The 115,343-nt window shown below is 60.4% G+C and carries 100 protein-coding genes and 1 pseudogene (2 of these 101 cut by a window edge); 52 read left to right on the top strand and 49 right to left on the bottom strand.

Translation table 11 applies throughout. From position 1 onward, the window contains the following. On the bottom strand, window positions 1–647 hold the 5' portion of the coding sequence (locus AOA61_RS02235) for a CaiB/BaiF CoA-transferase family protein (protein WP_099601032.1). It extends 529 nt beyond the left edge of the window; only the first 647 of its 1,176 coding nucleotides appear in the window; the start codon lies at window positions 645–647; the stop codon falls past the left edge of the window. 157 nt (window positions 648–804) lie between these two features. Between AOA61_RS02235 and tusD the strand changes: the two genes are divergently transcribed. The 6 genes from tusD (at window position 805) to AOA61_RS02205 (ending at window position 4,241) form a co-directional block, all read left to right on the top strand. Beyond that, window positions 805–1,197, top strand: a complete 393-nt coding sequence (tusD, locus tag AOA61_RS02230) for a sulfurtransferase complex subunit TusD (RefSeq protein ID WP_032890039.1) — start codon at window positions 805–807, stop codon at window positions 1,195–1,197. 1 nt (window position 1,198) lies between these two features. Beyond that, window positions 1,199–1,549, top strand: coding sequence for a sulfurtransferase complex subunit TusC (tusC, locus tag AOA61_RS02225; RefSeq protein WP_032889665.1), 351 nt, complete (start codon window positions 1,199–1,201; stop codon window positions 1,547–1,549). After that, window positions 1,549–1,827: a sulfurtransferase complex subunit TusB gene (gene tusB, locus AOA61_RS02220; RefSeq protein ID WP_032889666.1), complete on the top strand. Its 279-nt coding sequence runs from the start codon at window positions 1,549–1,551 to the stop codon at window positions 1,825–1,827. The genes tusC and tusB overlap by 1 nt, the downstream gene beginning before the upstream one ends. Beyond that, window positions 1,824–2,159 (top strand): TusE/DsrC/DsvC family sulfur relay protein, encoded by a 336-nt coding sequence (locus AOA61_RS02215; protein ID WP_032889667.1) that lies wholly within the window; start codon window positions 1,824–1,826, stop codon window positions 2,157–2,159. The genes tusB and AOA61_RS02215 overlap by 4 nt, the downstream gene beginning before the upstream one ends. Then, entirely contained in the window at window positions 2,156–3,157 is a 1,002-nt protein-coding gene (locus AOA61_RS02210; protein WP_032889668.1) for a glycosyl transferase family protein, read from the top strand. Before AOA61_RS02215 ends, AOA61_RS02210 begins: the two co-directional genes overlap by 4 nt. Window positions 3,158–3,245: 88 nt before the next feature. Then, window positions 3,246–4,241: a glutathione S-transferase family protein gene (locus tag AOA61_RS02205; protein WP_099601030.1), complete on the top strand. Its 996-nt coding sequence runs from the start codon at window positions 3,246–3,248 to the stop codon at window positions 4,239–4,241. 116 nt (window positions 4,242–4,357) lie between these two features. Here the strand turns inward: AOA61_RS02205 and cysG are convergent, their stop codons facing one another. The 6 genes from cysG to AOA61_RS02175 are packed head-to-tail and all read right to left on the bottom strand — an operon-like array spanning window position 4,358 to window position 11,856. Then, window positions 4,358–5,752: a siroheme synthase CysG gene (cysG, locus tag AOA61_RS02200; protein WP_032889670.1), complete on the bottom strand. Its 1,395-nt coding sequence runs from the start codon at window positions 5,750–5,752 to the stop codon at window positions 4,358–4,360. Further along, complete coding sequence (gene serS / locus AOA61_RS02195) at window positions 5,753–7,033, bottom strand: serine--tRNA ligase (RefSeq protein WP_099601029.1); 1,281 nt, start codon at window positions 7,031–7,033, stop codon at window positions 5,753–5,755. A gap of 16 nt (window positions 7,034–7,049) precedes the next feature. Further along, the gene (gene crcB, locus AOA61_RS02190) at window positions 7,050–7,424 is read right to left on the bottom strand and encodes a fluoride efflux transporter CrcB (protein WP_032889672.1); all 375 of its coding nucleotides are present in this window, start codon (window positions 7,422–7,424) and stop codon (window positions 7,050–7,052) included. Then, complete coding sequence (locus AOA61_RS02185) at window positions 7,424–8,746, bottom strand: replication-associated recombination protein A (RefSeq protein WP_032889673.1); 1,323 nt, start codon at window positions 8,744–8,746, stop codon at window positions 7,424–7,426. Before AOA61_RS02185 ends, crcB begins: the two co-directional genes overlap by 1 nt. A gap of 23 nt (window positions 8,747–8,769) precedes the next feature. After that, a complete protein-coding gene (gene lolA / locus AOA61_RS02180; RefSeq protein WP_032889674.1) occupies window positions 8,770–9,393 on the bottom strand; it encodes an outer membrane lipoprotein chaperone LolA in 624 nt (207 codons plus the stop codon). Between the two features lie 54 nt (window positions 9,394–9,447). Next, the gene (locus tag AOA61_RS02175; RefSeq protein ID WP_032889675.1) at window positions 9,448–11,856 is read right to left on the bottom strand and encodes a DNA translocase FtsK; all 2,409 of its coding nucleotides are present in this window, start codon (window positions 11,854–11,856) and stop codon (window positions 9,448–9,450) included. Between the two features lie 497 nt (window positions 11,857–12,353). On the opposite strand from AOA61_RS02175, the gene aat reads away from it, so the two are divergent. From aat to infA, 3 genes are all read left to right on the top strand, one after another. Beyond that, on the top strand, window positions 12,354–13,034 hold the full coding sequence (gene aat / locus AOA61_RS02170; protein WP_099601028.1) for a leucyl/phenylalanyl-tRNA--protein transferase: 681 nt from the start codon (window positions 12,354–12,356) through the stop codon (window positions 13,032–13,034). A gap of 56 nt (window positions 13,035–13,090) precedes the next feature. Next, window positions 13,091–13,798 carry an arginyltransferase gene (locus AOA61_RS02165; protein WP_099601026.1) on the top strand — a complete coding sequence of 236 codons (708 nt, stop codon included), beginning with the start codon at window positions 13,091–13,093 and terminating at the stop codon, window positions 13,796–13,798. A gap of 100 nt (window positions 13,799–13,898) precedes the next feature. Beyond that, window positions 13,899–14,117, top strand: a complete 219-nt coding sequence (infA, locus tag AOA61_RS02160) for a translation initiation factor IF-1 (protein WP_002553999.1) — start codon at window positions 13,899–13,901, stop codon at window positions 14,115–14,117. A gap of 183 nt (window positions 14,118–14,300) precedes the next feature. On the opposite strand, the gene clpA is transcribed toward infA, so the two are convergent. Both clpA and clpS read right to left on the bottom strand, forming a co-directional pair. Further along, window positions 14,301–16,571, bottom strand: coding sequence for an ATP-dependent Clp protease ATP-binding subunit ClpA (clpA, locus tag AOA61_RS02155; protein ID WP_032889678.1), 2,271 nt, complete (start codon window positions 16,569–16,571; stop codon window positions 14,301–14,303). Window positions 16,572–16,600: 29 nt separating this feature from the next. After that, window positions 16,601–16,969, bottom strand: a complete 369-nt coding sequence (clpS, locus tag AOA61_RS02150; protein WP_010567912.1) for an ATP-dependent Clp protease adapter ClpS — start codon at window positions 16,967–16,969, stop codon at window positions 16,601–16,603. Between the two features lie 226 nt (window positions 16,970–17,195). On the opposite strand from clpS, the gene cspD reads away from it, so the two are divergent. Further along, a complete protein-coding gene (gene cspD / locus AOA61_RS02145) occupies window positions 17,196–17,474 on the top strand; it encodes a cold shock domain-containing protein CspD (RefSeq protein WP_163033180.1) in 279 nt (92 codons plus the stop codon). Window positions 17,475–17,557: 83 nt separating this feature from the next. On the opposite strand, the gene icd is transcribed toward cspD, so the two are convergent. Beyond that, a complete protein-coding gene (gene icd, locus AOA61_RS02140) occupies window positions 17,558–18,814 on the bottom strand; it encodes an NADP-dependent isocitrate dehydrogenase (RefSeq protein ID WP_032890041.1) in 1,257 nt (418 codons plus the stop codon). 494 nt (window positions 18,815–19,308) lie between these two features. Here icd and AOA61_RS02135 point away from each other — a divergent pair, with 494 nt between their 5' ends. The 22 genes from AOA61_RS02135 (at window position 19,309) to nuoN (ending at window position 45,536) form a co-directional block, all read left to right on the top strand. After that, window positions 19,309–21,534, top strand: coding sequence for an NADP-dependent isocitrate dehydrogenase (locus AOA61_RS02135; RefSeq protein ID WP_099601025.1), 2,226 nt, complete (start codon window positions 19,309–19,311; stop codon window positions 21,532–21,534). A 220-nt stretch (window positions 21,535–21,754) separates the two neighbouring features. Continuing rightward, on the top strand, window positions 21,755–22,201 hold the full coding sequence (locus tag AOA61_RS02130; RefSeq protein ID WP_099601024.1) for an NUDIX hydrolase: 447 nt from the start codon (window positions 21,755–21,757) through the stop codon (window positions 22,199–22,201). Between the two features lie 59 nt (window positions 22,202–22,260). Next, window positions 22,261–23,385 carry a tRNA 2-thiouridine(34) synthase MnmA gene (gene mnmA, locus AOA61_RS02125; protein ID WP_032889682.1) on the top strand — a complete coding sequence of 375 codons (1,125 nt, stop codon included), beginning with the start codon at window positions 22,261–22,263 and terminating at the stop codon, window positions 23,383–23,385. Then, complete coding sequence (hflD, locus tag AOA61_RS02120; protein ID WP_027606331.1) at window positions 23,382–24,005, top strand: high frequency lysogenization protein HflD; 624 nt, start codon at window positions 23,382–23,384, stop codon at window positions 24,003–24,005. Before mnmA ends, hflD begins: the two co-directional genes overlap by 4 nt. Before the next feature lie 125 nt (window positions 24,006–24,130). Then, complete coding sequence (gene purB / locus AOA61_RS02115; protein ID WP_099601023.1) at window positions 24,131–25,501, top strand: adenylosuccinate lyase; 1,371 nt, start codon at window positions 24,131–24,133, stop codon at window positions 25,499–25,501. An 83-nt stretch (window positions 25,502–25,584) separates the two neighbouring features. Further along, window positions 25,585–26,751: a cupin domain-containing protein gene (locus tag AOA61_RS02110; RefSeq protein ID WP_032889686.1), complete on the top strand. Its 1,167-nt coding sequence runs from the start codon at window positions 25,585–25,587 to the stop codon at window positions 26,749–26,751. Beyond that, window positions 26,744–27,166 carry a GNAT family N-acetyltransferase gene (locus tag AOA61_RS02105; RefSeq protein ID WP_032889687.1) on the top strand — a complete coding sequence of 141 codons (423 nt, stop codon included), beginning with the start codon at window positions 26,744–26,746 and terminating at the stop codon, window positions 27,164–27,166. The genes AOA61_RS02110 and AOA61_RS02105 overlap by 8 nt, the downstream gene beginning before the upstream one ends. Before the next feature lie 211 nt (window positions 27,167–27,377). Beyond that, the gene (locus tag AOA61_RS02100; protein WP_099601021.1) at window positions 27,378–28,115 is read left to right on the top strand and encodes a secretin N-terminal domain-containing protein; all 738 of its coding nucleotides are present in this window, start codon (window positions 27,378–27,380) and stop codon (window positions 28,113–28,115) included. 485 nt (window positions 28,116–28,600) lie between these two features. Beyond that, on the top strand, window positions 28,601–29,926 hold the full coding sequence (gene aceA / locus AOA61_RS02090; RefSeq protein ID WP_010458877.1) for an isocitrate lyase: 1,326 nt from the start codon (window positions 28,601–28,603) through the stop codon (window positions 29,924–29,926). 656 nt (window positions 29,927–30,582) lie between these two features. After that, window positions 30,583–30,996: an NADH-quinone oxidoreductase subunit A gene (locus tag AOA61_RS02085; RefSeq protein ID WP_003219575.1), complete on the top strand. Its 414-nt coding sequence runs from the start codon at window positions 30,583–30,585 to the stop codon at window positions 30,994–30,996. Between the two features lie 10 nt (window positions 30,997–31,006). Beyond that, the gene (locus AOA61_RS02080; RefSeq protein ID WP_003174719.1) at window positions 31,007–31,681 is read left to right on the top strand and encodes an NADH-quinone oxidoreductase subunit B family protein; all 675 of its coding nucleotides are present in this window, start codon (window positions 31,007–31,009) and stop codon (window positions 31,679–31,681) included. A gap of 71 nt (window positions 31,682–31,752) precedes the next feature. Continuing rightward, on the top strand, window positions 31,753–33,537 hold the full coding sequence (gene nuoC, locus AOA61_RS02075) for an NADH-quinone oxidoreductase subunit C/D (RefSeq protein ID WP_095184439.1): 1,785 nt from the start codon (window positions 31,753–31,755) through the stop codon (window positions 33,535–33,537). Window positions 33,538–33,539: 2 nt separating this feature from the next. Continuing rightward, a complete protein-coding gene (gene nuoE / locus AOA61_RS02070; RefSeq protein WP_003174721.1) occupies window positions 33,540–34,037 on the top strand; it encodes an NADH-quinone oxidoreductase subunit NuoE in 498 nt (165 codons plus the stop codon). Then, on the top strand, window positions 34,034–35,389 hold the full coding sequence (gene nuoF / locus AOA61_RS02065; protein WP_003174722.1) for an NADH-quinone oxidoreductase subunit NuoF: 1,356 nt from the start codon (window positions 34,034–34,036) through the stop codon (window positions 35,387–35,389). Before nuoE ends, nuoF begins: the two co-directional genes overlap by 4 nt. Before the next feature lie 135 nt (window positions 35,390–35,524). Continuing rightward, window positions 35,525–38,239, top strand: a complete 2,715-nt coding sequence (gene nuoG, locus AOA61_RS02060) for an NADH-quinone oxidoreductase subunit NuoG (protein ID WP_032889693.1) — start codon at window positions 35,525–35,527, stop codon at window positions 38,237–38,239. Further along, window positions 38,236–39,243: an NADH-quinone oxidoreductase subunit NuoH gene (nuoH, locus tag AOA61_RS02055; protein ID WP_099601018.1), complete on the top strand. Its 1,008-nt coding sequence runs from the start codon at window positions 38,236–38,238 to the stop codon at window positions 39,241–39,243. Before nuoG ends, nuoH begins: the two co-directional genes overlap by 4 nt. Window positions 39,244–39,254: 11 nt before the next feature. After that, window positions 39,255–39,803, top strand: coding sequence for an NADH-quinone oxidoreductase subunit NuoI (nuoI, locus tag AOA61_RS02050; protein WP_003174725.1), 549 nt, complete (start codon window positions 39,255–39,257; stop codon window positions 39,801–39,803). Between the two features lie 9 nt (window positions 39,804–39,812). Then, entirely contained in the window at window positions 39,813–40,316 is a 504-nt protein-coding gene (gene nuoJ, locus AOA61_RS02045) for an NADH-quinone oxidoreductase subunit J (protein WP_099601016.1), read from the top strand. A gap of 2 nt (window positions 40,317–40,318) precedes the next feature. After that, window positions 40,319–40,627 carry an NADH-quinone oxidoreductase subunit NuoK gene (nuoK, locus tag AOA61_RS02040; RefSeq protein ID WP_003174727.1) on the top strand — a complete coding sequence of 103 codons (309 nt, stop codon included), beginning with the start codon at window positions 40,319–40,321 and terminating at the stop codon, window positions 40,625–40,627. Further along, window positions 40,624–42,477: an NADH-quinone oxidoreductase subunit L gene (nuoL, locus tag AOA61_RS02035; protein ID WP_099601015.1), complete on the top strand. Its 1,854-nt coding sequence runs from the start codon at window positions 40,624–40,626 to the stop codon at window positions 42,475–42,477. Before nuoK ends, nuoL begins: the two co-directional genes overlap by 4 nt. A 55-nt stretch (window positions 42,478–42,532) precedes the next feature. After that, window positions 42,533–44,065, top strand: coding sequence for an NADH-quinone oxidoreductase subunit M (gene nuoM, locus AOA61_RS02030; RefSeq protein WP_017527174.1), 1,533 nt, complete (start codon window positions 42,533–42,535; stop codon window positions 44,063–44,065). A 7-nt stretch (window positions 44,066–44,072) separates the two neighbouring features. Beyond that, entirely contained in the window at window positions 44,073–45,536 is a 1,464-nt protein-coding gene (gene nuoN, locus AOA61_RS02025; protein WP_003174731.1) for an NADH-quinone oxidoreductase subunit NuoN, read from the top strand. Window positions 45,537–45,619: 83 nt separating this feature from the next. Here the strand turns inward: nuoN and tssK are convergent, their stop codons facing one another. The 11 genes from tssK to AOA61_RS01970 all read right to left on the bottom strand — a co-directional run bounded on the left by tssK (window position 45,620) and on the right by AOA61_RS01970 (window position 59,819). Next, a complete protein-coding gene (tssK, locus tag AOA61_RS02020; protein WP_095184437.1) occupies window positions 45,620–46,966 on the bottom strand; it encodes a type VI secretion system baseplate subunit TssK in 1,347 nt (448 codons plus the stop codon). Between the two features lie 51 nt (window positions 46,967–47,017). After that, window positions 47,018–48,979, bottom strand: a complete 1,962-nt coding sequence (locus tag AOA61_RS02015) for a type VI secretion system Vgr family protein (RefSeq protein ID WP_099601014.1) — start codon at window positions 48,977–48,979, stop codon at window positions 47,018–47,020. Window positions 48,980–48,984: 5 nt separating this feature from the next. Beyond that, a complete protein-coding gene (gene tssH, locus AOA61_RS02010) occupies window positions 48,985–51,624 on the bottom strand; it encodes a type VI secretion system ATPase TssH (RefSeq protein WP_099601012.1) in 2,640 nt (879 codons plus the stop codon). Next, a complete protein-coding gene (gene tssG / locus AOA61_RS02005; protein ID WP_032889704.1) occupies window positions 51,617–52,636 on the bottom strand; it encodes a type VI secretion system baseplate subunit TssG in 1,020 nt (339 codons plus the stop codon). The genes tssH and tssG overlap by 8 nt, the downstream gene beginning before the upstream one ends. Next, window positions 52,621–54,498: a type VI secretion system baseplate subunit TssF gene (gene tssF / locus AOA61_RS02000; protein ID WP_099601011.1), complete on the bottom strand. Its 1,878-nt coding sequence runs from the start codon at window positions 54,496–54,498 to the stop codon at window positions 52,621–52,623. Before tssF ends, tssG begins: the two co-directional genes overlap by 16 nt. Continuing rightward, window positions 54,495–55,013, bottom strand: coding sequence for a type VI secretion system baseplate subunit TssE (tssE, locus tag AOA61_RS01995; protein WP_032889708.1), 519 nt, complete (start codon window positions 55,011–55,013; stop codon window positions 54,495–54,497). The genes tssF and tssE overlap by 4 nt, the downstream gene beginning before the upstream one ends. A 63-nt stretch (window positions 55,014–55,076) precedes the next feature. Then, window positions 55,077–55,559, bottom strand: a complete 483-nt coding sequence (locus tag AOA61_RS01990; protein ID WP_032889711.1) for a type VI secretion system tube protein Hcp — start codon at window positions 55,557–55,559, stop codon at window positions 55,077–55,079. Between the two features lie 30 nt (window positions 55,560–55,589). After that, a complete protein-coding gene (tssC, locus tag AOA61_RS01985) occupies window positions 55,590–57,089 on the bottom strand; it encodes a type VI secretion system contractile sheath large subunit (RefSeq protein ID WP_032889713.1) in 1,500 nt (499 codons plus the stop codon). 79 nt (window positions 57,090–57,168) lie between these two features. Continuing rightward, window positions 57,169–57,669: a type VI secretion system contractile sheath small subunit gene (gene tssB, locus AOA61_RS01980; RefSeq protein ID WP_099601010.1), complete on the bottom strand. Its 501-nt coding sequence runs from the start codon at window positions 57,667–57,669 to the stop codon at window positions 57,169–57,171. 38 nt (window positions 57,670–57,707) lie between these two features. Continuing rightward, on the bottom strand, window positions 57,708–58,742 hold the full coding sequence (tssA, locus tag AOA61_RS01975) for a type VI secretion system protein TssA (RefSeq protein ID WP_099601073.1): 1,035 nt from the start codon (window positions 58,740–58,742) through the stop codon (window positions 57,708–57,710). A gap of 252 nt (window positions 58,743–58,994) precedes the next feature. Next, window positions 58,995–59,819, bottom strand: a complete 825-nt coding sequence (locus AOA61_RS01970) for an arylamine N-acetyltransferase (RefSeq protein ID WP_099601009.1) — start codon at window positions 59,817–59,819, stop codon at window positions 58,995–58,997. Window positions 59,820–59,939: 120 nt separating this feature from the next. Between AOA61_RS01970 and AOA61_RS01965 the strand changes: the two genes are divergently transcribed. Beyond that, window positions 59,940–60,176 (top strand): DUF6555 family protein, encoded by a 237-nt coding sequence (locus AOA61_RS01965; RefSeq protein ID WP_032889720.1) that lies wholly within the window; start codon window positions 59,940–59,942, stop codon window positions 60,174–60,176. Window positions 60,177–60,221: 45 nt separating this feature from the next. Here AOA61_RS01965 and AOA61_RS01960 read toward each other — a convergent pair whose 3' ends face one another. Together AOA61_RS01960 and AOA61_RS01955 are read right to left on the bottom strand one after the other, a co-directional pair. Beyond that, complete coding sequence (locus AOA61_RS01960; protein WP_032889722.1) at window positions 60,222–60,422, bottom strand: DUF6021 family protein; 201 nt, start codon at window positions 60,420–60,422, stop codon at window positions 60,222–60,224. 12 nt (window positions 60,423–60,434) lie between these two features. Next, window positions 60,435–60,614: a hypothetical protein gene (locus AOA61_RS01955; RefSeq protein ID WP_032889724.1), complete on the bottom strand. Its 180-nt coding sequence runs from the start codon at window positions 60,612–60,614 to the stop codon at window positions 60,435–60,437. Window positions 60,615–60,747: 133 nt separating this feature from the next. On the opposite strand from AOA61_RS01955, the gene AOA61_RS01950 reads away from it, so the two are divergent. Then, the gene (locus tag AOA61_RS01950; RefSeq protein ID WP_095184429.1) at window positions 60,748–61,269 is read left to right on the top strand and encodes a DUF3087 family protein; all 522 of its coding nucleotides are present in this window, start codon (window positions 60,748–60,750) and stop codon (window positions 61,267–61,269) included. Between the two features lies 1 nt (window position 61,270). Here the strand turns inward: AOA61_RS01950 and AOA61_RS01945 are convergent, their stop codons facing one another. The 3 genes from AOA61_RS01945 to AOA61_RS01935 all read right to left on the bottom strand — a co-directional run bounded on the left by AOA61_RS01945 (window position 61,271) and on the right by AOA61_RS01935 (window position 64,777). Further along, on the bottom strand, window positions 61,271–62,392 hold the full coding sequence (locus AOA61_RS01945) for an MFS transporter (RefSeq protein WP_099601007.1): 1,122 nt from the start codon (window positions 62,390–62,392) through the stop codon (window positions 61,271–61,273). Window positions 62,393–62,462: 70 nt separating this feature from the next. Beyond that, window positions 62,463–63,827 (bottom strand): MFS transporter, encoded by a 1,365-nt coding sequence (locus tag AOA61_RS01940; protein WP_032889731.1) that lies wholly within the window; start codon window positions 63,825–63,827, stop codon window positions 62,463–62,465. Window positions 63,828–63,892: 65 nt separating this feature from the next. After that, entirely contained in the window at window positions 63,893–64,777 is an 885-nt protein-coding gene (locus AOA61_RS01935) for a Dyp-type peroxidase (RefSeq protein WP_095184427.1), read from the bottom strand. Window positions 64,778–64,915: 138 nt separating this feature from the next. Between AOA61_RS01935 and AOA61_RS01930 the strand changes: the two genes are divergently transcribed. Then, on the top strand, window positions 64,916–66,532 hold the full coding sequence (locus tag AOA61_RS01930) for an NADP-dependent glyceraldehyde-3-phosphate dehydrogenase (protein ID WP_032889737.1): 1,617 nt from the start codon (window positions 64,916–64,918) through the stop codon (window positions 66,530–66,532). A 23-nt stretch (window positions 66,533–66,555) separates the two neighbouring features. After that, on the top strand, window positions 66,556–67,617 hold the full coding sequence (locus AOA61_RS01925) for an FUSC family protein (RefSeq protein ID WP_032890043.1): 1,062 nt from the start codon (window positions 66,556–66,558) through the stop codon (window positions 67,615–67,617). A gap of 167 nt (window positions 67,618–67,784) precedes the next feature. Here the strand turns inward: AOA61_RS01925 and AOA61_RS01920 are convergent, their stop codons facing one another. Further along, a complete protein-coding gene (locus AOA61_RS01920; RefSeq protein WP_032889739.1) occupies window positions 67,785–68,543 on the bottom strand; it encodes a TetR/AcrR family transcriptional regulator in 759 nt (252 codons plus the stop codon). Between the two features lie 359 nt (window positions 68,544–68,902). Between AOA61_RS01920 and AOA61_RS01915 the strand changes: the two genes are divergently transcribed. The 4 genes from AOA61_RS01915 to AOA61_RS01900 are packed head-to-tail and all read left to right on the top strand — an operon-like array spanning window position 68,903 to window position 73,496. Further along, window positions 68,903–69,610: an ABC transporter ATP-binding protein gene (locus tag AOA61_RS01915; RefSeq protein ID WP_032889741.1), complete on the top strand. Its 708-nt coding sequence runs from the start codon at window positions 68,903–68,905 to the stop codon at window positions 69,608–69,610. Then, a complete protein-coding gene (locus AOA61_RS01910; RefSeq protein WP_099601006.1) occupies window positions 69,607–70,806 on the top strand; it encodes an ABC transporter permease in 1,200 nt (399 codons plus the stop codon). Before AOA61_RS01915 ends, AOA61_RS01910 begins: the two co-directional genes overlap by 4 nt. Then, window positions 70,799–72,262, top strand: coding sequence for a TolC family protein (locus tag AOA61_RS01905; protein ID WP_099601004.1), 1,464 nt, complete (start codon window positions 70,799–70,801; stop codon window positions 72,260–72,262). The genes AOA61_RS01910 and AOA61_RS01905 overlap by 8 nt, the downstream gene beginning before the upstream one ends. Continuing rightward, window positions 72,252–73,496, top strand: coding sequence for an efflux RND transporter periplasmic adaptor subunit (locus AOA61_RS01900; protein WP_099601003.1), 1,245 nt, complete (start codon window positions 72,252–72,254; stop codon window positions 73,494–73,496). The genes AOA61_RS01905 and AOA61_RS01900 overlap by 11 nt, the downstream gene beginning before the upstream one ends. Window positions 73,497–74,720: 1,224 nt before the next feature. On the opposite strand, the gene AOA61_RS01885 is transcribed toward AOA61_RS01900, so the two are convergent. The 12 genes from AOA61_RS01885 to AOA61_RS01830 form a co-directional block, all read right to left on the bottom strand. Continuing rightward, window positions 74,721–76,115 carry an FAD/NAD(P)-binding protein gene (locus AOA61_RS01885; RefSeq protein WP_095184425.1) on the bottom strand — a complete coding sequence of 465 codons (1,395 nt, stop codon included), beginning with the start codon at window positions 76,113–76,115 and terminating at the stop codon, window positions 74,721–74,723. 12 nt (window positions 76,116–76,127) lie between these two features. Further along, window positions 76,128–76,895, bottom strand: a complete 768-nt coding sequence (locus AOA61_RS01880; protein ID WP_032889754.1) for an ABC transporter ATP-binding protein — start codon at window positions 76,893–76,895, stop codon at window positions 76,128–76,130. A gap of 3 nt (window positions 76,896–76,898) precedes the next feature. After that, complete coding sequence (locus AOA61_RS01875) at window positions 76,899–78,239, bottom strand: ABC transporter substrate-binding protein (RefSeq protein WP_099601001.1); 1,341 nt, start codon at window positions 78,237–78,239, stop codon at window positions 76,899–76,901. Between the two features lie 19 nt (window positions 78,240–78,258). Beyond that, window positions 78,259–79,308: a branched-chain amino acid ABC transporter permease gene (locus tag AOA61_RS01870; RefSeq protein ID WP_032889758.1), complete on the bottom strand. Its 1,050-nt coding sequence runs from the start codon at window positions 79,306–79,308 to the stop codon at window positions 78,259–78,261. A gap of 4 nt (window positions 79,309–79,312) precedes the next feature. Next, window positions 79,313–80,194, bottom strand: a complete 882-nt coding sequence (locus AOA61_RS01865) for a branched-chain amino acid ABC transporter permease (protein WP_032889760.1) — start codon at window positions 80,192–80,194, stop codon at window positions 79,313–79,315. Beyond that, complete coding sequence (locus AOA61_RS01860; protein WP_099601000.1) at window positions 80,194–80,964, bottom strand: ABC transporter ATP-binding protein; 771 nt, start codon at window positions 80,962–80,964, stop codon at window positions 80,194–80,196. The genes AOA61_RS01865 and AOA61_RS01860 overlap by 1 nt, the downstream gene beginning before the upstream one ends. Continuing rightward, a complete protein-coding gene (locus AOA61_RS01855; RefSeq protein ID WP_099600998.1) occupies window positions 80,961–81,809 on the bottom strand; it encodes an AMP-binding protein in 849 nt (282 codons plus the stop codon). The genes AOA61_RS01860 and AOA61_RS01855 overlap by 4 nt, the downstream gene beginning before the upstream one ends. A gap of 126 nt (window positions 81,810–81,935) precedes the next feature. After that, the gene (locus tag AOA61_RS01850; RefSeq protein ID WP_099600997.1) at window positions 81,936–83,369 is read right to left on the bottom strand and encodes an LLM class flavin-dependent oxidoreductase; all 1,434 of its coding nucleotides are present in this window, start codon (window positions 83,367–83,369) and stop codon (window positions 81,936–81,938) included. Further along, on the bottom strand, window positions 83,369–83,695 hold the full coding sequence (locus AOA61_RS01845) for an acyl-CoA dehydrogenase (RefSeq protein WP_099600995.1): 327 nt from the start codon (window positions 83,693–83,695) through the stop codon (window positions 83,369–83,371). Before AOA61_RS01845 ends, AOA61_RS01850 begins: the two co-directional genes overlap by 1 nt. A gap of 12 nt (window positions 83,696–83,707) precedes the next feature. Beyond that, window positions 83,708–84,904: an SfnB family sulfur acquisition oxidoreductase gene (locus AOA61_RS01840; RefSeq protein WP_032889769.1), complete on the bottom strand. Its 1,197-nt coding sequence runs from the start codon at window positions 84,902–84,904 to the stop codon at window positions 83,708–83,710. Between the two features lie 174 nt (window positions 84,905–85,078). After that, window positions 85,079–85,435, bottom strand: coding sequence for a hypothetical protein (locus tag AOA61_RS01835; RefSeq protein ID WP_099600994.1), 357 nt, complete (start codon window positions 85,433–85,435; stop codon window positions 85,079–85,081). 141 nt (window positions 85,436–85,576) lie between these two features. Beyond that, entirely contained in the window at window positions 85,577–86,140 is a 564-nt protein-coding gene (locus tag AOA61_RS01830; protein ID WP_095184420.1) for a helix-turn-helix domain-containing protein, read from the bottom strand. 93 nt (window positions 86,141–86,233) lie between these two features. Here AOA61_RS01830 and AOA61_RS01825 point away from each other — a divergent pair, with 93 nt between their 5' ends. The 7 genes from AOA61_RS01825 to AOA61_RS01795 all read left to right on the top strand — a co-directional run bounded on the left by AOA61_RS01825 (window position 86,234) and on the right by AOA61_RS01795 (window position 93,411). After that, window positions 86,234–87,163, top strand: coding sequence for a DMT family transporter (locus tag AOA61_RS01825; RefSeq protein WP_095184419.1), 930 nt, complete (start codon window positions 86,234–86,236; stop codon window positions 87,161–87,163). A 193-nt stretch (window positions 87,164–87,356) separates the two neighbouring features. Then, the gene (locus AOA61_RS01820; protein WP_032889775.1) at window positions 87,357–90,278 is read left to right on the top strand and encodes a monovalent cation/H+ antiporter subunit A; all 2,922 of its coding nucleotides are present in this window, start codon (window positions 87,357–87,359) and stop codon (window positions 90,276–90,278) included. After that, on the top strand, window positions 90,278–90,622 hold the full coding sequence (locus AOA61_RS01815; RefSeq protein ID WP_003192163.1) for a Na+/H+ antiporter subunit C: 345 nt from the start codon (window positions 90,278–90,280) through the stop codon (window positions 90,620–90,622). The genes AOA61_RS01820 and AOA61_RS01815 overlap by 1 nt, the downstream gene beginning before the upstream one ends. Further along, a complete protein-coding gene (locus AOA61_RS01810; protein WP_099600993.1) occupies window positions 90,619–92,301 on the top strand; it encodes a monovalent cation/H+ antiporter subunit D in 1,683 nt (560 codons plus the stop codon). Before AOA61_RS01815 ends, AOA61_RS01810 begins: the two co-directional genes overlap by 4 nt. Beyond that, complete coding sequence (locus AOA61_RS01805; protein ID WP_032889779.1) at window positions 92,298–92,786, top strand: Na+/H+ antiporter subunit E; 489 nt, start codon at window positions 92,298–92,300, stop codon at window positions 92,784–92,786. The genes AOA61_RS01810 and AOA61_RS01805 overlap by 4 nt, the downstream gene beginning before the upstream one ends. Beyond that, complete coding sequence (locus AOA61_RS01800; protein ID WP_005789171.1) at window positions 92,783–93,061, top strand: K+/H+ antiporter subunit F; 279 nt, start codon at window positions 92,783–92,785, stop codon at window positions 93,059–93,061. Before AOA61_RS01805 ends, AOA61_RS01800 begins: the two co-directional genes overlap by 4 nt. Next, complete coding sequence (locus AOA61_RS01795; protein WP_032889780.1) at window positions 93,058–93,411, top strand: Na+/H+ antiporter subunit G; 354 nt, start codon at window positions 93,058–93,060, stop codon at window positions 93,409–93,411. Before AOA61_RS01800 ends, AOA61_RS01795 begins: the two co-directional genes overlap by 4 nt. A gap of 129 nt (window positions 93,412–93,540) precedes the next feature. Here AOA61_RS01795 and AOA61_RS01790 read toward each other — a convergent pair whose 3' ends face one another. Further along, window positions 93,541–96,474 carry a M64 family metallopeptidase gene (locus AOA61_RS01790; RefSeq protein ID WP_099600992.1) on the bottom strand — a complete coding sequence of 978 codons (2,934 nt, stop codon included), beginning with the start codon at window positions 96,472–96,474 and terminating at the stop codon, window positions 93,541–93,543. A 229-nt stretch (window positions 96,475–96,703) separates the two neighbouring features. On the opposite strand from AOA61_RS01790, the pseudogene AOA61_RS01785 reads away from it, so the two are divergent. Beyond that, window positions 96,704–96,881, top strand: a pseudogene (locus AOA61_RS01785) (monovalent cation/H(+) antiporter subunit G). A gap of 373 nt (window positions 96,882–97,254) precedes the next feature. On the opposite strand, the gene cysS reads toward AOA61_RS01785, so the two are convergent. Together cysS and AOA61_RS01775 are read right to left on the bottom strand one after the other, a co-directional pair. Further along, window positions 97,255–98,643: a cysteine--tRNA ligase gene (gene cysS / locus AOA61_RS01780; RefSeq protein WP_032889792.1), complete on the bottom strand. Its 1,389-nt coding sequence runs from the start codon at window positions 98,641–98,643 to the stop codon at window positions 97,255–97,257. Window positions 98,644–98,663: 20 nt separating this feature from the next. After that, window positions 98,664–100,364, bottom strand: a complete 1,701-nt coding sequence (locus AOA61_RS01775) for a glutamine--tRNA ligase/YqeY domain fusion protein (protein WP_032889794.1) — start codon at window positions 100,362–100,364, stop codon at window positions 98,664–98,666. Window positions 100,365–100,623: 259 nt separating this feature from the next. Here AOA61_RS01775 and AOA61_RS01770 point away from each other — a divergent pair, with 259 nt between their 5' ends. Together AOA61_RS01770 and lpxH are read left to right on the top strand one after the other, a co-directional pair. Further along, the gene (locus AOA61_RS01770) at window positions 100,624–101,127 is read left to right on the top strand and encodes a peptidylprolyl isomerase (RefSeq protein ID WP_032889796.1); all 504 of its coding nucleotides are present in this window, start codon (window positions 100,624–100,626) and stop codon (window positions 101,125–101,127) included. Then, window positions 101,124–101,873 carry a UDP-2,3-diacylglucosamine diphosphatase gene (gene lpxH / locus AOA61_RS01765; RefSeq protein WP_032889799.1) on the top strand — a complete coding sequence of 250 codons (750 nt, stop codon included), beginning with the start codon at window positions 101,124–101,126 and terminating at the stop codon, window positions 101,871–101,873. The genes AOA61_RS01770 and lpxH overlap by 4 nt, the downstream gene beginning before the upstream one ends. Before the next feature lie 155 nt (window positions 101,874–102,028). On the opposite strand, the gene AOA61_RS01760 is transcribed toward lpxH, so the two are convergent. From AOA61_RS01760 to AOA61_RS01730, 7 genes are all read right to left on the bottom strand, one after another. Next, window positions 102,029–103,558, bottom strand: coding sequence for a DHA2 family efflux MFS transporter permease subunit (locus AOA61_RS01760; protein ID WP_032889801.1), 1,530 nt, complete (start codon window positions 103,556–103,558; stop codon window positions 102,029–102,031). After that, window positions 103,558–104,757, bottom strand: a complete 1,200-nt coding sequence (locus AOA61_RS01755) for an HlyD family efflux transporter periplasmic adaptor subunit (protein ID WP_032889802.1) — start codon at window positions 104,755–104,757, stop codon at window positions 103,558–103,560. The genes AOA61_RS01760 and AOA61_RS01755 overlap by 1 nt, the downstream gene beginning before the upstream one ends. 15 nt (window positions 104,758–104,772) lie before the next feature. Next, window positions 104,773–106,224, bottom strand: a complete 1,452-nt coding sequence (locus AOA61_RS01750; protein WP_099600991.1) for an efflux transporter outer membrane subunit — start codon at window positions 106,222–106,224, stop codon at window positions 104,773–104,775. After that, window positions 106,224–106,694, bottom strand: coding sequence for a MarR family winged helix-turn-helix transcriptional regulator (locus tag AOA61_RS01745; RefSeq protein ID WP_095184411.1), 471 nt, complete (start codon window positions 106,692–106,694; stop codon window positions 106,224–106,226). The genes AOA61_RS01750 and AOA61_RS01745 overlap by 1 nt, the downstream gene beginning before the upstream one ends. 228 nt (window positions 106,695–106,922) lie before the next feature. Then, window positions 106,923–110,606 (bottom strand): translocation/assembly module TamB domain-containing protein, encoded by a 3,684-nt coding sequence (locus AOA61_RS01740; protein WP_099600989.1) that lies wholly within the window; start codon window positions 110,604–110,606, stop codon window positions 106,923–106,925. Further along, complete coding sequence (locus tag AOA61_RS01735) at window positions 110,606–112,333, bottom strand: autotransporter assembly complex family protein (protein WP_032889811.1); 1,728 nt, start codon at window positions 112,331–112,333, stop codon at window positions 110,606–110,608. The genes AOA61_RS01740 and AOA61_RS01735 overlap by 1 nt, the downstream gene beginning before the upstream one ends. Before the next feature lie 64 nt (window positions 112,334–112,397). After that, window positions 112,398–113,042 carry an N-acetyltransferase gene (locus AOA61_RS01730; RefSeq protein ID WP_032889813.1) on the bottom strand — a complete coding sequence of 215 codons (645 nt, stop codon included), beginning with the start codon at window positions 113,040–113,042 and terminating at the stop codon, window positions 112,398–112,400. A 168-nt stretch (window positions 113,043–113,210) separates the two neighbouring features. Between AOA61_RS01730 and xthA the strand changes: the two genes are divergently transcribed. Together xthA and AOA61_RS01720 are read left to right on the top strand one after the other, a co-directional pair. Next, window positions 113,211–114,023 (top strand): exodeoxyribonuclease III, encoded by an 813-nt coding sequence (xthA, locus tag AOA61_RS01725; RefSeq protein ID WP_099600987.1) that lies wholly within the window; start codon window positions 113,211–113,213, stop codon window positions 114,021–114,023. A 142-nt stretch (window positions 114,024–114,165) separates the two neighbouring features. Beyond that, window positions 114,166–115,343, top strand: the 5' portion of a protein-coding gene (locus tag AOA61_RS01720) for a substrate-binding domain-containing protein (protein ID WP_099600986.1). It continues 157 nt past the right edge of the window; 1,178 of the gene's 1,335 nt are visible here — the first part of the coding sequence; its start codon is at window positions 114,166–114,168; its stop codon lies beyond the right edge, outside the window.

The following is a 115,343-nucleotide window of genomic DNA, read 5'->3' as shown; positions in this document are numbered from 1 at the left end:
AGATAACCCGCCCCAGCCATGGCATTCAAGCTGAACGAGCAATCGGTCATGCTTACATCCAGGTATTGCCCGACGCCACTTTGCTGGCGGGCGATAACGGCCGCCAGCAACCCCACCACCGCATGCAGCGAACCCCCGCCCACGTCCGCCAACTGCACACCCAACGGCAGCGGCCCGCTGTCCTGGCGCCCGGTATAGCTGGCCACGCCTGCCAGTGCCAGGTAGTTGATATCGTGGCCGGCGCGATCCTTATACGGGCCGGTCTGGCCATACCCAGTGATCGACACATAAATCAGCCGGGGATTAATCGCCTTCAAGGCCTCATACCCCAGGCCCAAGCGTTCCATCACGCCGGGGCGAAACTGTTCGAGCACGATGTCGTAGTCTTTGACCAGCGCCCGCACAATCTCCAAGGCCTCGACCTGCTTGAGGTCCAGCGCCAGGCTGCGTTTATTGCGATTGAGGTAGGCATGGCTCGCCGAGGTGCCCTGATCATGGGGCGGCAAGACCCGCAGCATATCCAGGCGCGTGGGCGATTCGATACGCAGCACCTCGGCGCCCATGTCCGCCAGCATCAACGAAGCAAACGGGCCGGGCAGCAAGGTGGAAAAATCCAGCACTTTGAGGGACGCCAAGGGACCTGACATGGGGACTCCACTTTCGGTTCGAATGCCCACAGACTAGGCAGCCTTGCGCCTACCGGCAATCGTCAGAACGATCACCGACAGTGACCGTTTTGATCACGGCGGGCTTTTTCGCGACGGCGGCTTTATCATTGGCCTACGTTTGCTTGCCGAGTGTTCCATGAAGTTCGCGATTGCCCTGTATTCCGCCGCCCACGCGCCCTCTTCGCGCCGCGCCTTGCTCTTCGCCCAGGCGGCGTTGGCCGGTGGGCATGAGATTGTGCGGTTGTTTTTTTATCAGGATGGCGTTTACAGCGCGTCCAACAACCTCGTAGCGCCCCAAGATGAGCAGGACATTGCCCGCCAATGGCGTGAGTTTGTCAGCACTCATCAGCTCGACGGCGTGGTATGCATCGCCGCCGCCCTGCGTCGTGGCGTGCTCAACAGCGAAGAGGCCACGCGCTATCAACGCAGCGCAGTGAACCTGGATGCACCGTGGACGCTGTCAGGCCTGGGGCAATTGCATGATGCAATCCAGGATGCCGACCGCCTGATCTGTTTTGGAGGGCCGTGAAATGTCCAAATCCTTATTGCTGATCAGCCGTCAGGCGCCGTGGTCCGGGCCGAGCGCACGGGAAGCGCTGGATATCGTGCTGGCGGGTGGCGCCTTTGATCTGCCCATCGGCTTGCTTTTCATGGATGACGGCGTGTTCCAGCTCGCGCCGCACCAGAACGCCAAGGCCGTGCAACAAAAGGACCTCAGTGCCAACCTGCAGGCATTGGAGCTGTTCGGCATCGATGATGTGTTTGTCTGCCGCCACAGCATGGCCGTGCGTGGCTTGACGCCGCCAACCGAAGCGCAACCGTTGAGCAACGACGCTATTTCCCAATTGATTGACCGTTACGACCAGGTAATTACCCTCTGATGTCGACTTTACACGTGGTGTCTCACTCCCCGTTTACCGATAGCCGCCTCGACAGCTGCCTGCGTATCTGCGGCGCCGAGGACGCGATCCTGCTGTGCGGCGACGGCGCCTACGGCCTGCACGCCCCAGCCCTGCAAACCAAGGGCGTGAAGGTCTTTGTGCTGGCCGAAGACATGCAGGCGCGCAACCTGCCATTACCGGACTGGGCCGACAGCGTGGACTATCCCGGTTTCGTGCAACTGTCGATCGACTACGACAAGGTCAACACCTGGCTATGAACACCCTGACCGTGGGCGAACGCCGCCTCGAACTGGACAAGGACGGCTACCTCGTCGACCTGAACGACTGGTCCACCGAGGTGGCCAACGCCCTGGCCACCGCCGAAAACCTTGTATTGACTGCGGCGCACTGGGAAATCCTCGAACTGTTGCGCGGCTTTTACGCCGAATTCCAGCTGTCCCCAGCCACGCGCCCGCTGATCAAGTACACCGCCTTGAAGCTAGGCCCGGACAAAGGCAACAGCCTGCACCTCAACCAATTGTTCAACGGCACTCCCGCCAAACTCGCCGCCAAGCTGGCGGGCCTGCCCCGGCCGACGAATTGCTTATGACCGACTTCTCCCCGCTGACCCTGCAAACTCCTGCCGAGCACCCATTTGCGCAATTCGTACGCATCCTGGGCAAAGGCAAGCGCGGCGCGCGTAACCTCACCCGCGAAGAAGCCCGCGAAGCCATGGGCATGTTGCTCGACGAAAAAGTCGAAGACACCCAACTGGGCGCCTTCCTGATGCTGCTTCGGCACAAGGAAGAAAGCCCGGAAGAACTCGCCGGTTTCACCGAAGCCGTGCGCGAGCGCCTGGATGCCCCCACACTGAATGTCGACGTCGACTGGCCCACCTATGCCGGCAAGAAACGCCACCTGCCGTGGTTCCTGCTGGCAGCCAAATGCCTGGCGCAGAACGGTGTGCGCATCCTGATACACGGCGGCGGCGCCCATACGGCGGGCCGGCTGTACACCGAGCAGCTGCTGGATACCCTGCACATTCCCCTGTGCCGAAACTGGCAACAGGTCGGTACGGCGTTTGAGCACGCAAACCTCGCATTTATCCCGCTGGGCGACTGGGCACCACAACTGCAACGCATGATCGATTTGCGCAACACCCTGGGCCTGCGCTCGCCGATCCACTCGCTGGCGCGGCTGCTCAACCCGTTGAATGCCCGTTGCGGCCTGCAAAGCATCTTTCATCCGGGCTACCAGGGCGTGCACCGCGATGCCAGCGGGCTGCTCGGGGATAACGTGATTGTGGTGAAAGGCGACGGTGGCGAGATAGAGATCAACCCCGACACTATCAGCCACCTGTACGGCACCACCGGCGGCGAGAGCTGGGATGAAGAATGGCCCGCCCTCTCCGCCCAGCGCCACGTCAAGCCGGCAACGCTGGAGCCTGAGCACTTGAAGGCCGTATGGCGCGGCGATGCAGAGGACAGCTACCCGCAGCTGGCGCTGATCGCCACCATGGCCCTGGCCTTGCGCGGCCTTGGCCACCCGCGGGAGCAGGCGTTCGAACTGGCGCAGCAATATTGGGAAGCACGGGATAAATCGATTTAATCGATCATTCATCCGCAGTCTTTGCGCTTTTAGTTCGAACTCATCCCTTTAGACTGGGCTCCAACGCTTATTAGCCAAGGAGCCAGTCATGGGTTTGCTGATCGAAGGACACTGGAAAGACCAGTGGTACGAAAGTAGCGCAGACGGCGCTTTCCAACGGGAACAGGCACAGCGGCGCCACTGGGTGACCGCCGACGGCCAACCTGGCCCGAGCGGCGAAGGCGGCTTTAAGGCCGAGGCCGGTCGTTATCACCTCTATGTGTCCCTGGCCTGCCCATGGGCGCACCGCACGCTGATCATGCGCAAGCTCAAGGGCCTGGAAAGCCTGATCGATGTGTCCGTAGTCAGCTGGCTGATGCTGGAAAACGGCTGGACCTTCGACAAGGCCCACGGCTCGACCGGCGATAAGCTGGATAATTTCGAATTTATGCACCAACGCTACACCGCCGACACAGCCGACTACACCGGCCGCGTGACCGTTCCGGTCTTGTGGGACAAGAAGCTCAAACGCATCGTCAGCAATGAATCGGCGGAGATCATCCGCATGTTCAACAGCGCCTTCAACGGACTGACTGGCAATACCCTGGATTTCTATCCCGACTCCCTACGTACAACCATCGATGAGCTGAACGAGCGGATCTATCCGGCCGTGAACAATGGCGTGTACCGCGCAGGTTTTGCCACCTCACAAAAAGCGTATGAAAGCGCGTTTGATGATGTGTTTGCTGAACTGGACCATCTGGAACAACACTTGGGCGACCATCGCTACCTGGCCGGCGAGTACCTGACCGAAGCGGATGTGCGGTTGTTCACCACGCTGATTCGTTTTGATGCGGTGTATTACAGTCACTTCAAATGCAATCTGCGGCGGATTGCGGATTATCCGAATCTGTCGAATTGGCTGAGGGAGATGTTTCAGTGGCCGGGGGTGGCCGAGACGGTGGATTTTGAGCACATCAAGGGGCACTACTATGCCAGTCACCGCACGATCAACCCGACGGGGATTGTGCCAAAGGGGCCGTTGCAGAGGTTTGATGCTGGGCACGATCGCCAGCGGTTGAGTGGCGAAGGCGTCTGGCGCTGATTCAGGAAATGCGCTGTGTGTGATGGCCTCATCGGGAGCAAGCCCCCTTCCACATTTGGAACTGTGAATACAGTAAAAATATGGAAGGGGGCTTGCTCCCGATGTTTTTAAAAGGCTCAGACCTGAGACTGGGCGCCTTCAAACCACTTCAGCTTCTCACGCAACACTACCACCTCACCCACGATCACCAGCGTCGGCGCATGCACTTCATGCTCCGCCACCATGCGTGGCAAGTCCGCCAGCGTGCCGGTGAACACGCGCTGGTTGGAGGTGGTGCCCTGCTGGATTAACGCCGCCGGGGTATCAGAAGCACGGCCATGCTTGATCAGTTGCTCGCAGATAATCGGCAAGCCAATCAAGCCCATGTAGAACACTAGGGTTTGCGACGGCCCCACGAGATCACTCCAAGGCAGGTCCGACGTCCCGTTCTTCAAATGCCCGGTGATAAAACGTACTGACTGCGCATAGTCACGGTGGGTCAGCGGAATACCCGCATAGGCCGCGCAGCCGCTGGCCGCCGTGATTCCTGGTACCACCTGGAACGGGATGCCATGGGCCGCCAGTTCTTCGATCTCTTCACCACCACGCCCGAAGATGAACGGATCGCCACCCTTGAGGCGCAGCACGCGCTTGCCTTGCTTGGCCAGGTCCACCAGTTGCTGGTTGATCTGGTCCTGCGGCACAGCGTGGTCTGCGCGACGCTTGCCGACATACACACGTTCGGCATCGCGGCGGCACAGGTCAAGAATCGCCGGGGCGACCAAGCGGTCATAAAGCACCACGTCCGCTTGCTGCATCAGACGCAGCGCACGGAAGGTCAACAGGTCGGGATCGCCCGGGCCTGCACCCACCAGGTAGACCTCACCCGGCGCATACGGCGGTGCGCCGTTGACCTTTTCAATCAGTAGACGCTCAGCCTCATCACCCTGCCCAGCCAACTGGCGGTCGGCAATCGGGCCCTGGAACACTTCTTCCCAGAACGCACGACGCTGCTGCACATCCGGATACAAGCCTTTGACCTGGGCACGAAAACGCGCCGCTAGCCCCGCCAACTGGCCGTAGGTGGACGGAATCCAGGTTTCCAGCTTGGCGCGGATCAAGCGTGCCAGCACCGGCGCATCGCCGCCGCTGGAGACGGCAATCACCAAGGGAGAACGGTCGACAATTGCCGGGAAGATCACACTGCACAAGGCCGGCGCGTCCACCACATTGACCGGTACACAGCGACGCTTGGCATCACTGGACACTTGCGCATTCAGTGGCTCGTCGTCGGTGGCGGCGATGATCAGGGTGCAACCGTCAAGGTCGGCCTCCTGATAACCGCGCACAATCAGTTCCCCGCCACTGCCCAGTACCAATTCACGCAACTGGTCTTCGATCTGGGGAGCAACCACCCGCAGCACCGCACCGGCGTCGGCCAGCAGCCGGGATTTGCGCAAAGCAATCTCCCCGCCACCAACGACCAACACACGGCTGCCGCGCAGGTTATGAAACAGCGGCAGAAATTCCATTTAGCCGATGACCTCAACGCCCGCCATGTAAGGCTTGAGCACTTCAGGTACGCGGATCGAACCGTCAGCCTGCTGGTAGTTTTCCAGCACGGCAACCAGTGTACGGCCTACAGCCAGGCCCGAACCGTTGAGGGTGTGCACCAGTTCCGGCTTGCCGGTTTCCGGGTTACGGAAACGCGCCTGCATGCGACGGGCCTGGAAATCACCGCAGTTGGAGCACGACGAGATCTCGCGGTACTTGTCCTGGCTCGGCACCCACACTTCCAGATCGTAGGTCTTCACGGCGCTGAAACCCATGTCGCCGGTGCACAGAGCCAGCACTCGGTACGGCAGCTCCAGCAGCTGCAGCACGCGTTCGGCGTTGGCGGTCAGGCCTTCCAGGGCTTCCATGGAGGTCGACGGCTCAACCACTTGCACCATCTCGACCTTGTCGAACTGGTGCTGGCGGATCATGCCGCGGGTGTCACGACCCGATGCACCGGCTTCACTGCGGAAGCACGGGCTGTGGGCCACGAACTTGAGTGGAAGTTGCTTGGCATCGAGGATCTCGCCAGCGACGATGTTGGTCAGCGACACTTCAGCAGTCGGGATCAGGTACAGATCGGCTTCACCATCGCGGCTGATCTTGAACAGGTCTTCTTCGAACTTCGGCAACTGGCTGGTACCCATCAGCGCCGGACCTTGAACCAGGTACGGGGTGTAGGCCTCTTCGTAGCCGTGCTCGCCGGTGTGCAGGTTGATCATGAATTGCGCCAAGGCACGGTGCATGCGCGCAATCGGACCGCGCAGCAACGCAAAGCGCGCGCCGGACATCTTGGCGGCGGTTTCGAAATCCAGGCCACCGGTCAATTCGCCCAGGGCGACGTGGTCCTTGATCTCGAAATCAAAGGCTTTTGGCGTGCCCCAGCGGCGCACTTCGACGTTGCCGTCTTCGTCTTCGCCAACGGGCACAGACTCGTGCGGAATGTTGGGGATGCCCAGCAGGATCGAATCCAGCTCGGATTGGATCTTGTCCAGCTCGACCTTGCCGTCGGACAGCTCGGTGCCCATACGCTCGACGTCCGCCATCAGCGGCGCGATGTCTTCGCCGCGCTGCTTGGCCTGACCGATGGATTTGGAACGCGCATTACGCTCAGCCTGCAGTGCTTCGGTGCGGATCTGGACGGTCTTGCGCTGTTCTTCCAGCGCTTCGATGCGCGCAACATCCAAGGCAAAGCCACGGGATGCCAGGCGGTCCGCTACGTCCTGAAGGTTGCTACGTAACAGTTTGGAATCGAGCATGTCGGTCTCTCGTTTATCAAAGTTTGGTCAAGGACAGGCCAGCCCAGGTGGCGAGCAGCCCGCCGAACACGCTGATGCCAAGGTACCCGAAGGCGACCAGGGCCTGCCCGCTTTCCAGCAAGCGCAGCGTATCCAGTGAAAAGGATGAAAAGGTCGTCAGACCGCCTACAAAGCCGACGATCAAGCCGGCACGAATTTCAATCGGTATTTCCGGGCGCAACAGAAACCAGCCGTACAGCAACCCAATGATCAAGCAGCCAACAAGGTTGACCGCAAGGGTTGCGGCATAAAAATGCTTAGGCCAGTTGGCGCTCACCCAAGTACCGGTGGCGAAACGCAATAATGTACCAGCGATGCCGGCTGCGGACACGGCAAGAATCGTCTTGAGCACTACTTTCTCCGCTGTTTGGGGCTGAGGCGATCGAGTTGGGCCAGGTGATTGAGTTTTTCACCGATTTTCAGCTCCAGGCCACGGGGCACCGGCTGGTAGAGCGGCAATGGCTCAAGCTCATCTGGGAAGTAGTCTTCGCCGGCGGCATAGGCGTCCGGCTCATCGTGGGCATAGCGGTATTCATCGCCGTAGCCCAATTGTTTCATCAATTTGGTCGGCGCATTGCGCAGGTGCAGCGGCACTTCAAGGGAGCCGTGCTCGGCGGCAGCACGTAGCGCCGCCTTGAAGCCCATGTACACCGCGTTGCTTTTCGGCGCGCAGGCCAAGTAAGTGATGGCCTGGGCCACCGCCAACTCACCTTCCGGGCTGCCGAGCCGCTCCTGCACGTCCCACGCCGCCAGACACAGGCTCAAGGCGCGCGGGTCAGCGTTGCCAATGTCTTCGCTGGCCATGCGTACCACGCGGCGCGCCAGGTACAAGGGGTCGCAGCCGCCGTCGATCATCCGCGCGAACCAATACAGCGCGCCGTCAGGGTTGGAGCCACGCACAGATTTGTGCAGCGCCGAAATCTGGTCGTAGAACGCTTCGCCGCCCTTGTCGAACCGACGACGAGTGTCGCCGAGCAGGCTTTGCAACAGATCGACGCCAATCTCGCTGCCATCCTCGGCCAGGTCCGACGCATTCTCCAGCAGGTTGAGAAAACGGCGACCGTCGCCATCGGCAGCGGTGAGCAGGATCTTGAAGCCTTCTTCGCTGACACTCAGTTGGCGCTTGCCCAGGCCCTTGTCTTCACTCAACGCGCGGTGCAGCAGCTTTTGCATCGCCGCTTCATCGAGGCTCTTGAGCACATACACTCGCGCTCGCGATAGCAAGGCGTTGTTCAATTCGAAGGACGGGTTTTCGGTAGTGGCGCCGATAAAGATCAGCGTGCCATCTTCGACATAAGGCAGGAACGCATCCTGCTGCGACTTGTTGAAGCGATGCACTTCGTCGACAAACAGGATGGTGCGCTTACCGTATTGCCCAGCCTGCTGCTTGGCCACTTCCACCGCCTGGCGGATTTCCTTGACCCCGGCCAGCACCGCGGAAACCGTTTCGAAGTGCGCATCCGAGACTTTCGCCAGCAGCCGCGCCAGAGTGGTTTTACCCACGCCCGGCGGGCCCCAGAAAATCATCGAATGCAGCGCGCCCTGCTCCAGGGCTTCGCGCAAAGGCTTGCCGCGAGCGAGCAGGTGTTCCTGACCGACGTACTCATCCAGATTGGTCGAACGCAAACGCGCGGCCAGGGGTTGGGCAATCGGGTCACTTCGAAACAGATCCATGGGCAGCGTTTGAAACCTCTGGTTTATTCCTGGATCACGTCGGCACCCTTAGGGATGTCGAACTTGAACTTGGAAGCAGGCACCGGCTCGTTGGCCTTGACCCCGGAGAACAGGATATCGGTGCGTTGGCCGACGCTGTCGATCAGGCGCATGTTATTGATCACGCCGTTACCGAAAGACAGGTGCAGGCTGTCAAACAGCGTGTCCTTGGACTTCGGCTTGAGGGTGAATTCGATCACGTTGCTGGTTTGCTTGGAGGTGATGTCGAAGCTGTCGTTAATCTTCGACACATCACCCGACAGCAACAGCGCAGGCGTCTGATTCAGGCGCGGGTCGAGCTTCTTGATAGTCGCCTGTTCCAGATCCGGGTCCCACAACGTGACCTTCTGGCCGTCGGAAACGATGGTCTGCTCAGCCTTCCCTTCGGTGTGCCAGTAGAACAGCCCCGGACGCTGCACAGCCATTTCGCCTGCCGTTTCCTGCAAACGGGTACCGCCGGCATCCAGGGTCAGTTGGGAGAAGCGCGCCGTCAGTGTCTTGGATTTGTCCAGCAGGTTAGTCAGGCTGGCGACAGAGGCCGGGTCAGCGTGAGCCGAAACAGCGGTCAGGGCCAGTGCCGGCAACAACAGCATGCGGATAAAGCGCATGGGAGTCCTCATTGAGTCGTAAGGGCGCGCCGCGTGCTGCCACGCGGCGCGGGATCAGTCGCGCATCTGCCCAGGGGCAATGACTTCACGCGAGCCGTTGGTGTTCATTGCGGTGACGACGCCGGCGTTTTCCATCGCTTCGATCATGCGGGCGGCGCGGTTGTAGCCGATTTTCAGCTTGCGCTGAACTGCAGAAATCGACGCGCGACGGCTTTCCAGCACAAACGCCACGGCTTCGTCGTACAGGGCGTCGGTCTCGGCATCGTCGTCGCCACCGCTGCTGCCACCGTCGAAACCGCTGCCAGCTTCTTCGACGCCGGCGAGGATGTCGTCGTTGTATTCGGGTGCGCCGCGCAGCTTCCAGGCTTCCACCACGCGGTGCACTTCATCATCGGAAACAAAGGCGCCGTGTACGCGAATCGGCAGGCTGGTGCCCGGTGGCATGTAGAGCATGTCGCCGTGACCCAACAGTTGCTCGGCGCCACCCTGGTCGATGATGGTCCGCGAGTCGATCTTGCTCGATACCTGGAACGCCATGCGCGTCGGGATGTTGGCCTTGATCAGGCCGGTGATCACGTCCACCGACGGACGCTGGGTGGCGAGGATCAAGTGAATACCTGCTGCCCGCGCTTTCTGGGCGATACGCGCGATCAGCTCTTCAACCTTCTTGCCGACGATCATCATCATGTCGGCGAACTCGTCGACCACCACCACGATGGTCGGCAGCTTGCTCAACAGTGGCGCTTCGTCGTGAATACTTTCGCGTTTGTACAGCGGGTCGGTCAGCGGTGTGCCGGCGTCCTGGGCTTCCTTGACCTTGGCGTTGAAGCCCGACAGGTTACGTACACCCATCTTCGCCATCAGCTTGTAGCGGCGCTCCATCTCGGCAACGCTCCAGCGCAGGGCGTTGGCCGCGTCCTTCATGTCGGTGACCACCGGGCACAGCAGATGTGGAATGCCTTCGTAGATCGACAGTTCAAGCATCTTCGGGTCGATCATGATCAGCTTGGCGTCTTCCGGGCCGGACTTGAACAGGATCGATAGGATCATCGCGTTCACGCCCACCGACTTACCGGAACCGGTAGTACCGGCGACCAGCAGGTGAGGCATTTTCGCCAGGTCAGTAATGACCGGCTTGCCGCCGATATCATGGCCCAGCGCGAGGGTGACCGGCGATTTGAAGTTGTCGTATTCCGGCGTCGACAGTACTTCGGAGAAGCGCACGATCTGGCGGTCTTCGTTGGGAATCTCGATACCCACAGTGGTCTTGCCGGGGATCACTTCCACCACACGCACGCTGGTCACGGCCAGGGAGCGGGCCAAGTCTTTGGCCAAGTTGGAGATGCGGCTGACTTTCACACCAGCGGCCGGCTGAATTTCGTAACGGGTAATCACCGGGCCAGGGTGGATCGAGTCCACCGACACTTCGACGCCGAATTCCTTGAGCTTGATTTCCAGCAAGTGGCCGACAGCCGCCAGGGATTCGGGGGAATAGTTGAGCTGTTTCTTTTCGGCCGGGTCGAGAATCGAGATCGGCGGCAAGGTGCCTTCGACAGCGCTATCGACAAACAACGGCGCCTGTTTCTCTTTCTGTACGCGATGGCTTGGCTCGGGGGCCTTGGGCGGCGCAGGTGCAATCACAGGCGGCACCTGCTTCTCGCGGTCGGACATGTGCTTGCTCAGGGCCTGTTCGCGTTCGATCAGACGCTCCTTGACCTTGGCCTGTTCGCGGCGATCCGGTGTGCTTGGGGCTACGACTTCGTTGACGCGAGTATCCACCTCACGCAACTGAGCCACCATGCGTTTGCGGTCAACACGAGCGGACCACCAACGGTTGGCGGCGCCCTGGAATAATTCGAGCAGGTCGAGGGTGATCTTGCCTGTCACGTCCATCACCTTGAACCACGAGAGGTCGGTGAACACCGTGAGGCCGAACAGGAAAAGCGCAATGAACATCAGAGTGCTGCCCTGGATATTCAGGGTCTTGCGCGCCAGGTCGCCGAGGCTTTCGCCCAAGGCCCCGCCCGCGCCCGCCGGCAAACCGGTGGGCGCATGGAAATGAATATGGGCCAGCGCCGCGCCGGAGAGCACCAGGAACACCAGACCGATCAGACGCCAGGAGAACAGCCAGCCGCTCCACTGCCACGGCTCATGACGCTGACGGAAGATCTGCCAGGTCTTGATCGCCAGCAGCAGCGGGAAAATGTAAGCAAAGTAACCCAGCACCATGAAGAGGATATCGGCGCTGTAGGAACCCACCGGACCGCCGAAGTTTTGCACATCGTCTATCTTGCTGTTGTGGCTCCAGCCCGGATCGTCCTTGCCGTAGGTGAGCAAGGCCATCATCAGGAACAAGCACAGCGCGCCGATAGCGATCAGCGCGCCTTCCTTGAGTCGATAATGCAGGTGCTGGCGCCAAGCCGGCACGACTGCTGCTTTAGGTGTTGCGGCGGATTTCTTCAAAACGGGTCTTTTCCTGCGCCTTTAGCGCGTCCATCTGTTGAATGACTGCAAATACTGCCCAATCCGAGCAGTTGAAAAATAAACGATCGTCGTTGAATCTACGTTTAACACTGGGCAATTGCTGAATGAAAGGACGATAACGCCACAATGGCCGCATTGTACGGGTTTGTACCCCCGATGCCACGCCACTTGGCTTTCTTCAGGCAGCATAGCCAATTGTGTGTCACGACATGTTCAATTTGAGCATGCATTGTCTTTGCTGACAAAGGCTTATGAACTGTTTTTACTAATCCAGACAAGCTTGGCAAATGGCCTGCATGGGCCGGCCCGGAATACGACCACACCCCCGGCATAGAGTTGCAGAAACACCCGCTCACGCTAATACGCATCAATGGCTGATTCAAGCTGGCCCGATGGCGCTGCGTCGACAATAATCAGCACTGCCGAGGCGGGTGCCATACCTGCCACTCCCCTCCCCTTCCATAAGCCTGGATGCCATGCTGACCTGGTTACAACGCAATACCCTGACCTTCCCACCGCTGGCCAAAGCTATGCGCGAACCCAATGGCCTGCTCGCCGCCGGCGGCGACCTGTCGGCCGAGCGACTAGTCCAAGCCTACCGGCATGGCTGCTTCCCATGGTTCTCGGAGGGTCAACCGATCCTCTGGTGGTCTCCGGACCCGCGCACGGTGATCTTCCCTGACGAGCTGCACGTATCCCGCAGCCTGAGCAAGCTGTTACGCCAGCAGCGCTACAGCGTGACATTCGACCAGGACTTCGCAGCAGTCATCCAAGCCTGCGCCGCACCGCGCGCCTATGCCGATGGCACTTGGATCACCGAAGGCATTCAGAGCGCCTACCTGGAGTTGCACAAACGCGGCCATGCACACTCGGTAGAAGTATGGGACGAAGGGGTGCTGGTGGGCGGCCTGTATGGCCTAGCGATGGGCCAACTGTTTTTTGGCGAATCCATGTTCAGCCGCGCCGACAACGCCTCAAAATTCGGCTTCGCCACACTGACACGACAATTACAGGCCTGGGGCTTCGTCCTGATCGACTGCCAGATGCCCAACGATCACTTGCACAGCTTGGGTGCCCGCGCCATTCCTCGCAGTGAGTTCGCCGGTTTTCTACGCGACCACTTGGACCAACTCAACACCGGACCATGGGTTTCTTAGGCGACATCCGCGCACCTGGCTTACACTTATTTCAAAGCTTATCCCGAGGGTTGATCATGACCGAGTTGGCGCGTTTGAAGTTTTATGCCACTCAAGCCCACTCTTGCAGCTATCTGCCAGACGAGCAGGCCACCACGTTGTTCCTCGACCCCAGCCAACCGATGGACGTGCACGTGTATGCCGATCTTTCGGAAATGGGCTTTCGACGCAGTGGCGACCACCTTTACCGACCCCATTGTCAGAACTGCAATGCCTGCGTACCGGCACGCCTGCCCGTGGCGCAATTTCTGCCGGATCGTAACCAGAAGCGCATCCTCAAGCGCAACGCCGACCTGACGGTGACATCGTGCAAGCCTCGATTTACCGAAGAATATTTCGACCTTTACCAGCGCTATATTGAGCAACGCCACGCCGACGGCGATATGTTCCCCCCGAGCCGCGACCAGTTCTCCACGTTTCTAGTGCGTGACCTACCCTTTTCACGCTTCTATGAGTTTCGAGCGGACGGTCGCCTGCTGGCCGTCGCCGTGACCGACTTGCTGCCTAATGGCCTGTCGGCGGTATACACGTTCTATGAACCTGCCGAAGAGCGCCGCAGCCTCGGGCGCTTTGCAATCCTCTGGCAAATCAGCGAAGCACTGCGCCTGGAACTGGAGGCCGTCTACCTCGGATACTGGATCAAGAACTGCAAAAAGATGAGCTACAAGACCCAATATCGCCCCATAGAACTGCTAATTAATCAAAGATGGGTCACGCTTAACTAGAACCCCTTGGCTTAAACACCCTTTTTCGGGCACAATGCACGCCGCTTTTGCCTGGCGCAGTTGCACCGGGCCATTCACTGGATACCGAGGGCTTTACTGCATGTCGAAAGAAGACAGCTTCGAAATGGAAGGCACTGTCGTCGACACCCTGCCCAACACCATGTTTCGTGTGGAGTTGGAAAATGGGCACGTCGTAACCGCGCATATCTCCGGCAAGATGCGCAAGAACTACATTCGTATTCTTACCGGTGACAAAGTGCGCGTCGAGCTGACGCCCTATGACTTGAGCAAAGGGCGCATCACTTACCGCGCTCGCTAAGCAAGTCAATACAAAACGCCCGGTTATGCCGGGCGTTTTTGTGTGCATGGGATTTTCAAACACCGATGATTCCTGTGGGAGGGGACTTGCCCCCTCCCACACTGGATCTTCATTGTTCTGAGAACTGCGTTTCAAGACAGCAAAAAGGCGCCTTTCGGCGCCTTTTGCATTACTGCAGAACGATCAGGCCATTTCAGCCGTGGTTTCGAACTCGAAGGTCAGCTCGCCATCCTTCAGGTCGATATGCACCACGCCACCATGGTCGGAGAGTTCGCCGAACAGGATCTCTTCGGCCAATGGCCGCTTGATCTTGTCCTGGATCAGACGCGCCATTGGGCGGGCGCCCATTGCGGCATCGTAGCCACCCTCGGCGATCCAACTGCGCGCCGCCTCCGTGACATCCAGCTGCACGCGCTTGTCTTCCAACTGCGCTTGAAGCTCGGTGAGGAACTTGTCCACCACACTCTTGATAACCTCGTGGCTGAGGCGACCAAACTGGATAATGGTGTCCAGACGGTTGCGGAACTCCGGCGTGAAGCTCTTTTTGATCACTTCCATCGCATCAGAGGAGTGGTCCTGATGGGTAAAGCCGATCGAAGCCCGCGCGGCTGTTTCGGCACCGGCGTTGGTGGTCATGATTACGATCACGTTGCGGAAGTCCGCCTTGCGTCCGTTGTTGTCGGTCAGGGTCCCGTGATCCATGACCTGCAGCAGCAGGTTGAAGACTTCCGGGTGAGCCTTCTCGATTTCATCGAGCAGCAATACGCAATGGGGCTGCTTAGTGATCGCTTCGGTCAACAAACCGCCCTGATCAAAGCCTACATACCCAGGAGGCGCACCGATCAAGCGCGACACGGTATGACGCTCCATGTACTCGGACATGTCGAACCGCACAAGCTCGATCCCCATGGCCTTGGCCAACTGCCGCGCCGCTTCGGTTTTGCCGACACCGGTCGGGCCAGCAAACAGGAACGAGCCGACCGGTTTGTCCGGCGACTTGAGGCCCGCACGCGACAATTTGATCGCAGTGGACAGCGCGTCGATGGCTGCATCCTGGCCGAACACAGTGAGCTTGAGATCGCGCTCCAAGTTACGCAGCAGCTCTTTGTCGGAGCTGTTGACATGCTTTGGTGGAATTCGCGCGATCTTCGCCACGATGTCCTCGACCTGAGGCACGTCGATGCGTTTCACACGTTTCTCGATCGGTTGCAGGCGCTGATAAGCCCCCGCCTCGTCGATCACGTCGATAGCTTTATCCGGCATATGCCGATCATTGATGTAACGCGACGCCAGCTCTGCAGCTGCACGCAGCGCCTCATCGGTGTACTCGATGCCATGGTGCGCTTCAAAACGCCCCTTGAGCCCGCGCAGGATGCTGATGGTGTCTTCAACCGAAGGCTCGGACACGTCGACCTTCTGGAAGCGACGCGCCAGCGCACGGTCTTTCTCGAAGATGCCACGGAATTCCTGGAAGGTGGTCGAACCAATGCAGCGGATATCACCCGACGACAGCAACGGCTTGAGCAGATTGGACGCATCCATCACCCCGCCAGACGCCGCACCAGCACCAATGATGGTGTGGATTTCGTCGATGAACAGGATCGCCTGCGGGCGTTTTTTCAACTCGCCGAGCAACGCCTTGAAGCGCTTCTCGAAATCGCCCCGGTACTTGGTCCCGGCGAGCAACGCGCCCAGATCAAGGGAGTACACGACGCTGTTGGCCAGCAGGTCAGGCACCTGGTTATCCACGATACGCTTGGCCAAGCCTTCGGCGATTGCGGTTTTACCCACGCCCGCCTCACCCACCAGCAACGGATTGTTCTTGCGACGACGCGCGAGGATTTGCGCTACACGCTCAACCTCAAGCTCACGCCCCACCAGCGGATCGATCCGACCCTGGCGCGCCAGTTCGTTGAGATTGCTGGCATAGGCATCCAGCGGGTTGCTTGAAGAAGAAGACTCACCGCCCTCGTCGTCCTGCATATCCTGCTCACCCTCGGAATGATCGCCGTGCCCAGGCACCTTGGAGATACCGTGGGCGATATAGTTGACGACATCAATACGGGCAACGCTCTGCTGCTTGAGCAGGAACACTGCCTGGCTTTCCTGTTCGCTGAAGATCGCCACAAGCACGTTGGCGCCTGTGACTTCACGCTTACCGGAGCTCTGTACGTGGAAAACAGCACGCTGCAATACCCGCTGGAAGCCCAGGGTTGGCTGGGTCTCGCGGTCCTCGTCATGCACGGGGATCAGTGGCGTGGTGGAGTCGATAAACTCCTGCAGGTCATGCTTGAGTTTGTCGAGGTTGGCGCCGCACGCACGCAGAACGGTGGCGGCAGCTTCGTTATCCAAAAGTGCCAGCAAAAGGTGTTCGACTGTCATGAATTCATGACGCTTCGAACGAGCCTCCTTGAAGGCAAGATTGAGGGTGACTTCGAGCTCGCGGTTTAACATAGCTTCACCTCATACCCAAGTGGTCGGCGTTAACCGTCCTTCTCGATTTCACAGAGTAGCGGATGCTGGCTTTCCCTGGCGTACTGGTTGACCTGCATGGCCTTTGTCTCGGCGATGTCACGGGTAAACACTCCACATACTGCCCGTCCTTCTGTGTGAACGGCCAGCATTACCTTGGTCGCCAACTCTCGGTTCAGGTTAAAAAACACCTCGAGCACTTCGACCACGAAATCCATCGGTGTGTAGTCATCATTGAACAAAACCACCTTGTACATCGGCGGCGCCTGTAGAGCAGGCTTGGCCTCCTGAACAGCAATGCCTGCAGAACCGTCGTCATCGTGTTCGTGATCCGGTCGATCCTGATTGAATGTTAGTCGAATCTGGCTGATTGCATGCATGGAAAGAAAGGTTCGTCAGTGGTTCAAATACAGTGGTGGGGGCGACCTGTCAGAATTTCAACTCTCAACTGGCCGGTCGCCTTGACTATCGGCGAATCGGTGTTACAACCAATAGAACCCACAGTGGGTAAAAAAGGTCCGCGCAGTCAACCTTAATTTATTCGGGTTAGGACGGATAAACTGGATGATACTCCAGTGATGGAGTCTGGTGCAGAGGGAAATGGGTATGTCCGGCGTCAAGATCAATGGCAAGGTCAAGTGGTTCAACAACGCCAAAGGATATGGCTTTGTTAATGAGGAAGGGAAAAACGAGGACCTTTTTGCGCACTATTCAGCAATCCAAATGGATGGTTATAGAACGCTGAAAGCGGGCCAGCCCGTGAGTTTTGAAATCATTCAAGGCCCCAAGGGACTGCATGCCGTGAACATCGGCGCAGTGAGCGCGCAAGCACCGGAAAAGACCACGGAGAAACACGCTCATAAAGAGAAGAAGCAACCGGCCTGAACCGCCGCCGAGCATGCAGTCTGCGGCAAGAAAAACGGCCATCCCACTCAAGTTGGGATGGCCGTTTTTTGTCGCGTGAGACGTTACATATGCGAGATCAGCGCATCACCGAAGCCCGACGACGACACCAGCGTGGCGCCCTCCATCAGGCGCTCGAAATCATAGGTCACGGTCTTGGCCGAAATGGCGCCATTGGTGCCCTTGATGATCAGATCGGCAGCTTCAATCCAACCCATATGACGCAGCATCATTTCCGCTGAAAGGATCAAAGACCCCGGATTGACCTGATCCTTGCCCGCATACTTGGGCGCTGTCCCGTGAGTCGCCTCGAACATTGCAACGGTGTCAGACAGGTTGGCACCCGGCGCAATGCCGATACCACCCACTTCCGCCGCCAACGCGTCGGACAGGTAGTCACCATTGAGGTTAAGGGTTGCAATCACGTCATATTCAGCCGGACGCAGCAGGATCTGCTGGAGCATGGCGTCGGCGATTGCATCCTTGACCACCACATTCCTGCCGGTGCGCGGGTTCTTGAACTGCATCCACGGCCCACCATCGAGCAGGGTCGCGCCGAACTCTTCGGCCGCCACTTCATAGGCCCATTCCTTGAAGGCCCCTTCGGTGAACTTCATGATGTTGCCTTTGTGCACGATGGTCAGCGATTCGCGGTCGTTATCCACCACATATTGCAAGGCCTTGCGCGCCAAGCGCTTAGTGCCCTCTTTGGACACCGGCTTGATGCCAATCCCGCAATCCTGGTCGAAGCGGATCTTGGTAACGCCCATTTCCTCCTTGAGGAACTTGATCACTTTAATAGCTTCCGGCGAGCCAGCCTTCCACTCGATCCCGGCGTAAATGTCTTCGGAGTTTTCGCGAAAGATGGTCATGTCCACGTCGCCGGGCTTCTTGACCGGACTCGGCACACCTTCGAACCAACGCACTGGGCGCAGGCACACATAAAGGTCGAGCTGCTGACGCAGAGCCACGTTCAGCGATCGAATACCACCACCGACCGGCGTGGTCAGCGGACCCTTGATGGACACCACGTAATCCTTGACGGCATCCAGGGTTTCCTGGGGCAGCCAGGTATCCTGATCGTAGACCTGAGTCGCCTTTTCGCCGGCGTACACCTCCATCCACGAGATCTTGCGCTTGCCGCCGTATGCCTTTTCAACAGCTGCGTCGACCACTTTGATCATCACCGGGCTGATGTCGACGCCAATACCGTCACCTTCGATATAAGGGATGATCGGTTGGTCAGGAACATTGAGAGAATGGTCTGCATTGACGGTGATTTTGTCGCCGACTGCCGGAACCTGAATCTTCTTGTATCCCATGCTGAACTCCATCTATGGATTAAACATCTGGCTGCGTTCGAGCCTACTCCAGATAAATGACGACCGAAACCTCACGCCATGTTCATTTGCATCGAAAACAGCATAATTTGTCGCCTACAAGCCTGAAAGCAAAGGGAAAAGCGCCAATCTTGAGCACATCATGCGACTTTAGGCGTACCCCGGTACCTGCGACCTTTAGACCAATGGACGACACACCTTTTGTATGAAGGCTCGGCGTAAGCATAGCGACCTATGTATAATGCCGCCGCTGACCCAAGAGTCACGACGGCTGACCGCTCTAGAATAGGTGCCTTCAGCTACAAAGCCGGACTATTACAATAGTCCACCCGCTTGACGCTCGACTGATGCAACCCAACATCACCGCGAAGAAACCTCGACATTTCGCTCATGGATGACTTTGAACGAACGCGCTCCACCCGGCGCATCTCGAGTTTCTGCGCACGCTTTCAGCAAAGAAGAGAGTTAATCCGAATATGCCCACCCGCTCGAAGATCATCTACACCTTCACCGACGAAGCCCCTGCCCTCGCCACCTATTCACTGCTGCCTATCGTAGAGGCCTTCACCGCTTCCGCTGATATTGCCGTGGAAACCCGCGATATTTCTCTCGCCGGGCGCATCCTCGCAAGCTTCCCCGAGCAACTGGGCAACAAGGCCATACCGGACCACCTCGCCGAACTGGGCGACCTGGCCGTTACCCCTGAAGCCAACATCATCAAGCTGCCTAACATCAGCGCCTCGACCCCGCAGCTGCAAGCGGCGATCAAGGAACTGCAGGCCCAGGGCTACGCCCTGCCGGACTACCCGGAAACCGTAACCACCGACGCGGAAAAAGAAACCCGTGCACGTTACGACAAGGTCAAGGGCAGCGCCGTGAACCCGGTACTGCGCGAAGGCAACTCCGACCGCCGTGCGCCGCTGTCGGTCAAGAACTATGCCCGCAAGCACCCGCACAAAATGGGCGCATGGGCTGCGGACTCCAAGTCCCACATCGCCCACATGAGCAATGGCGACTTCTACGGCAGCGAAAAAGCCGTACAGATCGAAGCCGCTGATACTGTCAAAATTGAGCTGGTCGGCAAGGACGGCACCACCACCGTCCTGAAAGAAAAGACTACCGCTCAAGCTGGCGAGATCCTCGACAGCGCCGTGCTGAGCAAAAACGCACTGCGCTCGTTCATCGCCGCTGAAATCGAAGACGCCAAGAAACAAGGCGTACTGCTGTCGGTTCACCTCAAAGCCACCATGATGAAGGTCTCCGACCCAATCATGTTCGGCCAGATCGTTGCCGAGTTCTATAAAGATGCCCTGGCCAAGCACGCCACGGTACTGGAGCAGATCGGCTTCAACCTGAACAACGGCATCGGTGACCTGTACGCTCGCATCAAGGCTCTTCCGGCCGAGCAGCAAGCGCAGATCGAAGCTGACATCCAGGCGGTCTACGCCGCTCGCCCTTCCCTGGCGATGGTCAACTCCGACAAAGGCATCACCAACCTGCACGTGCCGAGCGACGTCATCGTCGACGCCTCGATGCCAGCCATGATCCGTGACTCCGGCAAGATGTGGGGCACCGACGGCCAATTGCACGACACCAAGGCCGTGATCCCGGATCGCTGCTACGCCACCATCTACCAAGCCGTCATCGAAGACTGCAAGGCCAATGGCGCGTTCGATCCAACCACCATGGGCAGCGTGCCAAACGTTGGCCTGATGGCGAAGAAAGCCGAAGAGTACGGCTCCCACGACAAGACTTTCCAGATCAAGGCTGACGGCGTAGTCCGTATCACCGACAGCAAGGGCAACCTGCTGATGGAACAGAACGTCGAAGCCGGCGACATCTTCCGCATGTGCCAGACCAAAGACGCGCCGATCCAGGATTGGGTCAAGCTTGCCGTCAACCGCGCGCGCGCCAGCAACACCCCTGCCATCTTCTGGCTGGACCCTAAGCGCGCTCACGACGGCGTCGTGGTCGAGAAAGTTCAGGCCTATCTGAAAGACCACAACACCGAAGGTCTGGACATCCGCATCATGTCGCCAGTCGACGCGATGAAGTTCACCCTGGAGCGCACCCGCAAGGGCCTGGACACCATCTCGGTGACCGGCAACGTACTGCGCGACTACCTGACCGACCTGTTCCCGATCATGGAACTGGGCACCAGCGCCAAGATGCTGTCGATCGTGCCGCTGATGAACGGCGGTGGCCTGTTCGAAACCGGCGCCGGCGGTTCGGCACCGAAGCACGTGCAACAGTTGCTGGAAGAAAACTTCCTGCGCTGGGACTCCCTGGGCGAATTCCTGGCCCTGGCCGCCTCCCTTGAGCATTTGGGTGTGACGTACAACAACCCGAAAGCCCTGGTACTGTCCAAGACCCTGGACCAGGCCACTGGCCAATTCCTCGACAACAACAAGTCGCCATCGCGCAAAGTCGGCAACATCGACAACCGCGGCAGCCACTTCTACCTGGCGCTGTACTGGGCTCAAGCCCTGGCCGCCCAGACCGAGGACACTGCACTGCAAGCGCAGTTCGGCGAACTGGCAAAAACCCTGGCCGAGAACGAAGCAACCATCGTTGCCGAACTCAACGCCGTACAGGGCAAGCCAGTGGACATCGGCGGCTACTACGCGCCGAACCCAGAGCTGACCAGCAAGGCCATGCGCCCAAGCAACACCCTCAACGCGGCAATTGCCAAGTTGAAGTAAGGTTGTAAGGATGCAAAGAAGCCCCGGCCCTGTGCCGGGGTTTCTGTTTCTACCGTTCAACGGAAGAAACCGGATCAAATGTGGGAGGGGGCTTGCCCCCGAAAGCGATGGATCAGTCGAGCTATTGGTAACTGACACAGCGTCATCGGCGGCAAGCCCCCTCCCACACTGGCCGTAACTCTGTCCAAACACCGCGTCATATCTTGAATCGAGGCATCCCATGACCTGGCAACCCCACATTACCGTCGCCACCATCGTCGAAGACAACGGACGCTTCCTGATGGTCGAAGAACTCAAGGGCGGTCGCGCCGTGCTCAATCAGCCCGCCGGCCACCTCGACCCGCATGAAACCCTCACCGAAGCAGCCGTGCGTGAAACCCTCGAAGAAACCGGCTGGGACGTGGAAGCCACCGGTATCGTCGGTATCTATCTGTACACCGCCCCCAGCAATGGCGTGACCTACCAACGGGTCTGTTTCATTGCCAAAGCCCTAAAACACCACCCGGACAACCAACTCGACGAAGGCATCCTGCGCGCTCGCTGGCTGAGCCGTGACGAGCTGATGGCGGTGCGCGAGGACTGGCGCAGCGAGCTGATCATCCGCTGCATCGATGATTATCTGGCCGGCCAGCGTCACAGTCTGGAATTGATCCGCCCTTCTCTTTAGCCTTGCGGGCCCAGGCCTGCTAGAATCGCGTCCTTTTTCAAGACACCCGTTGAAACCCTATGCGTGATCCAGCCCCTTCTGACACACAAAAGAAGCGCGTCATCGTCGGCATGTCCGGCGGCGTGGATTCTTCCGTTTCCGCCGTTCTGCTCATGGAGCAGGGTTATGAGGTGGAAGGCCTGTTCATGAAGAACTGGGAAGAAGACGATGGAACGGAATATTGCACCGCCATGGACGACCTGGCAGATGCCCAGGCCGTGTGTGACAAGATCGGTATCAAGCTGCACACCGCCAACTTCGCCGCCGAGTACTGGGACAATGTGTTCGAGCACTTCCTGGCCGAATACAAGGCCGGTCGCACGCCGAACCCGGACATCCTGTGCAACCGCGAAATCAAGTTCAAGGCGTTTCTCGACTACGCCATGATCCTTGGCGCCGACCTGATTGCTACTGGCCACTACGTGCGCCGTCGCGACATCGATGGCCGTACTGAACTGCTCAAGGGCCTGGACCCGAACAAGGACCAGAGCTACTTCCTGCACGCTGTTGGCGGTGAACAGATCGCCAAGACCCTGTTCCCGGTGGGCGAGCTGGAAAAACCCGAAGTGCGCAGGATCGCCGAGAAACACGGCCTGGCTACCGCGAAGAAAAAGGATTCCACCGGGATTTGCTTTATCGGCGAGCGCCGCTTCAGCGACTTCCTTAAGCAATACCTGCCGGCGCAACCGGGTGAGATCAAGACCACCGAAGGTGAAGTGATCGGCCGTCACCATGGCCTGATGTACCACACCATTGGCCAACGCCAGGGCCTGGGCATCGGCGGTTTGAAAGACGCCGGTGAAGAGCCGTGGTATGTGCTGGTCAAGGACCTGGAAAACAACGTGCTGATCGTCGGCCAGGGTAATGAACACCCGCTGCTGTTCTCGGGCGCGCTGCTGGCCTCGGAGATCTATTGGGTCAACCCGATCGACCTGAGCACCCCGCGCCGCCTGACTGCCAAAGTGCGCTATCGCCAAAGCGACCAGCCCTGCACCCTGGAAAAAACGGCGACAGGCTACCGCGCCACCTTTGATGACCCGCAACGTGCGGTCACTCCTGGCCAGTCGGTGGTGTTCTATGACGGCGAAATTTGCCTGGGCGGCGGCGTGATTGAAGTCGCGCAAGCCTGGAGCAACCCGGCATGAGCCCTACCCAAGAGCAATTGACGGCACTCGGCGGGGTATTTCTCTCCGCCGTGCTCGTGGACAAGATCGCCAAGACCGGCCAGGTCACCGAAGCCGGCCTGACTTGCATGCTCGGCAGCCTGCTGATCCGCGACCCCAAGGACACTCTGGAAGTCTACGGCGGCGACGACCTCGCACTGCGTGAAGGTTACCGCGCCCTGATCGGCGCCCTGGAGCGCGACCCCAGCACCTTGCAGCGCGAGCCGCTGCGCTACGCCCTGTCGATGCTCGGCCTCGAGCGCCAACTGGCCAAGCGCGAGGACATGCTGGAAACCATCGGCAAACGCCTGCCACAAATCCAGTCCCAGGTAGAACACTTCGGCCCGGCCCACGAAAACGTGATCGCCGCCTGTGGTGCGCTGTATCAAGACACCTTGAGCACTTTGCGCCAGCGGATCCAGGTTCACGGCGACATGCGCAACCTGCAGCAACCGAACAACGCTTCGAAAATCCGTGCCCTGCTCCTGGCCGGTATTCGCTCGGCGCGGTTGTGGCGCCAGTTGGGCGGTCATCGCTGGCAACTGGTGATCAGCCGACGCAAATTGCTCAAAGAGCTTTACCCGTTGATGCGCAACGAATAAGTCGCAGCAAAGGGCTTTTTTCAAGCCGTTACGCGTAATACGCCGGTCAGTTGGCAACGGACCGGCGGATTTTTTCATGTATGATACGCGCCCCATTTCGTTGCCCGACTGTCCGAGAACACCCCATGCAGCTCTCTTCGCTCACTGCGGTTTCCCCTGTTGACGGCCGCTACGCCGGCAAAACCCAGGCCCTGCGCCCTATTTTCAGCGAATACGGCTTGATCCGTGCTCGCGTTCTGGTTGAAGTGCGCTGGCTCCAGCGCCTGGCCGCTCATCCCGCCATCAGCGAAGTGCCGGCGTTCTCTGCCGAAGCCAACGCTGCGCTCAACACCCTGGCGGAAAATTTCTCCCTGGAGCACGCCGAGCGTGTGAAAGAGATCGAGCGAACCACCAACCACGACGTCAAAGCCATTGAATACCTGCTCAAAGAGCAGGCGGCCAAGCTGCCGGAACTGGCCCAGGTCAGCGAGTTCATCCACTTTGCCTGCACCAGCGAGGACATCAACAACCTGTCCCACGCCCTGATGCTGCGCGAAGGCCGCGATGACGTGATGCTGCCACTGATGCGCCAGACCGCCGAAGCTATCCGCGAACTGGCCATCCGTTTCGCTGACGTGCCAATGCTGTCGCGCACCCACGGCCAGCCGGCTTCGCCGACCACCCTGGGCAAAGAACTCGCCAACGTGGTGTATCGTCTGGAGCGTCAGATTGCTCAAGTCGCTGCCGTACCATTGCTGGGCAAGATCAACGGCGCCGTCGGCAATTACAACGCGCACCTGTCGGCCTACCCTGAGATCGACTGGGAAGCCAACGCCCGCGCCTTCATCGAAGACGAGCTGGGCCTGGGCTTCAACCCTTACACCACGCAGATCGAGCCCCACGACTACATCGCGGAGCTGTTCGACGCCATTGCGCGCTTCAACACCATCCTGATCGACTTCGATCGCGATATCTGGGGCTACATCTCCCTGGGCTACTTCAAGCAGCGCACCATTGCCGGTGAAATCGGTTCGTCGACCATGCCGCACAAGGTCAACCCGATCGACTTCGAAAACTCCGAAGGCAACCTCGGCATCGCCAACGCCCTGTTCCAGCATCTGGCCAGCAAGCTGCCAATCTCACGCTGGCAGCGCGACCTGACCGACTCGACCGTACTGCGCAACCTCGGCGTGGGTTTTGCCCACAGCGTGATCGCGTACGAAGCCAGCCTCAAAGGCATCAGCAAGCTGGAGCTCAACGCGCAGAAAATCGCCGCTGACTTGGACGCATGCTGGGAAGTGCTGGCCGAGCCGATCCAGACCGTGATGCGTCGCTACAACATCGAAAACCCGTACGAGAAGCTGAAAGAGTTGACGCGCGGCAAGGGCATCAGCCCTGAAGCGCTGCAAACTTTCATCGACGGCCTGGACATGCCAGCCGCCGCCAAGGCCGAGCTGAAACTGCTCACCCCGGCCAACTACATCGGCAACGCGGTAGAGCAAGCCAAGCGCATCTGATCATCGCAAGACCCTTGAGACGCCCGGCCGCGCCGGGCGTTTTTATTCCAGTCTGAAAAGTGCTTTCTTTCAATAGGTTACACATGAATCCTGACATCCCTCTTCAACTTCTGGGCGGCATCACGGCACGGGAATTCCTGCGCGACTACTGGCAGAAAAAACCACTGCTGATCCGTCAGGCCATCCCTGATTTCGAAAGCCCGATCGACGCCGACGAACTGGCCGGCCTGGCCTTGGAAGAAGAAGTCGAATCGCGCCTGGTGATCGAACACGGCGAGCGCCCGTGGGAACTGCGTCGCGGCCCGTTCGCCGAAGACGCCTTCGGCAGCCTGCCTGAGCGCGAGTGGACCCTGCTGGTGCAGGCGGTCGACCAGTTCGTTCCGGAAGTGGCCGAGCTGCTGGAGCAGTTCCGCTTTCTACCAAGCTGGCGCATCGACGATGTGATGATCAGCTTCGCCGCGCCTGGCGGCAGCGTTGGTCCGCACTTCGACAACTACGATGTGTTCCTGCTGCAAGCCCAAGGCAAGCGCAACTGGAAGATCGGCCAGATGTGCAACTCCGAAAGCCCGCTGCTGCAACACGCCGACCTGCGCATCCTCGCCGAATTCGAAGAAACCGCCGAATGGGTACTCGAACCGGGCGACATGCTCTATCTGCCGCCACGCCTGGCACACTTCGGCATCGCCGAAGACGACTGCATGACCTACTCGGTCGGCTTCCGTGCGCCGAGCGCCGCCGAAGTGCTCACGCACTTCACCGATTTCCTCGCCCAATACCTGACGGATGAAGAGCGCTACACCGACGCCGACGCGCAGCCGGTCAGCGACCCGCATCAGATCCAGCGCGACGCCCTCGACCGCCTCAAGAGCCTGCTGGCCGAGCATATGAGCGACGAACGCATGCTGCTGACCTGGTTTGGCCAGTTCATGACCGAACCGCGCTACCCAGAACTCGTCGCCGGCGAAGAGCTGGGCGAAGAAGACTTCATCAGCACCCTGCAAGACGGCGCGATTCTGGTACGCAACCCAAGCGCGCGCATGGCGTGGTCGGAAGTGGACGACGACGTGCTGCTGTTTGCCAGCGGCCAGAGCCGCTACCTGCCCGGCAAGCTGCGTGAACTGTTGAAACTGGTGTGCTCCGCCGATGCGCTGCACAGCGAAAACCTGGGTGAGTGGCTCGCCGACGAAGACGGCCGCGACCTGCTGTGCGAGCTGGTCAAGCAAGGCAGCCTGGGATTTGCCGATGAATAAAATTCACGTAAGTGTCGCGGACTGGCAAAAGGATATCGCCGAGATTCGGCGCATTCGTGAAGCGGTATTTATCGCTGAACAATCGGTTCCGCCCGAGTTGGAGTGGGACGCGGATGACGCTGGTGCGATGCACTTCCTGGCGTTCGAAGGCGACTTTCCAATTGGCACCGCTCGCCTGCTGCCCAGCGGCGAGATCGGCCGCGTATCGGTCCTCAAGGACTGGCGCGGCCTGAAGGTTGGCGACAAGCTGATGGAAGCGGTGATTGGCGTGGCCGAGCAACGCGGCCAGACCAAACAGTTCCTCAGCGCGCAGGTCTATGCAGCGCCATTTTATGAGCGGTTGGGCTTCAAGATCGTCAGCGATGAGTTCCTGGAAGTCGGGATTCCCCATGTTGATATGGTGCGTGGGGGCTGACGCCTGCTTAAGGGCTTGTCTGTGGTGAGCGGGCTTGCCCCGCGCTGGGCTGCTTAGCTGCCACAAAACCAAACGCCGCGTTCTTTCTGAAAGAACGCGGCGTTTTTTATAGGGGCCGCTACGCAGCCCAGCGCAGGGCAAGCCCGCTCACTACACGCCAGGCCGACAAACTGGCACTATCAAGCCTAAATGACTCGCAGAGATAACGGACATGTCCCTACGCACCCTGCTCACCGCCCTCCTCCTGGCCGTCAGTTGCTCGACAATAGCCGACACCGAAGTCGTCAACCTGAACAACCGCACCAGCGCCGATCTATTGCCGGTGGCGCAGAATTTCATCGGCAAGGACGGCACCGTCAGCGCCTACGGCAACCAGCTTATTGTTAACGCCGATCCCAGCAAGCTCCAGGACCTGCGCGCACTGATTGCACAACTGGACACACCGGCCAAGCGCCTGCTGATTACTGTAGACACCAACGAAAACAACCAACAGAACAGTGGCGATAGCCAAACCCGCATCATCAACTACGGCACTGCCAGTCGCGACGGCGGCATCCAGCAGATCCAGGCCAGCGAAGGCGTGCCCGCGCTGATCCAGGTTGGCCAGAGCGTGCCACTGACCACCACCCAACCAGACGCCTACGGCCGCCCGCAGAACCAGACCCAATACCGCAACGTCACCCAGGGCTTCTACGTCACTGCCAGCGTCACCGGCGAGACCGTGCATCTGGCGATCAGTACCAACCGTGACCGCATGAGCCAAGAACGTCCCGATGTAGTGAATGTACAAAGTACCGACACAACCGTCAGCGGGCGTCTTGGCGAATGGATCCCCCTGGCCGGCATCAACCGTGAAACCCAAGCCGATAAATCCTCTACAACCCGCAGCTACTCTACCCAGGGCCGTGATGACCTGACGTTGCGGGTCAAGGTCGACACCCTGAACTGAAGCACCAAAAACTGACTGATGAGTCGTATTAGACTAAAGATGTAGTGCTATAAAAAAAGCACTACAAAACATTTGACGATCCAAAAAAGCATGGGCATGATGGCCTCGCTCCCGCTAATCAGGGGCCCTGGCAAGGGCCTTCGGATCGTCGCTCTAAGCTACCCACCTGAGCCGATTCGTGTCTGTACCGCCCACAAGGTGTGTTTGACGAGGTTGCGACTGGAACGAAGTTGTCCCGAGGGACGGAAGCTAACCAGGTAACCCGGCAACATGCTGCAGAATACCCAAGGGCCCACGATGCCCGAAGACCGTTCTCGGCCAGCCTTTACCTGCCCCCTCTCGATCATCGTTCATCCCGTTGCCTTCCCCGTCGAACCTGACTTGACCACCTATGCTTCTGGTCAGCGAGCAGCCATACCCCGCAACGATTGCGCGGCTGGCAAATGGATCTTTCCACCTAGACCTATGCGACGAGGTTTTTCCCCATGGCACTGACACGCGAACAGCAAATTGCAGCCCTTGAAAAAGATTGGGCTGAAAACCCACGCTGGAAAGGCGTAACCCGCGCTTATTCCGCTGCTGACGTCGTCCGCCTGCGTGGCTCGGTTCAACCTGAGCACACCTTTGCAAAACTCGGCGCCGAGAAGCTGTGGAACCTGGTCACCCAAGGTGCCAAGCCTTCCTTCCGCCCCGACAAAGATTTCGTCAACTGCATGGGCGCCCTCACTGGCGGCCAAGCAGTCCAACAGGTAAAAGCCGGCATCCAGGCGATCTACCTGTCCGGCTGGCAAGTGGCAGCGGACAACAACTCCGCTGAATCCATGTACCCCGACCAATCGCTGTACCCGGTTGACTCCGTGCCAACCGTAGTCAAGCGCATCAACAACTCGTTCCGTCGTGCTGACCAGATCCAGTGGAAAGCTGGCAAAGGCCCAGGCGATGAAGGCTACATCGACTACTTCGCGCCAATCGTAGCTGACGCCGAAGCCGGCTTCGGCGGCGTACTGAACGCCTATGAGCTGATGAAGAGCATGATCGAAGCAGGCGCCGCGGGCGTTCACTTCGAAGACCAACTGGCTTCCGTGAAGAAATGCGGCCATATGGGCGGCAAGGTACTGGTTCCGACCCAAGAAGCTGTACAGAAGCTGACCGCTGCCCGTCTGGCGGCTGACGTTGCCGGCACACCGACCATCATCCTGGCCCGTACCGACGCCAACGCAGCAGACCTGCTGACCTCGGACTGCGACCCGTACGACCAGCCATTCGTTACCGGCGAACGCACTCAGGAAGGTTTCTACAAGGTACGCGCCGGCCTCGACCAGGCCATCGCCCGCGGTCTGGCCTACGCACCGTATGCCGACCTGATCTGGTGCGAAACCGCCAAGCCGGATCTGGACGAAGCGCGTCGTTTCGCCGAAGCGATCAAGAAGGAATACCCGGACCAACTGCTGTCCTACAACTGCTCGCCTTCTTTCAACTGGAAGAAGAACCTGGACGACGCGACCATCGCCAAGTTCCAGCGCGAACTGTCCGCCATGGGCTACAAGCACCAGTTCATCACCCTGGCCGGCATTCACAATATGTGGCACAGCATGTTCAACCTGGCGCACGACTACGCCCGCAACGACATGACCGCCTACGTGAAGCTGCAGGAGCAGGAATTCGCTGACGCCTCCAAAGGCTACACCTTTGTGGCGCACCAGCAGGAAGTGGGTACTGGCTACTTCGACGACATGACCACCGTGATCCAGGGCGGCACCTCGTCCGTGACCGCGCTGACCGGGTCGACTGAAGAAGAGCAGTTCCACTGATCGATGTGAGTACACAGCCACTGCGGACCCGTTAAAGAGCTAACCGCAGTGCTGCACGACAATCACGCCCCGACTGGTTCGGGGCGTTTTTTTGCCTGAGATATCTGCCCCGGGCCAATGAGAATCCAACTGTGGGAGGGGGCTTGCCCCCGATAACGGTGGATCAGCAACAGCGTTATTGACTGACACTCAGCCATCGAGGGCAAGCCCCCTCCCACAAGGGAACGCACGCAACCTGAAGATTTTGTATAAAACCTTGATCCAGAGCGGTATTCGCTGCGGATAAATCGGTTAAAAGATCCGCTCCGGCAACTTGCGCCAATCAAACAAGTAACGGCAACTTACCCCGCCACATGAGAAACAATCGCTTAAACCCCGCGCAAACAATATTCATTATCATTTAGACCATGAAAACTTCGTTACTGGTTAAACAAAACATAATTGATCAAATGCCCGCTAATCCCCGCCCCGCAAGGGCTACAGCCCCAAGAAGGTGCACTATGTCCTTATTCCATCGAATAATTTCGCTATAGGAATTTTACTTGCCCGGTGTTTAGCCATAAAATCACCGCGATTGACTGCGCTGCGACATATCGTCACTGCATCATTACTTTTTCGAGCTCAGAGACCTTTGCTCTCTGTTAAGGATTTCCAGCATGACCGAAGCGACAGGACTCATGGCCCACAACTGGGGCTTTGCCATTTTCCTCCTCGGTGTTGTCGGCCTTTGCGCCTTCATGCTCGGTGTTTCCAGCCTCCTCGGGTCAAAAGCCTGGGGCCGCAGCAAAAACGAACCGTTCGAGTCGGGCATGCTACCTACAGGTGGCGCCCGCCTGCGGCTCTCAGCCAAATTCTATCTGGTCGCGATGCTGTTCGTGATCTTCGATATCGAAGCCCTCTTTCTCTTTGCCTGGTCTGTGTCCGTCCGCGAAAGCGGCTGGACCGGATTCGTCGAAGCTCTCGTTTTCATAGCAATTCTGTTGGCAGGCCTTGTCTACCTATTTCGAGTGGGCGCCCTTGACTGGGCTCCGGAAGCTCGTCGTAAGCGGCAAGCGAAGCTGAAACAATGAGGCTTTGGCGATGCAATACAATCTCACCAGGATCGACCCGGATGCTCCTAACGAGCAGTACCCCATCGGCGAACGGGAAACCGTTTCCGATCCGTTAGAAGACCAAGTCCACAAAAACATCTACATGGGCAAACTCGAAGACGTGCTGAGTGGCGCGGTCAACTGGGGGCGTAAAAACTCCCTGTGGCCGTACAACTTCGGCCTTTCGTGCTGCTATGTGGAAATGACTACCGCCTTCACGGCCCCCCACGACATCGCGCGCTTTGGCGCCGAAGTTATCCGGGCATCACCGCGCCAGGCGGATTTCATGGTTATCGCCGGAACCTGCTTTATCAAGATGGCGCCGATCATTCAGCGTCTCTACGAGCAAATGCTCGAACCGAAGTGGGTTATCTCCATGGGTTCGTGCGCCAACTCCGGTGGCATGTACGACATCTACTCAGTGGTCCAAGGGGTGGATAAGTTCCTGCCCGTGGACGTCTACGTGCCTGGCTGCCCGCCCCGCCCTGAAGCATTTCTGCAAGGCTTGATGCTGTTGCAGGAATCGATTGGCAAGGAGCGTCGTCCGCTTTCCTGGGTCGTCGGCGATCAAGGCGTTTACCGCGCCGAGATGCCCTCGCAAAAGGAACAGCGCCGCGAACAGCGAATCGCAGTCACCAACCTGCGCAGCCCTGACGAAGTCTGATCCAGCCCGCTTCTTTTATAGAACGAACACCTGGCTTCATTCTTTACGTTGACCGAAAGCGATAAAAAACCATGACTACAGGCAGCGCTCTGTACATCCCGCCTTATAAGGCAGACGACCAGGATGTGGTCGTCGAACTCAATAACCGTTTTGGCCCTGACGCTTTCACCGCCCAGGCCACACGTACCGGTATGCCGGTGCTGTGGGTGGCGCGCGCCAAGCTCGTCGAAGTCCTGACCTTCCTGCGTAACTTGCCCAAGCCGTACGTCATGCTTTATGACCTGCATGGCGTGGACGAGCGTCTGCGCACCAAGCGCCAGGGCCTGCCAAGCGGTGCCGATTTCACGGTGTTCTACCATCTGATGTCGCTGGAACGTAACAGCGACGTGATGATCAAGGTTGCCCTCTCCGAGAGCGACCTGAGCGTCCCGACCGTAACCGGTATCTGGCCGAACGCCAGCTGGTACGAGCGTGAAGTGTGGGACATGTTCGGTATCGACTTCCCCGGCCACCCGCACCTGACGCGCATCATGATGCCGCCCACGTGGGAAGGTCACCCGCTGCGCAAGGACTTCCCTGCCCGCGCCACCGAATTCGACCCGTTCAGCCTCAACCTCGCCAAGCAACAGCTTGAAGAAGAGGCTGCGCGCTTCCGTCCGGAAGACTGGGGCATGAAACGCTCCGGCACCAACGAGGACTACATGTTCCTCAACCTGGGCCCGAACCACCCTTCGGCTCACGGTGCCTTCCGTATCATCCTGCAACTGGATGGCGAAGAAATCGTCGACTGCGTGCCGGACATCGGTTACCACCACCGTGGCGCCGAGAAGATGGCCGAGCGTCAGTCGTGGCACAGCTTCATCCCGTACACCGACCGTATCGACTACCTCGGCGGCGTGATGAACAACCTGCCGTACGTGCTCTCGGTCGAGAAGCTGGCCGGCATCAAGGTCCCGGACCGCGTCGACACCATCCGCATCATGATGGCCGAGTTCTTCCGGATCACCAGCCACCTGCTGTTCCTGGGTACCTATATCCAGGACGTCGGCGCCATGACCCCGGTGTTCTTCACATTCACCGACCGTCAGCGCGCCTACAAGGTCATCGAAGCCATCACCGGTTTCCGTCTGCACCCGGCCTGGTACCGCATCGGCGGCGTGGCCCACGACCTGCCGAATGGTTGGGAGCGCCTGGTCAAGGAGTTCATCGACTGGATGCCCAAGCGTCTGGACGAGTACCAAAAAGCCGCGCTCGATAACAGCATCCTCAAGGGCCGTACCATCGGCGTCGCCGCCTACAACACCAAAGAGGCCCTGGAATGGGGCGTCACCGGTGCAGGCCTGCGCTCGACTGGCTGCGACTTCGACCTGCGTAAAGCGCGCCCATACTCCGGCTACGAGAACTTCGAGTTCGAAGTGCCGGTGGCCGCCAATGGCGATGCCTACGACCGTTGCATCGTGCGCGTAGAAGAAATGCGCCAGAGCCTGAAGATCATCGAACAGTGCATGCGCAACATGCCGGCCGGCCCGTACAAGGCGGATCACCCGCTGACCACGCCGCCGCCGAAAGAACGCACGCTGCAGCACATCGAAACCCTGATCACGCACTTCCTGCAGGTTTCGTGGGGCCCGGTCATGCCGGCCAACGAATCCTTCCAGATGATCGAAGCGACCAAGGGTATCAACAGTTATTACCTGACGAGCGATGGCGGCACCATGAGCTACCGCACCCGGATTCGTACTCCAAGCTTCCCGCACTTGCAGCAGATCCCTTCGGTGATCAAAGGCGAGATGGTCGCGGACTTGATTGCGTACCTGGGTAGTATCGATTTCGTTATGGCCGACGTGGACCGCTAAGCATGAACAGCACGCTTATCCAGACAGACCGTTTCACCTTGAGTGAAACCGAGCGCTCGGCCATCGAGCACGAGCTGCATCACTACGAAGACCCGCGCGCGGCGTCGATCGAAGCCCTGAAGATCGTTCAGAAGGAACGTGGCTGGGTGCCGGACGGCGCCCTCTACGCCATCGGCGAGATTCTCGGCATCCCTGCCAGCGACGTTGAAGGCGTGGCTACGTTCTACAGCCAGATCTTCCGCCAACCGGTGGGCCGTCACATCATTCGCGTGTGCGACAGCATGGTCTGCTACATCGGTGGTCACGAATCCGTGGTCAGCGAGATCCAGAACAAACTGGGCATCGGCCTGGGCCAAACCACTCCGGACGGCCGCTTCACGCTGCTGCCGGTGTGCTGCCTGGGCAACTGCGACAAGGCGCCGGCGTTGATGATCGACGACGACACATTCGGTGACGTGCAGCCTGCTGGCGTGACCCAATTGCTTGAGGGCTACCCATGACCCTTACATCTTTCGGCCCCGCCAACCTGATCAAGCGTTCGCCTGAGACCCATCCTCTCACCTGGCGCCTGCGTGACGATGCCGAGCCGGTATGGCTCGACGAGTACCAGGCCAAGAACGGCTACGCCGCTGCGCGCAAAGCCTTTGCCGACATGGCCCAGGACGACATCGTCCAGACCGTGAAAGACGCCGGCCTCAAAGGCCGCGGCGGTGCAGGCTTCCCCACGGGCGTGAAGTGGGGCCTGATGCCCAAGGACGAGTCCATCAACATCCGCTACCTGCTGTGCAACGCGGATGAAATGGAGCCGAACACCTGGAAAGACCGCATGCTGATGGAGCAACTGCCCCATTTGCTGATCGAAGGCATGCTGATCAGTGCCCGCGCGCTAAAAACCTACCGTGGCTATATCTTCCTGCGTGGCGAATACACCACCGCCGCCAAGCACCTCAACCGTGCCGTGGAAGAAGCCAAGGCTGCTGGCCTGTTGGGCAAGAACATCCTGGGTTCCGGCTTTGATTTCGAACTGTTCGTGCACACCGGCGCCGGGCGTTACATCTGCGGTGAAGAAACCGCACTGATCAACTCCCTCGAAGGGCGCCGCGCCAACCCGCGCTCCAAGCCCCCCTTCCCCGCCGCCGTGGGCGTATGGGGCAAGCCGACCTGCGTCAACAACGTTGAGACCCTGTGCAACGTGCCGGCGATCATCGCCGACGGCGTGGACTGGTACAAATCGTTGGCCCGTGAAGGCAGCGAAGACATGGGCACCAAGCTCATGGGCTTCTCCGGCAAGGTCAAGAATCCTGGCTTGTGGGAGCTGCCATTCGGCGTTACCGCACGCGAGCTTTTCGAGGACTACGCCGGCGGCATGCGCGACGGCTACACCTTGAAGGCCTGGCAGCCAGGCGGCGCTGGTACCGGTTTCCTGTTGCCCGAGCACCTCGACGCACAAATGTATGCCGGCGGCATCGGCAAGGTGGGCACCCGGATGGGTACTGGCCTGGCGATGGCGGTGGACAACACCGTGAACATGGTCTCGCTGCTGCGCAACATGGAGCAGTTCTTTGCCCGTGAATCCTGTGGCTTCTGCACCCCATGCCGCGACGGTCTGCCGTGGAGCGTCAAGCTGCTGATGGCCCTGGAAAATGGCGAAGGCCGTGAGGGTGACATCGAGACCCTGTTGGGTCTGGTCGGTTTCCTCGGCCCAGGCAAGACCTTCTGTGCTCACGCACCGGGCGCCGTGGAGCCATTGGGCAGCGCAATCAAATACTTCCGCTCGGAGTTCGAAGCCGGTATTGCGCCTACCAGCGCCGCCGTCCCGCCTCTGGCAAGGCCGATCGTAGTCGGCGCGTAACGCTTTAAAAGGCGAAGGGTCCGTGCCCTTCGTCTTCTCATGGGCTGACGCCGTAAAGGCTGTGTTGATGCCCATGAATAACAAGATTCCATTAGCCACGCCCGCTGACAACGGGCCAACGAAGAACTTTGAACCATGGCCACTATCCACGTAGACGGCAAAGCGCTCGAAGTCGATGGGGCGGACAACCTGTTACAGGCATGTCTGTCACTAGGCCTCGACATCCCGTATTTCTGCTGGCACCCCGCACTCGGTAGCGTCGGTGCCTGTCGCCAGTGTGCGGTCAAGCAATACACCGACGAGAACGACACCCGTGGTCGTATCGTCATGTCCTGCATGACCCCAGCCACCGACAACACCTGGATCTCCATCGAAGATGAAGAATCCAAGGCGTTCCGCGCCAGCGTTGTCGAATGGCTGATGACCAACCACCCCCACGACTGCCCAGTCTGTGAGGAAGGCGGTCACTGCCACTTGCAAGACATGACGGTGATGACCGGCCACAACGAGCGCCGTTATCGCTTCACCAAGCGTACCCACCAGAACCAGGACCTCGGCCCGTTCATTTCCCACGAGATGAACCGCTGCATCGCCTGCTACCGGTGCGTACGTTTCTATAAAGACTACGCTGGCGGCACCGACCTTGGTGTCTTCGGCGCCCACGACAACGTGTACTTCGGTCGCGTTGAAGACGGCGTGCTCGAAAGCGAGTTCTCCGGCAACCTCACTGAGGTCTGCCCGACCGGTGTGTTCACCGACAAGACCCACTCCGAGCGCTACAACCGTAAGTGGGACATGCAATTCGCCCCGAGCATCTGCCATGGCTGCTCCAGCGGTTGCAACATTTCCCCGGGCGAACGCTACGGCGAACTGCGTCGTATCGAAAACCGCTTCAACGGTTCGGTCAACCAGTACTTCCTGTGCGACCGTGGCCGTTTCGGCTATGGCTACGTCAACCGCAAGGATCGCCCGCGCCAACCACTGCTGGCCGACGGCACTAAGCTGAGCCTGGACGACGCGCTGGATAAAGCCGCCGACCTGCTGCGCGGTCGTAATATCGTCGGTATCGGTTCGCCTCGCGCCAGCCTCGAAAGCAACTACGCGTTGCGCGAACTGGTCGGTGCCGAGCACTTCTACTCCGGCATCGAAGCTGGTGAGCTGGAACGCATCCGTCTGGTCCTGCAAGTGCTGAACGACAGCCCGCTGCCAGTGCCGAACATGCGCGACATCGAAGACCACGATGCCATCTTCGTGCTCGGTGAAGACCTGACCCAGACCGCCGCGCGTATCGCGCTGTCCCTGCGTCAGTCGGTCAAAGGCAAGGCTGAAGAGATGGCCGACGCCATGCGCGTACAGCCGTGGCTGGACGCTGCGGTGAAAAACATTGGCCAGCACGCGCTGAACCCGCTGTTTATCGCCAGCATCGCTGAAACCAAGCTCGACGACATCGCCGAAGAATGCGTCCACGCTGCACCGGACGACCTCGCCCGCATCGGTTTCGCCGTGGCCCACGCCCTGGACGCCAGCGCGCCTGCCGTCGAAGGCCTGGACACTGAAGCCGTCGAACTGGCCCAACGCATTGCCGACGCCCTGCTGGCAGCCAAGCGTCCATTGATCATTGCCGGTACCTCGCTGGGTTCCAAAGCATTGATCGAAGCCGCCGCCAACATCGCCAAGGCCTTAAAGCTGCGCGACAAGAACGGCTCCATCAGCCTGGTCGTGCCGGAAGCCAACAGCCTTGGCTTGGCCATGCTGGGTGGTGAGTCCCTGGACGCTGGCCTGCAAGCCGTGATCGACGGTAACGCCGACGCCATGGTGGTGCTGGAAAACGACCTGTACACACGCACCGACGCCGCCAAGGTTGACGCTGCACTGAACGCCGCCAAAGTTCTGATCGTGGCCGACCACCAGAAGACCGCCACCAGCGACCGCGCTCAGTTGGTATTGCCAGCGGCGAGCTTTGCCGAAGGCGACGGTACCCTGGTCAGCCAGGAAGGCCGCGCCCAGCGCTTCTTCCAGGTATTCGATCCGAAGTACATGGACGCCAGCATCCTGGTTCACGAAGGCTGGCGCTGGCTGCATGCCCTGCGCGCGACCCTGTTGAACCAGCCGATCGATTGGACCCAACTGGACCACGTGACCGCAGCCGTCGCCGGCAGCACACCGCAGCTTGCGCGTATCGTCGATGCCGCACCGTCCGCCGCGTTCCGCATCAAGGGCATGAAATTGGCCCGTGAACCGCTGCGTTACTCCGGTCGTACCGCCATGCGCGCCGACATCAGCGTGCACGAACCGCGTACCCCACAAGACAACGACACCGCGTTCGCCTTCTCCATGGAAGGTTACTCGGGGTCAGTCGAGCCGCGTCAGCAGGTGCCGTTTGCCTGGTCGCCGGGCTGGAACTCGCCGCAGGCCTGGAACAAGTTCCAGGACGAAGTCGGTGGTCACATCCGCGCTGGCGACCCAGGCACCCGCCTGATCGAAAGCACCGGTGACTCGCTGAACTGGTTCGCAGCAGTACCGCGCCCGTTCAACCCGGCCCAGGGCACTTGGCAAGTTGTGCCGTTCTTCCACCTGTTCGGCAGCGAAGAGAACTCTTCCAAGGCCGCGCCGGTGCAAAGCCGCATCCCAGAAGCGTACGTGTCCGTGGCCAAGTCCGAAGCCGACCGTCTCGGCGTCAACGACGGTGCCGTGCTCAGCCTGAACGTGGCCGGCCAGACTCTGCGTCTGCCGCTGCGTATCAACGAAGCGTTGGGCGCTGGCCTGGTTGCACTGCCTAAAGGCCTCGCCGGCATTCCGCCAGCGATCTTTGGCAAAACCGTTGACGGTCTGCAGGAGGCAGCGCAATGACCTGGTTCACCCCTGAAGTGATCGACGTGATCATCTCGGTCGTCAAGGCCATCGTGATCCTGTTGGCCGTGGTCGTTGCGGGCGCCCTGCTCAGCTTCGTCGAACGTCGCCTGCTGGGCTGGTGGCAGGACCGTTACGGTCCGAACCGCGTTGGCCCATTCGGCATGTTCCAGATCGCTGCCGACATGCTGAAAATGTTCTTCAAGGAAGACTGGACCCCACCGTTTGCCGACAAGGTGATCTTCACCCTGGCACCGGTCGTGGCCATGAGCGCCTTGCTGATTGCCTTCGCGATCATCCCGATCACCCCGACCTGGGGCGTGGCGGACCTGAACATCGGCTTGCTGTTCTTCTTCGCCATGGCCGGTCTGTCGGTCTACGCGGTGTTGTTCGCCGGTTGGTCGAGTAACAACAAGTTCGCCCTGCTGGGCAGCTTGCGTGCCTCGGCCCAGACCGTGTCCTACGAAGTGTTCATGGGCCTGGCGCTGATGGGCATCGTGGTGCAGGTCGGCTCGTTCAACATGCGCGACATCGTCGAGTACCAGGCGCAGAACCTGTGGTTCATCATTCCGCAGTTCTTCGGCTTCTGTACTTTCTTCATCGCTGGCGTCGCCGTGACTCACCGTCACCCGTTCGACCAGCCTGAAGCAGAACAGGAACTGGCCGACGGTTACCACATTGAATATGCCGGCATGAAATGGGGCATGTTCTTCGTCGGTGAATACATCGGCATCATCTTGATCTCTGCCCTGCTGGTGACGCTGTTCTTCGGCGGCTGGCACGGTCCGTTCGGCATCCTGCCGCAGTTGGCGTTCTTCTGGTTCTTCCTGAAGACCGTGTTCTTCATCATGTTGTTTATCCTGCTGCGCGCTTCCATTCCGCGTCCACGATACGACCAGGTGATGGATTTCAGCTGGCGCTTCTGCCTGCCACTGACCCTGATCAATTTGCTGGTGACTGCTGCCGTTGTGTTGTTGAACACGCCAGCGGCCGCGGTTCAGTGAGGATTTGACCCATGTTCAAATATATTGGCGACATCGTTAAGGGTACCGGTACCCAGTTGCGAAGCCTGGTGATGGTATTCGGTCACGGTTTCCGCAAACGCGACACCCTGCAATACCCAGAAGAAGCGGTGTACCTGCCGCCGCGCTATCGCGGCCGTATCGTGCTGACCCGCGACCCCGATGGCGAAGAGCGTTGTGTAGCCTGCAACCTGTGCGCCGTGGCGTGCCCGGTGGGTTGCATCTCCCTGCAGAAAGCTGAAACCGAAGACGGTCGCTGGTACCCGGACTTCTTCCGTATCAACTTCTCGCGCTGCATTTTCTGCGGCCTTTGCGAGGAAGCTTGCCCGACCACCGCAATCCAGCTGACACCGGATTTCGAGATGGCCGAGTTCAAACGTCAGGACCTGGTGTACGAGAAAGAAGATCTGCTGATCTCTGGTCCCGGTAAAAACCCTGATTACAACTTCTATCGTGTTGCAGGTATGGCCGTTGCCGGTAAGCCGAAAGGCGCCGCACAAAACGAAGCCGAGCCGATCAACGTGAAGAGCTTGCTGCCTTAAGGAAGAAAGATGGAATTCGCTTTCTATTTCGCATCGGGTATTGCAGTGGTGTCCACGCTTCGTGTGATCACCAACACTAACCCTGTGCACGCCCTGCTCTACCTGATCATTTCGCTGATCGCCGTGGCCATGACCTTCTTCAGCCTCGGCGCACCGTTCGCCGGTGTGCTCGAAGTGATCGCCTACGCCGGCGCCATCATGGTGCTGTTCGTGTTTGTGGTGATGATGCTCAACCTGGGGCCGGCTTCGGTCGCCCAGGAACGCGTCTGGCTCAAGCCCGGCATCTGGCTCGGCCCGGTTTTCCTCGCAGCGCTGCTGTTGGGTGAACTGCTGTATGTGCTGTTCGCTCACCAGAGCGGCCAGGCCATCGGCCACACCACCGTAGACGCGAAAGCCGTGGGCATCAGCCTGTTCGGCCCGTACCTGCTGGTGGTCGAACTGGCTTCGATGCTGCTGCTCGCGGCAGCCATCACCGCCTTCCACTTGGGCCGCAACGAAGCCAAGGAGCAATGACGATGCCTGCTATCCCTTTGGAGCATGGTCTGGCGGTCGCCGGCATCCTGTTCTGCCTTGGCCTGGTCGGCCTGATGGTTCGCCGTAACATTCTGTTCGTGTTGATGAGCCTGGAAATCATGATGAACGCTGCGGCACTGGCGTTCATCGTTGCAGGTGCACGTTGGGGCCAGCCCGATGGACAAGTCATGTTCATCCTGGTGATCAGCCTGGCAGCCGCCGAGGCCAGTATCGGCCTGGCGATCCTGCTGCAACTGTATCGTCGCTTCCACACGCTTGATATCGACGCTGCCAGTGAGATGCGCGGATGAACATGATCTTTCTGACTTTCGTATTTCCCCTGATCGGTTTCCTGCTGCTGTCGTTCTCCCGTGGACGCTGGTCGGAAAACCTCTCGGCCCTGATCGGCGTGGGTTCCATTGGCCTGTCGGCCATCGTGGCCGCCTACGTCATCTGGCAATTCAACGTAGCGCCGCCGGAAGGTGGTCACTACACCCTGGTGCTGTGGCAGTGGATGTCGGTGGAAGGCTTCAAGCCTAACTTCGCCCTCTACGTCGACGGCCTGTCGATCACCATGCTCGGCGTGGTCGTCGGCGTGGGCTTCCTGATCCACCTGTTCGCGTCCTGGTACATGCGCGGTGAAGCGGGCTACTCGCGCTTCTTCTCGTACACCAACCTGTTTATCGCCAGCATGCTGTTCCTGGTGCTCGGCGATAACCTGTTGTTCCTGTACTTCGGCTGGGAAGGCGTGGGCCTGTGCTCGTACCTGTTGATCGGTTTCTACTACAGCAACCGCAACAACGGTAACGCGGCACTCAAGGCATTTATCGTTACCCGCATCGGCGACGTGTTCATGGCCATCGGCCTGTTCATCCTGTTCCAACAGGTGGGCACGCTGAACATCCAGGAACTGCTGGTGCTGGCACCACAGAAATTCCAGGTCGGCGACTTCTGGATCACCCTGGCGACCCTGATGCTGCTGGGTGGCGCCGTGGGTAAATCCGCGCAACTGCCGCTGCAAACCTGGCTGGCGGATGCGATGGCCGGTCCTACCCCAGTGTCGGCACTGATCCACGCCGCTACGATGGTAACTGCGGGTGTCTACCTGATCGCCCGTACCCACGGCCTGTTCACCCTCGCGCCGGACATCCTGCACCTGGTGGGCATCGTCGGCGGCGTGACCCTGGTGCTGGCCGGCTTTGCCGCGCTGGTGCAGACCGACATCAAGCGTATCCTCGCCTACTCGACCATGAGCCAGATCGGCTACATGTTCCTGGCCCTGGGCGTTGGCGCCTGGGACGCGGCGATCTTCCACCTGATGACTCACGCTTTCTTCAAGGCCCTGCTGTTCCTTGCCTCTGGCGCGGTGATCGTTGCCTGCCACCACGAGCAGAACATCTTCAAGATGGGCGGCCTGTGGAAGAAACTGCCGCTGGCCTACGCCAGCTTCATCGTCGGTGGTGCAGCCCTGGCCGCACTGCCACTGGTGACCGCCGGTTTCTACTCGAAAGACGAAATCCTCTGGGAAGCCTTTGCCAGCGGTAACCAGAACCTGCTCTACGCAGGCCTGGTGGGTGCGTTCATGACCTCGCTGTACACCTTCCGCCTGATCTTCATCACGTTCCACGGTGAAGCCAAGACCGAAGCGCACGCAGGTCACGGCATCTCCCACTGGTTGCCACTGTCGGTGCTGATCGTGCTGTCGACCTTCGTCGGCGCCCTGATCACCCCGCCCCTGGCCGGTGTACTGCCGGAAAGCGCCGGCCATGCCGGTGGCGCCGCCAAGCACAGCCTGGAAATCGCCTCGGGTGCCATTGCCATCGCGGGTATCCTGCTGGCCGCGCTGTTGTTCCTCGGCAAGCGTCGCTTCGTGACGGCCGTGGCCAACAGTGGCATTGGCCGCTTCCTGTCGGCCTGGTGGTTCGCCGCCTGGGGCTTCGACTGGATCTACGACAAACTGTTCGTCAAGCCTTACCTGGCTATCAGCCATGTACTGCGCAAAGACCCGCTCGACCAGACCATCGGTTTGATCCCGCGCGCCGCCAAGGCCGGTCACACCGCCCTGAGCCGCAGCGAGACCGGCCAACTGCGTTGGTATGCAGCGTCCATGGCGGTCGGTGCCGTGCTGGTGATCGGCGCCATCGTTGTCGTGGCGGTCTGACCATGTCTATGTACATTGCGAACTTTGCAAACTTGCGAAAGGAAACGAGCCTGTCATGATTCTGCCCTGGCTAATCCTGATCCCCTTCATCGGCGGCCTGCTCTGCTGGATGGGTGAACGCTTCGGCGCCACCCTCCCCCGCTGGATTGCGTTGCTGACCATGTCCCTGGAACTCGCGCTCGGCCTCTGGCTGTGGGCCCACGGTGACTATTCATTCGCTCCGGCACCGGGTGTCGATCCGACTTTCGCGCTTGAATTCAAGCACGTGTGGATCCAGCGCTTCGGCATCAACGTGCACCTGGCCCTCGATGGCCTGTCGCTGTTGATGATCCTGCTGACCGGCCTGCTGGGTATCCTCTCGGTACTCTGCTCCTGGAAAGAGATCCAGCGTCACGTGGGCTTCTTCCACCTGAACCTGATGTGGATCCTGGGCGGCGTTGTCGGCGTGTTCCTCGCCCTCGACCTGTTCATGTTCTTCTTCTTCTGGGAAATGATGCTGGTGCCGATGTACTTCCTCATCGCGCTCTGGGGTCACAGTTCTTCGGACGGCAAGAAAACCCGGATCTACGCGGCGACCAAGTTCTTCATCTTCACCCAGGCTTCCGGCCTGATCATGTTGGTGGCGATCCTGGGTCTGGTACTGGTCAACTTCAACAGCACAGGCGTGATTACGTTCAACTACGCCGACCTGTTGAAAACCAAGATGTCCCTGACCACCGAGTACATCCTGATGCTGGGCTTCTTCATCGCGTTCGCGGTGAAGCTGCCGGTGGTGCCGTTCCACTCCTGGCTGCCTGACGCTCACGCCCAGGCACCGACCGCCGGTTCCGTTGACCTCGCCGGCATCCTGCTGAAAACCGCTGCCTATGGCCTGCTGCGTTTCGCGCTGCCGCTGTTCCCGAACGCCTCGGCGGAGTTCGCGCCGATTGCCATGACCCTGGGTCTGATCGGGATCTTCTACGGCGCGTTCCTGGCGTTCGCCCAAACCGACATCAAGCGTCTGATTGCCTTCTCGTCCGTTTCCCACATGGGCTTCGTACTGATCGGCATCTACTCCGGCAGCCAACTGGCGTTGCAAGGCGCAGTGATCCAGATGTTGGCGCACGGTGTTTCCGCCGCTGCACTCTTTATCCTGAGTGGCCAGTTGTACGAGCGCCTGCACACCCGTGACATGCGTGAGATGGGCGGCGTGTGGTCGCGCATCGCGTACCTGCCGGCAATCAGCCTGTTCTTTGCCGCTGCCTCGTTGGGCTTGCCGGGTACCGGCAACTTCATCGGCGAGTTCCTGATCCTGATGGGTGCCTTCGTGCAAACGCCTTGGATCAGCGCCATTGCTACTTCCGGCCTGGTATTCGGTTCGGTCTACTCGCTGATCATGATCCACCGCGCCTACTTCGGCCCGGCCAAGTCCGACACCGTCCTGAAAGGGATGGATGCTCGCGAACTGATCATGGTGCTCGGCCTTGCGGTGCTGCTGATCTACATCGGCGTGTACCCGCAACCGTTCCTGGACACTTCTGCCGCAACGATGCATGGCGTGCAGCAGTGGTTCGGCACCGCCTTCTCTCAACTCGCTTCGGCCCGGTAAGAGCGCTATGGAATTCACGATCCAACACTTTATCGCGCTTGCGCCGCTGCTGATTACCAGCCTCACCATCGTGGTGGTGATGCTGGCAATCGCCTGGCGCCGCAATCACTCACAAACGTTCCTGCTGTCCTGTGCCGGTTTGAACCTGGCTTTGCTGTCGATTATCCCGGCACTCAAGGTCGCGCCACTGGCGGTGACCCCGCTGATGATGGTCGATGACTTCGCGCTGCTGTATATCGCGCTGATCCTCGTCGCCACCCTCGCCTGCGTCACCCTCGCCCACGCCTACCTCGGCGAAGGCGGCACCGGCTACCCAGGCAACCGCGAAGAGCTGTACCTGCTGATCCTGCTGGCTGCGGCCGGCGGTATCGTGTTGGTCAGCGCACAGCACCTGGCCGGCTTGTTCATCGGCCTGGAACTGCTGTCGATCCCGACCTACGGCCTGGTGGCTTACGCCTTCTTCAACAAGCGTTCCCTGGAAGCCGGCATCAAGTACATGGTGCTGTCGGCGGCCGGTTCCGCGTTCCTGTTGTTCGGTATGGCCCTGCTCTACGCCGAAGCCGGCAGCCTGAGCTTCACCGGTATCGGCCACGCGCTGGCTGCCACCAACAGCCCGGCGCCGATTGCCCAACTGGGCCTGGCGATGATGCTGATCGGCCTGGCATTCAAGCTGTCGCTGGTGCCGTTCCACCTGTGGACCCCAGACGTGTACGAAGGCGCCCCGGCGCCGGTGGCTGCGTTCCTGGCTACCGCGTCCAAGGTTGCTGTGTTTGCCGTGATGGTGCGTCTGTTCCAGATCTCGCCTGCTGCCAATACCGGCGTGCTGAGCAACGTCCTGACCGTGATCGCCATCGCGTCGATCCTGTTCGGTAACCTGCTGGCCCTGACCCAGAACAACCTCAAGCGTCTGCTGGGTTACTCGTCCATCGCTCACTTCGGCTACCTGCTGATCGCCCTGGTGGCGAGCAAAGGCCTGGCCGTGGAAGCCATCGGCGTTTACCTGGTCACCTACGTGATCACCAGCCTCGGCGCCTTCGGTGTAATTACGCTGATGTCCTCGCCGTACAAAGGCCGTGACGCTGACGCCCTGTACGAGTATCGCGGCCTGTTCTGGCGCCGCCCGTACCTGACCGCCGTACTGACCGTGATGATGCTGTCCCTGGCCGGTATCCCGCTGACCGCGGGTTTCATCGGCAAGTTCTACATCGTCGCTACCGGTGTCGAAGCCCACGAGTGGTGGCTGGTTGCGTCCCTGGTACTGGGCAGCGCTATCGGCGTGTTCTACTACCTGCGCGTGATGGTCACCCTGTACCTGATCGAGCCAAACCTGCGCCGTGTGGATGCCGAGCTGCATTGGGAACAGAAGGCAGGCGGCGTGATGCTGCTGGCCATCGCCCTGCTCGCGTTCTTCCTGGGCGTGTACCCACAACCGTTGCTCACCCTGGTGCAGCACGCGGTACTGGGCGTTTGATCGCTTAGCGGGATGCAGTAAACAAAACGGCGCCTTCGGGCGCCGTTTTGCGTTTCTGGATGCCCTGCAACAGGGCGTTCACCTCACTCGTTCTGGGCCAAATCGCGGATGGCCCAAAATTGCATATCCAACCCAGGAAACCCGGCGGGTACATGGATCGCAAAACCGCTCGACTGGCTCAACAGTTGCCAATACTCGCTGCTGCGATCAAGTTCGAAATACGTGCAGCCCGCATAGAACGGCAATTGCCGTGGGGCTGCCGGCAAAGGCCGCAGGCCAACACCCGGCAGTTGCAGGTTGACCAGGTCGCGGATTTTCTCCATCGAGCCGATCTTGACCTGGGAGGGGAAACTGCTGCGCACGCTGTCGGCCGCCATTTGAGCCTGAACCACCAGGATGAAGGTGGCCGAGGCCAGTAACGCCCGGTCCGGCAGCACGGCCACACGGATGCCGTATTGGCGCTCTTCCAAGGGAATAGCGATGGCCCGCGTATCCATCACGGTCGAGAGCATCCGACGGAGTTCAAGCATCACCGGAGCAAACGTCTCTGCCAGGGCCGTATGGCGATACACCGGGTAGGCAGGCGTGCGCTTATCGTCGCGGCTAAACGTTGCCAGCTCACCGGCCAGGGCCGAGAGGTCGCGATACAGTTGCTCGGGATGCAGGCCGCTCATGGTCGATAAATGGCGCATCAGCGGCAGGCTGCGATTGAGCACCTGCAGCTGCAGGACATCGGCAATGTCCGCTGCACCACTGCCATCGAGCCGGGCCACGCGTGAGGCCGTGGCTTCACCCCGCTGCTGCACCAGCCCTGCGACCTCATCGACCATTGCCTTGAGGCATTCGGCCGCCCGGATATCCAGACAGGGCGGGCAGTAGCCGCGATCAAGCACCACACAGTTGTCGGCGCGCTTTTCCACCACGTGGGCGATACCCAGTGAGGTGTAGGCATCGGCCACGTCGCCCTCAAAGGCCAGACGCACGCGCAATTTGCCGACACTCATCAGCGCACTGCTGTCCAGTCCATTGCTGTCCCAGACTTCGTATTCAGCGCTGCGAAGTCTGGCGAAATTTTCGATACTGGGGTTGTCGTCAACCTCCGGGATCCCGGGACGTAAGCTCGGTAACGCCAACACCACGGTCAGGTCGCGCGCATCATCGGGGATGGTCAGGGGGGGAGGCATTTCATCATCGAATGGCAGGCCGACAGGCGTTCCATCCGGGAATATACCGCTGTATGAAAGCAACGATACCTTGCCCAGAGCCAGTTGCTGCGGGTCAATGTCCAACGCCGAAAAGCCCCAGCCATACGCACGCAACGCCGTGACCCGTGCCTCCAGCTGGGTTTGCAGGAAACGGTCATGTTGTTGCAGATGCTGAGGCTGCAACAACATGCCTTCGGACCAAACCACTTTGTGTTTCCAGGACATTAAGTTCTTCCAATATGGGCAACGGTAGAAGCAGACAGAGCCGACAACGGCTTACTTGCCATCGTCGGCCTCCTTGGGCGGCAGCGGCACACCCGCAGGCCCGGTGGCCGCCGCCAATGCCGCGGCGGTGGCAGCGGTTGCGGCCTGAGGCAAGGGCACAGGCATGGCCGAAGCGAGAATCGAACCTGGAGAAAAGGTCATAAAGGCCCCACCGACCTTCAAGGTGATGCTCGCGCCGGCTTCGATCACCACGTTCGCCCCGCCCTTGATATGCACATCGGTACCGGCGGTAATACCCGTCTTCATGGCGCCCTCGATAATCATCTCGCTGCCGGCGCTCATCGACACCGCACCGCTGGTTTTTTCATTGCGGTTGCCGTCCACAGAGGAATGACGATCACCGCCGACCTTCTCGCGCAGGTCCTGGTCGATTCTGGAGTGACGGTCGCCGCCTATCCAGTCCAGGGCATCCTTGAGCACTCGCTGGTCGAAGTTTTTCTGGGCGTGCAGGAACACCTGCTCCGAACCCTTCTTGTCCTCGAAGCGCAGTTCGTTGTAGCCACCACCGCCCTTTGAAGAATGGGTCTTGAGGATCGAGCGGGTGGCATTTTCTGGCAGTGCATAGGGCGGCAGCGATTCCGCGTTATAGACGCTGCCGGTGACCAACGGCTGGTCGGGGTCGCCGTCGAGAAAGCTGACCACCACTTCCTGGCCGATACGCGGGATATGCAGGCTGCCCCAACGCTTGCCGGCCCAGCCCTGGGCTACTCGGACCCAACATGAGCTGTTTTCGTCGCCCTTGCCCTCGCGGTCCCAGTGGAACTGCACCTTGATCCGTCCGTATTTGTCGGTCCAGATGTCTTCGCCCTGTTTGCCCACCACCTTGGCGGTCTGCGGACCGTGCATCCGTGGCTTGGGCGATACGCAAGGTGCTCGAAATGGCTGCTGGTGCGGCATGGCCACGAACTCGCAAGTCAGCACGGGCGCGGGCTCGGTCGGTGGCGTCGGCTCATAGGTGTCTAACGACAACGTGTAACGCGCTTCCAGCAGCAAACACTGCGCGTTCTGTTCGCTGCGCGGGTGCTCGACCAAGGTCATCAACGCTCCAGGAAACAGACCCCGGGCACGGGTAGCACCGCTGATCCGACTGGCGCCGGTCTGCAGCGATTCAATCAAGGTGCGGGCATAGGTTTCGCCCTGTTTGCGCTCGGTGTATCGACCCGGATAGTCGTAACGTTCGTGACGAGACTGCGGGTAGTCACCAGGCATGGCCGACTTGACCATCAGATTGACGCTGGGCTTTTCGAAGTCGAAGTCCTTCAGGGTATAGCCGCCCGGCGCCACCTCGCCGCTCATGTGCCAGGCGTAGATCACCTCGCTTTCGCGCAGGGCGTGATCCTGGGACGGCATGTAGCGCAGTTGGGCATAGCCCGGCGCCGGCGAATGCGCGCCGCAGGAATCGGCAAGTACCAAGGTATGACGGCCAGCAGCGCTTTTGAAGAAGTAGTAGATACCTTCCTGCTCCATCAGCCGGCTGACAAAGTTGAAATCGCTCTCGCGGTATTGCACGCAATAGTTAAGTGCCGTGTAGTCCGCACTCAGGCCCGAGGTGTCGACATCGGCAATGCTGTAAGGCGCGAACACCTGGTTGAGGATCTGCGGCACGCTCAGGCCCTGGAAAATACGGCAGTCGCTGGCCAGTGTCAGGAACCACAACCACGGCCTCAACACCGCTTTGCACGTGGTATAGCGCCCTTGACGACCGGTTATGGAGAAGTGGCTCACATGCCCGCTGAAGTAACGACTACCGCCCCTGGGCACGTCCACCGCAATGCTCATCGGCGTAGCGAGCAAGTCGTTGATGTCCAGGTCGGCGCGTTCGCTGTACAGCTCCACCTCGTATTCACTGAGACGAGACAGCCCCTCGAATGCCTGCATGCTGCGAAACAGCAGCACATCGTCGCCGAGCACACTGCTGACCTGAATGTCACGATGCATTTGACTGGTTGCCATAGGGACTACCTCGCGGACTCGGAAAAGACATAGGCAAACTCGCCGTTTTCCACGCTGACCCCAACCTGGCTGGCCGGGAAGCCCTGTAACAGACGATCGAGGAACTCACGGCTGATTGCTGGCAGCAAGCAGTTGGTCAGGATTGAGTCAATCATCCGCCCACCGCTTTCCAGCTCGGTGCAGCGGCTGGCAATCAACTGCACCACGTCATCGCTGTACGTGAAGGGAATCTTGTGGCTGTCAGCGATGCGCTGCCTGATCCGCTCCAGTTGCAGGCGGATGATGCGGTCGAGCATGGCGTCGCTGAGGGGGTAATACGGGATCACCACGAGGCGTCCGAGCAAAGCCGGCGGGAAGACCTCCAGCAACGGCTCACGCAAGGCTTTTGCGAGGGCTTGCGGTTCTGGCATTGCCAGCGGGTCACGGCACTGGCGGCTGATCAGGTCGGTGCCGACGTTGGTGGTCAGGAGGATCAGGGTGTGCTTGAAGTCGATGACTCGCCCCTCACCATCTTCCATCCAGCCCTTGTCGAACACCTGAAAAAACAGTTCGTGCACATCCGAGTGCGCCTTCTCCACTTCGTCCAGCAGCACCACGCTGTAAGGCTTGCGCCGTACTGCTTCGGTGAGCACGCCGCCTTCGCCGTAGCCCACGTAACCAGGCGGCGCGCCCTTGAGGGTAGAGACGCTGTGGGCTTCCTGGTATTCGCTCATATTGAGGGTAATGACGTTCTGCTCGCCGCCATACAACGCCTCGGCCAGGGCCAGGGCTGTCTCGGTCTTACCCACCCCGGAGGTGCCGGCGAGCATGAACACCCCCACCGGTTTGCCTGGATTGTCGAGGCCCGCGCGGGAGGTCTGGATACGTCGCGAGATCATCTCCAGCCCATGATCCTGACCGATAATGCGCTGGCCCAAACGGTCTGCCAGGTGCAACACGTTCTCGATTTCATTCTTGACCATGCGACCTACGGGGATGCCGGTCCAGTCCTGTACTACCGCCGCGACGGCCTGTTCGTCGACGTTGACCAGGACCAACGGAGTCTCGCCTTGCAGCAGCGCCAATTGTTCCTGTAATCGACGCAGTTCCAACCGGCCCGCTTCAGGTTCATCGGCATCCACATCGACCAACCGGCTACGCAGACGCAAGATCTGCATGACCAGCGCCAGCTCACTGTGCCAGCGGCTGCCAAGGACCTTCAGGCGCTCGCGCTCGGTCGCCAGCAACGCATCGACCGATGCACAACGACTTGAGGTTTGCGCCCCCATGGCGCGTTCACGCTGGATGATCGCCTGCTCGGTTTCCAGGCATTCGATACGCCGGCGGCTGTCATCGACTTCCGCCGGGGTGGCGTGCAGGCTGATGGCGACGCGGGCGCACGCGGTGTCGATCAGGCTCACCGCCTTGTCCGGTAACTGGCGCGCCGGGATATAGCGATTGGACAAACGCACGGCCGCTTCCAGCGCCGAATCGAGGATCTGCACCTGATGGTGCTCCTGCAGGCTGAAGGCAAGACCGCGCAGCATCAGCAGCGCACGGCTTTCATCCGGCTCATCGACCTGCACCGTCTGAAAGCGCCGGCTCAGGGCCGGATCTTTTTCGATGTGTTTTTTGTACTCGGCAAACGTGGTTGCGCCCAAGGTACGCAAGGTGCCACGGGCCAGGGCTGGCTTGAGCAGATTAGCCGCATCGCCGGTACCCGCGGCGCCACCTGCGCCGACCAGGGTGTGGGTTTCATCGATAAACAGCACCACCGGTTTGACGCTGGCTTGAACCTCATCGATGACCGAGCGCAGGCGCTGTTCAAACTCACCTTTCATGCTCGCACCCGCCTGCAACAGGCCGACATCAAGGGCCAGCAATTGTACGTCCCGCAGGCTAGGCGGCACGTCGCCACGGGCGATGCGCTGGGCGAATCCTTCCGCCACAGCAGTTTTGCCCACGCCCGCCTCGCCCACCAGCAGCGGGTTGTTCTGGCGACGGCGCATCAGGATATCGATGACCTGCCGGATCTCTTCATCGCGTCCGACGATAGGGTCCATCGTGTTTCGCCGCGCCTGCTCGGTCAGGTCGACAGTGAAGCGCTTCAGGCCTTCCTGACGGTCGGGCGCCAGTGCACCGACAGCCTCACCCGGCACCTGGTACCCATCGCTGGCCGTCATACGGGCCTCGGGCGAATCCTTGAGCAACGCGCCAAACTGCTCACTGAGGTCGTCGGTCCTGACGTTGTTGAACTCGCGGGACACACCATACAAACCATTACGCAATGCCGGAGTTTTCAGCATCGCCAGCAGCAAATGGCCAGAACGCACCTGGGACTCACCCAGCATCAGGGTCGCGTAGACCCAAGCACGCTCCACGGTTTCCTCGACCTGCGAGGACAGGTCCGTCACCGAGGTCGAGCCCCTAGGCAAACGATCCAGGGCGGCAGTGAGGTCCCGGTCCAACACCACCGGATCAATGCCGTAATGGCGGACCAGGCGCAACAGGTCCGAATCGGTCAATTGCAACAACTGCTGCAACCAGTGCACCAGCTCGACATAGGGATTGCCGCGCAGTTTGCAGAACACAGTGCTGCTTTCAATCGCCCGGTAGCACAGGCTGTTGAGCTTGCCGAAAAGCGCGACGCGACTGATATCAGCCATGGGCAGTTCCTTGAGAAGAAAATGAGGGTCGAGGCTTGATCAGCAACTGCCGATCATCCCGCTGGGGCGCTCTGCTGCTCAGCCAACTGGTCCAGCCCAATGACGTGGACCCCAGGCGCAAGCGAGGCCGGTGTTCTTTCTTGACGATCAGGTTGACGTCCCAGTCCATCGCCATGCCGACGTACTGACGCACCCAATCCTGCACCCGTTGCAGGCTGTCGCCACCGGGCAGCAAACGGCGGGTTTGTGTCAGGTCCAGAGGGCCAATCAGCAGGCGAAATTTGTGTTGGGCATTCCAGACTTTCCGGCCCATGACCGTGGCCTGGCCGAGTACCACCGCGTCCGGACCGCTGCGCAAGGTGCACAGCCCGTCACGGGGCAGGGTCATCCAGTGGCCGACAAATTGCTCGACCTCTACGGGAACGCCAAGGTAGTCGCCAAGCAAGGCGGCCAGGCCTTCGGCATTGCGTGTTTGCGGTCCCAGGCGGCCGGCGAAATGCAGCTTGGCGAGGTCCACCACGCCGTCGCGCGCCTGCAGCGACGGTAGGCCAATACCGAGCAATGATCCCAGGTAGTTGGCAAAGCGGTCCGCCCCCGGACGGTCCAGACTCACCGTTGGCTGGGCACTGGCCCAGGCGCGATAGAACAGGCTGATCATGCGGTGATGAAACACGTCGCAAAATGCCGCCAGCGTAGGGTCGTTGAGGTTGCGTTGACGGTCGCGAATGTATTCGGTGAGGTGAATCGGCAACGGGCCATTGGCGCCCATCAGGCCGAAGAAATTGAGCAGCAGTTTAGGCGTGTCGCCGGGTATGAGGCCCGCAATCATTGCCGGCTCAAACGCCAGCGAGGAATGCTGGCCGAAACGCACCGCCTCGTCCGCCGGGCGCGTGGCCTCGCCGATGCGCGGCAGGTGCGCAAAGGCGCACTCCAACTGGCGCAATGCCGCGTAGAAATCAAACCGACCCGGATGCGCTTCAAGCTCGCTGAGCAGGCTCAGAGGATCTCGCATCTGCCCACCCGCGCAGGCCACTGCATGATCACGCCGCGTGACGCGCTCACGATCCGCGTCTCGGTGAATGAGTTGAGCGACACGTACTTGGCGAAAAATTGTTCCAGCACCGAGCCCAATACACAGACGCCTGCACCCTCGAACGCAGACTCATCCACGCTCACACTGATCTGCAAACCTCGCCCATAGGTGACGGGTCCAGACAATGGCAGGCGCCGCACGATGCTCTGCGCAGTCACCGAACGCACGCCTTCGATCTGTTTATGTGCAACGGCATCGTCGACGCGGCAATACAGGCGCAACATGTCACGCAAGGCTACAGCGCCCTGCTCCGTGTCCTGGTCCAGCAGTGACAGGTAGTTAAGGGACAAATGGCTGACCAGACGCCATGCGGTATCGCCTTCGGCATACGACGGCGCGGGCACCGTGGGCCCTGCCACGCAACGTACCGACTGCACCGGCGCAGCGGATTGGACGCTGAAGTCGGTGCTGCCACTGCCCACCGGCATGCTCAGCACCAGGTCGCGGTTGCTGCACAGGGCGTCGATGCCCAATTGGCGCAGATCGCTGCGGTGAGGAGCCTGCTCGCCGTCCACCAGCGACACGAATACCTCGCTGCCCCCATAACTGGAGCGCGGGCCTCGGCTGCGCTGCTGTTCGGACAAAACCCGCGTGTCGCGCCGTACCTGGTAGTACGCACGCGGCGGCGTGCGTCCCTGCAGGTCGTTGGCGCGGTAGAAGGGTTCGAATGTCTGACTGGCCTCAGCGCCACTGCCGTAACCGGTCACCCCTTCAATTTCGTAGATCTCGTAATCCATTGACCGTGTGCGGTCGGGGCTCACATGGTATTCAGAGCGCTGTTCATCCAAGTGCACACGCTCGGTGCGCATCGGGAACAGGTTGATCGCCGGCGTGCAATACAGCGCAAAATTGGCGGCACTGAGGTTTTGCTCAAGTAACGGGTCTGCCGCCTTGAACAATACGATCAGCTCCAGTTGCTCGGCAGTGCAGCGGCTGACACTGCTCGCCAACCCCACCACGTCGACGAACATGAAGCGTTGCGGCAAGGCGAAGTATTCCTGCAACAAGCGATAACCCTGGAACGAACGCGGCCCGATGGGCAGCAAGGCTTCGCTGTCGCTATAGCCCACACTGCGAATCGCACTGCTGGGCAGCAGCTGATGCCAGTCCCCAGACGCTTGCATGGGCATGACCAGCACACCCGCCACTTGGGCCAACAGCTGCTCAAGAACCCGCGCGGGCGTGCCGTCCCCGCCACGGATGTGCAGCCGCAGGGTGTCGAGGGCCAGATCGCTGAAAGCCAGGCCAGCCCCGACGCTCAAGCGCAGGCGCAACGCGGCCTTGACTGCGCCGAGACGTGACAGGTCAACCCCAGCCACCTGCGTGCTGCAGGCGAAATAGCGCGCCTCGACCAACTCCACCGGCCACAGGGTTACCTCATGGGCAGTGCGAAACTCGCAGGCGGTCTGGTCCCCCTTGCCCAACTGGCTGTGCAATGCCGTGTGGCGTGGCACCTTGAAGCCGGCGGCCAGGCTGCCCTCGCCCATGTCCGGGTGCAGTTGCACCACCGCCATCGATGGCGTTGGCGCCAAGTAGTGTGGGTAGATCAGTTCCAGCAGGTGATGGGTAAATTGTGGGAATTGGGCATCAATCTTCAGTTGCACCCGTGCGGCGAGAAAGCTGAAACCTTCCAACAGCCGTTCAACATAGGGGTCGGCACAGGCGTAGGTTTCCAGCCCCAGGCGGCCGGCAACCTTGGGGTAGTCGCGGGCGAATTCACCGCCAACTTCCCGCAGATGCGCCAGCTCACGCTCGTAATAGCGCAGCAGTTTTGCGTTCAACGCACGTCCCTTGTCTCAATATCGAAGATCCGCGCCTCGCCTGCTTCCAGGTCGAGTTCGGTCTTCAGGTACAGGCGCTCGGGCAACGGTTGGCCCCAGAGTTCGCCATGAATTTCAAAGGTCATCTGGTTGGGACTGAGGGTTGCACCCGAGGAGGCAACCGGCACGACACGCAGGCTTTCGCGCAAAATCCGCGGTTCGAAATCCCAGATCGCTTGGCGAATGCGGCGTCCCAACGCTTCGCGGTCCAGGCCGGCAGCCGTCTTTCCCGCGAGATCGGGCAGCCCGAAATTGAGCACTGATTGTCCCGCCAACGGGCACTTCCTCAGGTCGCGAAAGCTGCCCAGACTGGTGCTGTTGAGCAGCCACCCCAAATCGCGTAATACCGCCTTGCGCAAGCGGCGCATGGACAACACGCGCTTGTCGCGAGGCTCGAAAACCTGCGCGGTGTCGTCATCACTCAAGCGATCGAGCAAGGACGGTTGCAAACGTTCGAGACTGGTTAGTTCAGCCATGCGCTGAGGCCTCCATCGACAGGACGGCGGGCGGGCGAACCCACCCACCGTCGGGCATCCGAATCAGATCTTCTGATTCTTTTCCAAGTCCCACTTCTTCGGCGTACCGGTGATTACCGTGTCACCGTTGAAGGCGTCATAGGCATAGCTGATGGTGGTGAAGTTGATCGAAAGGGTTTCGGCCGGCCGATCGCCAGTGCTACTGGCGGAGTAAGCACTGATAATCGCGCCGCCCAGGATGATCTTAAGAAACACTTGCTGTTTTTTGTCCGCGCCGCCCGTATGGACAAAGTGGATCTCGGCATCGCCCAGGCTCTTGCCGCACACAGCCTGCATAAACAGATCGGCCGAGGCCACGTCGGCCAGTTTGGTCACGGAAATTTCCGAGAACGAAGGGTTGCTGGTGTCACGGTCAGCACCGCCGCCACTGGAGGAAATCGCTCGGAAAACCCCCATTTGGATAGCGTCGAGGGTGATCCAGTCTTTGTGACCGTCGACGGTGGAAGTGCCTTTGATTGGGGTGCCTTTAAAGTTCAGCAGGATCATGGTGAGTACCTTTCAGGTTGAACAACGGGGTTATGACGCTTGGGTTGAAGGCAGCCTGGAGACCAACCGCAAGGACACGGTCAAGCCTTCAAGCTGGTAGTGCGGACGCAGGAAAAACTTGGCGCTGTAGTAACCGGGGTTGCCTTCGATTTCTTCCACCACGACCTCGGCCCCCGCCAGCGGCTTACGCGCTTTATCGGCATCGGTCGCGGTCGCCGGGTTGTGCTCCACGTAGCGGCCAACCCAGTTGTTGAGCCAGGTCTGCATATCGTCGCGCTCTTTGAATGAACCGATCTTGTCGCGCACGATGCACTTCAAGTAGTGAGCAAAACGGCACGTGGCAAACAGGTACGGCAGACGCGCTGCCAAGTTGGCGTTGGCGCTGGCATCCGGGTCGTCGTACTCCGCCGGTTTGTGCAGGGACTGGGCGCCAATGAAGGCCGCGAGATCGCTGTTTTTTTTGTGCACCAGGGGCATGAAGCCGTTCTTGGCCAGCTCGGCTTCGCGCCGGTCGCTGATGGCGATCTCGGTCGGGCAGGTCATGTCCACACCGCCGTCGTCAGTCGGGAAGGTATGCACTGGCAAGCCCTCCACGACGCCGCCGGATTCGATGCCGCGAATTTGCGAACACCAGCCATAGTGTTTGAACGAACGGTTGATATTCACGGCCATGGCGTAAGCCGCGTTGGCCCAAGTGAAATCCTTGGCGTCGGCGGCGTCGGTGGTTTCTTCAAAATCGAAGTCTTCCACCGGATTGGACTTGGCACCGTAAGGGGCACGGGCCAGGAAACGCGGCATGGCCAGGCCCACGTAGCGTGAGTCTTCACTGGCGCGCAAACTGCGCCACGCCGCGTGCTCCGGGGTCTGGAAGATTTTGGTCAGGTCACGTGGGTTGGCCAGTTCCTGCCAGGACTCCATAAGCATCACGCTGGGGTCAGCGGCGGTGATCAGCGGGCAGTGCGCGGCGGCACTGACACGGGCGATCTGGGTCAACAGCTCGACGTCCGGCGCACTGTTGTTGAAGTAGTAGTCAGCGACAAAAGCGCCATAGGGCTCGCCACCGAACTGGCCGTATTCCTCTTCATACAGCTTCTTGAAAATCGGGCTCTGGTCCCAGGCCACTCCTTTGAACTTGCGCAGAGTCTTATGCACTTCGTGCTTGGAAATGTTCATCACCCGAATCTTCAGGGACTCGTCGGTCTCGGTGTTACTGACCAGGTAATGCAAGCCGCGCCAGGCGCTTTCCACGGCCTGGAACTCCTCATGGTGGAGGATATGGTTGACCTGTTCGGTGAGCTTTTGGTCGAGGCTGGCGATCAGGCCTTCAATCGTGCCGAGCACGTCATGGGACATCACCTGCGTGCCTTGCAGCGCCTGTTCCGCCAGGGTGCGCACGGCGGATTCCACGGCGTCCCTGGCTTTGTCGGTCTTGGGCTTGAATTCTTTTTGCAGCAGGCTGGCGAAGTCACCGGCGTCGAATGCCGTGGCCGGAGCTCCCTGTTCGGGTTGTTCCGATTGCGTAGTGGACATGACGGTATCCTTGAATTATGGGCAACAGCGTCCCCATACCGGGGCAAACGAGGCGCCGGCAGAGACCACGGTCATTCTGTTAGTCGGGTTGTTGGGGGCCCGCGCACAGGGCCTGCATCACACTCGGATCGCTGAGCACTTTGGCCAGCAATTCTTCGGCCCCTACCTTGCCGTCCATATAGGTCAGCAGATTCGACAGCTGGCGGCGCGCGGCCAACAACTGATTAAGGCTGGGCACCTTGTTGGCGATTGCACCTGGGGAGAAGTCGTCCATGCTCTCAAAGGTGATCTCCACCGGCAGGTTGCCCTCGCCCGTCAGGGTATTGGGCACCTGGAATGCCACACGGGGCTTCATGGACTTGAGGCGTTCGTCAAAGTTGTCCACATCGACTTCCAGAAACTTGCGCTCGGCTACCGGCGGCAAAGGCTCGGCCGGTTTGCCGGAAAGGTCTGAAAACACGCCCATCACGAAGGGTAACTGCACGGTTTTTTCCGCGCCGTAGATCTCCACGTCGTATTCGATCTGGACGCGCGGCGCACGATTGCGGGCGATAAACTTCTGGCTACTTTCTTTGGCCACGGAACTGGCTCCGGTGAGTGGAGTGGATAGATGAACGTTCAGTTGTCGTTGGTGCGGATGCCGCTGACCTGCGCCAGTTGCGCAAGTCCATCGGGCGCCAGGTCTTGCAGCAACTCCATGAAATTCTTGTCGATCAGTGTTTTTGCCCGTTGCAGCAGGAACGGCACCGGGCTCGCGGGCTCATGGGTATGAAAATAGCTGCACAGCCGATCAATGACCTGGCGCGCCTCTTCGCGGCTGCGGATCTCGCCGAACAGTGCCTGCGGTGCGGCCACCTCTGAGGTAGCAACAGTGGCTGCAGCCGCCTCGACCGGCGCAGGTTCAAGCAAGAACCGGCGGACTATTTCAGCGGCGCGACGCAGCGGAGCGACCAGTCCATTGAGGTCGATGGCGCGACCTACGCTGACTTTTTCCGTCAGCCACTGCTCAATCTGCAGGCTGTGCGCTAACGCCTGGGTCAGCGCAAGGTGAATGGCCTGTAGCTGTTGCGCATTGGCATCGACAAGCGCCCCTTCGATCATTGCCAGGCTCGGGTGATTGCCCTCGCCGCCATGCTCGACAATCGCCAGATCGATCATCCTCAAGCTGACCGCGCCGATGCCTCGCGCGTTGATCAACGGCGCATCCAACACGTCGCGTACCAGGCCGTTGGGGGCACATAGGAACGCCAGGACATTGATGCGCAACAGCGGGTCATGGCCATCCTCCGGGTCGAGCCTGGGGTACAGCCCGTCCCAGCAATTTTCCAACAACCCTTGCACCAGCCCCAGGCCAGCCGACAGGCCGGCGATGCCGTGCACGTTGAGTTCGGCGCGGGTGGCCCAGATGGCCAGGCGCAAATCGCGGCTACGCTCCAGCATCGGCAATGCGAGGGCCATGACGCGCTTCCAGTTCGGCTCGATGGCCTCGGTGACGGTGTCGCCGTACTGAACCTCGGGTTTACCCAGTGCCTCTTCTTCAAGTTCTAAGAATTGCGCCGAATATTCAAAGTTCTGGCCACCGCCATCGGCCTCGCTCAGGGGCAAGCACAACAGGGTGAAATCCAGTGGTTGAGCTTCGGTGGGCGACCCCATCATGTGTCCCTCGGGCAAATGGCTCTGGCAGTAGAGCCGCGAGTCGGGACGTCGAATCCAACGGTTCAGAAAACTGAGCCTGTTGGAGCCCCCGCGCTACGCCTACTGCCGAAAATATTCAGCGTGGGCGGATTTATATAGCGATGGGACCACACGAGAATGCAGGCAGTGTCATTGCGGGGCGTAGGATTAAGCTGCGAATGCAGCGGTCGTGAGCAGAGAACGCGCACTCATAAATGGCGTCGCCTGGCTTTAGGTCGGCCACCCGCCGGCCATTGCTTGAGCCAGTGACGGCTGCACCGGCACGCGAATACCGAAGGTGTCCCTCAGCAAGACCGTTAGCTCTTGCGCGTTGTTCAGCAGCCGTTTTTCGCTGGGCTGATCCAGGGAATGGATCGCGTAATGCGCGTTGTTTAAGGTATGGCGTTTGCCGGGCGCCAGCAGTGCGACTTTCAATTGGCCCAAGAACGGCGAGTTCGGGTGGGTCGAGACATACCAATTACCGATTTCGTAATCGATGGCGGCCTGCACCTGCAAGTCGAACACATACAAACCACGCCACTCCCCCGCCACTTCGGCCCACAACGTGTAACTGTTCTCCCCTGCATTGAACGTCAGGCGATAGGGCTCATGGGCGGTGGCCTGCACGGCCTCAGTGTCCAACTGCAACGGACTGCTGGGCACCATGCCGCCAAAGCCTACATCGGTGATGTAACGAACCCCGTCCAGGGTCACCAGACTCAAACGATGGGTGCGTGCCGTGCGCGCGTCCGGCGGTCCGCCCATCACCACCCGACCGGTAATGCCACGGGCCTCGAAACCCAGTTCCTGCAGCAGCGCGAGGAACATCTGGTTCAACTCATAGCAATAGCCGCCGCGGCCATCGAACAACACCTTTTGCTCGACGCTGGGCAGGTCGATCGGCACCGGCAGGCGCAACAGGGTCGACAGGCTTTCAAAGGCGAAGGTGCACACATGGCGCAGTTGCAGATCCCGCAGGGTTGCCAGGGTGGGAGGTGGCGGCGAATCGTATCCCAGGCGCTGCAGGTACAGATGGCTATGGTTGAGGCGGGTCATGGCACGGTCCTTGGGCGCAGGAAGAGTGCGTCACTATGCCGCGTTCACATGCAAACTGTCATTTTGAATGAACCTTTTTGAACGCTTCAGCCTCCATCTATAACAAGACAGGGAGGCAACATGAGTACCGCAAAAATCTACACCATCCACTACCAACTGCACGGTCAACCGAAGTCCTTTGTGGTGCGTGCCGAAGTGATGAATAACGCCGAGGCCTGGCACTGGGCAGCGGTCGATGCCGACATTGCTCATGTCAGCCGTATCGGCCGCGTCGGCCACGAGCAAGTGAAAAAAACCACCCGGCCCTGGGCGGAGAAGTTCGGGATTACCGACGTTTCCTGGACGCCACCTAAATAAACGAAGGCCCCGCTCAATGGCGGGGCCTGATTACCTATTACGCTGTTATTTCTTTAAGTCGCCCAACGGATCGTAGGGCGGCTTTTTTTTCGCCTCGTCCTTGTCCTTTTTATCCAGCGGGGCAATCGCCGGACCTACCGGATCAACCTGCGGATCAGCCACATCCGGCGAGTCGGGGTCAAATCCCAGCTCATCCTTGCCGCTGGCGTGTTCGTTAGAGGGGGGCCCATCCGAGCGCTTGTTCATAATGGTCTCCTGTTAGAGCGGGCGAGCTTTGTCGTGGAGGTTTTCCAAGTCTTCTTCGACGCGCTCCACATCATCATGGTCGTCACGCTCTTTCGGGTCATTGGGGCGCAAGGCATCGTTGTCGCGCTCTTCTTCACCGGGTGTGCGATCAGGGTCGGGTGTACCGGGCGGTGGTTGCTTGTATTCGGGCATGGTGGTTCACCTCAAAGGGACTACATTCGTTTAGAGAAACTGCCACAGATCATGGTTCAACTTGATTGCCCCACCGCTGACCGCTGACCATGAGAAGATGCCACCCCCTACCCGCCCTGGAGACCTGGACCAGATGTTCGAGCTCAAACCCTGCGACCCCGTCACCTACCGCCAACAGACCCGCCGCAGCACGTTGATCGTGGCCGTGCTGTTCATGGCCTTGGCCATGCTGCTGTCGACCCTGGCGGTGATGCTGTTCGGCGAACCCGGCGGTGATAACTTTCGCTTCAATGTCGGCGGTGTGTTCGCGGGGGTGCTGATTACCGTCGCCCTGGTGCGCGGCCCGTTCTGGTCCAAGTCGTGGCTGGCCGCTGCGGTGTACGGCTGGCAGCTCAAGCGCACGCTGATGCGCGTGACCAATGTGATGCACACCGTCACCGAACGTGTGCAGGCCAATGATCCGACGGCCATGAAAGTGCTGCGTTTCTATCACCTGGGGCTGACGCAGATGCATGCACTGGACGCCAACTCCAGCGCCCAGGCGCAACTGGTCGGCGAAATGGACGCGCATAAAGCCAGGATGCAGACGCTGGGAATCGACACCGAACAGACCCGTTTCGACCCCGCGTGGCTGGACGGTTTGAAAAGCGTTTAAATCATCTGCCTCGCCAGCAGAACAACGCACTCACCGCAATCGCCGCACCCGCCACGCCAAACCCCAGCGGCGCCGACGCCACCGGCAGCAGCAGACCCGCCAGCAGCGGCCCCAGGCCAGCGCCGATGTCGCGCCAGACCGCATTGGACGCCAGCGCCGACACTCGCATCGAACCGGGGTTGCGCTCGGCGACCAAGGTAGTCACCAGCGGCAGTTGCAATGCGCGCAGCACCAGCACCGCCGCCGCGCCGACGATCACCCAATAGCTGCCGAATGCGCTCAAGGCCAGGGCACTCAAGAACGAAAACAGCAGCAACATGGCGGTGGCGCCAAATCGCTGCGCCGCGCGACCGCCCAGGGGGCTCAGAAGCATTTCCGAGACGTAGCGCAGGGCCATTAAGCCACCAGCAATCAGCACCGCATCGCCGCCGAGAATTTTCTGGGCCTGGATCGACAGCCCAAAGATAAACAGCCCGTCCAGCGCCACGCCTTCGATAAACGACCACAGTGCAACGCTGTCCGGCCACTTGAAGCGACGCCCTGGTGTGCTGTGCAAATCATGTCCGGCGCTGGGCAAGCCGCGCGCCATCCAAAGGCCTATCAGGCAGCAACCGGCGAGAATCACAAAGATCGGACGCGGCCCGGCCCACAGCGTCAGCCAACCACCGAACGGCAACGCCAGCATCGGTCCCCAGGCGATCAAGGCCCGCGAACGCCCGGCCCGGCGCGCGGCGCCCTCTGGCTCAGCGGTGGCCAATACCTGGGTCGACAGGTTCAACGCGGCAAAACACAGGCCCCACACCAGCCGCAACCCGAGCAACGCGGCAAAGCCGGATAGCACCGAATTGCCCAGGGCACACAGCGCAGCGGCACCGGCGGCGATCATGCAGGTCAGACGATCGCCGTTGCGCGCATAGAAATTCAACACATGCCGGTAACCGAAAATCCGCACCAGGCGGTTGGCCGCCAGCAACACCCCGGCCTGTGCCAGGGTAATGCCAAAGGCCTGGGATTCCATGGGCAACAGCAGGTAGAGCAACACGTCGCTGGGCAGGCACAACGCCAGGGTCAGCGCGGCGCGGCGGGAGGTGGTGTCGGCAGTGCGTTGGGCCTGACTGGACATAAATCTGAAACATCCCGAAATATTCAGGTCGCCACGGTAGCCTTAGCGAACCGCGCTTTACAACGCCCCGTCACGTCTTTTTCCCATAGGGCAGCAAACGCAAACCGCTGGCCACGCTGCCCACCAGCGCAAATGCACAGCCCAGCCACAACGCAGAGTGCGGGCCGCTGGCCATGAACAGGTGGAAACACAACGCCACCAGCGAGGCGCCCAGCGTCTGCCCCAACAAGCGCGAAATCGCCACGATGCCACTGGCCCCGCCGCTGCGCGCCAGCGGTGCACTGGTCATCAACGCCTTGAGATTGGGCGACTGGAAAAAACCAAAACCGGCGCCGCACAAGGCCATGCGCCAACCGATATCGAAGGCCGACGCGCCGGTGTCCAAGGTCGCTAATGCGGCCATGCCCAGGCTCAACATCAGCAGGCCGATGCCGCACAGCAGGCCCAGGGACACACGGTCGGCCAGGCGCCCGGCGACCAGTGCCATCACCGCCACCACGGCCGGCCATGGCGTCATCAGGAAGCCGGTTTCCACCTGGCTATGGCCGAGCACTGCTTGCAGCAGAAATGGCAGCGACACGAAGGCCAGGCCCTGGGCACTGAAGGCGCAGATCGCAGTGAGAGAGGACAAGGCAAACACTGGCCGCTTGAACAGGTCCAAGGCGAGCATCGGCGCCGGATGACCGGCCTGGCGACGCAGCAACAAGGTGCCGCACAGCAGCGCCACGGCAATCAAGCCCAGGGTCAGTGCGCCTTGAGCGCCGTGCACCGCTGTGCCAAGGCCCAAGACCAACAAGGCGAACAAACCGGCACATAACAATGCCGCCAGCCGGTCAAACGCGTGCCCGGTGATGGGGAGGATGGGCAGTGAACGCACGCCGAGTGCCAGGGCCAACAGCCCCAGCGGCACATTGATCAGGTACAGCCAGTGCCAGGTCGCCACTGACAGGATCGCCGACGCGGCGGTCGGCCCCAAGGTAAAGGCCAACCCCACCACCAACGAGTTATAACCAAGGCCGCGCCCAAGCATTTTTGACGGGTAGATATGCCGCAGCAACGCCGTGTTCACACTCATGATCGCCGCCGCCCCCAGCCCCTGCACCACCCGCGCAGCCGTCAGGGTCTCCAGCGAACCGGCCAACCCGCAAAACAGCGACGAGACGATAAACAGCAGCAACCCGCCAAGGTACACACGGCGATGCCCCAGCACGTCACTCAGCGACGCAAACGGCAGCACCGTGGCAATAATCGCCAACTGGTAGGCGTTGACCACCCAGATCACCGAGGCGGAATCGGTACCAATCCCTTCGGCCAGTGTCGGCAGTGCGGTGTTGACGATGGCCGTGTCCAACGTCGCCATGCCGATCCCCAGGGAGATCGCGATCACGGCAGGCAGGCGTTTGTTGAGAGGCAGGCCATCGGCGGCAGAAGACATGAACGATCCACGCGGGTGATAAGGCTGCCAGATTAAGGGCAGCGCTGATTTTTTTCAGCCGCGGATCAGTTGCCTGTCGACAATTTCATGTTCGCCAGCGCGCTCAGGTCCAAATGCCCGCCTATAACCGGCGGGCACCAGTAGTAACCACCGGTCAACGGCGTGCTGATGCGGTACAACCCGTCGACAATCCCGTCTTCCAACCCGCTCATCCGGCGCAGTTGTGCTTCAAAAGCATCGAACGAGTGGCCGAACGCGAGGAACATCAAACCCGCCTGACCGTTCTCGGCCCACGGCATCGAGCGGCGTACCACGAAGGCTTCCGGGGTAAAGCTTTCCTGGGCGGTGCGTTTGGTGTGGGCGGATTCGGGGGCGTCGTCCAGCTCTTCGTTATCGCCATGGCGGCGGCCGATGATGTGGTCGCGCTCCTGGGCGGGCAAGGCGGCGAAGCCGTCGAGATCGTGCTGCCATTGCTGGATCGCAGCGAAGCTGGCGCCGCTGTCGGTCAGCGCGGCGTCAACGGCGGCGTCGTCGTGGGGGTTTTCGGTGCCGTCTTCATAATCGGTGAGGTCAAACCCGGTCTTGTAGCGAAAGCCTTCGGTTGACTGCACCAGGCCAAACGCCGGGGCCAGGGCCTTTTCATAGGCACGGCTGCGCAACAGCAGTTCACCGCGATCCACACCGTGCAGCCACACCCACAGTGCCTGCTGGGTGGACGGATTATTCGCACCCGGGCCGCTGACCGCCGGGAATGGGCGCAGACCATCGATGTGCGTGCCCAGTGCATTTACCAGCGGTTCACCAAAACCGACCACTGCCGCCGAATCCACCAGTTGCACCAGCGCGTCCAACGCGGCCGGTACGGCTTCAAGGGTTTGCACGGCAAAAAACAGATGGCGTGCCTGCAAAGGCACCGGTGCGGCAAGAATGCCCGGCTGGTAGTGACTCATGTGAACTCCTTCAAGAAAGGCGCGCAGTTTACCTGCCGTACGTCATCGTGCGTAGGAGAAAGCGCGCAAGCCTTGCCATAGAGCCCTTTGTTGGGTGACTCTCTAGTCATGTTTTGAAACTATTCCAGGGGTAGCGACATGACCACCAGCAACCTGCTCGCCCAGCTGTTTCCAACGTCCGTGGCCGATATTCCCGAGCAATTCCGGCTTGAAGCGCCCATTGAACAGCGTGATTACCTGGTCGATGGCCAGTTGCAGGTGTGGAACGGCCCGCTGGCCCAGGTGCAGAGCCCGGTGCAGTTGGGCGACAGCCGTGTGGTGATCGGCAGCACGCCGCTGCTGGACGCCGACACCGCCCTCACCGCCCTCGATGCCGCCGTGCGCGCCTACGACCGGGGCCAGGGCGAATGGCCAACCATGCGTGTGGCGGACCGTATCCAGCATGTCGAAGCGTTTTTGCGCCGTATGCGCGAACAGCGCGATGCGGTGGTCACGCTGCTGATGTGGGAAATCGGCAAGAACCTCAAGGACTCGCAAAAAGAGTTCGACCGCACCTGCGACTACATCACCGACACCATCAATGCCCTCAAGGAACTGGACCGTCGCAGCAGCCGCTTCGAACTGGAACAGGACACCCTCGGGCAAATCCGCCGCGTACCGCTGGGTGTAGCGCTGTGCATGGGCCCCTACAACTACCCGCTCAATGAGACCTTCACCACGCTGATCCCGGCGTTGATCATGGGCAACACCGTGGTGTTCAAACCGGCCAAGCTCGGCGTGCTGCTGATCCGCCCGCTGCTGGAAGCGTTCCGCGACAGCTTCCCGGCCGGAGTGATCAACGTGATCTACGGCAGTGGCCGTGAAACCGTCAGCGCGCTGATGGCCAGCGGCAAGATCGATATCTTTGCGTTTATCGGCACCAACAAGGCCGCCAGCGACCTTAAAAAACTGCACCCCAAGCCGCACCGCTTGCGTGCTGCACTGGGCCTGGACGCGAAAAACCCCGGCATCGTGTTGCCCGAGGTGGACCTGGACAATGCCGTCAGCGAGGCCGTCACCGGTTCGTTGTCGTTCAACGGCCAGCGCTGCACCGCGTTGAAAATCCTGTTTGTGCATGAGGATGTGGTCGACAGCTTTATCGAGAAATTCAACGCCAAGCTGGCGACACTCAAGCCCGGCATGCCATGGGAAGACGGCGTGTCGCTGACGCCGCTGCCGGAAGTGGGCAAGGTGGATTACCTCAATGATCTGGTGGCCGATGCTCAACAACACGGTGCCCAGGTGGTGAATGCCAACGGTGGCACCAGCCGTGGTTCGTTTTTCTACCCGGCCGTGCTGTACCCGGTGAACCCGCAGATGCGCGTGTACCACGAAGAACAGTTCGGCCCGGTGGTGCCGATCGTGCCTTACCGCGATCTGGAGACGGTGATCGAGTACGTACTCGACTCGGACTTCGGGCAGCAATTGAGCATCTTCGGCACCAACGCCGTGGCAGTTGGGCGTCTGGTGGACACCTTTGCCAATCAGGTTGGCCGGATCAATATCAACGCCCAGTGCCAGCGCGGGCCGGACACGTTCCCATTCAACGGGCGCAAGAACTCGGCCGAAGGCACGTTGTCGGTACATGACGCCTTGCGGGTGTTCTCGATCCGCACCCTGGTGGCCACCAAGTTCCAGGAGAGCAACAAGGCGCTGGTCAGCGACATCCTGCGCAACCGCGATTCGAGCTTCCTGACCACCGATTACATTTTCTAGAGGAACGCGAGCAGTTGATTAACCTGCATTTGCCTATGTTTGCCCGGCGCCTGCTGCGCCCGTTGCTCGACCCGTACCGTCGCTATCGCCATGCCAAGCTGATCCACGCCGTGCGCGTGTCCATTGGCTTGCTGGCGACGATCCTGCTGACCACCGGCATCAACCTGCCCCACGGTGAGTGGGCGTCGGTGACCATGCTGATCGTGATCGGCGGTTTGCAGCACCACGGCAATATCGGCAAGAAAGCCGTGGAGCGCGCCTACGGTACTTTGATCGGCGCCAGCGTCGGCTTGCTGCTGGTGGTGCAACAGGCCTACTTCGGTCTGCCGCTGTTGACCTATTTGCTGATGTCGGTGGTGTGCGGGTTCTTTTCCTATCACGCCATCGGCAAGGGCGGATACATCGCCCTGCTGTCGGCGATCACGGTGTTTATCGTCGCCGGCCACGGAGACAATCCGATCTCGGATGGTTTGTGGCGCACGGTCGATATCCTGATTGGCATCGTGCTGGCCCTGGCGTTTTCCTTCGCCCTACCGCTGTATGCCGTGTACTCGTGGCGCTACAACCTGGCCAGTGCTTTGCGCGACTGTGCGGCGATTTACAGCAGGATCATCAACGGCCAATCGGTCACCGATGATGAACACCTCAAATTGTTGAACCGTTTGAATGCCGCCATGGTGCAACTGCGCTCGCTGATGCCGTCGGTGTCCAAGGAAGTGCGCATCTCCATGACCGAACTGGACGCGATCCAGCGGCACCTGCGCATGTGCATCAGCACCCTGGAAATTCTCGGCAACACGCGGCCGGACCCGCGTGATGAACAGGCCACTGCGCGCATGCAGATGATGTTGAAGGCCGAGCACCGGCAGATTCGTGTGCAGTTGGTGGGGATGGCGCGGGCGCTGAAGTCGGGGGTGACAGAGCGGTTGGAGCGGCCAAGCCATGCCGGCGTGAGCGAGCCGGCGCTGGATACGCCGGTCTACAGCGCGTTGGACGGTTATCGGTTGCTGACGGTGCAATTGGCGGCGAATGTGGATGGGATGCGCCAGCGGCTGGCTAAGAGCGCCGGGCGCTGGAAGATCTAGAAAGCTGGTCCGTTGACGTGTACCCAGCATCTACACATTCACACTTTCTCCTACATATTTTTCACGTTTTATTCACATCCCGGGACGTAGGGTGAAGCCTCATCCGTTACAAACGTTGCACATCAAGCCCGCCGCCCCAGCGGGCTTTTTTTTGCCCGGGATTTGACTTAGCGCGAGGCCTTGGCAGCGGGCGCGGCCGCTTGTTCACGAATGGCACGCTGGGTATCCAGCACCTTCGCCAACGCGGTTTCCGCTTCCGGGCTTTGCTGCGGCACACGAATCGCCGCCGAGACCAAGGTGATCAACTTGGCCATCACTTCGGCATCCGTCGCCGGGCGGCCCAGGCTCATGGAATTCATCAGCAGGCGCAGTTCGGTGCCGGCCATCACCCCGGAAATCGCCTTGAGGGCAAATTGCAGGCGCACGCCCAGCTCATTGCGCGGCAGATCCGGCAAGGCCAGGGCGAACGCTTCGAAGAAGCGCTGGAACACCGGCTGGTAATGCACCTTGAGGTATTCCTGGATGAACGGTGAGGTGTCGCTGTACACACGACCCAGGAAACGGATGAACGAACGCCCTTCCCCACTCGCACTGGCCGGATCGCTGCGCTCCAGGCCCATGGCCGGGGCGAACAGCACGCCTAGGAGGGTATCGCAATCGAGTGGGCCATCAGACTCGGCTTCACAACGGGCCAGCAGTTCCAGGCGCTGCTCGTTGAGCGGTTCCAGGCGCTGCATCAGCAGGGTTTTCATCAGGGAATCCTTGTCCCCGAAGTGGTAGTTCACAGCGGCCAGGTTCACTTGGGCTCGCTCGGTAATCTGCCGTAACAACACTGCGTCATAACCGTACTTAATAAAGAGCGCCTCTGTCGCATCCAGCAATCGAGTCTTGGTAATGTTTGGAGCGCTGAGTTTCTTCGCGACCATAAAGGGTTCCACGGCGGAAATATTGTTTTAAAAAATAATTTGATTTTTTATACCGGGGCGGCCGGTCGAAAGCAAGTGGGGATACACCGCCATACGATTCAAAGCCTTGGCCAGCGGGCATTTTGAGGGTGATCCGGGCAATTTTGACGGCCCCTCACACCGCGTTATGTAATCGTTTCAAAGGGTAAAACCGCTCTACATCCATGGCTGGCGAAGCGCTGGGAACACGGTTAGTATTCAAACAATATTTTAAAAACAAGAAATAAAACCAGTCCGTGACGCGTACCTGACAACTCCCGAACTTGTTACAAGGATTTACCGGGGGACATGACGGCAGCGTCGAGACTGCAGGCGTAGTCATGATGACAGATACCCCCGCGCACCCAGGCTTGATCTCCCTGCAAGGCATCGGCAAACGCTATCAGTTGGCCGGGCAAGAGCTGTCCATTCTCAATGACGTGTGCCTGTCCATCACCCGCGGTGACAGCTGCGGCATTCTCGGCGCGTCCGGCTCCGGTAAAAGCACCCTACTCAATATTCTTGGCCTGTTGGACTTGCCCAACTGCGGCCAGTACCACTTTGCGGGCCACGATATTTTCAGCGCCACCCCGGATGAACTGGCTGCGATCCGCAACCAACAGATCGGTTTTGTGTTCCAGAGCTTCAACCTGCTGCCGCGCCTCAGCGCCTTGGACAACGTCGCCTTGCCCCTGAGCTATCGCGGTGTGTCGCGCCACGAATCGGTGGAGCAGGCCCTGCGCATGCTCGAACAAGTGGGTTTGGCCGACCGCGCTCACCATCGCCCCGCCGACCTTTCCGGCGGTCAGCGCCAACGCGTTGCTATCGCCCGCGCGCTGGTCGGCAAACCTTCGGTGATCCTGGCCGACGAACCCACCGGCAACCTCGACAGCAGCACCGCTCAGGACATCATGGACCTGCTGCTGGCGCTGAACCGCGAGCAACAGGTCACGCTGATCATCGTCACCCACGACGCGACTATCGCCGAACGCCTGGAACGCAAGATTCTGGTGCGCAACGGCGTGGTGCACGAGGTTGGTCGCCTATGAGCCTGCGGGTCGAACAGAGCCTCAGCCAATTGCTGCATGAAGCCTTCATCAGCCTGCGCACCCTTGGCAAGCGCTCGGTTCTGGCCCTGCTGGGCATCGTCATTGGTAGTTCGTCGGTGGTAGCACTGATCAATATCGGCCATAACGCGGCAGTGGATGCCGCGATGATTTTCAAGGACATGGGCACCGACACCCTGGTGGTGCAGTTCCCGCCCAAAGGCAACAACAACGTGCCGATGCGTACCCCACTCAACCTGCAAGCGGTGCGCGAGGCCGTGCCAGGCATCGCCCATATCGGCGCACTCAGCCTGTTCAGCGGGCCCATCGTGTTCCATGGCCGCACAGCCAACGCCAACTTCGTCGGCGGCACAGCGGAGATTCCCCAAACGATGCGCCTGGAACTGCGACAAGGGCGTTTTCTGTCGAGCTACGACGCCAACGAAACCTATGGCGTGATTGGCGACCAGGTCGCCCAGGCACTCGGGGCGCCGGGCGATCCCGTGCAACTGGGCGACCGGGTGCGCATCAACGATTACTTGTTCCTGATCGTCGGCATTCTGCACAACCAACCGCGGGCGATGCTGATGCCGGTGCAGGCCAACGAGTCATTGTTCATCCCCGCCGAAGGCATGCGCCGTATCTACGCCACGCCGCAGATCAGCAATGTGATCATCCGCGCCGCGCCCGGCCAGGACATGGAGCACATCGCCCGGGCAGCCGCCGACGCGTTGCAGACCCAGCTCACCAAACACACTGTCGACATTCAGGTGCCTCAGCAAATGATCGACGGCATGACCCGGCAAAGCCGCACCTTCGCCTACCTGCTACTGGCCCTCGGCGCGATTTCCCTGGTGGGCGGTGGCGTGGGGGTGATGAACGTGATGCTGATGAACGTCTCGGAGCGCCGCCGCGAGATCGGCATTCGCATGGCCTTGGGCGCTCGCCAGCGGGATATCCGTAACCTGTTCCTGCTCGAAGCCGTGACCCTCACCGCCGTCGGCGCGCTGTGCGGCGCGGTGCTGGGCATGAGCGCTGCCTGGCTCTACGCCTGGCTGTCGGGCTGGGAATTCGCGCTGGCGGCTGCCGCCCTGCCCCTCGGCGTGGGCAGTACATTGCTGGTGGGTTTGTTCTTCGGCCTCTACCCGGCAGTTTCGGCCTCGCGATTGCAACCGGTGGAGGCCCTGCGTGATGAGTAAATGGCTCTGGTTGCTCGCGCTGATCAGCCTGCCCGGCGTGGCGGCCGATGTGGTCATCCGTCCCTCGGCCCCCAGCAGCCCCCGCAGCGTGTCGTTGAACGCCCAGGTCACCGCGCTGACCCTTGGCGACGCGGTGTACCTGGGCCTGCGCAACAACCCGGCAATCCGCAGCGCCTACCTGCAACGGGTGGCGCAGAAGTTCGACCTGCGGGTCGCTGAAGACGTGTTCAACCCCAAGCTCACGCTCAACAGCTATTACCGCGCCACCCGCGGTTCCCAGGACAGCGCACGCAACACCAACGTGGCGCCGGCCACCAGTTTGCTCAGTGAGTACGGCACCCGACTGAGCATGGGCTGGACCCAGCAACTGAACAACGCCGACCGCGCCGGCCGTTACCGCAGCGACGGCCTGGACCTGGCGATCATCCAACCGCTGCTGCGCGGTGCCGGCTGGGACGCCACCACCGCGCCGCTGCGCCTGTCGCGCCTGTCGGAACAGGCCAATCGCCTGAACCTCAAGGCCACCGTGGCGCAGACCATCAGCCAGATCATCGCCACCTACCGCGAACTGCTGCGCGCCCAGGAACAACTGCTGATCGTGCAGGAAGCCCTCAAACGCTCCGACACCTTGCTGAACGTGAACAAGGCGCTGATCAGCGCCGGGCGCATGGCCGAGTTCGAAATCGTGCAGACCGAAGCCGATATCGCCACCCAGCAGTTGGGCGTGGAAGAAGCGCAAAACCAACTCGATACCAATCGCATGGCGCTCCTGCGTCTGCTGGCCCTGGACCTGTCCACGCCGATTCGCGCCACCGAAGCCCTGGAGGCCAAGCCCATGCAGATCGACAAGCACCAGGCCTTCACCCTGGCGCAAACCCAGCAACCGGAGTACCTCGCCGCCCTGCTCGGCAGCCAGCAGGCCGACCTCGACCTGGTGATCGCCAAAGACTCCGGGCGCTGGCAGGTGGATTTGGTGGCCGGCGCGAACCAGATTCGCGACAACTACAATAACGACGCCGGCAGCAGCAATAACCGCACCTGGGACAGCTACGCCGGGGTGCAGGTGCAGATCCCCATCGGCGACATCAGCACTCGCCAGGCCGAAGTGCGTGCGCGGGTGAATGTGGAGGATCAGGAGATTCGCATCACCGACGCCCGTCAGGAACTGGAGCGCAGCGTCAACGATGTGGTGCGCGACCTCGGCACCCGTTGGCGCCAATATGAAATATCCCAGCGTGCGGTGGAGCTGTCACGGCGCAAGATCGAGATCGAGCGGGAAAAGCTCAGTGCCGGACGTTCCACCAACTTCCAGGTGCTGAGTTTCGAGACCGACCTGCGCAACGCCGAAAACGCGCAGCTCAATGCACTGATCGCTTATTTGAACGCCCAGACCCAGCTCGACTTGACCCTGGGCATGACGCTGGAAAGTTGGGAAATCACCCTCAATGACTACTAATCGAAAACGCCTGCTGGGCGCTGTAGTGATCCTGCTGCTGGTCGGAGCGGGGCTGGCGTTGCGCAGTCCTGCTTCCAGTCCCGCCAGTACCGCCGAGCAATGGCTGGCCATAAAACCCGACCCGCTGGTGCACCAGATAGGTCTGGTGGGCAAGATCGAGCCCGACACCACCCTCATCCTCACCGCCCCGTTCGACGGCAACGTGCAGGCCAACCTGGTGGAACAAGGCCAACGGGTCGAGGCCGGTCAGGTGCTGCTGCGCATGGACCCGGCCACCCTCCAAGTGCAACTGCGCGACGCACTTTCCGCCCAGCTCAAAGCCCGGCGTACCGTGCAGGAGATGCAAGACTGGGAGAGCAGCCCGACAGTCAGCCGTGCCCGCCGCAGCCTGCGCACCACCGAGATGAATGCTGGCAACACCCAGCGCAAACTCACCGAAAGCGACAACCTGTTCAAGCGCGGCATCATCCCGCGCAACGAACTGGACGAACTCAAGCAGCAAGCCCAGCAACAACAGCTGGACCTCGCCTCCGCCCGCAGCGAACTGCAACAGGCGCTCGATCAGGGCAAAGGCGAGTACCGCCAGATTGCCGACATGGAACTGACCAACGCTACGGTGAAATACGAGGCCCTGCGCACGTTGCTCGAAGGCCAGGAGGTCAAGGCGCCGTTTTCCGGCATCGTGGTACCCGCGCCTGGCAATAACACACCCCAAGGCGGCGGCATTACCAACGCACCCATCCAGGTTGGGAGCAAGATCAGCCAAGGCCAGGTGTTGTTCGGGTTGGCGAACATAGAACGGCTGAAAATCGTCGCCAAGGTCTCGGAGTTGGACATCAACCAATTGCATCAGGGCCAAGCGGTGGAGGTCATGGGCGATGGGTTTGATGGCGAGCGGCTGACTGGCTCAGTCAGTGTGGTCAGCGGGTTGGCGATGGCCAGTGACAGCCAGGGCAGTGCGCAGTTTCCGGTGACGCTATCGATCCCCAAGCTGACGCCCCAGCAGTTGCAGCGGGTGCGGTTGGGGATGAGTGCGCGGTTGACCATCATCACCTACAACAATGCGCAGGCGATTGTGATTCCGAGCGAGGCGATCCAAGCGGATATGACGGTGGAGTATCGAGAAGCGATGGATAAGCCGGTGGAGCGAGTGAAAGTGACCACCGGGCAATCGACGGCGCAGGGGGTTGAGGTGTTTGGCCTCAAGCCTGGCTTTGTGAAGACCTCAAGATAAATGGAGATCCCCTGTGGGATGGCGGTGCGACGGTTCGACTTGCTCCCGATGGCAGAGGGTCAGTCAAAGCTGCATAAACTGACCCACCGCCATCGGGAGCAAGCCCCCTCCCACATTTGAAATGAGTTCAACTTAAGAACCGGTGGGCTCTCAGGCCGCCACGCTCTTGCTTTTGATCTGAAATCGCCCCGTCAACCACGATGCCCGGCATTCCGGCCTTTACAAAAGTGACCCGTTGTAAGAGCGGGACCACTAGCCGCCTAGGCTCGGTGTGCCCGCACTCAGGCTTGAATCCGTGGGCCACCGCACTGGGCCATCCATGGCCCAGTGCGTCTAACCCGGCGTCCTGCCGGGTTAGCCACGGATTAAAGCCTGCGTTCGGCCAGCGTGTTTGACGGGGCGCCTAAGATCACAATCAAAAGCGCAGATCAAAAGACCGCTGAATTCGTCTGCGAAAAGGATGTAAGAGCCAAATCAAAAACAGATCCAAGACAAGGTGAGGCCTATCTGATCTATGGAGATCAAACTGTGGGAGGGGGCTTGCTCCCGATGGCGGTGGGTCAGTCACAGCTGCATAAACTGACACACTGCCATCGGGAGCAAGCCCCCTCCCACATTTGGGCGGAGTTGGACCTGAGAACCCGGTCGGTTCTCAGGCCGCCACGCTCTTGCTTTTGATCTGAAATCGCCCCGTCAACCACGATGGCCGGCATTCCGGCCTTTACAAAAGTGACCCACTGTAAGAGCGGGACCACTAGCCGCCTAGGCTCGGTGTGCCCGCACTCAGGCTTGAATCCGTGGGCCACCGCGCTGGGCCATCCATGGCCCAGTGCGTCTAACCCGGCGTCCTGCCGAGTTAGCCACGGATTAAAGCCTGCGTTCGGCCAGCGTGTTTGACGGGGCGCCTCTGATCTATGGAGATCAAACTGTGGGAGGGGGCTTGCTCCCGATGGCGGTGGGTCAGTTTATGCAGCTGTGACTGACACACCGCCATCGGGAGCAAGCCCCCTCCCACATTTGGGCGAAGTTGGACATGAGAACCCGGTCGGCTCTCAGGCCGCCACGCTCTTGCTTTTGATCTGAAATCGCCCCGTCAACCACGATGGCCGGCATTCCGGCCTTCACAAAGTGACCCACTGTAAGAACGGAACCACTAGCCGCCGTTACCCAAATAACGGATATGTACCCCAAAAAACCGCAGATCCGAAGCAAGCCCTACCCCATTCAGGCCTTCACCAATCTCGAAGCCAGCGCCTTGGCCTGAAGCGCCACATCCGTCACCGCCGTGCTTTCCCACCACATCCCGCGCAATGGCGGGCCCATGGCAAACAGGCGTTCACTGACCTGCCCCTGGGCATCCAGCACTGCGCCGGACACATCCGCCGCAATCCCCAACGCCAACGGCCCAGGCCTGATCAAACCGCGTTTGAGCAACTGCTGCGGCAACGGCCGGGCCACGCGGCGCCAGTCGTATTCGATGCCGCTGGAGTTGATCAGCGCTGCCCCCGACACTTGGGTGATCGCCTGTTCGCCTCGATAACGCAAGCGAATGGTTACGCCCTCGCCCGAAGGCTCCAGCCCTTTGAAAGACGCCGCTTGAATCCGCAAGCGCCCTTCCTCATGCAGCCGCGCTACCAACTCTGCGCTCAACGGCGGCGAGCGGTGGTGATGGCTTTCCCACCAGGGCCGCACATGCCGCACGAACTGACGTTTCTCCCGCTCGCTGGCCTGGCTCCACAACCGGCCGATATGGGCACGCACGGTGTCCAGCGGCGACTGCCAATCGATGCCCTGCTCCAGCGCGATCCGGCATTGCCGACGCACTTCGCGCAGCAACTGCCGAGGGCTGCGAAGGCCATGGTCAGCGGCAAGAAAATCCTCCCAAGCCGGCGGTTGCCGGCGCACATGGGGCAACAAACCGTGGCGTGAGAAAACCTCGATAGGTCCGCGATGCCCGGCCTGTTCCAGGGACACCACCGCGTCGACCATGGTCAGCCCAGAACCGATGATCAGCACCCTGGACTGCGGGTCGAGTTGGGTCATGGCCTGCACATCCCACGGGTCCACCGCCGCGGCGTTCAAGCCGCTGGATTCGGTTTGTGGCGTGCGCGCCGCCGGGAACATGCCGGTGGCCAGTACGGCAAACGCACCGCGCAGTTGCTGGCCGTTGTCGAGGGTCAGCAGGGTTGAATCCGCGTCCACTTGCAGGTCGACCACTTGCGCCCTGACATGCTCCACCGTGGAAGCCGACAACACCTTGGCCTCAGCCAACCGTTGCTGCGCATACAGGCCAAAAATCCCGCGGGGCGGGAACAGTTCGCTGATGGGCACGTGCTGCTGGTCCGACTCCGGCCAGCCGCCAGCGCCGATGTAGTCAGTGAGCCATTGAGTCAGGTCATCGGCATTGTCCGGATCGACACTCATGCGTGCCGCGTTGCCGTTCAGGGTGTGGCCCAACTCCACAGCGCTGTAGGCCTCGCCACGCCCAAGCTCGGCGCGCGGCTCGATCACCAGGATCCGACGCTGACCACCTAGACGCAGCAGTTGCACGGCCAGCATCGTCCCACTCAGGCCGCCGCCGACGATCAGTACATCAGCGTTGCGGATGGATTCACTCATGCAGGTTCGCCCTTACTGTTTACCCAGGTAAATATCATGCAAGTCACCCCGCGCCAGCAATTCAGCGGCGCTGCCGCTCAAGGCCACGCGCCCAGTATCCAGCACGTAACCCTGGGACGCATAGGTCAGCGCGACGTTGATGTTCTGCTCGGCGATCAGGAAGCTCACCTGCTGCTCGCGGTTGAGCTGCGCGATGATCTCGAAAATCTCCTGCACGATCATAGGCGCCAAACCCATGGATGGCTCGTCGAGCAGTACCAAAGTAGGACGAGTCATCAACGCACGGCCGATGGCGACCATCTGCTGCTCGCCGCCCGAGGTGAGCCCGGCGCGGGTGTGGCGCTTGGTCTTGAGCCGGGGGAACCAGGCGTAGATGCGCTCCAGGTCGTGCTCCATTTCCTTGCGGCTCAGGCGTCGCACAAAGCCGCCGCTGCGCAGGTTGTCTTCCACCGTCAGCTGGCCGAACACATGGCGCCCCTCCAGCACATGCACCATGCCCTGGCGCACGCGCTGGCTGGGGTCGACATCCGCCAGGTCCTTGCCTGCGTACTCAATCACACCTCGGCTGACCTCGGCGCGCTCGGCCCGCACCAGACCAGAGATGGCCTTGAGGGTGGTGCTCTTGCCGGCACCATTGGCACCGAGCAAAGCGACAATGGCGCCCTTGGGCACGCTCAGCGAGACCCCGGCCACCGCCAGGATTGCGCCGTCGTAGATCACTTCAATGTCATTGACCGTCAGCAGTGACGCGCTTTCGGCTTCAGTGGCAGGCTGGCTCATGGCTTATTCATCCCCCGTGCAGGTGCGTGGCGTGAGGCCTTTTTCCTTGGCGAACGCGGCGGATTTTTCATCGATCAACGGGCGCAGCAGCCCACGGTCGGCAGCGATCCATTCGCTGACCAGCGTCCAGTTGGCGCCGTCCCATTGCTGCACACGCGCAGAACCGCCGCCTTCATGGTCGCGGCATGACAGCTTGAGGTTCTGCATCAGGCCCAGGTAACCCATGGCCTTGAGGCGTGCGTCGTCGATATTCAGGTGTTCCAGGCCCCAGCGGCCTTCTTCGCCATTGAGTGGACGCTTGCCGAACTTGGCCTGGGCGGTGCGGATCGCTTCTACGGCCACGGCCGCGTTCACCAGGCCGGAGTTGTAGTACACGCTGCCGAAGTTTTTCAGGTCCTTGAGGTCACTGTGGCCCTTGTCGAGGATGTATTGCTTGAGGCGTTTGTGGATCTCAAAATCGGCGCCGGCCGGGTATGGCGTCAGCGCCAGGTAGCCCTTGGCGGCAGCGCCGGCGGGCAATACGTCTTCGCTGGAACTGGCCCAGATGTCGCCGATGATATGGTCCACCGGGAAGCCGAAGCGCGCGGCGGTCTTCACCGCCACCGGCGTCGACACGCCCCAGGTGCGCAGGAACACCCAGTCCGGGTTGGCCTGGCGTACCTGACGCCATTGCGCGGACTGTTCATTGCCGGGGTCAGCCACCGGAATCTGGATATTTTCAAAGCCGTATTTCTCGGCCAGCAATTTCAGCGGGCCGAGGGTTTCACGCCCATAGGCCGAGTCGTGGTAGACCGTGGCGATCTTCTTGCCCTTGAGTTTGTCGAAACCGCCTTCGCGCTGGGCAATGTAGTTCACCAAGGTCGAGGCTTCGCTGTAGAAGGTCAGCATCACCGGGAAGTTGTAAGGGAACACCGTGCCGTCGGTGGCTTCGGTGCGACCGTACCCGAGGGTGATCAGCGGGATCTTGTCCACCTCGGCCCGCTCGCTCAAGGCATACGCCGCCGGCGCGCCGTTGGGCTGATACACCGCGACCGGCGCGCCATCCAGGCCATTCTTGAAGCGCTCGTAGCACTCGATGCCCTTCTCTGCCGTCCACTCGGTCTCGCATTCCTGCCATACCAGTTTCACGCCATTAATGCCGCCTTCGACCTCGTTGATATAGCGCAGGTAGTCGATCATCCCGGCCCACACCTGCACGCCGCTGGACGCGTAGGCGCCCACCCGGTAAGTCGCCAGGGGGAAGAACTGCTGGTCGGCCGAGGCCATCGCCTGGGGCACGGCAGCGGACAACGCCGCCAACGCAAAGGCCGCACTGACCAGGGATCGTTTTAAGGATGCACGCATGGAAATTCTCTTCTATAGGTCAGAAACGTAGGGGCCACTGACGCAGCCGATCGCGAAGGTTGTGCAACAGGCGAATCAAGCCCTCGGGTTCCTTGATCAGGAACACGATGATCAACACGCCAAAAATGATTTTTTGCAGATTCTGCAACTGCCCCGCGTCCACCGAGCCGCCGAACAGCGCTTGCCCCGCGTGGCTGAGAAAGATCGGCAGCAAGCTGATAAACGCAGCCCCCACGAAGTTGCCGGCGATGCTGCCCATGCCACCGATAATGATGATGAACAGGATCTGGAAGGAGCGATTGATATCGAAGCTGCTGGCGCTGGCCGTGCCCAGGTAGGCAAATGCCCACAGCGCGCCGGCGATGCCGAGGTAAAACGAGCTGACCGCAAACGCCAGGCGCTTGTAGCGCACCACCGGGATGCCGACCACGGCGGCGGCGGTGTCCATGTCGCGGATCGCCATCCAGTTGCGCCCCACTTGGCTGCGCACCAGGTTGACGGCGGTCCAGGTCAACAGCAGCACCGTGACCAGCGTCAGCCAGTAGCGGCCCAGCGGCGTGTTGAGGTCATGGCCGAACAGCGCCAGTTTCGGCGCCGAGATGGTCCCGGACGATCCGTAGTTGTAGAACCACGGGAATTTGACGAACAGCCATTCCAGGAAAAACTGCGCGGCCAATGTGGTGACCATCAGGTAGAAGCCTTTGATCCGCGAGCTGGGCAACCCGAACAACAGGCCGACCAAGGCGCTGATAATCCCGCCGCCCAGCAATGCCAGCGGCAATCCCAGCTCCGGCAAGCGCAGCAGAAATCCGTAGGTCGCGAAGGCGCCGACCGCCATGAAGCCGGCCGCGCCCACCGAGGTTTGCCCGGTGTAGCCGGTCAGCAGGTTCAAACCCAACCCGGCCAGCGACAGCACTAGAAACGGGATCAGGATCGCATTGAGCCAATAGTCATTGCCCCACAGCGGCACCACGATAAACGCCAACGCCAGCAGGCCGAGCAGGCCCCAGGGCACACGTCGCGGGACCAGCAACAACGGCGCGGTTTCTTGAGCAACAGGGATCGACATGGTTTCAGACTCGCTCAATAGCGCGCTCGCCGAACAGGCCGGCGGGACGGATATACAGGAAGGCCAAGGCCAAGACATAGGCGAACCACGGCGTGATGCCGCCGCCGATCAGCGGGCCGATATACACCTCAGCCAGGTTTTCCGCCGCGCCGACAATCAACCCGCCGACAATCGCGCCGCCAATCGAGGTAAAGCCGCCGATGATCAACACCGGCAAAGCCTTGAGCACCACCAGCGACAGCGAAAACTGCACCCCCTGGCGCGCGCCCCATAACAGCCCGGCCACCAGCCCGACAATGCCGGCCACCGCCCAGACGATCTGCCAGATGCGGTTGAGGTTGATGCCGATGGACAGCGCCGCTGTGGTGTCATCCGCCACTGCGCGCAACGACACACCGATGCGGGTCTTGTTGAACAGCAGCGCGAGCACCGTCACCAGCACCACGGCAGCCGCTGCGGCGATCAGGTCGAACTGGCTGAGCATCAGCGGGCCGACAAACAGCGGCACGTCGTCGATGCCCAAGTCCAGGGCGCGCACTTGCGCCCCCATCAAGCCCTGGGCCAGGCCTTCGATAATGAATGACAAGCCGAGGGTGGCCATGAACAGGGTGATCTGAGAGCGGTTCACCAGCGGGCGCAGCACCAGGCGCTCGATGAGCAACGCGCCGACGATCATCACGATCACCGTCAGCAGCAACGCGAGAGCAAACGGCACGCCCTGGTCATGCAGGCTGACAAAGGTCAACGCCGCAAACAGCAACATCGCGCCCTGAGCAAAATTGAACACACCGCTGGCTTTGTAGATCAGCACGAAGCCGATGGCGACGAGTGAATACATCGTGCCGGCGAGCAGGCCGCCGAGCAGGGTTTCGAAGAAAAAGGTCATCAGTGTACGGCTCCCAGGTAGGCAGCGATCACCTCGGGATTGGCCTGTACTTGCGCCGGCGTGCCGTCGCCGACCTTGCGCCCGTAGTCGAGCACCACCACGTGGTCGGACAGTCCCATCACCACGCCCATGTCGTGTTCGATCAACACCACGGTGGTGCCGAGGTCGCGGTTCACGTCAGCGACGAAGCGCGCCATGTCCTGTTTCTCTTCTGCGTTCATCCCGGCCATGGGTTCGTCGAGCAGCAACAGGCTAGGTCCGGCGATCAGTGCACGGCCCAACTCCACACGCTTTTGCAGGCCGTAGGACAGGTTGCCCACCAGCACATCGCGGTGTGCTTGCAGCTCAAGGAACTCAAGAATGCCTTGGCCCCGCTGGCGAAAGGTCGCGGCCTCGCGGCGCGCGCGTGGTAAGCCGAGGGCCTGCTCGATAAAGCTGCTGCGCATGTGCCGCGACAGGCCGGTGAGAAGGTTGTCGAGCACGCTCATTTTCTTGAACAGCGCGTTGTTCTGGAAGGTGCGGCCAATGCCTCGGCGCGCGGCGCCCAAGGGGTCGATGCGGTGGAAATGTTGCTGTTCGAAGACGATCTCGCCGGCGTCAAAGCGATACACGCCATTGAGCACATTGAGCAACGAACTTTTACCGGCGCCGTTAGGGCCGATCAACGCGCAGATCTCGCCGCGCTGCACGTCAAAAGACAAGGCATTGATGGCCTTGACCCCTTTGAATGACAGCGAGATATCGCGCACCTGAAGAATAGCGTCGCTCATGCGATATCCCGTTTGAGTTCAGCCAGCCACACGGGCTCGGCAGTGGATTTGAGAGGCTGCCAGATAGAGGCCAGGCGCTGAAAACCCAGCAGTTTGCGTACACGGTTCTTCAGTAAACGGCGCAGTCCGCTTTGAGGGTGGGCGATGGCCCAGTCGCACAGGCGTCGGCGCCAGGTGCCGCGGGGTGCAAGGCGGCTTTCGATTTCATCGGCCAAGTGCCGCAAACGCTCCGGCGACAGCAGCAAGCCGGTGGGCGCCACTTCACTGCGATCGCGCTGCGCCGAGGCCAGGCTTTCCGGGAAGGCCAGGCCGTGGCCGCTGCTCAGCCATTGCTCCAGCAGCACCGCCAGACCGCCTTGCCAATGGGTGCCCTCCTCGCTCCACAGTGCGGTTTCGCCGGAGGGTTGCCACCAGCGCTGCAAATGCTGCGCAGGCTCGACCGGGCCGAGCAATTGGGCGAAATCCAACCGTTGGGTGAACGTCCAATCGCGCTGACGACCTTGAGCGTAGGCGTGGCTGGGATGCATACGCCACAGGTGTTGCTCCAGTGCCTGCGGCTCGAGGTCATCGGCCAGCGTCAGCACTTGCGCGCCGACGGAATGGGCCGCCAACGCCAGCAACAGCAGGTTCGGCTCAAAGGCGCCGCTGAGCACCAAGCGAGACTGTTCACTTAAACCTTGCTGGCGCAAACCATCGGCCAGGCGCTCGACGTCGCGCAGGGTGTCAATCCAGCGCCAGGCATACCACTGGCCCTGGCGCTTGTGGCGCAGGGCGATGTGCAACGGCGTGAGTTGTGCCCAGTGTTGCAGGTGTTCCAGGAGGGTCTTGGGTTCGAGCACGCTCATAGGTGTTTGCTCCTATTGGAGGGTGTGCGTGCGGTGGTCCGCTGGCTTGATTATTTGGATCGACACGGGACAACTGTGGGAGGGGCGGTGCGACGATTCGACTTGCTCCCGATGGCGGTGGGTCAGTTAGACCGCCTTTGACTGAGCCACCGCTATCGGCACCAAGCCCCCTCCCACATTGGATTTATGTGCATTCGATAGATCGCGATAGCTGGCGCCCGGGTGGTTGGCTCCCAGTCGCGCACCGTCGCCAAACAACTTCTCGCGCAACGTGCCTTCGGCGTATTCGGTCTTGTACACCCCACGCTTCTGCAACTCCGGCACCAGCCATTCCACGGCGTCGATAAAGGTTTCGTGGGTCAGCGCATAGGCCAGGTTGAAGCCGTCGACGTCGGTCTCTTCGACCCATTCCTGCAACAGGTCTGCCACCGTCTCCGGACCGCCGACAAACAGCGGACCGAAGCCACCGATGCCGACCCAGTCCGCCAGTTCATTCGGCGTCCAGACTTTATTCGGATCGGCCGTGGAGAAGGCTTCCACCGCCGATTGAATGGCGTTGGTGTGCACATGCTTGAGCGGCTCATCCGGTTTGAACTGGCTGAAGTCGATGCCGGTCCAGCCGGAGATCAGCGCCATCGCGCCTTCGTAGCTCACATAGGATTTGTAGTCGTCAAACTTGGCTTTAGCCTTGGCGTCCGTTTCGTCGACGATCACCGTCTGCAAATTGAAGATCAGGATTTTCTTCGGATCACGCCCGGCCTCGGCCGCACGACGGCGGATGTCGGCAACGGTTTTTTTCAGCAGCACCTTGGACGGCGCGGCGACGAACACGCATTCGGCCTGCTCGGCGGCAAACTGCTTGCCACGGCTGGACGCGCCGGCCTGGTACAGCACAGGCGTGCGCTGCGGCGACGGCTCGCACAGGTGAATGCCGGGCACCTGGAAGTGTTTGCCGACGTGTCGGATCTCGTGGATTTTGCTCGGATCACTGAAAATCCGCCGCTCGCGGTCGCGCAGTACCGCGCCCTCCTCCCAACTGCCTTCCCAAAGCTTGTAGCAAACCTCCAGATATTCCTCGGCGTAGTCGTAGCGTGCGTCGTGTTCGGTCTGGGCTTTCTGGCCGAGGTTCTTGGCGCCGCTTTCCAGGTAGGAAGTGACGATATTCCAGCCGATACGGCCCTTGGTCAGATGGTCCAGGGTCGACAGCCGACGCGCGAATGGATAGGGATGCTCAAACGACAACGAAGCGGTGAGACCAAAGCCCAGGTGCTCGGTGACCAACGCCATCGGCGCGATCAGCGACAACGGGTCGTTGACCGGCACTTGGGTGGCCTGGCGAATCGCCGCATCACCGTTGCCGTTATACACATCGTAGATGCCCAGCACGTCGGCTATAAACAGACCATCGAACTTGCCACGCTCCAGAATTTTCGCGAGATCGGTCCAGTATTCCAGGTCCTTGTACTGCCACGAACGGTCACGGGGGTGCGCCCACAGGCCGGGAGATTGGTGGCCGACGCAGTTCATGTCGAAAGCGTTCAAGCGGATTTCACGGGACATCACAGCACTCCGTTGAGGTGGTAGTTGCCGACAACCTGGTATTTGTTGCGCAACGGATCATCCAGGGTCGACGGCAGCGCGGTGCGTTGCCCGGTCAGTTCAAACTCGGCGTTGCTGGCGGCGATGAGGGCTTCGGCGGCGGCGATCTGCGCCTCGGTGGCGGCCACCGGGCTCGGGTGGGTTTCGGCGCGTTCGAGCAAGGCAGCGGCCACATCCACACGGATCTGCAAGTCGCCGAAGCGGCTGATCACATAGGGGTCAGCGCTTTTTTCGACATGGCGGCGGGTGCTGTCCAGCAGTTGGCGCGCGAGATTCAAGGCAGTCATGGGTCAGGTTCCTCAGTTCCAGGCGTGGCGCGCAGGTTTCACGCCGTTGAGCACGAAGTTGCCGATCAGGTGGTATTTCCAGCGGGCCGGGTCGTGCAGGGTGTGGGTGCGCGCGTTGCGCCAGAAGCGGTCGAGGTTGTGCTTGGCCGTGACCGAACGGGTGCCGGCCAGTTCGAAGAGTTTGCTGCTGGCGAGCAAGGCGGTTTCGGCGGACAGCACCTTGGCTTGGGCGACGATCAGCGAGGCGTTGGCCACGGTGTCTTCGTTCGGTTGCGCCAAGGCTTGGTCAACCGCGATGCCGGCCTTGGCGAGGATCGCTTCGGTGCCGTGCACGCGCCATTCCAGATCGCCGATGGCGGCGATGGTGAACGGGTCCTGCCAGCCGTGATCCTGCTGGCTGTCGATCCAGGGACGGGCCTGGCGCGCGAAAATTTTTGCCTGTTCAAGGGCGCCGAGGGCAATGCCGGTATCCACCGCTGCCTGGATGATTTGCGAAATCGGCCCATCGGCCGTGGGTTGGTCAAACGCCAGGTGGGCGGGGATCACCGCACTCAAGGGCACAGTCACGCCGTCGAGGGTCACGCCGCCGCTGGCGGTGGTGCGCTGGCCGAAGCCGTCCCAGTTGTCGATCACGGTCAGGCCTGGCGCGTTGCGCTCGACAAAACCAATGAACGCCTGGCCCTTTTCGTTATTGCCCACCGTGGGCACGATATGGGCGAACAGTGCGCCAGTGCAGTAGAACTTTTCACCGTTAATTTGCGCGGTATCACCGTGAAACCGGATTTGGGTGTCAAAGGTGCCGGCGTTTTTGCTCTTGGCCTCGGAGAAAGCATTGCCGAAGCGGTAGCCCGCCAACACCTTGCCGAAGTAATAGCGCTTCTGCTCCTCGGTGGCGGTTTGCAGGAGGATGTCGACGACACCCAGATGGTTCTGCGGGATTTGCCCCAAGGACGGGTCTGCGGCGGAGATCAATTTGATCACTTCGGCCACGGTGACATAAGACACACCGGCGCCACCGTAGGCCTTGGGAACAGTGATGCCCCACAGGCCGCTGGCGGAGAACTCGTCGAGTTCGTCTACCGGTAAGCGACGGTCGCGGTCACGCACGCTGGCATCGACGGCGAAGCGTTCGGCCAGGCGCGTGGCGACCTCGATGGCCTCCGCGTCCGAGCGGATGATATGGGCAGGGTGTTGAGGATGGGCTGACATGGGCCGACTCCAGGCTCCAGGGATATGCAGGAGCTACAGCAGGAGTCGTGCCAAATGAAAAATAACTTTAAAAACAATGAGTTAAATTAAAAGCTCGCAAAGAACGGGAGCGCTGTCATACAGCAAACTGTCTAGTCACTGTTCACCTGCAAACAGTAACGTATGGAACACGCTCTATGCAGGGGTGCGAGGAGCCCCTTCGACAATGTACTTATCAAGGTCCGATTTATAAGGCGGCGAAAGCCCTTCCACGTTAAAACTCACATAAACGAGGGGCATGAAAAAAACCGGTTTTGCAGTCCACACGGGAATTTCCAAGGTTTCTACCGATTTAACTTCAACCCTGAAGTGACTGGAGCCATTCCCCTCAATCTTCCCAATGATTGTTTGACCTATGCTCATGCCAACGAACGGTTTGATAACCAATTTGAGCACTTCAGTCTCCACATCAGCATATTGGACGACACCGCCCTGTGATGGCTCCAGGGATGGTGCGGGGTTCACCAGCACGGGGGTTTGTTCGTCTTTCATGGTCCATCCTCCAGTGATTGATTAAATCACGGCCAACCAACCACTTCCGGGCAGTGATGCCATAAACCTATGCCCGGCACATGAGACAAACAAGCTGTGAAACTTGACAGGTGCTCATCAGCATCCTTGTAGACAAAACCGCTAAATCACCACGTTGCGCACAAAGCGCACGGCGACCTCGCCATCGTTGCGATAGGCGTGAGGTTGGTGACTGGCGAACATGAAGAATTCGCCGGCGCCGATGGTGTTTTCCTGGTCGCCCACGACCAGCGTCAAGCTACCCTCAAACACAAACAGCTGCTCGCTCCAGCCTTCCAGGTCGGGGTCCGGGCAATAGCGATCACCGGGTTCGAGGCGCCACTCCCACAATTCAACCTCGCGCCGCGCGGTGGCCTTGGCCAGCAGTACCGCCTTGCTCCCGGCAATTTCACCGGCCCAGGCCAGTTCGTTGATGCGGCTGTGATCGCGTACGTCCGGAGCCTGGATCAGGTCGCTGAAGGCTACGTCCAATGCTTCGGCCACGCGGTCCAAGGTGGACAGGCTGACGTTTTTCTCGCCTGCTTCAATGGCCACCAGCATGCGCCGGCTGACCCCGGATTTTTCCGAGAGCGCGGTCTGGCTCAGGTCGGCGGCGTGGCGCAGGCGACGAACGTTTTGGCTGACGTGCTGCAGGACCGAGGCCCGTTGTGGATTTTCTTTGTGCACTATATTGCTCAATAGGTGGGTGTGCGCAGTATACTGCCCAGCGTGCGGCGCATTGTGCGGTCCGTACCTTTCCCTGTGCAAGACCGAGCCGCCATGACCACCACCAAAACCCCTTCGCGTTTCAACCGCTTCAGCAAAGCCGAATGCATTCTGGTGTTTATCACCATGATCTGGGGCGGCACCTTTTTATTGGTGCAGCACGCTATGACGGTGAGCGGTCCGATGTTTTTCGTGGGTCTGCGCTTTGCGGCTGCGGCCATCGTGGTGGGTTTCTTCTCGTTGCGCACGCTGCGCGACCTGACCCTGTTTGAATTGAAGGCCGGGGTGTTTATCGGTGTGGCGATCATGTTTGGCTACGGCTTGCAGACCATCGGCCTGCAGACGATCCTGAGCAGCCAGTCGGCGTTTATCACCGCGCTCTACGTGCCGTTCGTGCCGTTGTTGCAATGGCTGGTACTCGGCCGTCGCCCTGGGTTAATGCCGAGCATCGGCATCATGCTCGCGTTTGCCGGATTGATGCTGCTGACCGGGCCTGCGGGGGCTTCGCTGAATTTCAGCCCAGGTGAAATCGCGACTTTGATCGGTGCCATTGCGATTGCGGCGGAAATCATCTTGATCAGCGCATTTGCCGGTCAGGTGGATGTGCGCCGGGTGACGGTGGTGCAATTGGCCACAGCCTCACTCCTATCGTTTTTGATGGTGGTGCCGATGGGCGAGGCGCTGCCGGGGTTTTCGTGGTTGCTGCTGTTCAGCGCCGTGGGCTTGGGCTTGACCAGCGCGGTAATCCAGGTCGCGATGAACTGGGCACAACAGAGCGTTTCACCGACGCGAGCCACGTTGATCTACGCCGGCGAGCCGGTGTGGGCCGGTGTGGTGGGGCGGATTGCCGGCGAGCGGTTCCCGCCGATTGCGATGCTGGGGGCGGTGTTGATCGTGGTGGCAGTGATTGTCAGCGAATTAAAGACGAAGGGGCAGAAAGCGCTCGCGTTGGCTGAAGAGCTGGAGCAAGAGCGTCAGAATTGAGGTTCGTGTTTTGGAGTTGCCTCGCAGCCCGGCAAGAGCATACGCCCTCGCCATAGGGGTAATTCCAGCCTAATGAAACAATGCCAAATGGGAAGTTTCAGCCTACCTTGTAGGATCCTGCCACATCTTGCCGTTTGGTGATCATCAAAGCGGCACGTATGATGCATCCCAAACTCCCGCAGATTAGAAGCCTATGTCCCTGATAGTTCTACTGCTTCTGCCATTCATTGGCAGCTGTCTAGCGGCCTTGCTGCCGCACAATGCACGTAACACCGAATCCCTGTTGGCCGGCCTTGTGGCCCTGGTCGGCACCATTCAAGTCGCCCTGCTCTACCCCCAGATCGCCCACGGTGGCGTGATCCGCGAAGAATTCATGTGGTTACCCAGCCTTGGGCTGAACTTCGTGTTGCGCATGGATGGGTTTGCCTGGCTGTTCTCGATGCTGGTGCTCGGCATCGGCGCGCTGGTGGCGCTGTATGCGCGCTACTACATGTCGCCGGACGATCCGGTGCCACGTTTCTTCGCATTTTTCCTGGCTTTTATGGGCGCGATGCTCGGGCTGGTGATCTCCGGCAACTTGATTCAAATCGTGTTTTTCTGGGAACTGACCAGCCTGTTCTCGTTCCTGTTGATCGGTTATTGGCACCATCGCGCCGATGCGCGACGCGGCGCCTACATGGCGTTGATGGTCACTGGTGCAGGCGGCTTGTGCCTGTTGGCAGGCGTGATGTTGCTGGGGCATATCGTCGGCAGCTATGACCTGGACCTGGTGCTGGCGGCGGGCGATCAGATTCGCGCGCACGCCCTGTATCCGGTCATGCTGGCCCTGGTGCTGATCGGCGCCTTGAGCAAAAGCGCGCAGTTCCCGTTCCACTTCTGGCTGCCCCACGCCATGGCGGCACCGACCCCGGTGTCTGCCTATCTGCACTCGGCGACGATGGTGAAGGCCGGCGTGTTCCTGCTGGCCCGCCTGTGGCCCTCGCTGTCGGGCAGCGAAGAATGGTTCTGGATCGTCGGCGGTGCCGGCGCCCTCACCCTCCTCCTCGGCGCTTACTGCGCCATGTTCCAGAATGATCTCAAAGGCCTGCTGGCCTACTCCACCATCAGCCACCTCGGGCTGATCACCTTATTGCTGGGCCTCAACAGCCCGCTGGCGGCCGTCGCGGCGGTGTTCCACATCCTCAACCACGCGACCTTCAAAGCCTCGCTGTTCATGGCGGCGGGCATCATCGACCACGAAAGCGGCACCCGCGACATCCGCAAGCTCAGCGGCCTGGTGCGCCTGATCCCGTTCACCGCGACCCTGGCGATGGTGGCGAGCGCATCCATGGCCGGCGTGCCATTGCTCAATGGATTCCTGTCCAAAGAGATGTTCTTCGCCGAAACCGTGTTTATCTCGGCCACTCAGTGGGTGGAAATCGCCCTGCCGATGATCGCAACCATCGCCGGCACCTTCAGCGTGGCCTATGCGCTGCGTTTTACGGTCGATGTGTTCTTCGGTCCGCCTGCCAAAGACCTGCCCCACACCCCCCACGAGCCACCACGCTGGATGCGTGCCCCCGTCGAGTTGCTGGTATTCACCTGCCTGCTGGTGGGCATTTTCCCGGCCCAGGTGGTCGGCTCGATCCTCGCCGCTGCGGCACTGCCGGTGGTCGGCGGTGTACTGCCGGAGTACAGCCTGGCCATTTGGCACGGCTGGAACGCGCCGATGATCATGAGCCTGGTGGCCATGACCGGTGGCGTGGTGCTCTACCTGATGCTGCGCAAGCAGCTCAAGCTCGGCCGTTTCAAGTACCCGCCGGTCATCAGCTACTTCAACGGCAAGCGCGGCTTTGAGCGCAGCCTGGTGGTGATGATGCGCGGCGTGCGCAAAATCGAAAAACGCATCAGCACCAAGCGGCTGCAGACCCAGTTGTTCCTGCTGGTGATCGTCGCGGTGATCGGCGCCATGATCCCGATGTTCAACAGCGGCCTCAGTTGGGGCGACCGGCCGAAGATCCCCGGCTCCATCGTGTTCGTGACCCTGTGGCTGCTGGCAATTGCCTGCGCCCTGGGCGCCGCCTGGCAAGCCAAATACCACCGGCTGGCGGCACTGACCATGGTCAGCGTGTGCGGCCTGATGACGTGCATTACCTTCGTATGGTTCTCCGCGCCCGACCTGGCATTGACTCAACTGGTGGTCGAAGTGGTCACCACCGTGCTGATCCTGCTCGGCCTGCGCTGGCTGCCACGGCGGATCGAAGAAGTCTCGCCACTGCCCAGCTCGCTACGCAAGGCGCGCATTCGCCGCCTGCGTGACTTCCTGCTGTCCACCGTGGTCGGTGGCGGCATGGCGCTGCTGTCCTACGCGATGCTGACGCGCCAGACGCCCAACGATATTTCCTCGTTCTACCTGAGCCGCGCCCTTCCCGAAGGCGGCGGCAGCAACGTGGTAAACGTGATGTTGGTGGACTTCCGTGGCTTCGACACCCTCGGCGAAATCACCGTGCTAGGCGCCGTGGCGCTGACGGTGTACGCCCTGCTGCGGCGCTTCCGCCCGTCCAAGGAAAGCATGCAACTGCCTGCACAACAGCGCCAACTGGCGCCGGACGTGGCGACCGACCTGGTCAACCCGCGCCAGGCCAGCGATACCGCCCTGGGCTTTATGATGGTGCCGGCAGTGCTGGTACGCCTGCTGCTGCCGATTGCCCTCGTAGTGTCGTTCTACCTGTTTATGCGCGGCCACAATCAACCGGGCGGCGGTTTTGTCGCCGGTTTGGTGATGTCGGTGGCGTTTATCCTGCAATACATGGTGGCCGGTACGCAGTGGGTCGAGGCACAAATGAGCCTGCGGCCAATGCGCTGGATGGGCTTCGGCCTGTTCTCGGCAACGCTGACCGGGATCGGCGCGTTGTTTGTCGGCTACCCGTTCCTCACCACGCACACCTGGCATTTCAGCCTGCCGCTGCTGGGCGATATTCATGTCGCCAGCGCGCTGTTCTTCGACGTCGGCGTATACGCCATGGTCGTCGGCTCGACCTTGCTGATGCTCACTGCCCTCGGTCACCAGTCAGTGCGCGCGCATAAACCGAGTAACCAGGCCAAAGTAGTCGCCGCAACAGAAGGAGCCGCCTGATGGAAGAAGTCATCGCAATTGCCATTGGGGTCCTGGCGGCCTCCGGCGTCTGGTTGATCCTGCGGCCACGGACGTTTCAGGTGGTGATGGGCCTGTGCTTGTTGTCGTACGGGGTCAACCTGTTCATTTTCAGCATGGGCAGCCTGTTTATCGGTAAAGAGCCGATCATCAAGGACGGCGTGCCGCAAGACCTGCTCAACTACACCGATCCCCTGCCCCAGGCACTGGTGCTGACGGCCATCGTGATCAGCTTCGCCATGACCGCACTGTTCCTGGTGGTGCTGCTGGCGTCACGGGGCCTGACCGGCACGGACCATGTGGACGGCCGGGAGCCCAAGGAATGAACTGGGTCAACCAACTGATCGTCGCCCCCATCCTGCTGCCGTTGCTCACCGCAGCGCTGATGCTGATGCTCGGCGAAAAACGCCGCCCGCTCAAAGCCAAGATCAATCTGTTCTCCAGCGTCATCGGCCTCGGCATCGCAATCCTGCTGTTGTACTGGACGCAAAAAGGTGGGCCCGGCTCGATTGGCGTCTACCTGCCGGGCAACTGGCAGGTGCCATTCGGCATCGTGCTGGTGGTGGATCAACTCTCGGCATTGATGCTGGTGCTTACTGGGATTATCGGAGTGAGCGCGCTGTTGTTCGCCATGGCCCGCTGGGACCGTGCCGGTACCAGCTTCCATGCGCTGTTCCAGATCCAGATGATGGGCCTTTACGGCGCGTTCCTCACGGCGGACCTGTTCAACCTGTTCGTGTTCTTCGAGGTGCTGCTGGCCGCGTCCTACGGCTTGATGCTGCACGGCTCGGGCCGCGCGCGGGTGTCGTCGGGCCTGCACTACATTGCGATCAACCTGCTGGCGTCGTCGCTGTTCCTGATTGGCGCGGCGATGATCTACGGCGTTACCGGTACGCTGAATTTTGCTGATCTGGCACTGAAAATCCCGCTGGTACCGGAGGCCGATCGCGGCCTGTTGCATGCCGGTGCGGCGATCCTCGCCACCGCGTTTTTGGCCAAGGCCGGCATGTGGCCGCTGAACTTCTGGCTCGCGCCCGCTTACTCCTCGGCCAGCGCGCCGGTGGCGGCGATGTTCGCGATCATGACCAAAGTCGGCGTGTACACCGTGCTGCGCCTGTGGACGCTGCTGTTCTCCGGCCAGGCCGGCGCTTCGGCGTTGTTTGGTGGCGACTGGCTGGTGTACGGCGGCATGGCAACCATCGTCTTCGCTGGGCTAGCAATGGTGGCGGCGCAACGCCTGGAGCGCATGGCGAGCCTGAGCATCCTGGTGTCGGCCGGCATCCTGCTGTCGTCGGTGGGTTTCGCCCAGCCGAGCCTGACCGCTGGGGCGCTGTTCTATCTGGTCAGCTCGACCCTGGCGTTGAGTGCGCTGTTCCTGCTGGCCGAATTGATCGAGCGTTCGCGCTCGGCCAATGACCTGCCGTTGGATGAAGAAATCGATGCATTGCCCAAGGCCATGGAGTCGTTGCACCCGCGTCCAGGGGTCAACCTGGATGACGAGCAGAAAGCCGTAGTCGGCCAGGTGATCCCTTGGACCATGGCGTTCCTGGGATTGAGTTTTGTCGCCTGCGCACTGCTGATCATCGGCATGCCGCCGCTGTCCGGGTTTATCGGCAAGCTCAGCTTGCTGAGTGCGCTGGTCAATCCACTGGGCCTGGGTAGCGGCCAGGAAGGCCCGATTCGCCCTGCGGCATGGGGCCTGATGGCATTACTGATCCTGTCCGGACTGGCCTCGCTGATCGCCTTCGCCCGTCTGGGTGTCCAGCGTTTCTGGACCCCGGAGGAGCGTCCATCGCCCTTGCTGCGCCGCTACGAATGCGTGCCGATTTTCTTCCTGCTGGGCCTGAGCATCCTGCTGACCTTCAAGGCCGAGCCGCTGATGCGCTACACCCAGGCCACCGCCCAAAGCCTGAACAACCCGGAAAGCTACGTGATGGCGGTCATGGCCACGCGACCAGTGCTCAGCCCTGAAGCCAAGACGGCCGATCTGGAGGTGCAACCATGAAGCGTCTGCTCCCTGCCCCGTGGTTGTCCCTGGCATTGTGGGTGCTGTGGCTGGTGCTGAACCTCTCCGTCAGCCCTGGCCATCTGCTGCTGGGTGCTGCGCTGGGCGTGCTCGCCCCACTGCTGATGGCGCCGTTGCGCCCGCTGCCGATCCGCATCCGCCGACCTGGCGTAATCATCCGCCTGTTCTTCCTGGTGGGCCGCGATGTGATCGTCTCCAACCTGCAAGTGGCCTGGGCTGTGCTGACATGCGGCTCGCGCCCACCGCGTTCTCGCTTCATCAAGATCCCCCTGGACTTGCGTGACGCCAACGGCCTTGCCGCCCTGTCGATGATCACCACCGTGGTGCCCGGCACCATCTGGTCGGAACTGGCGCTGGATCGCAGCATCCTGCTGCTGCACGTCTTCGATCTGGAGGACGAAGTGGCCTTCATCGAACATTTCAAAAGCGCGTACGAGCGGCCATTGATGGAGATCTTCGAATGAGCGCCCTGCTCTCCAATGCAATCCTGTTCAGCCTGTTCCTGTTCTCCCTGGCCATGGTGCTGACGCTGATCCGCCTGTTCAAAGGCCCTTCAGCTCAAGACCGGGTACTGGCGCTGGACTATCTGTACATCCTGGCGATGCTGATGATGCTGGTGCTCGGTATTCGTTATGCCAGTGACACCTACTTTGAAGCGGCGCTGTTGATTGCGTTGTTTGGCTTTGTGGGCTCGTTTGCCCTGGCGAAATTCCTGCTGCGCGGGGAGGTGATTGAATGATGCCGTTCTGGATGGAAATCGTGGTCGCAGTGCTGCTGGTGTTGAGCAGTGTGTTTGCGCTGATCGGCGCGATCGGTTTGCTGCGCATGAAGGACTTCTTCCAGCGCATGCACCCGCCTGCCCTGGCCTCGACGTTGGGAGCCTGGTGTGTAGCGTTGGCGTCGATCGTGTATTTTTCGGTACTCAAGTCCGGGCCGGTGCTGCACGGGTGGTTGATTCCGATTTTGCTGTCGATCACCGTGCCGGTGACCACGTTGCTGCTGGCCCGTACGGCACTGTTTCGCAAGCGCATGGCCGGTGATGACGTGCCGGCCGAAGTCAGCAGCCGCCGCGCCGATAAAACACCGTAGCTCCGGCACTTTATCAGCGCTAGCTCGCGAAGCTCGTCAACGATAACGCAGCACCTCATGCTGAATCGTGGCGCACTCAGGTTTTCGCGAGCAAACTTCGCTCCAACAGTGATTGAAGGTCCGCCCGCCTCAGGGCGTGCAAGGACTCAAGCGCCGCCACGGCTTGGCTGAACCGCTCAATACAAAGTTCAGGTCAGGCCGATTATTCTGCGTCCAGTGGGCGACCTCGTAGTTGTAACCGTCATAGGACACCTTCTCGTTGGGCGTCGCGTAGGCCTTGCTCGCCACCCAGGCCGGCGCGCAGTTACCGGCTTGTTGGGCTGTGACGTTAACCGTATGACTTGCACTGGCGCTGCGATTGTCGGCATCGGTCACCATGAGGTTGATGGTGCGTGGGCCAGCCGTGGCAGGCGCGGTAAGGATCGGGCCGATCCCGGAGGAAGACGCCGGCGAAAACTCATTTGCCATCCATGCATAACGCAGGTTGCCGCCGCTCGACCCCGCGCCCGACAGAGTCAGCGTCTTGCCTGCCTCCACGGAAATCGGACCGCTGATTATCGCCTGCGGTGCAGGGCTATCCACTGGCTTGGGCTCTATCACGACGTCCTTGGACAGTGAAGTCGGATTGGGGGAACCGGTGCGGTAAACCAGCACCGTAACCCTGCCGGTCGTACTTTGCGTGACCTCGGGCGCCTTCGCCACGATATTCGGGGCGCTCACATTCTGGTAAGCAAACGCCGGCGAAAACGCCCAGCTATAGCCGCGAACATCCCGCAGATCATTGACGACGGCGGTAAAGACAGCCACCTCACCGGACATCAGCGTCTGCGGCCCCTCTACCCTGTCGGGTTCGGGCGTGGGCTCATCGGACTCGACCTGAATGCTGCGCGTGACGGTATTACTGCGGTTCTCGCTGTTGGTCACCGTCAGCGATACCGGGAAACTGCCCGCTTTCTCAGGCGCTTTGAAATCAGGCGCCACTGCGGATGAACTGGATGGCTCAAAATCAGCGGCATTCCACCGATATGTCATCTTGATCGACGAATGGGGGATCTCTGAACTGGACCCATCCAACTGAAAGGTTTGAGCGCTTTTTATCGACGAGGGCCCCTGGATTTTGGCATAGGGGTCAGTGTCTACGGGTTGTCTGCGCCTGACGACAACGGAGGTCTCCAGTGTCACGGTATCGGCCGGAAGGCTGATTTTTTCAGGATAAGGATCGTTCTCGGTGCCCGGTAACTTCATCAGCGGCGTGACACTGACACTGAACGTAAAGGGCGTACTGACAGAGGGCGTGGGGGCAACGATGCGCAAACTCTTCTGAGTCACGCCGATGGGCTGGGTCCATCCGTCCGGCACGGTCCAGCGATATTGAAATTCGGGGCCCTCTGCACCTTCGTGGGAGATGTCGGCCGTCAATTCCACCCAGGTCCCTCCGTTAGCGGAAGAGGCGCCAATGATTTCCCCTTTGATCCGCACGGAGGGAAGGACTTTCAGCGTCTCACTCCGGGTGTTCGCCATCTTGCCGTCAGTAATCTGCACCTCGACCGGGTACTCCATGAATTGCGGCGCCGCTGGGGCCTCAATCATCGCGTAACGCCCGTTGACCTGCGGATTGAGTTCAACAGGGATCTTCCAACGATACGTAAACGGCGCTGCGCCTGCATTGGGCACACTCGTCGATCCCGCCTCCACCATCAGGGGAGCACGACTGTTGCGGTAAGAAGACGCTATGGGCTCACGTTTCTCCCCGGTTTTTATCTTCATGACAACTGACGGGGCAAAAACAAGCGGCACGTCGTTACCCAGGTACGCATGCAGCAATCCGCGAATCTGCCGCTCGTTGACCGCCCCCCAACCAGCCTCGTGCCCCTTCACACCATAACGTCCACCGCCCATGATCCCTTGGGGTGCGGGGCCGTACGTACAGTCTTTGTGGATGGTGTAAAGGCCTAACGTGCCAGCTTCAACCGCATTTTCTTCGGTTGGCAAAGGCGTTTGCGGACTGATCAGATCGCCCCACTTGATTTTTTCCCTGTCAGTCTGACGGGTGATATTCGGCGCCGCAGGCTCGACATCGAAGCACGTCTCGCCAGCGTCATAGGACGCATATTCATCCGCCAACCTGAACAACGCATGACCGATTTCATGGGGAATCGAGGTGATGGCCAGCGGCGTATTGGCAGACGGTTTAAAGATATAAATCTTATTGGTACTGGCGAGACCGCCGACGCCGACCTGGTGGTATGTAAACTTTGAAAGTTTAATCGAAACGTCATAGATGCCATGCCCCAGTTGATTACTGTGCCGCATGATCGCTTCAATATTCTTAGTATCCGGCTCACCCGACACCGGCGAAACATGGTCAAAGCGTAAAAAACCCACTTTATCTTTAATCGCATCGAACACAGTATCGCCCATAATAATATCGATAGCGGCCTGGGTATCGTCACGAAAGGCCTGCATATCGTCTTGGGCATAACCATCGCCGACAATTGCAAACACCAGCGGCTTTCTCTGGGTGCTACCGTCCGGATTAAGCATGACCACCTTGTCGCTGTCGATATCGCCTAGGACACCACGCAAAGGTGCTCGCTTCGCCAAGCGTTCGATGGCCTGGCGATCGAGTTCCAGTAACGGCTTGCGCATCGCTGCACCATCAAGTGAGTCAACCGCCTTGAGGTCAATACGAAAGATCTTGATCCTGGACACTTGGCTGTCGTAAGGAAGTAATACTTCTTCAGTGCCTTCTACAGCAGATTCCGCACTGACACTTGATATTGCACCTGTTATCTCATTAAAAACTTCGCCGCGACGATAACGACTGTCATTAATGGTGCTGCTATAAAGCGTATTGCCATTGACGTCCACAGTAATAACTTTCCATCCCCGCTCAACATCGGCATGTTCCGCCAAAATCGCCGGAGGCACCTTGTAATTACCGAGGGAAACTTCAGCAACATCTAGCGCATCGTGCTGACTTTGCAGTTGCATCCACACACTTTGAGCTTGGGAGATCGGCATCCACACCAGTAGCGCCAATACAGTTAATATCTTATTCATTCCAATATCCTTCGTACCGGTGAGGAGATCAAAATTCTTTAAGAGATAAAACTGTTTCGCCGCACACTACGCTAACGTTCTCTGATTTAAGTCAGGATCATAAATTGATGTTTGTCAAGAAAGGTGACTCAGGCACATTGCCGCGAGTCAAACCCGGCAACTGCAATTAGCCTTCATTCGGTACACCAGTCGGCACATAGTGAACACCTGCCAGCCACTCCACGGCAGCGTGTTTGCGCTGATCGGTGCGACCGGGTTGTTGCGCATGAAGGACGTCTTCCAGCACATGCAGCCGCCTGCCCTCGCCTCGACATTGGGGACCTGGTGTGCTGCTGGCACGTACGGCGCTGTTTCGTAAGCGCATGGCCGGTGATGACGTGCCCGCTGAAGTCAGCAGGCGCCGCTGAGCTCTGAGGCGAACACGGTAAAAATGTGGGAGGGGGCTTGCCCCCGATCGCAGTGATTCAGTCAGTTCATCTGTTGCAGACTCACCGCAATCGGGGGCAAGCCCCCTCCCACACTTGATCGCTGTTGCCAGGTGGAAAGCAGTCAGCTGTAGACCTCATGGACACAGCCCCCTGTGGGAGATGTCGAGCTTTAGCGAGGCTTCGAAGGCGGCGGCACTGTTGGCAGGTATGTTGGCTGACACAGTGCTATCGGGGGCATGTCGAATCCTCACACCGTCCCTCCCACACTCGATCGTGTGAGCCGCTCACTCAAACGGTGTGCAAAAAAAACGCCCCGAACCAGTCGGGGCGTTTTTCATCCAGCGTTTGCCAATCAGGCCTGATCAGCCAACCGCCACGTCGTCCCGCCCTTCCCGTCTTCCAACACCACGCCCATCGCGGTCAGTTGGTCACGGATACGGTCGGATTCCGCCCAGTCCTTGCCTGCGCGAGCCGCCAGACGCGCCTGGATCAGCGCATCAACCTCAGCCGCATCCACGCGCCCTTCGGCGCCGGCTTGCAGGAAGTCATCGGCTTCCATCTGCAATACGCCCAGCACGCTGGCCAGCTCTTTCAAGCGAGCAGCCAGGCCAGCCGCTGCGTCGAGATCGCTCTCGCGCAGGCGGTTGATTTCACGCACCATTTCGAACAGCACCGCGCAGGCTTCGGGTGTGCCGAAGTCGTCGTTCATGACTTCGGTGAACCGTGCCACGAACGCTTCGCCGCCAGCCGGTGCAACGGCGGGCAGACCTTTCAACGCGTGGTAGAACCGCTCCAGGGCGCCCTTGGCGTCCTTGAGGTTGTCTTCCGAGTAGTTGATGGCGCTGCGGTAGTGGCTGGACACCAACAGGTAACGCACTACTTCCGGGTGGTACTTTTCCAGCACGTCGCGAATGGTGAAGAAGTTGTTCAAGGACTTGGACATCTTCTCGCCATTGATGCGGATCATGCCGCAGTGCATCCAGGCATTAGCGTAGGTCTTGCCGGTGGCGGCTTCGCTCTGGGCGATTTCGTTTTCGTGGTGCGGGAACTCAAGGTCGCTGCCGCCGCCATGAATGTCGAAGGTCTCGCCCAGGCAGCAGGTGGACATCACCGAGCATTCGATGTGCCAGCCCGGACGCCCGGCGCCCCATGGGGATTCCCAGCTCGGCTCGCCGGGCTTGGTGCCTTTCCACAGCACGAAGTCCAGCGGATCCTGCTTGGCTTCGTCGACTTCGATACGCGCACCGATGCGCAGGTCTTCGATCTTCTTGCGCGACAGCTTGCCGTAGCCCATGAACTTGGCGACGCGGTAGTACACGTCGCCATTGCCGGGGGCGTAGGCATAACCCTTGTCGATCAGGGTCTGGATCATGGCGTGCATGCCAGGGATGTGGTCCGTGGCGCGCGGCTCCATGTCCGGCTTGAGGATGTTGAGGCGAGCCTCGTCCTCATGCATCGCGGCGATCATGCGCTCGGTCAGCGCGTCGAACGACTCACCGTTTTCATTGGCGCGGTTGATGATCTTGTCGTCGATGTCAGTGATGTTGCGCACATAGGTCAAGTCATAGCCGCTGAAACGCAACCAGCGGGTCACCAGGTCGAAGGCAACCATGCTGCGGCCGTGGCCGATGTGGCAGTAGTCGTACACGGTCATGCCGCACACGTACATGCGCACCTTGTTGCCATCCAGCGGCTTGAAGACTTCTTTGGTCTTGCTGAGTGTGTTGTAGATCGTTAGCACGACAGTTCCTTAAAACAGAATCACTGGCCCCACGAATCACGCAAGGTCACGGTACGGTTGAATACCGGAGCGCCTGGTTTCGAGTCCTTGATATCCGCGCAGAAGTAACCTTCGCGCTCGAACTGGAAACGGTCTTCCGGCTGTGCGTCGCCAAGCGATGGCTCAGCACGACAACCAGTGAGTACTTGCAGGGAATCAGGGTTGATGTTGTCGAGGAAACTGGCGCTGTCTTCGGCCTTCTCAGGGTTCGGCGAGCGGAACAGGCGATCGTACAGACGCACTTCGCACTCGATGCTGGCCGCAGCCGGCACCCAGTGGATCACGCCTTTGACCTTGCGGCCTTCAGGGTTCTTGCCGAGGGTTTCCGGGTCGTAGGAGCAACGCAGCTCAACGATGTTGCCATCGGCGTCCTTGATTGCTTCGTCGGCGCGGATCACGTAGCTGCCGCGCAGGCGCACTTCGCCGTTCGGTTCCAGGCGCTTGTAGCCTTTTGGCGGCTCTTCCATGAAGTCATCGCGGTCGATGTAGATTTCACGGGCGAATGGCAGCTTGCGCACGCCGAGTGCTTCGTTCTGCGGATGACGCGGCAGTTCGAGGTGATCGACCTTGTCTTCCGGATAGTTGGTGATCACGACTTTCAACGGACGCAAAACGCACATGGCGCGCGGAGCATTCGCGTCGAGGTCCTGACGGATGCTGAATTCGAGCATGCCGAAGTCAACCACGCCATCGGAACGGTTGGTGCCGACCATGTCGCAGAAATTGCGGATCGACGCCGGGGTGTAGCCGCGACGGCGGAAGCCCGACAGGGTCGACATGCGCGGGTCATCCCAACCAAACACGTGCTTCTCATCGACCAGTTGCTTGAGTTTACGCTTGCTGGTGATGGTGTAGTTCAGGTTCAGGCGGCTGAATTCGTACTGACGCGGGTGCGCCGGAACCGGCAGGCTGTCCAGGAACCACTCGTACAGCGGACGATGGCTTTCGAACTCCAGGGTGCAGATGGAGTGGGTGATGCCTTCGATGGCGTCCGACTGACCGTGGGTGAAGTCGTAGTTCGGGTAGATGCACCACTTGTCACCGGTCTGGTGGTGGTGGGCATGGCGGATGCGGTACATGATCGGGTCGCGCAGGTTCATGTTCGGCGAAGCCATGTCGATCTTGGCGCGCAGTACGCGGGCGCCGTCCGGGAACTCACCGGCGCGCATGCGGGCGAACCAGTCGAGGTTCTCTTCCACGGAACGGTCGCGGAACGGGCTGTTCTTGCCCGGCTCGGTCAGCGTGCCACGGTATTCCTTGGCCTGCTCCGGGGTCAGGTCGTCGACGTAGGCCTTGCCGGCCTTGATCAGCTCGACGGCCCAGTCGAACAACTGGTCGAAGTACTTGGAGGCATAGCGCACTTCACCGGACCATTCGAAGCCCAGCCACTTGATGTCGCTTTCAATGGCGTCGATGTATTCCTGGTCTTCCTTGGCCGGGTTGGTGTCGTCGAAACGCAGGTGCGTGACGCCACCGAACTCCTGGGCCAGGCCGAAGTTCACACAGATCGACTTAGCGTGACCAATGTGCAGGTAGCCGTTGGGCTCTGGCGGGAAGCGGGTGACGATCTGCGTGTGCTTGCCCGAATCCAGGTCCGCCTGGATGATCGGGCGCAGGAAATTGACCGGGACGGCAGGTCCGGCCTTGGAATTCGAGGTAGTGTCGACAGTGGGCTTGCTCATAGGATCCTTGAACAGACAGGTTCGTGGCCGGTTGGGGCCAGATAAAACAAAGGCCGTATCATAGCTGATGCTGTCAAGCTGCTGACAGAGCGCGGTCAAAAACTGCTGCATTTATTGCTGCTTTTATGACGGGCGCGGTAAAAAACCACCTCGAAATTCCTGCAAGGCACGCTAAACTGCGCGCCTTGGCCGCAGTTTAGCCAAACCGGTAAGGCGCCAAGGCGCTCAAACCCACGAATTTCCTGAAAGAGTAGTGAACATGACTCAAGTCAAACTGACCACCAACCACGGCGAGATCGTCATCGAGCTGAACGCCGAGAAAGCGCCGATCACCGTCGCCAACTTCATCGAGTACGTGAACGCTGGCCACTACGAAAACACCGTTTTCCACCGTGTCATTGGTAACTTCATGATCCAGGGCGGCGGTTTCGAGCCAGGCATGAAAGAGAAGAAAGACAAGCGCCCAAGCATCCAGAACGAAGCGGACAACGGCCTTTCCAACGACAAGTACACCGTCGCCATGGCCCGTACCATGGAGCCGCATTCGGCCTCCGCGCAGTTCTTCATCAACGTGGCCGATAACGCCTTCCTGAACCACAGCGGCAAGAACGTGCAGGGTTGGGGCTACGCCGTGTTCGGTAAAGTCACCGAAGGCCAGGACGTTGTCGACAAGATCAAAGGCGTGTCCACCACGTCCAAAGCCGGTCACCAGGACGTTCCAGCAGAAGACGTAATCGTCGAGAAAGCCGAGATCGTTGGGTGATATTGCTGATTTCAGATTTGCATCTGGAAGAGGAGCGCCCGGACATCACCCGGGCGTTTCTGGATCTGCTCCACGGCCGCGCCCGTGGCGCCCAGGCGTTGTACATTCTGGGGGACTTCTTCGAAGCCTGGATTGGCGACGATGGGATGACCCCCTTTCAACGTTCGATTTGCGCAGCCCTGCGCGAGCTGAGCGACAGCGGTACCCCGATTTTTATCATGCATGGCAACCGCGATTTCCTGATCGGCAAGGCGTTCTGCAAAGCAGCAGGCGCGACCTTGCTCAAGGACCCGAGTGTCGTGCAGTTGTATGGCGAACCCGTGCTGTTGATGCACGGCGACAGCCTCTGCACCCGCGACGTGGGTTATATGAAGCTGCGGCGCATCCTGCGTAACCCGATTGTGCTGTTTATCCTGCGTCACTTGCCCTTGCGCACCCGCCACAAGCTGGCGCGCAAGCTGCGCAGTGAGAGCCGGGCGCAGACGCGCATGAAGGCCAACGACATTGTCGATGTAACCCCCGAGGAAGTGCCGCGGGTGATGCAGCAGTTCGGCGTGCGCACCCTGGTCCACGGCCATACCCACCGCCCGGCGATCCACAAGCTGCAGATTGGCGAGCAGGCGGCCAAGCGCATTGTGCTGGGGGATTGGGACAAGCAGGGTTGGGCGTTGCAGGTGGATGAGCAAGGGTTTCAGTTGGCGGCGTTTGATTTTGTGAATCCGCAGCTGGCATTGCCTGGCGCCTGAGACCTCAAACACCACTGATCCAATGTGAAAAGAGATCAAAATGTGGAAGGGGGCTTGCCCCCGATGGCTGTGGATCCGTCAGCATTTTTTGGCTGACCCACCGCTATCGGGGGCAAGCCCCCTCCCACATTTGATTGCATTCCAGTCCGTGTGTATCAGTGGCCGCTTGCTTCCGGCCCTGCCTTGGCGCCAAACGGCGGCTTCGCCAGCCACACCAGCAGCATCAATCCCATGAACATCCACCCCAACAACGTGAAGTAATCCACGGTGGACATCATGTACGCCTGGCTGGTGAGGATCTGGTCCAACTGCGCATAGGCCTTGTGCCCTGCCCCACCCAACGCATCCAGCGCATTGCGCGTGGCCGCGTCATAGGTGGTCATGTTCTCGCTCATGTACGCATGGTGCTGGTCCGCCCGGCGAATCCAGATCCAGGTGGTCAGCGACGCCGCAAAACTGCCGCCTAACGTACGCAGGAAGGTTGCCAGGCCCGCGCCGTCGGCAATCTGGTGCGGTGGCAGGTCGGACATCAAGATGCTCAGGGTCGGCATAAAGAACAGTGCAACACCAATCCCCATGAACAACTGCACAAGGGCGATGTGGGTGAAGTCCACTTCATTGGTAAAGCCTGCGCGCATGAAGCAGCTCAAGCCAATCGCCAGGAACGCCAGGCCCGCCAGCAGACGCAGGTCGAACTTGTGCGCGTACTTGCCCACGAACGGCGACATCAGCACCGGCAGAATCCCGATCGGTGCCACCGCCAGGCCGGCCCAGGTGGCGGTGTAGCCCATCTGGGTTTGCAGCCATTGTGGCAGGATCAGGTTGATGCCAAAGAAGCCCGCGTAACCGAGGATCAACACGATGGTGCCGATGCGGAAGTTACGGTAGGCGAACAGCCGCAGGTTGACCACTGGGTGCTTATCGGTCAGTTCCCAGATGACGAACACTGCCAGGGCAATCGCCGAAATCGCCGCGCCGATGATGATGAAGTTGGATTCGAACCAATCCAGGTCATTGCCCTTGTCGAGGATGATCTGCAAGGCGCCGACCCCCACGATCAGGCTTAACAACCCGACGTAATCCATCGGCTGATAACTGGTGACCACAGGTCGCTTCTTCAGCTGCGCACGCACCACCATCACCGCAAAGATGCCGATGGGGACGTTGATAAAGAAGATCCACGGCCAGCTGTAGCTGTCGGTGATCCAGCCGCCGAGGATTGGCCCGGCAATCGGCGCGACCACCGTGACCATCGCCAGTAACGCGAGGGCCATGCCGCGCTTCGCCGGCGGGTAGACCGCAATTAACAAGGTTTGGGTCATCGGGTACAACGGCCCCGCCACCAAGCCTTGCAGTACCCGAAAGCCGATCAGCTCGGGCATCGAAGTGGAAATCCCGCACAGGAACGATGCCAGCACAAACAGAATGGTCGCCCACAGAAACAGCTTCACCTCGCCAAAGCGTCGGCTCAACCAACCGGTGAGCGGCAAGGCGATGGCGTTGCTCACCGCAAACGAGGTGATCACCCAGGTGCCCTGCTCCGAACTCACGCCCAGGTTGCCGGAAATGGTCGGCAACGCCACGTTGGCGATGGTGGTGTCGAGCACCTGCATAAAAGTCGCCAGCGACAGGCCAATGGTGGCCATCAACAGGCTGGGTGGCGTGAACGAGGCGTTATTGCTCATCAGCGTTGCACAGCCTTGGGAGCGGCGACGCTGTTGTCATGGATCAACTGGGTGATCATGGCATCGGCTTCGGCCAATTGGCGGTCATACACGTTGGTGGTGAAAGAGGCCTTTTGTGGCGGCTGTTGCGCCAGCACGGGACCGCTCTGGTCGTGCAGGTCCACATTCACCACGGTGCTCAAGCCAACGCGCAGTGGGTGCTTGGCCAACTCTTCGGCATTGATATGGATGCGCACCGGTACTCGCTGCACGATCTTGATCCAGTTACCGGTGGCGTTCTGCGCCGGCAACAGGGCGAACGCGCTGCCGGTGCCGGCGCCGAGGCTGTCGACGGTGCCGCTGTATTTCACATCACTGCCATAGATATCCGACTCGATGTCCACCGGTTGACCAATGCGCATGTCGCGCAGTTGGGTTTCCTTGAAGTTGGCGTCGATCCACAGTTGGTTCAGCGGGATCACGGCCATCAATGCGGTACCCGGCTGCACGCGCTGGCCCAGTTGCACGGAGCGCTTGGCGACATAGCCGGTGACCGGCGCGATCAGGGTGCTGCGCGCATTGGTCAGGTAGGCCTGACGCAATTGCGCGGCGGCAGCTTGCACGTCCGGATGGGACGAGATCACCGTGTCATCCACCAGGGCGTTGCTGGTTTTGAGCTGCTGCTCAAGGTTGGTCAGGGCGTTCTTGGCGGCCGTCAGGCTGTCACGGGCATGGGACAGTTCCTCCAAAGAAATCGCCCCGCCCTGGGCCAGGGTCTTACGACGGTTGTAGTTGTCCTGAGCGGTCTGCACATCGGCTTTCTGCGCGTTGACCTGGGCTTTCATGCCATCAACGTTGCTGTACAAGCCACGCACCTGGCGCACGGTACGCGCCAGGTTGGCCTGGGCACTTTGCAGGCCGACGGCGGCGTCATTCGGGTCGAAGTTGACCAGCACCTGGCCTTCGTGGACCAAGTCGCCATCGTCCGCGCCGATGCTCACCACGGTGCCGGTGACCAGCGGGGTGATTTCCACCACGTTGCCGTTCACATAAGCGTCGTCGGTGCTCTCGTTGAAGCGCCCGTAGAATTCGTGCCAGGCCCATACGCCGAGGACGCTGAGGATGACGATCAGCGCAAGGCCGATCAGCATGACTTTGCGTTTGCGCGGGTTGTTGTCTTTGGGTTGTTCTGTAGCGTTAGTGTTTTCGGCAGTGGCCATGACAAATACCTCAAATTATTCCGTGCGAGTGGCTGGGGTGGTCGACGCCACGTTGTCGGCGTTGAACCCGCCGCCCAGGGCCTGCATCAATTGAATCGATAGAGCGATCTGCCCGGCATTCAGGGTCGCCAGCTGACGCTGGGCCTGCAGCAATTGCTGTTCGATGCTGAGCACGTCCAGGTAGTTACCGATCCCGGAGCCGTACCGCTGAAGCACCGTGTCGTAGGACTGCTGGGCAATATCGGTAGCGTGTTGCTGGGCCTGGATCTGCCGGCCGGTTTCGCGCAGTTGCGAAAGGGTGTTGCCAATATCACCCAAGGCTTGCACCAGGGTTTTGTTGTATTGGGCCACGGCGAGGTCGTAGTCGGCGTCGCGGGCATCGAGGCCGGCGCGCAGGCGGCCGCCGTCAAAGATCGGCAGCGAGATCGTTGGCGCGATATTGAAGAAGCGGCTGGCCGACCCGAACATCGCATCCCCCAGCAACGACTCGGCCCCGGCGCTCGCGCTCAGGTTGAGGTTGGGGTAGAAGCGCGTCTTGCTGGCCGCGATGTCCTTGCTCGCCGCCTCTACACGCCACCGTGCGGCGATCAGGTCCGGACGACGGCCCAACAGTTCGGCAGGCAATACCGACGGAACGGCAACGGCAGCGGGTTTCAACACGCTGGGACGCGCCAGCTCATTGCCGCGATCCGGGCCTTTACCGAGCAGCACCGCCAGGGCGATCTTGGCACTCTGCAGTTGTTTTTCAGCGTCGATCAATTGCGATTGGGAGCTGGCTTCCAGGCTTTCGGTCTGCTGGTACTGATAGTGGCTGTCGATGCCCGAATCCAGGCGGCGCTTGCTGAGATCGAGCATTTGCCGGGTGCGCTTGAGGTCGTCAGTGGCCAGGTCACGCACGATATGGGCCTGGCCCAGGTCGCTGTAGGCCTTGGCCACATCAGCAGCCAGGGTCAGGCGCGCGGCCTGTTGATCGACTTCGGCGGCACGGGCCTGGCCCAATGCAGCTTCCCAGGCGGCGCGCTGGTCACCCCAGAGGTCAAAGGTGTAGTTGAAGCTGGCACCGATTTTTCGCACGGTGGAGTACGCATCGCCCTGCCCCAGCGGGTCCTGATCCTTGGCCAGCCGCGAACGGGTCACACCGGCGCTGGCATCCAGGGTCGGCATGCGCGACGCGTCGGCGGCGTAGGCGGCCGCTTCGGCCTGGTGGGCACGGGCGCTCGCCACTTGCATGTCGGGGCTGTTTTGCAGGGCTTCATGGATCAGGCCGTCGAGCTGTGGGTCGCCGAGGCCTTTCCACCAATCGGCGCTGGGCCAGGCCGCACTCGACAGGGTCACGCCGCTCAGGGATTTACCGGCTTGCAGCGTGTTGGCGTCGAGGCGCTGGCCTTGGGTGTCGAGGCCGCTGAAATTGGCGCAACCGGCCATGCTCATGGCGACCAGCACTAGGCATAGGGCACGTGGATTCATCATTTACCTACCCGCTGAAGGGTGATGGGATCACCCGCAGCTATCAGAATTTTCTTGAGGATCTGTTCCAGGGTTTCCAACTCGCCGGGCTCCAATACGCCCGCCAGTTGGTTCAGCGCCTGGGCGCCGATGTGCGGCAGCATGTCCGCCAGGCGCTGGCCGTCGGCAGTCAACACCAACTGCACCTGGCGTCGGTCCAGCTCGGAACGCTTGCGGCTGAGCAGGTTTTTTTGCTCCAGGCGATCGAGCATGCGGGTCATCGAACCGCTGTCCAGGGACAGGTTGCGGCACAGCTCCGCCGGGGTGTCGACGCCGAACTGGGCCATGATGATCAACACCTTGAACTGCGCGGCCGTGATGCCGTGGGGTTCCATATGGGTGTCGATGATGCGGTCCTTGAGGATCGCAGCGCGGCCCAGCAACAGGCCGAGATGGCAGTTGTGGAAGTTTTCGGGGGTGAAATGGGGCATCGAAAGTCACCTTATTGCTGCCTAGGCAGCGAATGTATGACGAGATGTTACTGCTTAGGCAGCGAATGTCAAATGGAATAATTAGCTTGCTTGCTAATTCGACGACAGGCGGGAGCAAATGTGTGAGGGGGGTTATCCCCGATCACGGTGTGTCAGTCACTACATCTGCTGACTGTCACACCGCAATCGGGGGCAAGCCCCCTCACACATTTTTTGACCAACTAGGACTTAGAAATCGCGCTTGTAGAAAATGTCGAGGGAACTGGCCACGCCACTCGCCACCTCCAGGTATACCTTCTTGCTCAGCAGGTAGCGCAAGGCAATGGTGCTGGCCGGTTCGAACACGCCCACGCCATAGCGCAGGCTGAGCTTCTCGGTGATCTTGCCGCTGGCTACCACGGCGGTGTTATTGCCGCTGCCCTGGGTGTCGAGGTCGAAGTCCTGAATGCCCAACTTGGTGGCGATGTCCGAGGTCACCCCGGCGCTGCCCATCAAACCCAGGCCCAGCGCCGCTTCGGCGAGCATGTTGTTGTCTTCGCCAGTGGTGGTGCGTGAACGCCCCAGTACCAAGTACGACAACGCATCCTCTTGGGCCATCGCCGGCTCGGAGAAAATCTGCGTAGTCGGTTGCTCGGCGCTGCCGCTCAGGCGAATACCGGCGGTCACGGTCCGGGACGGCTCTGTGGTGACACGCACTGCCTCGATGTCCAGGAACGGCTGGTCCAGAGGGCCGGCAAACAGCAAGCGCGCCCGCCGCACATTGAGCCGCTGACCGTAAGCGCGGTAGCGGCCATCGTTGAGCCAAAGCTCACCACGAGTGTCCATGTTGTCGCCGATATGCACATGACCCTGCACCTTGGCGGTGAGGCCGAAGCCTGAGAAGTTGAGCTGGTCTTCGCCCACTGCCACGTCGATATCCATGGCCATGGCCATCGCTGGCTTGCCCTCCTCGGTCTGACTGCCGACGATGATAGTGTCGTCCGAGACCTTGACCGTCGACGGCGGCAATTCGCGCACGGTGATGTCGCCACGCGGGATCTTCACTTTGCCGGCAATCGCCAGTTTGTCGTCCTTCAAGGTGATCTTCAGGTCCGGCGCCACTTCCAGCGTGGCGTAGGGTTCGACTGTGACCGGCAATTGCGAGCCTTGCAGACTGAGGTCCACGGCCAGGGCCTGCCCCCAGTCGATCTGGCCCTTGAGGCTGCCCTGCCCGGCTTTGCCACTGCGCCAACCACCATTGAGCTGCACGCTTTCGCCGGCGATGAGAGCCTGCACGTTCAGGCCTTCGAGGCTGACGGGCAACTCCGGACCAGAGACTTCACCGCCGATCAGGTTCACATTGCCGTTGATCTGCGGCGCGAGCAGGCCACCGGAAATCCGGCCGTTGCCGTTGAGCTTACCGTTGAGGGTTTCCACCATCGGCACAAACGGACGTGCCACCGCCAGGTCCAGCCCGGTGAGGCTGAAATTGCCAGTGATCGGCTTGTTCTTCGGCAGCGGATTAATCTGCGCCTGCAACAGCAATTCACCGAGCTTGCCACCCCGGAAGTTCAACTGTGTGTCGATGCGCTTGGGGTTGAGGGTGGTTTCAAGCTTGAGGGTGTCGTAAGGAAAATCCAGCCACTGGTCCTTGTCCTTGACGCGCAAAGTGCCGCCGCTGGCATCCACCGAAATCAAGCCCTTGGGGCCGCTGTCGGGCAGGTCGAGCTGGACATCGGCATTGAGCCTGCCGCGCCAGGCAAAATCCTTGGGCAAAAAGGCCGCGAGGCTGTCGATTGGGAACTGCTTGAGGTGGTAACGCAACTTGGGCTCAGGCATCAGGCGCTGGTCTTCGCCGCACAGGCTGGCGCCGCCGGAAACCCAGCAGTGCGCCGCGAAGGTCAGCTTGCCGTCGGCCATGTAGTCGATTTTCGCCGGGGCTTGCAGCTTCCAATCCTGCCCGCCGGCCTGGACATCCCCGCTGGCCAGGCGCCCGCGCCAGTTGCCTTTGTCGAGGTTGCCGTCCAGGGCCAGGGCCAGCTTGACCAGCGGACCGGCCAAGTCGAGCTGGACCTTCTGGTTCTTGATGTCGCCTTGAGCGCTGGCGGTCAGGGTGCCGATCTGGGTGTCGCCGCTTTGAATACCGCTGCCTTTGAGGTCGATCTTGGCGCGCTGGGCGCTGTCGAGGGTAGCGCCGAGGCTGAGGCTTTGCAGGCGGTTGTCGGCAAACGCCAGTTGCTGGCCCTTGATGTCGAGTTTGCCCTGAGGCGCGTTCAGGCTGCCGGCTACGTCGAGGCGGCCATTGATCTGCCCGCGTAACTGCGGCCAGAGCTGGGCGAGGCGCGCCAGCTTGATGTCGATCTGCCCGGCCAGGCGTTGTTGCAGGCTGCCGCTGCCGTTGATGCGGTTGTCACCCAGGCGAATATCCAGGTTGGCCAGGGTCCATTGCTCCCCTGCACCTTCGGCCTTGGCCGCCAGCACGGCGGTTTGGCCCCGCAGGCGGCCCTTGAGGTCGAGGTCGGCATTCAGCTTGAGTTGCTCGTTCTTGAACTCGCCCTTGCTGCGCAGCGGACCGGCCAACGTACCCGGCAGTTCAGCGACCCAGTACGCCGGATTGAGCGCCGACAGGTCCAGCGCGGTATCCCAGGCGATGCCATCGGCAAACTGCAGGTTCAGGTGGCCTTCGGCCTTACCTTGACCGGCGGTGAGTTTCAGCTCGGGCAGGAAGACTTGCTTGAGGTCGCCACTGAACGGCGTGACCACATTGAACTTGCCGGCCGGGCCGTCGAGGTCGGCCTTGAGGTTGCCCAGGTAGTTGCCGTCTTTATAGGAAATCTCGCCGTTGAACGTACGCACCGTCACTTGGGGTTCGTCGATCACGGGATAGAGGCGATGCCAGGGGAAGTCGAGCCAGTCAATCCTGGCATCGGCTGTGAAGCCTTGTTGCCAATCCAGGTTGGCACTCAGCTTGAGGCTTTGCTTGTCACCGGCATTAAGGTCCAGGCCCGCAATTTGCGCGCCGTTGGCGTCGACTTTGCCTTGCAGCAGCAGGTCCACCGGACCTTTCTCTGCCGGTAGCACGGCCTTGCCGAGCAGTTGGTAGCCGTTTTTCAGATCACCCTTGGCGGTGAGGTCCAGTTGATTGAGTTGCAGGGTGTCGGGCAGATCGGCGCTGGGCTTGAAGCCGTCAGCGGTGATGTGCAACTGGGCCGGAAGGTTTTCAGCCAGGGGTTGCAGCTCGCCCTGCAGTTTGGCCGGCAGGTAGCCGCTGCTGTCGGCGTCGAGTTTGAGGGTCTTGAGCAGGTCGCCGTCGACCTTAAGGGCAACTTTCCAGGGCGCGCCGCCGGGCGCGTAGGGCAGGCTCAAGTTTCCGCTGGCGGTCAACGGCCAGTCGCCAGTGGGTTGCAACAGGCCAGACAGGTCCAGCACCAGATCGTCGCGCTGCAGATGCACTGAGTCGATCTGCATCCCGGCGGCGGTCCAATGCGCCGCCAGTTGCAGGCCTTTAAGCTCTTCGCTGCCGTTGAACACCAGGCTACCGACGCGAACGTCGCCTAACTGGAGAGCAACCGGCAATTTCAGATCTGGCAGTACAAGGGGGCCACTGCTTTCTTCGGTGCTGGGTGGAAATTGCAGAATGACCTGATCCACATCAAACCGGTCAATGCACAAGGTCATGCGCAACAGGCAGGCTGGCGACCACTCGAACGCGGGCGCCTTGAGTTCCACGCGACTGGTGTCTTGCTGCCACAGCAGATGATCGGCGCTCCACTGGCCGCCCAAACGGCCCTGGAAATTCTCCACACTCAAACCCGGCACTTGGCCCAACGCCCAGCGGCTGCCCGCCTGGCTGCCCAGTACCGCCCACAGTGCCAGCAACAGCACGGCGAGGATCGCCACCACGGCCAGCCCCGCTATTTTCAAACCACGCATCACAGCTCAGGCCCCATGGAAAAGTGCAAACGAACGCCGCCCGGGTCTTCCAGGGCATGGGCCAGGTCGAGGCGGATTGGCCCCACCGGCGATACCCAGCGGATACCGACACCCACGCCGGTTTTCAGGCTGGGCAGTTCCAGGGTGTTGAACGAGTTGCCCTGGTCGATGAAGGTCGCGATCCGCCATTTTTCGGCGATGGAATATTGATACTCGGCGCTCAAGGCCACCATGTAGCGGCCACCGATGCGATCACCTTGGTCGTTCTCGGGCGACAGCGTCTGGTACTCATAACCGCGCACGCTCTGATCGCCACCGGCAAAGAAGCGCAACGACGGTGGCACCGACTTGTAGCCATTGGTGGCACTGCCGCCGAACTGCGCCCGCGCCAGGAAACGATGATTGTCCCACAGGGTAGTCAGGCCTTTGACCATGGCCGTCCCGTACAGCAAGTTGGTGTCGGAGCCCAGGCCTTCCTTCGCCACCTTCGTGTCGAATTGCAGGCGGTAGCCGTTGTGGGGGTCGATGCGGTTATCGCTGCGCAGGTAGGAATAACTGATGCCAGGCATCAGCAGGTTACTCAGGCCGGAGTCGTTGCCCAGGCGATATTCTTCGCGCTGGTACTTGAGAGAAATCACCCGTGTCCAGCCACTGGGCAACTTGCTGTGCCATTCGGGGCCGACGGTAAGCAATTTACTCAGGGTGTCGGTGTTCGCCAGTTCTTCATTCTGGTAGCCGCCAGCGAAGCGCAGTTTGTCGGTGAGCGGCGGGTCCAGCGGAATGTCGTACCAGAGGCCGACGTTCTGGCGCGGAGCCGAGAGTTCGGCTTCCCAGCCATAGCTATGTCCCTGGGGGTTGACCCAGTGACGGGTCCAGTTGGCCTTGCCGCGCGGACCGACGTCGGTGGAGTAACCCAGGCCCAGGCCCATGGTGCGGGGCTTGCGTGTGTCCAGATTGACGGCCACCGGGATCACGTCTTGGGTCGAGGCGGTGGGGCTGGCATCCACGCGCACCCCTTCGAAAAAGCCGCTGGCTTGCAGGTTCTGGTTGAGTTCGGCGATCAGTTCGGAATCGTAGGGGTCACCGTTTTTGAACGGCACCATGCGTTGCAGCAGTTCGTCATCAAACGGCGTGTCGCCGGCAAAGCTGACCTTGCCCAGGCTGTAGCGTGGGCCGCTGTCATAAATGAGTTCGATATCGGCGACGCCTGCTTGTGGGTCCACCGCGAGTTTCTGGCTGGTAAAGCGCCCGCTGAAAAAACCGTAGCGCGAGGCTTGATTCTGGATCAGACGCTTGGCGTCTTCGTAGTGGCCGTGGTTGAGCACGGCGCCGGAGATAAGGTCATCGCTGGCAGGCACGCGAAAAGACTTAAGGTTCGCAGCCTCGCCGTCGACCCGAATAGTCACGTTGCGTAAATGCACCGGTTCACCGGGGTCGACGCGGAGGATCAGGCGCGGGTTCTTGCCGCCTTTCACCTCGCTGTCGATGTTTGGCTGATAGAAGCCTAGTGCCTGCGCCGCTTTGCGCGCCTGCTCTTCGGCACCACGGCTGAACCGCAGCAAGGCCTCTTCGTCACGATCGCCAACCCCGCCGATGTAGCCTTCAATGTTGGCTTTCAACGCGTCGTTTGAGGGTTTGATCCGCACGTCCAATTCGCTTAGCGCAAATGCGCCGCAGCTTGTGAACAGCAGAACCAAGCCGCTGGTAAATCTTCCTGGAAACTTCATAGGCGCGGATGCTACACGAGCTGGGGGAAAACTTAGAACTCAGACGATTCTGAAAAATTCTGCATTAAGCCGTTGCAGCATGTAACAGCTGGGGATTGGGGTGGAAAAAGACATGCTCCAGGATAGGCCCTACAGCGACTTCGCCGATTTCCTCATAGCCCTGGCGCTTGTAGAAATCCAGGTAGCGGGAATTGCCGGTGTCCAGCACCACACCCGAAGAGTGCGGGTCTTCGGCGCACCAGTTGTGCACCGCCTCCAGCAACTGTTCACCGTAGTGTTTGCCCTGGAACTGCGGGTGAATGCCCAAAAGCGGCAGCACATGCACCGATTCGCTCGGCAGGCACGCCAGCACGGCGTGATGATAATCAAGATAACGCCGCGTACCGCGCACGCCAGTGCTCAGCCACATGCGCAGTTGCCACGCCCAGCTCTCAGTGATCCCCAGGCGCCGTTGCGGGGGTGCGATCAAGGCAATGCCGATCAGCCGATCATTCACAAACAAACCGATCGCCGGAAGTTTTTGAAAGAAATGCTGCTTGACCAGCTCCCGCACGGTGGCGCGTACCCGCTGCTCATAACCTGGGCGTTCGGCTTCGAAGATGTAGGCAAACGTCGGCTCATGCCGATAGGCCTGGTACAGCAGGGAGCGGGCCTCGCGGGAATAGCCGCTGTTGAGCAAGCGAACTTCGCCAATGGCAGTGTCAGTCATACAATCAATCTCCCTGGGCGCCACTCAATAGATGGCGTTCTTATGGGTACGAACCTACGCAGCACCAGTCGTTCCCAGACATTAGCAGCGCATCTGTCCTACCGCCACGCTGGCCCCCGTCCGACTTGTCCGCTAGCATCGCCCTTTTGCCAGACTGGACCGCCGACCATGAAAATCGTCTCCTTCAATATCAACGGGCTGCGCGCCCGCCCCCATCAGCTGGCGGCGCTGATTGAAAAGCATCAACCCGATGTAATCGGCCTGCAGGAAACCAAGGTCCACGACGACCAGTTTCCTCTGGCCGAAGTACAAGCACTGGGCTATCACGTTTACTACCACGGCCAAAAAGGCCACTACGGCGTGGCGCTGCTTTCGCGTCAGCCTGCGTTGAGCCTTCACAAAGGCTTTGCCAATGACGAAGAAGACGCCCAGCGTCGTTTTATCTGGGGCACCTTCGCCGATGAAAACGGCAACCCGGTGACCATCATGAACGGCTATTTCCCACAGGGTGAAAGCCGCGACCATCCAACCAAATTCCCCGCCAAGCAGCGCTTTTACGAAGACCTGCAACAGTTGTTGGAAAGCCAGTTCAGCAACGATCAGGCGCTGGTGGTGATGGGCGATGTGAATATTTCCCCGGAAGACTGCGACATCGGCATCGGCGCCGACAACGCCAAGCGCTGGCTGAAAACTGGCAAGTGCAGCTTCCTGCCCGAAGAGCGCGAATGGATGGCCCGCCTGAAAAACTGGGGCCTGGTGGACAGCTTCCGTCACCTCAACCCGGACGTGGCCGACCGCTTCAGTTGGTTCGACTACCGCAGCCGCGGCTTTGAAGATGAGCCCAAGCGTGGGCTGCGAATCGACCTGATCATGGCCTCCAACGGTTTGCTGCCACGGGTCAAGGATGCCGGCGTGGATTACGACCTGCGTGGTTTGGAAAAACCCTCGGACCATGCGCCGATCTGGCTTGAACTGAGCTGATCCCCCTGACTGTACTCGGGTCAAATGTGGGAGAAGGGGCAAGCCCCCTCCCACACTTTTGATCATTTGAGTGTCAGTCACATTATTGAAATCCTACTGACTTAATCTCGCGGCACTCCCTTTGGCTTGAGAAGGTGCCGGCATGATGCTGCGCGTTCTGTTCCTGTTGTGTTGCGCATTTTCCCTCTCCGTTGTGGCTGCCCCCCTACCCGTTCCCGATCAAGGCCCGGCCTTGCGAATCCAGGGCTCCAACACCATTGGCGCGGCGCTGGCCCCGGCATTGGCCAAGGGTTTGATGGAGCATCAAGGGTTGCAGAACGTGCACAGCGAACCTGCCGAGGGTGCCAATGAACAGCGCGTGATCGGCAAGACACGCCAGGGCAAAACGGTGACTATCGACGTCGCAGCCCACGGTTCCAGCACAGGCTTTGCCGCCCTGAAGAAAACCAGCGCCGACCTTGCGGCCTCGTCCCGACCGATCAAGGACAGCGAACTGGTAGACCTTGAACCGCTTGGTGACTTGAAAAGCCCCGACGCCGAACACGTGATCGCCATCGACGGCCTGGCAATCATCCTCAACCCGCAGAACCCGCTGAATACCCTGAATACCGGGCAACTGGCGCAGATCTTCAACGGTGAGGTCAGCACTTGGGAGGCTCTGGGCGGCATCGGCGGCGCGATTCATATCTACGCCCGCGATGACCAGTCGGGCACCTACGACACCTTCAAGGAATTGGTGTTGCGCCTGCGCGCCAAGCCCCTGGTTTCTTCGGCCAAGCGTTTCGAGTCCAGCGAGGCATTGTCCGATGCGGTGAGCCAGGACCCTCAGGGCATCGGTTTTATTGGGCTGCCCTACGTGCGCCACGCCAAGGCCGTGGCGATTGTGGATGGCGACTCGCAACCGATGTTGCCGCTCAACAGCCTGATCGCCACCGAGGATTACCCGCTGTCGCGCCGATTGTTCTTTTACCTGCCGCCCACGGCCCATAACCCTTGGGCCAAGGCGCTGGTGGACTTTGCCCAGAGCAGCAAAGGCCAGGCGATTGTGGCGGCCAGTGGGTTTATTGCGCAGCAGGTGCAGGCCATGGCCGTGGAACCGCGCCCGACAATGCCGGATGACTATCAAGCCATCGCTCGGGACGCTCAGCGCTTGACCGTGAATTTTCGTTTCGAAGAAGGCAGCGCCAGCCTGGATAACAAGGCGCGCCAGGATGTACAGCGGGTGGTGGCGTATCTCAAGGGTCACGACAAGCTGGACAAAAAGGTGACGCTGGTGGGATTCGGCGATACCAAGAACGATCCGCAGCGGGCGGCGCTGCT

Origin of the sequence: Pseudomonas sp. 2995-1, from assembly GCF_002742505.1 — a bacterium.
GTDB lineage: Bacteria > Pseudomonadota > Gammaproteobacteria > Pseudomonadales > Pseudomonadaceae > Aquipseudomonas > Aquipseudomonas sivasensis.
The sequence above is the reverse complement of the archived record's forward strand: the minus strand, read 5'-3'. Positions and strand labels throughout refer to the sequence as shown.

Coding starts and splice junctions, on each gene's coding strand:
- tusD (WP_032890039.1), top strand. CDS start 805: ATGAAGTTCGCGATTGCCCTGTATTCCGCCGCCCACGCGCCCTCTTCG.
- tusC (WP_032889665.1), top strand. CDS start 1,199: ATGTCCAAATCCTTATTGCTGATCAGCCGTCAGGCGCCGTGGTCCGGG.
- tusB (WP_032889666.1), top strand. CDS start 1,549: ATGTCGACTTTACACGTGGTGTCTCACTCCCCGTTTACCGATAGCCGC.
- AOA61_RS02215 (WP_032889667.1), top strand. CDS start 1,824: ATGAACACCCTGACCGTGGGCGAACGCCGCCTCGAACTGGACAAGGAC.
- AOA61_RS02210 (WP_032889668.1), top strand. CDS start 2,156: ATGACCGACTTCTCCCCGCTGACCCTGCAAACTCCTGCCGAGCACCCA.
- AOA61_RS02205 (WP_099601030.1), top strand. CDS start 3,246: ATGGGTTTGCTGATCGAAGGACACTGGAAAGACCAGTGGTACGAAAGT.
- cysG (WP_032889670.1), bottom strand. CDS start 5,752: ATGGAATTTCTGCCGCTGTTTCATAACCTGCGCGGCAGCCGTGTGTTG.
- serS (WP_099601029.1), bottom strand. CDS start 7,033: ATGCTCGATTCCAAACTGTTACGTAGCAACCTTCAGGACGTAGCGGAC.
- AOA61_RS02185 (WP_032889673.1), bottom strand. CDS start 8,746: ATGGATCTGTTTCGAAGTGACCCGATTGCCCAACCCCTGGCCGCGCGT.
- lolA (WP_032889674.1), bottom strand. CDS start 9,393: ATGCGCTTTATCCGCATGCTGTTGTTGCCGGCACTGGCCCTGACCGCT.
- aat (WP_099601028.1), top strand. CDS start 12,354: ATGCTGACCTGGTTACAACGCAATACCCTGACCTTCCCACCGCTGGCC.
- AOA61_RS02165 (WP_099601026.1), top strand. CDS start 13,091: ATGACCGAGTTGGCGCGTTTGAAGTTTTATGCCACTCAAGCCCACTCT.
- infA (WP_002553999.1), top strand. CDS start 13,899: ATGTCGAAAGAAGACAGCTTCGAAATGGAAGGCACTGTCGTCGACACC.
- clpA (WP_032889678.1), bottom strand. CDS start 16,571: ATGTTAAACCGCGAGCTCGAAGTCACCCTCAATCTTGCCTTCAAGGAG.
- clpS (WP_010567912.1), bottom strand. CDS start 16,969: ATGCATGCAATCAGCCAGATTCGACTAACATTCAATCAGGATCGACCG.
- cspD (WP_163033180.1), top strand. CDS start 17,196: ATGTCCGGCGTCAAGATCAATGGCAAGGTCAAGTGGTTCAACAACGCC.
- icd (WP_032890041.1), bottom strand. CDS start 18,814: ATGGGATACAAGAAGATTCAGGTTCCGGCAGTCGGCGACAAAATCACC.
- AOA61_RS02135 (WP_099601025.1), top strand. CDS start 19,309: ATGCCCACCCGCTCGAAGATCATCTACACCTTCACCGACGAAGCCCCT.
- AOA61_RS02130 (WP_099601024.1), top strand. CDS start 21,755: ATGACCTGGCAACCCCACATTACCGTCGCCACCATCGTCGAAGACAAC.
- mnmA (WP_032889682.1), top strand. CDS start 22,261: ATGCGTGATCCAGCCCCTTCTGACACACAAAAGAAGCGCGTCATCGTC.
- hflD (WP_027606331.1), top strand. CDS start 23,382: ATGAGCCCTACCCAAGAGCAATTGACGGCACTCGGCGGGGTATTTCTC.
- purB (WP_099601023.1), top strand. CDS start 24,131: ATGCAGCTCTCTTCGCTCACTGCGGTTTCCCCTGTTGACGGCCGCTAC.
- AOA61_RS02110 (WP_032889686.1), top strand. CDS start 25,585: ATGAATCCTGACATCCCTCTTCAACTTCTGGGCGGCATCACGGCACGG.
- AOA61_RS02105 (WP_032889687.1), top strand. CDS start 26,744: ATGAATAAAATTCACGTAAGTGTCGCGGACTGGCAAAAGGATATCGCC.
- AOA61_RS02100 (WP_099601021.1), top strand. CDS start 27,378: ATGTCCCTACGCACCCTGCTCACCGCCCTCCTCCTGGCCGTCAGTTGC.
- aceA (WP_010458877.1), top strand. CDS start 28,601: ATGGCACTGACACGCGAACAGCAAATTGCAGCCCTTGAAAAAGATTGG.
- AOA61_RS02085 (WP_003219575.1), top strand. CDS start 30,583: ATGACCGAAGCGACAGGACTCATGGCCCACAACTGGGGCTTTGCCATT.
- AOA61_RS02080 (WP_003174719.1), top strand. CDS start 31,007: ATGCAATACAATCTCACCAGGATCGACCCGGATGCTCCTAACGAGCAG.
- nuoC (WP_095184439.1), top strand. CDS start 31,753: ATGACTACAGGCAGCGCTCTGTACATCCCGCCTTATAAGGCAGACGAC.
- nuoE (WP_003174721.1), top strand. CDS start 33,540: ATGAACAGCACGCTTATCCAGACAGACCGTTTCACCTTGAGTGAAACC.
- nuoF (WP_003174722.1), top strand. CDS start 34,034: ATGACCCTTACATCTTTCGGCCCCGCCAACCTGATCAAGCGTTCGCCT.
- nuoG (WP_032889693.1), top strand. CDS start 35,525: ATGGCCACTATCCACGTAGACGGCAAAGCGCTCGAAGTCGATGGGGCG.
- nuoH (WP_099601018.1), top strand. CDS start 38,236: ATGACCTGGTTCACCCCTGAAGTGATCGACGTGATCATCTCGGTCGTC.
- nuoI (WP_003174725.1), top strand. CDS start 39,255: ATGTTCAAATATATTGGCGACATCGTTAAGGGTACCGGTACCCAGTTG.
- nuoJ (WP_099601016.1), top strand. CDS start 39,813: ATGGAATTCGCTTTCTATTTCGCATCGGGTATTGCAGTGGTGTCCACG.
- nuoK (WP_003174727.1), top strand. CDS start 40,319: ATGCCTGCTATCCCTTTGGAGCATGGTCTGGCGGTCGCCGGCATCCTG.
- nuoL (WP_099601015.1), top strand. CDS start 40,624: ATGAACATGATCTTTCTGACTTTCGTATTTCCCCTGATCGGTTTCCTG.
- nuoM (WP_017527174.1), top strand. CDS start 42,533: ATGATTCTGCCCTGGCTAATCCTGATCCCCTTCATCGGCGGCCTGCTC.
- nuoN (WP_003174731.1), top strand. CDS start 44,073: ATGGAATTCACGATCCAACACTTTATCGCGCTTGCGCCGCTGCTGATT.
- tssK (WP_095184437.1), bottom strand. CDS start 46,966: ATGTCCTGGAAACACAAAGTGGTTTGGTCCGAAGGCATGTTGTTGCAG.
- AOA61_RS02015 (WP_099601014.1), bottom strand. CDS start 48,979: ATGGCAACCAGTCAAATGCATCGTGACATTCAGGTCAGCAGTGTGCTC.
- tssH (WP_099601012.1), bottom strand. CDS start 51,624: ATGGCTGATATCAGTCGCGTCGCGCTTTTCGGCAAGCTCAACAGCCTG.
- tssG (WP_032889704.1), bottom strand. CDS start 52,636: ATGCGAGATCCTCTGAGCCTGCTCAGCGAGCTTGAAGCGCATCCGGGT.
- tssE (WP_032889708.1), bottom strand. CDS start 55,013: ATGGCTGAACTAACCAGTCTCGAACGTTTGCAACCGTCCTTGCTCGAT.
- AOA61_RS01990 (WP_032889711.1), bottom strand. CDS start 55,559: ATGATCCTGCTGAACTTTAAAGGCACCCCAATCAAAGGCACTTCCACC.
- tssC (WP_032889713.1), bottom strand. CDS start 57,089: ATGTCCACTACGCAATCGGAACAACCCGAACAGGGAGCTCCGGCCACG.
- tssA (WP_099601073.1), bottom strand. CDS start 58,742: ATGGGGTCGCCCACCGAAGCTCAACCACTGGATTTCACCCTGTTGTGC.
- AOA61_RS01970 (WP_099601009.1), bottom strand. CDS start 59,819: ATGACCCGCCTCAACCATAGCCATCTGTACCTGCAGCGCCTGGGATAC.
- AOA61_RS01965 (WP_032889720.1), top strand. CDS start 59,940: ATGAGTACCGCAAAAATCTACACCATCCACTACCAACTGCACGGTCAA.
- AOA61_RS01960 (WP_032889722.1), bottom strand. CDS start 60,422: ATGAACAAGCGCTCGGATGGGCCCCCCTCTAACGAACACGCCAGCGGC.
- AOA61_RS01955 (WP_032889724.1), bottom strand. CDS start 60,614: ATGCCCGAATACAAGCAACCACCGCCCGGTACACCCGACCCTGATCGC.
- AOA61_RS01950 (WP_095184429.1), top strand. CDS start 60,748: ATGTTCGAGCTCAAACCCTGCGACCCCGTCACCTACCGCCAACAGACC.
- AOA61_RS01945 (WP_099601007.1), bottom strand. CDS start 62,392: ATGTCCAGTCAGGCCCAACGCACTGCCGACACCACCTCCCGCCGCGCC.
- AOA61_RS01940 (WP_032889731.1), bottom strand. CDS start 63,827: ATGTCTTCTGCCGCCGATGGCCTGCCTCTCAACAAACGCCTGCCTGCC.
- AOA61_RS01935 (WP_095184427.1), bottom strand. CDS start 64,777: ATGAGTCACTACCAGCCGGGCATTCTTGCCGCACCGGTGCCTTTGCAG.
- AOA61_RS01930 (WP_032889737.1), top strand. CDS start 64,916: ATGACCACCAGCAACCTGCTCGCCCAGCTGTTTCCAACGTCCGTGGCC.
- AOA61_RS01920 (WP_032889739.1), bottom strand. CDS start 68,543: ATGGTCGCGAAGAAACTCAGCGCTCCAAACATTACCAAGACTCGATTG.
- AOA61_RS01915 (WP_032889741.1), top strand. CDS start 68,903: ATGATGACAGATACCCCCGCGCACCCAGGCTTGATCTCCCTGCAAGGC.
- AOA61_RS01910 (WP_099601006.1), top strand. CDS start 69,607: ATGAGCCTGCGGGTCGAACAGAGCCTCAGCCAATTGCTGCATGAAGCC.
- AOA61_RS01905 (WP_099601004.1), top strand. CDS start 70,799: ATGAGTAAATGGCTCTGGTTGCTCGCGCTGATCAGCCTGCCCGGCGTG.
- AOA61_RS01900 (WP_099601003.1), top strand. CDS start 72,252: ATGACTACTAATCGAAAACGCCTGCTGGGCGCTGTAGTGATCCTGCTG.
- AOA61_RS01885 (WP_095184425.1), bottom strand. CDS start 76,115: ATGAGTGAATCCATCCGCAACGCTGATGTACTGATCGTCGGCGGCGGC.
- AOA61_RS01880 (WP_032889754.1), bottom strand. CDS start 76,895: ATGAGCCAGCCTGCCACTGAAGCCGAAAGCGCGTCACTGCTGACGGTC.
- AOA61_RS01875 (WP_099601001.1), bottom strand. CDS start 78,239: ATGCGTGCATCCTTAAAACGATCCCTGGTCAGTGCGGCCTTTGCGTTG.
- AOA61_RS01870 (WP_032889758.1), bottom strand. CDS start 79,308: ATGTCGATCCCTGTTGCTCAAGAAACCGCGCCGTTGTTGCTGGTCCCG.
- AOA61_RS01865 (WP_032889760.1), bottom strand. CDS start 80,194: ATGACCTTTTTCTTCGAAACCCTGCTCGGCGGCCTGCTCGCCGGCACG.
- AOA61_RS01860 (WP_099601000.1), bottom strand. CDS start 80,964: ATGAGCGACGCTATTCTTCAGGTGCGCGATATCTCGCTGTCATTCAAA.
- AOA61_RS01855 (WP_099600998.1), bottom strand. CDS start 81,809: ATGAGCGTGCTCGAACCCAAGACCCTCCTGGAACACCTGCAACACTGG.
- AOA61_RS01850 (WP_099600997.1), bottom strand. CDS start 83,369: ATGTCCCGTGAAATCCGCTTGAACGCTTTCGACATGAACTGCGTCGGC.
- AOA61_RS01845 (WP_099600995.1), bottom strand. CDS start 83,695: ATGACTGCCTTGAATCTCGCGCGCCAACTGCTGGACAGCACCCGCCGC.
- AOA61_RS01840 (WP_032889769.1), bottom strand. CDS start 84,904: ATGTCAGCCCATCCTCAACACCCTGCCCATATCATCCGCTCGGACGCG.
- AOA61_RS01835 (WP_099600994.1), bottom strand. CDS start 85,435: ATGAAAGACGAACAAACCCCCGTGCTGGTGAACCCCGCACCATCCCTG.
- AOA61_RS01825 (WP_095184419.1), top strand. CDS start 86,234: ATGACCACCACCAAAACCCCTTCGCGTTTCAACCGCTTCAGCAAAGCC.
- AOA61_RS01820 (WP_032889775.1), top strand. CDS start 87,357: ATGTCCCTGATAGTTCTACTGCTTCTGCCATTCATTGGCAGCTGTCTA.
- AOA61_RS01815 (WP_003192163.1), top strand. CDS start 90,278: ATGGAAGAAGTCATCGCAATTGCCATTGGGGTCCTGGCGGCCTCCGGC.
- AOA61_RS01810 (WP_099600993.1), top strand. CDS start 90,619: ATGAACTGGGTCAACCAACTGATCGTCGCCCCCATCCTGCTGCCGTTG.
- AOA61_RS01805 (WP_032889779.1), top strand. CDS start 92,298: ATGAAGCGTCTGCTCCCTGCCCCGTGGTTGTCCCTGGCATTGTGGGTG.
- AOA61_RS01800 (WP_005789171.1), top strand. CDS start 92,783: ATGAGCGCCCTGCTCTCCAATGCAATCCTGTTCAGCCTGTTCCTGTTC.
- AOA61_RS01795 (WP_032889780.1), top strand. CDS start 93,058: ATGATGCCGTTCTGGATGGAAATCGTGGTCGCAGTGCTGCTGGTGTTG.
- AOA61_RS01790 (WP_099600992.1), bottom strand. CDS start 96,474: ATGAATAAGATATTAACTGTATTGGCGCTACTGGTGTGGATGCCGATC.
- AOA61_RS01775 (WP_032889794.1), bottom strand. CDS start 100,364: ATGAGCAAGCCCACTGTCGACACTACCTCGAATTCCAAGGCCGGACCT.
- AOA61_RS01770 (WP_032889796.1), top strand. CDS start 100,624: ATGACTCAAGTCAAACTGACCACCAACCACGGCGAGATCGTCATCGAG.
- AOA61_RS01760 (WP_032889801.1), bottom strand. CDS start 103,558: ATGAGCAATAACGCCTCGTTCACGCCACCCAGCCTGTTGATGGCCACC.
- AOA61_RS01755 (WP_032889802.1), bottom strand. CDS start 104,757: ATGGCCACTGCCGAAAACACTAACGCTACAGAACAACCCAAAGACAAC.
- AOA61_RS01750 (WP_099600991.1), bottom strand. CDS start 106,224: ATGAATCCACGTGCCCTATGCCTAGTGCTGGTCGCCATGAGCATGGCC.
- AOA61_RS01745 (WP_095184411.1), bottom strand. CDS start 106,694: ATGCCCCATTTCACCCCCGAAAACTTCCACAACTGCCATCTCGGCCTG.
- AOA61_RS01740 (WP_099600989.1), bottom strand. CDS start 110,606: ATGCGTGGTTTGAAAATAGCGGGGCTGGCCGTGGTGGCGATCCTCGCC.
- AOA61_RS01735 (WP_032889811.1), bottom strand. CDS start 112,333: ATGAAGTTTCCAGGAAGATTTACCAGCGGCTTGGTTCTGCTGTTCACA.
- AOA61_RS01730 (WP_032889813.1), bottom strand. CDS start 113,042: ATGACTGACACTGCCATTGGCGAAGTTCGCTTGCTCAACAGCGGCTAT.
- xthA (WP_099600987.1), top strand. CDS start 113,211: ATGAAAATCGTCTCCTTCAATATCAACGGGCTGCGCGCCCGCCCCCAT.